The following is a 113,120-nucleotide window of genomic DNA, read 5'->3' on the forward strand; positions in this document are numbered from 1 at the left end:
CAAGGAGGCCGACCAACACAAAGCACCGCCGCCGCCCAAGAACTACGGTGCGGACATTTCAACACTCATCCGCATGATCGAGGCGGGGGAGCTTTGATCCCGTTTCAACCCACTTTTACGAATAGCCAAAAAAAGCCCCTCGAGAGGGGCTTTTCATCGCAATCGCAGGGATTACTTGGCGGCTTGTGTGCCCACCACTTCGATTTCCACGCGACGGTTCTTGGCGCGACCAGCTGCAGTCTTGTTGTCTGCGACTGGCTGCTTTTCGCCCTTGCCTTCGGTGTAAACGCGGTTCTTTTCGATGCCCTTGGACACCAGGTATGCCTTCACGGCTTCAGCGCGGCGAACCGACAGCTTCTGGTTGTAGGCGTCGGAACCGACGGAGTCAGTGTGACCCACGGCGATGATGACTTCCAGGTTGATGTTCTTGACCTTGGAGACCAGATCATCCAGCTTGGCCTTGCCTTCTGGCTTCAGGACAGACTTGTCGAAGTCGAAGAATGCGTCAGCAGCGTAGGTAACCTTGCTGGCCACTGCAGGAGCAGGAGCGGGAGCAGCAGGAGTTGCGGCAGCAGGTGCTGGAGCAGGAGCGACAGCTGGAGGTGGAGTAACGGCAGCAGCCTTTTGCAGGGCGCCGTCGCAGCCTTCGGCAGCGGTAGCAGGTGTCCAGTTGGCATCGCGCCAGCACAGTTCGTTGGTGCCGTTCTTCCAGACCAGCTCGCCAGTACCGTTTTGCCAGTTGTCGACGACCTTGCCGCCATCAGCTGCCTTGATTTGAGCGCCAGCAGATGTAGCGAGCACGGCAGAGGCCAACAACATCGCCACTTTGTTCAGTTTCTTCATGGTTCTCCTCTTGGGGAAAAAGCCGCAGCCGCGCTGCGAATCATGGACGTCGTCAGTGACCATCACTAAGAACGTTGGAAACGATTGTGCCATACGTAACATCGTCCGGTCTGCACATGAGGGTCATGATCGGTAGGACATCAGCGCAATACCCGAAGATATGTTGCCAGCGCGCAACATGGCGTTGGACCTAAAATGGTGGCTTCCGCAGTCATTCCAGTTGTCATGACCCAGTTTGCCAAAGAAACTTTGCCCATCAGCCTCGAAGAGGAGATGCGCCGCAGTTACCTCGATTACGCGATGAGCGTGATCGTGGGCCGCGCCCTCCCCGACGCACGCGATGGCCTGAAGCCAGTACATAGGCGAGTTCTGTATGCCATGCACGAACTCAATAATGACTGGAACCGTCCTTACAAGAAGTCCGCCCGTATCGTGGGTGACGTGATCGGCAAATATCACCCTCATGGTGACAGGGCCGTTTACGACACCATCGTGCGCATGGCACAGAACTTCTCTCTGCGCCACATGCTGGTGGACGGTCAGGGCAACTTCGGCTCGGTGGACGGCGACAGCGCCGCGGCCATGCGATACACCGAAATCCGCCTGTCGAAAATCGCCCACGAAATGCTGGCCGACATCGACAAGGAAACCGTCGACTTCGGCCCCAACTACGATGGCAGCGAGCAGGAACCGCTGGTTCTGCCAAGCCGCCTGCCCAACCTGCTGGTGAACGGCTCGGCCGGCATCGCCGTGGGCATGGCGACGAACATTCCGCCGCACAACCTCAATGAGGTGGTGGACGCCTGCCTGCACATGCTGCGCAATCCGGAAGCGACCATCGATGAGCTCATGGAGATCATTCCGGCTCCCGACTTCCCCACCGCCGGCATCATCTACGGCATCAACGGCGTGAAGGAAGGCTACCGCACCGGTCGTGGCCGCGTCGTCATGCGCGCCAAGTGCCACTTCGAAGACATCGACAAGGGCCAGCGCCAGTCGATCATCGTCGACGAGCTGCCCTATCAGGTCAACAAGAAGACGCTGCAGGAGCGCATGGCCGAGCTGGTGCACGAAAAGAAGATCGAGGGCATCAGCCACATTCAGGACGAGTCCGACAAGTCGGGCATGCGTCTCGTGATTGAGCTCAAGCGCGGCGAAGTGCCCGAAGTCGTGCTGAACAATCTGTACAAGCAGACGCAGCTCCAGGACACCTTCGGCATGAACATGGTGGCGCTGGTCGATGGTCAGCCCAAACTGTGCAATCTGCGCGAACTGATCCAGGTGTTCCTGCAGCACCGCCGCGAAGTGGTCACGCGCCGCACCGTGTTCGAACTGCGCAAGGCGCGCGATCGCGGCCACGTGCTCGAAGGTCTGGCCGTTGCGCTCGCCAACATCGACGACTTCATCCGCATCATCCGCGAATCGCCCACTCCACCGGTCGCCAAGTCCGAGCTGATGGCCCGTTCGTGGGACAGCTCGCTGGTGCGCGAGATGCTCACCCGCACGCGTGCGGACGGCGGCGTGGTCAGCGCCGACGACTATCGCCCCGAAGGCCTCGAGATCGAGTTCGGCATGCAGAGCGACGGGCTCTACCGCCTCTCCGAAACGCAGGCTCAGGAAATTCTGCAGATGCGCCTGCAGCGCCTGACGGGCCTGGAGCAGGACAAGATCGTTGCCGAATACAAGGAAGTCATGGCGGTCATCGAAGACCTGCTGGACATTCTGACCAAGCCCGAACGCGTCTCGGTCATCATCGGCGAAGAGCTCACCGCGGTGAAGACCGAGTTCGGCCAGACCAAGCTCGGCGCCCGCCGCACCGAGGTCGAGCACAGCGCACAGGATCTCTCCACGGAAGACCTGATCACGCCCACCGACATGGTGGTGACGCTCTCGCACTCCGGCTACATCAAGAGCCAGCCGCTGTCCGAATACCGCTCGCAAAAGCGCGGCGGCCGCGGCAAGCAGGCGACGGCGACCAAGGAAGACGACTGGATCGACCAGCTCTTCATCGCCAACACGCACGACTATCTGCTGTGCTTCTCCAACCGGGGCCGTCTGTACTGGCTCAAGGTCTGGGAAGTGCCGGCCGGTTCGCGCGGTTCGCGCGGCCGCCCCATCGTCAACATGTTCCCGCTGCAGGACGACGAGAAGATCAACGTGGTGCTGCCGCTCACCGGCGAATACCGCAGCTTCCCGGCCGACCACTATGTGTTCATGGCGACCAGCATGGGCACCGTGAAGAAGACGGCGCTCGACGAGTTCAGCAACCCCCGCAAGGCCGGCATCATCGCCGTGGGTCTCGACGAGGGCGACTTCCTGATCGGCGCTGCGCTCACGGACGGCAAGCACGACGTGATGCTGTTCAGCGACGGCGGCAAGGCCGTGCGCTTCGACGAGAACGACGTGCGTCCGATGGGCCGCAATGCACGCGGCGTGCGCGGCATGAACATCGACGAGACGCAAAGCGTGATCGCCATGCTCGTGGCCGATGCGGAGTCCACATCGGAAACCGTTGAAGGCGCAGAGCCCACCACCAGCGCGCAAAGCGTGCTCACCGCCACCGAGAACGGCTACGGCAAGCGCACCCACATCAGCGAGTACACCCGCCATGGCCGCGGCACCAAGGGCATGATCGCGATCCAGCAATCGGAGCGCAACGGCAAGGTGGTCGCCGCGACGCTGGTGAACACCGATGACCAGATCATGCTGATCACCGACACCGGTGTGCTGGTGCGCACCCGCGTGGGCGAAATCCGCGAGATGGGACGCGCGACCCAGGGCGTGACCCTGATTTCGTTGGATGATGGCGCCAAGCTCAGCGGCCTGCAGCGCATCGTCGAAAACGATGCGAATGCGGTCGAAGGTGGCGACGCCGACAGCGACGAAAGCGGTGCCGAAGGCACGGCCAGCGACGCTTGATGCCCCCTGCGGAGAGCGGGTTGGCGCAAGCGGCCCGCTCATCGCGACAACAAGGCGGCCATCGCGCGATGGCCGCTGGCAGCGTGAGGCTGCTTTTTCTTTTTTCAGGTTGGATGATGAATCGCCCCTACAACTTTTCTGCTGGCCCCGCCGCCATTCCCGAAGAAGTTCTGAAAACGGCGGCCGCCGAGATGCTCGACTGGCACGGCAGCGGCATGAGCGTGATGGAGATGAGCCATCGCGGCAAGGAATTCATCTCGATCTGTGAAAAGGCGGAATCCGATTTCCGCGAACTCATGGCCGTGCCCCCAGAGTTCAAGATCCTGTTCATGCAGGGCGGTGGTCTGGCCGAAAACGCCATCGTTCCACTGAACCTCTCGCGCGGCGCGACCGTGGACTTCGTGGTCACCGGTTCGTGGAGCCAGAAGTCGCTCAAGGAAGCGGGCAAGTACGCCTCGGAAGTGCACACGGCCGCATCCGGCAAGGAAAGCCGATTCACCACCCTGCCCGATCCGGCGACATGGCAACTGAGCCGGGGTGCCAGCTACCTGCACATCTGCAGCAATGAAACCATCGACGGCGTGGAATTCCAGCAGTTGCCCGATCTGAAGGCGCTGGGCAGCGACGCACCGCTGGTCATCGATTTCTCCTCCCATGTCGCCTCGCGTTCGGTGGACTGGTCCAAGGTGGGTCTCGCCTTCGGCGGCGCGCAGAAGAACCTCGGCCCCGCCGGTCTCACGCTCGTCGTCGTGCGCGAAGACCTGCTTGGTCACGCCCTGCCCGCCTGCCCGAGTGCATTCGACTACAAGGTGGTCGCGGACAACGCGTCGATGTTCAACACGCCGCCGACCTGGGGCATCTACATCGCCGGACTGACCTTCGAATGGCTCAAGAACCAGCGCGAGGGCAATGCCACCGGCGTGGCGGCCATGGAACTGCGCAACACCGCCAAGGCCAAAGCGCTCTACGACTACATCGACGCCTCGGGCTTCTACGTCAACAAGGTCGCCGCCAACTGCCGCTCGCGCATGAACATCCCGTTCTTCCTGAATGACGAGTCGCGCAACGACGCCTTCCTCACCGGAGCAAAGGCGCACGGCCTGCTGCAGCTCAAGGGCCACAAGTCCGTGGGCGGCATGCGCGCCAGCCTCTACAACGCCATGCCGATGGCGGGCGTCGAGGCCCTGATCGCCTACATGCGAGAATTTGAACAAAAGCACAGCTGACCGCAGCGACCCGCCTGCGCTCCACTGCGGGGCGCGGGAACGCATCCCTCCGACATTACGAATACCGACTCCGCAACGATGACCACTCCTCAAGCCTCTCCAGATCTCGCCAGCCTGCGTGTGCAGATCGACAACATCGACCAGCAACTGCTCGCCCTGCTGAACCAGCGCGCATTGGTGGCGGAGCGTGTGGGCGAGGTCAAGAAGCGAGAAGGCTCGGCGTTTTTCCGTCCCGACCGCGTGGCCCAGGTCATCGAGAAGATCAAGACCGCCAACCCCGGCCCGCTCAAGCCCACGCACGTGGCCGCCATCTGGCGCGAGATCATGTCGGCCTGCCTCGCGCTCGAGTCGCCCCAGCGTGTCGCCGTGCTCGGCCCGGCAGGCACCTTCTGCGAGGAAGCGGCGATCCAGTATTTCGGCGGCGCGGCAGACCTGCTTTACTGCAACAGTTTCGAAGAGGTCTTTCACGCCACCGCCGCAGGCAGCGCGCAGTACGGCGTCGTCGGCATCGAGAACTCTACCGAAGGCGTGGTCACCCGCTCGCTCGACATGCTGCTGCACACGCCCTGCCATGTGGTCGGCGAGGTGAGCCTGCTGATCCGCCACAACCTGCTGCGCACAACCAATTCCGCCGAGGAAATCGAAGTCGTCGTCGCGCATCCGCAGGCGCTCGCGCAATGCCAGGCCTGGCTGTCCAAGCACCTGCCGCACGCAGAGCGTCGCCCGGTGGAGAGCAATGCCGAAGGCGCACGCCTGGCCGCGCTCAACCCGACCTGGGCGGGCATCGCCAGCGAGCGCGCCGCGCAGCAGTTCGGCCTGCACGTGGTGGCCCATGCGATCCAGGACGAGGCCTACAACCGCACGCGCTTCGCCGTGATCTGCCTGCCCGGCACGCTGAACACCCCGCCACCGTCGGGTCACGACAGCACCAGCCTGATCATCTCCGTGCCCAACCGCCCGGGCGCCGTGTACGACCTGCTCGCACCGCTCAAGAAGCACAACGTCTCGATGACGCGCTTCGAGTCGCGTCCCGCGCGCACCGGCAAGTGGGAGTACTACTTCTACGTGGACATCGAAGGCCATCCCGAGCAATCGAACGTGGCGCAGGCGCTGGCCGAGCTGCAGCAGCTCAGCGCGTTCTACAAGCTGCTCGGCACCTACCCCACGTCCGCTGCCTGAGGTCGACCAGCATGTTTGAACAACTAGGTCTCATCGGCTGCGGCCTCATGGGAGGCTCCTTCGCCAAGGCCATGAAACGCGCCGGCCTCGTCAATCGCGTGGTCGGCTACAGCAAGTCGCCCTCGACCACCGAGCGCGCACGCCAGCTCGGCGTGATCGATGTGGAAGCGCCCTCCGCCCTGCTGGCGGTGGCCGGTGCCGACATCGTGCTCGTCGCCGTTCCCGTGGCGGCAACCGAAGCCACGCTCAAGGCCATCAAGCACCTCGTCACGCCGCAGATGCTGGTGATGGACGTGGGCTCGACCAAGTCCGACGTGGTGCAGGCCGCACGCACCTCGCTGCGCGACCAGATCGGATCCTTTGTGCCCGCGCACCCGATCGCGGGCCGCGAGGTCGCGGGCGTGGAGCATTCCGATGCCGACCTCTACACCGGCCGCCAGGTCATCCTCACGCCGACCGAGCGCACGCTGACCGCGCAGATCCGCCGCGCTGAAGAGCTCTGGACCGCGCTTGGCTGCCGCGTCACGCACATGTCGCCCGAAGCGCACGACGCCGCGTTCGCCGCCGTCAGCCATCTGCCGCACATGCTCGCGTTCGCGATGATGAACAGCCTCACCAACCAGGAGCGCTCCGACGAGCTGCTGTCGCTCGCCGGCCCCGGCTTCCGCGACTTCACCCGCATCGCCGCGAGCGATCCGAAGATGTGGCGCGACGTGCTGCGCGCCAATCGCGACGAGGTGCTCGCGCAGTCGCGCCAGTTCCAGCAGGCGCTCGCGCAGTTCGAGCAGGCTCTCTCGGGCAACGACGATCAGGCGCTCGAAGACCTGATCACTCTCGCCAGCCACACGCGCGCCAACTGGCGCATGGGTGCGCAGCGCAAGCGCAAAGACGACCTGTAGGCCCACGATGTTCACTACCGAGTACCTCGACCTGCCGCCACTGCAATCCGCAGGCGGCAGCGTTCAACTTCCCGGCTCCAAGAGCATTTCCAACCGCGTGCTGCTGCTCTCCGCCCTGAGCGAGGGCACGACCGAAGTGCGTGACCTGCTTGCCTCCGACGACACCCGCGTGATGCTGGACGCGCTGCGCCAGATCGGCTGCGACGTGCAGGAGGGCTCGGGCGATGACGCGGGCACGGTGCGAATCACCGGCCTTGGCACCAAGGCGCCGCGCTCCCCCGCCAGCCTGTTCCTCGGCAATGCCGGAACGGCCATGCGTCCGCTGACGGCCGCGCTTTCGCTGCTCGGCGGCGAGTTCGAACTCAAGGGCGTGCCGCGCATGCACGAGCGCCCCATCGGCGACCTGATCGACGCGCTGCGCCAGCTCGGCTGCCGCATCGACTACCTTGGAAACGACGGCTACCCGCCGCTGCGTATTCAGCATGGCGACGGCCTGCCTCCGCTCAAGCTCGATGAATCGATCAAGGTGCGCGGCGATGTCTCGAGCCAGTTCCTGACAGCCCTGCTGATGGCGCTGCCGCTGGTCGCGAAGACGCAGGACATCGTCATCGACGTGGTCGGCGAGCTGATCTCCAAGCCCTACATCCACATCACGCTCGAGCTGCTGGCGCGCTTCGGCATCGTCGTGCGGCACGACAACTGGCAGCGCTTCACCATCGCGGCAGGTAGCCGCTACGTGTCGCCCGGCGTGCTGCACGTGGAGGCCGATGCCTCTTCGGCAAGCTACTTCATCGCCCTCGGTGCGATCGCGCCGAGCAGCGAGGGCCAGGACGGCATCCGGGTGCTGGGCGTCGGCCAGGACTCCATCCAGGGCGACATCCGCTTCGTCGAAGCCGCCCGCGCCATGGGCGCCGACATCGAAAGCGGACCGAACTGGCTGCGCATCCGCCGTGGCGCATGGCCGCTCAAGGCCGTCAACATGGACTGCAACCACATCCCCGATGCGGCCATGACGCTGGCGATGATGGCGCTGTTCGCCGATGGCACGACCACGCTCACCAACATCGCGAGCTGGCGCGTCAAGGAGACCGACCGCATCGCCGCCATGGCCATTGAAAGCCGCAAGCTCGGTGCGGTCATCGAGGAAGGCCCGGACTATCTGCGCATCACCCCGCCCGCCAGCGTTTCCGACTGGAAGGCCGCCAGCATCCACACCTACGACGATCACCGCGTCGCGATGTGCTATTCGCTCGCCACCTTCAACCCGGCCGGCGTTCCGGTGCGCATCGAAGACCCCAAGTGCGTCGGCAAGACCTTTCCCGACTATTTTGAGGCGCTGTTCAGCGTCGCCCGGGCCCGGACCGACCAGATTCCGGTGATCTGCATTGACGGTCCCACCGCCTCCGGCAAGGGCACCGTGGCGGCTGCGGTCGCCAAGAAACTTGGTTACCGCTTTCTCGACTCGGGCGCGATGTACCGCATCACCGCCTACGCCGCCCTCAAGGCCGGCATGGTCATCGACACCGCCCATGAGGAGCGCATCGCCGCCCTCGCCCGCGAACTGCCGGTGCATTTCGAGGGCGGGCGCATCTGGCTCGGCAAGGAGGACGTGAGCGACGTCATCCGCACCGAAGAGGCCGGAATGAACGCCTCCAAGGTCTCGGCGCTGGCACAGGTACGCCTTGCGCTGGTGGATCTGCAGCACAGTTTCCAGCGCCTCCCGGGCCTGGTCGCCGACGGCCGCGACATGGGTACGGTGATCTTCCCCGAAGCCCCTTTGAAGGTGTTTTTGACGGCTTCGGCGGCCTGCCGCGCGGAACGCCGCTATAAGCAGTTGATTTCTAAAGGGATTTCAGCTAATATCGACACTCTTCGCGCAGACTTGGAAGCGCGTGACGCACGGGATCAGAACCGCGCGGTCGCGCCACTCAAGCCCGCCGGGGATGCTCTGGTGCTGGACAACTCTGATCTTTCCATCGATGAGGCGGTGGATCAGGTGATTGCCTGGTGGCAGGCACGTCAGCCGTTCGGCGCTTGAATTGTCGATTCTTCGCCCTCAGCTGACACAGCTGGTCCCACACGGTCCCCTTCGCGCCGCAGGCGCATCGGCCGTGTGGTTTTTGCAACTCTAACCCCGTGGTTGACTCCACACCCCTCCGCATACAGCCATAAAAACATTCGGCAATAGTGCCGGTGGAAACCTGTTTGTGGACAAGGAAATTCATGTCTGAATCTTTTGCCGCCCTATTTGAAGAATCGTTGCAGCGTACGGAAATGCGCCCAGGCGAGGTCATCACCGCTGAAGTGGTGCGCGTTGAACACAACTTCGTGGTTGTGAACGCTGGCCTGAAGTCCGAAGCCTACGTGCCAATCGACGAATTCAAGAACGACCAGGGCGAAATCGAAGTCCAAGTGGGTGACTTCGTGTCCGTGGCCATCGGCTCGATCGAAAACGGCTACGGCGACACCATCCTGTCGCGCGACACAGCCAAGCGTCTGGCTTCGTGGCTGTCGCTCGAGAAGGCTCTGGAATCCGGCGAATTCGTCACCGGTACGACTTCCGGCAAGGTCAAGGGCGGCCTGACCGTTCTGGTCAACGGCATCCGCGCGTTCCTGCCCGGTTCGCTGATCGACACACGTCCTATCAAGGACCTGACTCCCTACGAGAACAAGACCCTGGAATTCAAGGTCATCAAGCTCGACCGCAAGCGCAACAACGTGGTGCTGAGCCGCCGCGCTGTGGTGGAAGCATCGATGGGCGAAGAGCGCGCAAAGCTGATGGAAACGCTGAAGGAAGGCGCCATCGTCAACGGCGTGGTCAAGAACATCACCGAATACGGTGCGTTCGTGGACCTGGGCGGCATCGACGGCCTGCTGCACATCACCGACATGGCATGGCGTCGCGTGCGTCACCCTTCGGAAGTGGTGCAAGCCGGTCAGGAAATCACTGCCAAGATCCTCAAGTTCGACACCGAGAAGAACCGCGTGTCTCTGGGTCTGAAGCAAATGGGCGACGACCCATGGATGGGCGTTGCTCGCCGCTATCCTTCGGGCACACGTCTGTTCGGCAAGGTCACGAACATTGCCGACTACGGCGCGTTCGTGGAACTCGAGCCAGGCATCGAAGGTCTGGTGCACGTTTCCGAAATGGACTGGACCAACAAGAACGTTGCTCCTTCCAAGCTCGTGTCGCTGGGTGACGAAGTCGAAGTCATGGTCCTCGAGATCGACGAAGACAAGCGCCGCATCAGCCTGGGCATGAAGCAGTGCAAGGCCAACCCATGGCAAGAATTCGCACAGAACACCAAGCGCGGCGACCGCGTGAAGGGCCCGATCAAGTCGATCACCGACTTCGGCGTGTTCGTGGGTCTGGCTGCCGGCATCGACGGCCTGGTGCACCTGTCCGACCTGTCGTGGAACGAACCCGGCGAAGCCGCAGTTCGCAACTACAAGAAGGGCCAGGAAGTGGAAGCGATCGTGTTGGCAGTCGATGTCGACCGCGAGCGCATCTCCCTCGGTATCAAGCAGCTCGATGGCGACCCATTCACGACTTTCGTGACTGTGAACGACAAGGGCCAGATCGTGTCCGGCAAGGTCAAGACCGTTGACGCACGCGGCGCTGAAATCGACCTCGGCGAAGACATCATCGGCTACCTGCGCGCTTCCGAAATCTCCCGCGACCGCGTGGAAGATGCTCGCAACGTGCTCAAGGAAGGCGACGAAGTGACCGCAGTGGTGGTGAACGTGGATCGCAAGACCCGCAACATCCAGCTGTCGATCAAGGCCAAGGACCAGGTTGACCAGCAAGAAGCCATGGCTTCCCTGTCGGCTCAATCCGCCAAGGAAAACGCTGGCACGACCAGCCTCGGCGCCCTGCTGCGTGCCAAGCTGGACAACTCCGACAAGTAATCCACCTGTCGGTTGCCACGCAGGCACTGAAATGAACGACTGTCCGGCTGGTTGCAACCGGCTGGCAGTCGCTCAAGACAGCGGGCGCTCCATGCGTCCGCTTTTTTTTTTGGTTTCACCAAAGTTTTGCGATAACTACATGACCCGATCTGACCTTGTTGAGGAACTGGCGGCCCGCTTCACCCAATTGACGCAGCGCGACGCCGAAATCGCCGTCAAGACCATTCTCGACGCCGTCAGCGATGCTCTGGTGCGCGGTCACCGAATCGAAATCCGCGGCTTTGGCAGTTTCTCCGTCACGCGTCGTCCGCCCCGCATGGGCCGCAATCCACGCAGCGGCGAAGCCGTCGCCATCCCTGAAAAGCGCGTGCCGCACTTCAAGCCCGGCAAGGCCCTGCGCGAAGCCGTCGACCAGCGCACGCCAGCGGGCACAGCCCAGGCACCCATCACCGATTGATTCCTGAATCACGCTCCAAGTCTGCACAGGCGACAAGAATCGACGCCCTGCAGGCCGGCAGCCACCGAGGAAGAGCTGTCTCCCAGCAAAGACCACATCCTCCTGTCCGCATTGCAAGGCAATGCGCAGCACGGGGGGAAGGCGCATAGCGCCTCGGGGTGTGAACCCCTTTAGAATCCCCGCAGCCCCGGAGAGATTCATCCATGAAATACTTCCTGTGGCTGCTCAAGGCAGCCATATTCTTCACGTTGTTCGCATTCGCGCTGAACAACCAACAGGACTCCATCGTCCATTTCTTCTTTGGCACGCAATGGCGCGCGCCGCTGGTGCTGATCGTGCTGGCCGCGTTCACGCTGGGCGTGGTCGTCGGCGTGCTCGGCATGGTGCCGCGCTGGTGGAAGCACCGCGCCGCAGCGCAGAAGAGCGCACAGCCCGAGACGAGCGCCGTGGCGCCCGTGCAGGCGCCAAGCCCCGTCAACGACGCCGCATTGCAGCAGCCCCCCATCCATGGAATTTGATCTCAGCTGGATTCTGCTGGGCCTGCCGGTCGCCTTCGTGCTCGGCTGGCTGGCTTCGCGTTTCGACCTGCGCCAGTTGCGCGACGAGAACCGCCGCGCGCCCAAGGCGTATTTCAAGGGCCTGAACTTCCTGCTCAACGAGCAGCAGGACCAGGCCATCGACGCCTTCATCGAGGCCGTGCAGAACGATCCCGACACCACCGAACTGCACTTCGCGCTGGGCAACCTGTTCCGCCGCCGGGGCGAGTACAACCGTGCCGTGCGCGTGCACGAGCACCTGCTCTCGCGCGGCGACCTGAGCCGCGCCGACCGCGACCGTGCCCAGCATGCCCTCGCGCTCGACTTTCTCAAGGCCGGACTGCTGGATCGCGCGGAGGACGCGCTGCGTCGCCTCGAAGGCACGCCGTTCGAGGCGCAGGCGCGCGTGGCGCTGCTCGCCATCTACGAGCGCTCGCGCGACTGGCCACAGGCCATGGCGATCACCCAGAAGATGCAGGAGGCCCATCAGGGCGACTTCAGCGCGCGCCAGGCCCACTTTCTCTGCGAACAGGCACTCGCCAAGTCCGCACAGGGCGACACCGACGGCGCCGAGGCGCTGCTGCGTCAGGCCGTGCAGACGGCCCCGCAGGCGGCCCGCGCGCGCATCGAGCTGGCACGCCTCAAGCAACGCTCGGGCCAGCTGCAAGAGGCGCTCGACATCCTGCTTGAGCTCGCCGACGTCGCACCGCTCTGGCTGCCTCTGGCGGTGCCGCTGATGGTCGAGATCAGCCTTGCGACCGGCAAGGCCACCGAAGTGAAGGAACTGCTGAAACAGCGCTACGACGTCATGCCCTCGCTTGATCTGCTCGAAGGCATCGTCTCGCTCGAAAACGCGCTGGGCAACGGAGCCACCTCGCGTGAATGGTATGTGCGCCACCTCGAACACGAGTCCTCCCTAGTCGCTGCGGCCAAGTGGCTCCATGACGAAAAGCTCGAAAACGAGCAATTTCACCCTCAGGTGCAACGATCTCTTGACCAGGCCGCGAAGCCGCTCACACGCTACCGCTGCGCTGCCTGCGGCTTTGAGGCGCGTCAGCATTTCTGGCAGTGTCCCGGCTGCCAGACATGGGATAGTTACCCGGCGCGCAGAGTCGAGGAGCTTTAGGCACTCCTGCTCCTCCTCTCTGGCGTGTTGTGCAACACGGCATCCACACAAGAACGGATGCCATCACAGAGGGAGGACATCACCATGCAAATCCGACGCTGGATCGTCAGTCTGGCGGCCATGCTGAGCACCACGCTCGCGCTGGCCGCCGTCGACATCAACAAGGCCACCGAGGCCGAACTCGACGGCATCAAGGGCATCGGCCCCGCCACCACCCGCCTGATCGTGGAGCAGCGCAAAGCCGGCCCTTTCACCGACTGGGCGGATCTGACCCGCCGCGTGAAGGGCATCGGTGCCAAGCGCGCCGCCAAGCTCTCGGGCGAGGGTCTGACCGTCAACGGCCAGCCGTTCGCTGCGGCGGCCGATGCATCGGCCAGCCCCGCCGGCACGGCAAAGACCGCCAGACTCGCCGCCCAGAAACCGGCAGCAGCACCGGCAGCGGCACCGGCGGCGGAACCCGCCAAGGCGCAAAAGCCCTGACGCGGTTCTGAGCCGGTGGCGCGGCCCGTTTCGCGCCGCAAACAACCAAGCGATGGGAAGCGATTTCCATCGCTTTTTTCATGGCCGCTCGCCGCAACAAGGCTCGAGCAGACACGTCATTTCTCGCGGAAAATAGCTGCCGACTCGTCGCATTCAATCGCAACAACCCTTGAATTTATCGGAGTTTTACGAGGAAACCTTATATTCGACGTATGAAGCTTGCTTATAAATCCATAGCAGCTTTCTCTCACGACCCCCTCACCGGTCACGCCCATGTCTCTACTTCTGTTGATCATCCTTCCGTTGATCGGCAGCGTCATTGCCGCCATATTGCCTGCGAACGCGCGCAATACGGAGTCGACGCTGGCCGGTTTCATCGCGCTGTTCTGCGCGGTGCAGACGGCGCTGTACTTCCCCGATATCTCTCACGGCGAAGTGATACGGCAGGAGTTCGCCTGGCTGCCGGCGCTCGGGCTGAACTTCGTGATCCGCATGGACGGTTTCTCGTGGATGTTCAGCATGCTCATCATGGGCATCGGCAGTCTGGTCGTGCTGTACGCGCGCTACTACATGTCGCCCGCGGATCCGGTGCCGCGCTTCTTCTCGTTCTTTCTGGCCTTCATGGGCGCGATGTCGGGCGTCGTGCTGTCGGGCAACATCATCCAGCTGGTGTTCTTCTGGGAACTCACCAGCCTGTTCTCCTTTCTGCTGATCGGCTACTGGCACCACCGTGAAGACGCGCGTCGCGGCGCGCGCATGGCGCTCACCGTCACCGGCACGGGCGGGCTGTGCCTGCTCGCGGGCATGCTGGTGATCGGACACATCGTCGGCAGCTACGACCTGGACCGCGTGCTCGGCTCGGCCGAGCTGGTGCGCAATCACCCGATGTATCTCACGGCACTGGTGCTGGTGCTGCTCGGCGCGTTCACCAAGAGCGCGCAGTTCCCGTTCCAGTTCTGGCTGCCCAACGCCATGGCCGCGCCCACGCCGGTCTCGTCCTATCTGCATTCGGCCACCATGGTGAAGCTCGGCGTGTTCCTGCTCGCGCGCTTCTGGCCGGTGATGGCGGGCACCGACGAATGGTTCTGGCTGGTCAGCGGTGCGGGCGTTGCCACGCTGCTGATCGGCGGCTACGCGGCCATGTTCCAGAACGACCTCAAGGGACTGCTCGCCTACTCCACGATCTCGCATCTGGGCCTGATCACGCTGCTTCTCGGCATGAACAGCCCCCTCGCCGCCGTGGCCGCCGTCTTCCACATCATGAACCACGCGACCTTCAAGGCCTCGCTGTTCATGGCGACCGGCATCATCGACCATGAAAGCGGCACCCGCGACATCCGACGCCTCTCGGGCCTGCGCCACATGATGCCGGTGACCGCCACGCTCGCCACCGTGGCCGCCGCCGCGATGGCCGGCGTGCCGCTGCTCAACGGTTTTCTGTCGAAGGAAATGTTCTTCGCGGAGACCGTGTTCGTTGATTCCACGCCCTTCGTCGGCATCGCCATGCCGATTCTGGCGACCATCGCGGGCGTGTTCAGCGTCGCCTACTCGCTGCGCTTCATCGTTGACGTGTTCTGGGGGCCCAAGTGCACCGACCTGCCCCTGCAGCCGCACGAACCCCCGCACTGGATGCGCGTGCCGGTCGAGCTGCTGGTGCTCGCCTGCCTGCTCGTCGGCATCTTCCCGAACTGGGCGATCGGCCGCTTCCTCGACGCGGCCGCACTGCCTGTCGTCGGGACCGGGCAGCTTCCCGAATTCAGTCTCGCGATCTGGCACGGCTTCAACACGCCACTGGTGATGAGCATCATCGCGCTCGCGGGCGGCATCCTGCTGTACTGGGCGTTGCGCACGCAGCGCGAGGCCGGCCGCATCGACGGACCTCCGATCATGCAGCGCATCAGCGGCCGCCGCATCTTCGAGGGCTTCATCACCCTGCTCACCATTGCCGGTCGTCGCGGCAAGCGCCTGCTGTCCACCCACAAGCTGCAGTGGCAGATGATGTGGCTGGCGCTCGCCACCGTGGTCGCGGCCGTCATCCCCATCGTCGCGCGCGGCATCGAGTTCGGCAATCGCGGCACGCTGCCACTCTCGCCCGCCTTCGTCATTCTCTGGTCCGTAGGGTCGGCCTGCGCGCTGGCCGCTGCCTGGCAGGCCAAGTACCACCGCCTTGCCGCGTTGACGCTGATGGGCGGCTCGGGCCTGTGCACGGTGCTGACCTTCCTGTGGTTCTCCGCACCCGATCTGGCGCTCACCCAGCTCGTCGTGGAGATCGTCACCACCATCCTCATCCTGCTGGGCCTGCGCTGGCTGCCCAAGCGCGATCAGGCGATCTCGCTGGCCGATGACCGCTCCATGCGCACCCGCGCACGCCGCATGCGCGACTTCGTGATCGCCACCTGTGCCGGCGGCGGCATGGCGTGGCTGGCCTACGCGATGATGAGCCGTCCGTTCCCCGAAAGCACCTCCACCTTCTTCCTCGAGCGCGCGCTCACCGAAGGCGGCGGCGCCAACGTGGTCAACGTGATGCTGGTCGACTTCCGCGGCTTCGACACCTTCGGCGAGATCGTCGTGCTCGGCATCGTGGCGCTCACCGTCTATGCCCTGCTGCGGCGCTTCCGCCCCGCCCCCGAGGCCATGGATCTGCCCGAGCAGCAGCGCTGGCTCGCGCCCGACTTGCAGACCGACCTGCTCAACCCGCGCAACGCCAAGGACACCGCCGTGGGCTATCTGATGGTGCCCGCCGTACTCGTGCGCCTGCTGCTGCCGTTCACCGCGCTGGTGTCGTTCCACCTGTTCCTGCGCGGCCACAACGAGCCAGGCGGCGGCTTCGTGGCGGGTCTCGTGCTGTCGGTCGGCCTGCTGCTGCAATACATCATCTCCGGCACCGAGTGGGTCGAGGAACATCTCACGCTGTTCCCGCGCAAATGGATCGCGCTCGGCATGCTGTTCGCGCTTGGCACCGGGCTGGGATCGATCTTCTTCGGCTACCCCTTCCTCACCAGCCACACCGCACATTTCACGTTGCCGGTCATCGGTGAAATACACATCGCGAGCGCGCTGTTCTTCGACATCGGCGTGTTCCTGCTCGTGGTCGGATCGACGCTGCTGATTCTCGTAGCCATCGCCCACCAGTCGGTGCGCGGCCATCGCTACCACCAGCGTCTGCTGGAAGAGCAGCGCGACGCCCACACCGTGGACAAGCCGGAGGAACCCGAGCGCTTCGCCTCCGACGACAACACCGCCCCCGATCTCGCGCCCAAAGGAGCCAGTTGATGGAAATCGTACTTGCCATCGCCATTGGCGTGCTCACCGGCTCCGGCGTCTGGCTGCTGCTGCGCCCGCGTACCTTTCAGGTCATCATGGGCCTGTCGCTGCTGGCCTATGCGGTCAATCTGTTCATGTTCAGCATGGGTCGCATCGGCCTTGCCATCGACAAGGAGCCCGTGCTCGCCGCCGGCGTGCCGCAGGATCTGCACCACTACGCCGACCCGATGCCTCAGGCCCTCGTTCTCACGGCCATCGTGATCGGCTTCGCCATGACGGCGCTGTTCCTCGTCGTGCTGCTCGCGCTGCGCGGCATGAGCGGCACTGACCATGTGGACGGCGTCGACGCGCGCAATTCGCAGGAGATGCCATGAGCTTGAGCGCAATCACCGATGCGCTGATGCCGCACCTGATCCTGGCCCCCATCATGCTGCCTATGTTCACGGCGGCCATCATGCTGCTGCTGGGCGAGAAGAACCAGCGCGCCAAGCTCGTCATCAACCTGCTGTCCACCTTCATCGGCCTGATCGTCGCGGTGCAGCTGCTGCGCTGGAGCAAGATGACCGGAAGCAGCGCCGCCATGGGCGTCTACCTGCCCGGCAACTGGCCCGCGCCGTTCGGCATCGTGCTGGTGCTCGACCGGCTCTCGGCGATGATGCTGGTGCTCACGAGCTTCGTCGCGCTGTGCTCGATCATCTTTGCCGCATCCCGCTGGCACCGCGCTGGCGTGCACTACCACCCGCTGTTCCAGCTGCAGCTGATGGGTCTGGCGGGCGCGTTCCTCACGGCCGATCTGTTCAACCTGTTCGTGTTCTTCGAGATCATGCTGGCCGCGTCCTACGGGTTGCTGCTGCACGGCTCGGGCCGCACGCGCGTGCAGGCGGGCCTGCACTACATCGCGATCAATCTGGCGGCCTCCTCGCTGTTCCTGATCGGTGCGTCCATGCTGTACGGCATCACCGGCACGCTGAACATGGCCGACCTCGCGCAGGCCATCCCCAAGGTCGCCGATGCGGATCGTGGCCTGCTGCATGCGGCGGCTGCGATTCTCGCGACCGCCTTCCTCATCAAGTCCGCCGTCTGGCCGCTCAACTTCTGGCTGGTGCCCGCCTACAGCGCCGCGACGCCGCCCGTGGGCGCGCTGTTCGCCATCATGACCAAGGTCGGCATCTACACCATCGTGCGCCTGTGGACGCTCATGTTCAGCAGCGAAGCAGGAGGATCGGCGCATTTCGGCAGCATGTGGCTGATCGGCGGCGGCGTGCTCACCATGGCCTTCGGCGCCATCGGCATGCTGGGTTCGCAGCGGTTTGCGAACCTTGCGGGCTATGCCGCGATCCTCTCGTCGGGCTCGCTGCTGGCCGCCGTGGGCTTCGGGCAGAACGAGCTGACAGCCGGTCTGCTTTACTACCTGCCGAGTTCCACGCTCGCGGTCTGCACGCTGTTCCTGCTGTCCGATCTGGTCGAGCGCTGGCGCAATGACGGCTCCAGCTTCACGCCGTACGACGCCGACGAGGCCGCGCCATTCCTGTCGCCTGAACTCGTGCCGCAGGCAGGCACCAACTTCGATGAAGACGAAGAGGTGCTGGTCGGCCGCGTGATCCCCGCCGCGGCCGCGTTCCTCGGCATCGCGTTCCTGATGTGCACGCTGGTGATCGCGGGCCTGCCGCCGCTCTCGGGCTTCATCGGCAAGTTCGCGATGCTCACCGCGCTGATGAACCCGCTCGGCCTCGGCTCATCGGCGGGCATACAGCTCGGCGCGCCAGGCTGGACGCTGGTCACGCTGATGATCGTCAGCGGCCTGATCGCGCTGATCGCGCTCACCCGCTCGGGCATCCGGGTGTTCTGGGCCAGCCATGCCCGCACGGCCCCCAATCTGCGGCTCGTCGAAGCGCTGCCGATCGCCCTTCTGCTGTGCGCCAGCATCGTCTTCACCGTCCGCGCCGACGACGTGATGCGCTACACCCAGGCCACCGCCAACATGCTGCACTCGCCAGGCACCTACATCGGCACGGTGATGTCCGCGCGGCCCAAGCCCAGCCCCGCCCCGCATGACGCCGCCGCCGAGCCTTCCACGCCCGCGACGCAAGGAGGTCAGCCACAATGATGAAGAAAATCTTCCCCGCACCGCTGCTGTCCGTGGCGCTGTTCGTGATCTGGCTGCTGCTCAACCAGACCCTGAGCCCGGGCCATCTGCTGCTGGCGCTGATCCTTGCGCTGCTGCTGCCCGTGCTGTTCAGCGGCCTGCGTCCACGCCATGTGAAGGTGCGCAACATCGGCGCGATCCTGCGCCTGTGCTTCGCCGTCGTCGTGGACACCACCGAATCCAACATCGCCGTGATCCGCTTTCTCGTGCATCCATCGTCACGCCGCGCGCCATCGGATTTCGTGAGCATTCCTCTGGAACTGCGCGACCCCAACGGCCTCGCCGTGCTCGCGATGATCGTCTGCATCACCCCCGGCACCGCCTGGGCCGAGCTGTCGCTGGACCGCTCGGTGCTGATGCTCCACGTGCTCGAGGTGGAAGATCCCGAGCCGATCATCGCCCACGTGAAGGCCAAGTACGAGCGTCCCCTCATGGAGATTTTCGAATGATCAATCCCGTGCTCTCCTGGGCCGTGCCCATTGCCATGTTCCTGCTGGCGCTGGCGATGCTCTGCTGCCTCGTGCGCATCCTGCGCGGCCCCGCGGCGCAGGACCGCGTGCTGGCGCTCGACTGCATGTATCTGAACGGCATGCTCTTCATGCTGGTGCTCGGCATCTACTACAGCTCCAGCGCCTATTTCGAGGCTGCCCTGCTGATCGCGCTGCTGGGCTTTGCAAGCTCGACGGCGATGGCCAAGTTCCTGCTGCGCGGCGAGGTGATCGAATGATCGAACAACCGCTGCCGCTCTGGCTCGACATCTTCATCTCCGTCGTCGTGGTGCTGGGCGCGCTCATCGCGCTGATCGGCTCGTCGGGCCTGCTGCGCCTCAAGAGCTATTTCGAACGCGTCCACGCGCCCTCGATCATCGCGACGCTGGGCACCTGGTGCATCATGCACGCCACCGTGATCTACTTCTCGGTGCAGGAGCACAAGTTCGCGATCCACGCGATCCTGATCGCCATCTTCATCGCCGTGACCGTGCCGGTGACCACCATCTTCCTGATGCGCGCGGCGCTGTTCCGTGCCCGCCGCTCGGGCGAAGACGTGCCGCCCAGCCTGAGCGACAACACGGAAAGCCGCACCCGCGCGGCCGCCCTGCTGTCGGGTGAAGAGCCGGACTGAGGCGCAGCGCTCGCCGTGGCGAGCGTGCGCCACGGCTCACTGGATCATGGACGTCACCGAGAATTGCGGATCCTTGGCGATGCCTTGAAAATCCAGTTCGATGACTTTGTTGAACTCGAATCCTGACTGGGGACTTTGGCGAGACATGTCGTAGTCGTTGCCATAACCGAGTTCGTCGCCGAAATATCGGTCGAGAAAATCCTTGAGCTTGTCGCTGGAATCAAAGCGCGTCACGCCAAAGTTGGGGTCATAGAACATGAAGCACTGGTCCTTGCCATGCTGGGTGACGCCGATCATCATGATGTGCGATCGGGTCTCCAGGCCGTAGAACGACGGTGCCGCCGGAGTGCTCGCGAGTGCGCCCTGGGCCAGATGATCGACGACATCGCGATGGCCCTTGGTCACGGTGGACACCGGGGAACTATGGTTGGATACGATGCCACTTCCATGCATCGCGGCCAATTTCGCCACGTAGGGGGTTTGCTCACGCACCCCGTTTTCGTAATGTTTCTGCGTTTCGCTTCGCAAGCGGCCCACGAGGCTGTCCATGCCGGGGCCTGGTATGGATTCGGCAACCGCAGCCAGTGCCACCAGCGGCAGGCAGCGGCCTTGTTGGTCCAACGCGGACCCCGTCTGATTGAGCACCACGCTCTGCGGCAGCATTGTGACGCTGTCGGCACCGCTTTGCGCCGCGACTTCCATCGCATCGGCCGCACGCGACAGTGCCGCGTGATCCGCGGCGCCGTACCGCACATCATCCATGAATACCTGGAGTGCGCCGAGCCGCTGCAAGTCATCCTGGAGTTTTTTTTCCATTTCTGCGGTCAGCGTCACGGGCGCCGACGAGGTAGTCACCGCAGACTTCGCAGAGCCGACAAATTTCATCCCGCCGACCAACGGCCTCTTTTCGAACAACAACTGATTGACGTCCTTTAACGTCTCCACATAAGACTCCATGGCGTCCATGAAATCCTTGGGCGGGGTCTTGAGCAGCGTTGAGGCCTGTTGCTTCCCCGCCTGAAAGTCCTGGCTGTCCACGATCAGCGCGTTGTTTTCCGAATTCTTGAAGCTGGCACGCAGGCCCTTGATGCGATCGACTTCGGCGGCGACCTCGTCAACAACCCCCTTCGTGATTGGTGCATGGCCGTCCAGAATGTCCGTCATCTTCTTCTTCACCGCCGCGGCATACTGCGGAATCAGGCCCGCGAACTCCTGTTCCACCGCCCGGTTAAGCAGGTCCCGCGCCTGCGCCTGCCGCTGCACGCGCGCCTCCTTGCCCAGCGTGATGTCGGTGAACATTCCCTTGGAGTAAAGGGTGGTCGGTGTGGCGCGAAGCTCCGTCTTGTCGCTCACCCCCCCCACGTTCAGGCTGTTCTGTATGGTCGAAAGAGAAGGCGTTTGCCCGGTGGTTCCGATTTTCATGAAGAGGCTCCTTGATCAGGTCAAACGCGCAGAAAGCTCGCCATCATCCCGTCCGCAGCCGGGACGACGGCTTGCCGCAGCCGCTCGGACCAGGCATTGGCGGCCGCATGGAAATTGCCCACGACGTTGACCAGCAGGTTGACGTCGGCGGCGGCTGCCGAGAGACAGAAGCCGAGTTGGACGCCCCCATCCACTCCGTTGAGCGCCATGCGCAACCCGCCGGTGTCGCGCCACAGTTGGTTGTACTGCAGCAGCAACGTGTGCAGCGCGGCCGCGTCGGAGTCCTGCGGAATGCCCAGCGCGGTTTCCAGCACCAGCAGTCCGGTGTCCGCCTGCCAGACCACCTCGACGAGCCGCTCATCGGGAAACACCAGATCCCATTCAGCCGCTGGCCCGTGGTGAACCACCGCCTCCAAATCCAATGCTGGCGCCACGTCGCAAAGCAATGCCCCGATCACCTCGACGGAAATCGTCATGTTGTGCCCTCCCTGCTAAACACACGATGCAAGCCGCCACGCGCGGCGGCCTCTTCAGGGATGTTGGTAACGCCAGTGATCCAGGAGTTCCAAGTGATCCAAGAGTTCCAGGCTAGCGGCGACCAAACCCGCCGCCGCCGGGCGTGTGGATCTCGAAGATGTCGCCCTCGTGCATCTGCGCCTGGCCGATGTGCGCGAGTTCCTCCACCCGTCCGTCCGTGCGCAGCACGCGGTTGATGCCGGGCTGACCGGCATCGCCTCCCGCCATGCCGAACGAGCCCTGCACACGGCCATTGGAGAGAATGCCCGCCGTCATCGGCTGCAGAAAGCGCACGCGGCGCACGCCGCCGTTGCCTCCGCCCCAGCGCCCCGCACCACCCGAGCCGGCACGGATCGCATAGCTCTCAAGCCGTACGGGAAAGCGGAACTCCAGCACTTCCGGATCCGTCATGCGCGAATTGGTCATGTGGGTCTGCACCACGCTCGTGCCGTTGAAGCCGTCGACCAGCGCGCCCGCATCGTCGAACACGCCGCCCGCGCCGCTGCCGCCCGAGATGGTCTCGTAGTACTGATAACGCTCGTTGCCGAAGGTGAAGTTGTTCATCGTGCACTGGCTTGCAGCGCAAACGCCTAAGGCGCCGAGCAGCGCGTTGGTGATGCAGGTCGAGGTCTCCACATTGCCCGCGACCACCGATGCGGGCGGCAGTGGGTTGAGCATGCAGCCTTCGGGAATATGCACCCGGATCGGCTTGAGGCAGCCTGCGTTGAGCGGAATGTCGTCATCCACGAGCGTGCGGAACACATAGAGCACCGCCGCCATGCAGACCGCCGTGGGCGCGTTGAAGTTGTTGGTCTGCTGTGGCGAGGTGCCGCTGAAATCGATCTCCGCGCTGCGCGTTGCCGCGTCGATGCGGATCGCCACCTGGATCTGCGCGCCGTTGTCCAGCGGCAGCGTGAATCGTCCATCGCCCATGCGCGCGGCCAGCCGCGTGATCGCGCGACGCACCGACTCCTCGGCATTGTCCTGCACATGTCGCATGTAGGCCTGCACGACGGGCAGCGTGAACTGCTCGACCATGCGGTGCAGCTCCTGCACGCCCTTCTCGTTGGCCGCGATCTGCGCCTTGAGATCGGCGAGGTTCTGCTGCGGATTGCGCGCGGGGTACTCGCCGCTTGCAAGCAGCGCGAGCATTTCCTTTTCAAGCAGCACTCCGCCATCGACCAGTTTGAAGTTGTCGATCTGCACACCCTCTTCCTCGATGCGCGTGGAGAACGGCGGCATCGAGCCCGGCGTGATGCCGCCCACATCCGCATGGTGGCCACGGCTGCCCACATAGAAGGTCGGCTCCGCGCTTTCGCCCACGTAGACCGGCGTGATCACGGTGATGTCGGGCAGATGCGTTCCGCCGTGGTAAGGATCATTGAGCACGTAGACGTCACCGCGCCGCATGCTCGCGCGGTTGCGCGCGATGACGGTCTTGATGCTCTCGCCCATCGAGCCCAGATGCACCGGCATGTGCGGCGCGTTGGCGATGAGCTGTCCATCGCCGTCGAACAACGCGCAGCTGAAATCAAGCCGTTCCTTGATGTTGACCGAATACGCCGTGTTCTGCAGCTGCAGCCCCATCTGCTCGGCGATGTTCATGAACAGGTTGTTGAAGACCTCCAGCAGGACCGGATCGACCTCGGTGCCCGCCGCCTTGCGCTGCGCGCGCGGCATGTGGCGGGTGAGCAGCAGGTGATCGAGGCCGGTCAGATGCGCCTCCCAGCCGGGCTCGACCACGGTCGTCGCGTTCTTCTCGGCGATGATCGCCGGGCCCCTGAGCCGATCTCCGGCGCGCATGTCCTCGCGCACCACCAGCGCCGCGTCATGCCATTGCGGCTCGCCCGACACGCCGACGGTGAACACACGCACCTTGCCGCGCTGCGGCGACTCGCGCGGCGGATGCTCGGGCGTGTGCGCCTCCGATGCGCGCTCACCGGGCACGACGAGCTCCACCGACACCGCCTCGACCATCAGCGTGCGCCCCTGCATGAGAAACGCAAAGCGCTGCCGGTAGGCCTGCTCGAACGCCGCCGTCATCTCGGCCGGCGTGCCGAAAGGAACCACCAGCGCGGAGTCCGCACCCTCGTAGCGCACGTGGGCGCGGCGCAGCACCCGAGCCTGGCTCGCGGCCAGACCGCGCTCCGCAAGCTCCGCGCCCGCAACCGTCTCAAGCCCGCGCAGCGTCTCCTCGATCTGCGCGAAATTGTCGGAGGAAAGGCGCAGCTCCAGCGCCTTCTCGCGCATCACGTTCTGGTCCGCCAGCCCCATGCCGTAGGCCGAGAGCACGCCCGCAAGTGGATGGATCAGCACCGTCTCCATGCCCAGCGCGTCCGCCACCAGACACGCGTGCTGACCGCCCGCGCCGCCAAAACACTGCAGCGTGTAGCGCGTCACGTCATAGCCGCGCGCCACGGAGATCTTCTTGATCGCGTTGGCCATCTGCTGCACGGCGATCTCGATGTAGCCATGGGCCACCGACTCCGGCGCGCGGCCAAGCGACGAGGCGACCGTGCCGAACTTCTCGCGCACGATCTCGGCATCAAGGCTCTGGTCCGCTCCATGACCGAACACATGCGGAAAGAACTGCGGCTGCAGCTTGCCCACCATCACGTTCGCATCGGTCACCGCAAGCGGCCCGCCGCGCCGATAGCTCGCGGGGCCGGGATTCGCGCCCGCGCTCTCCGGTCCCACGCGAAAGCGCGCACCGTCGAAAGCGAGAATCGACCCGCCGCCCGAGGCCACCGTGTGGATGCTCATCATCGGCGCGCGCATGCGCACGCCCGCCACCTGCGTTTCGAACTCGCGCTCGAACTCTCCCGCGAAGTGGCTCACGTCGGTGGAGGTGCCGCCCATGTCGAAGCCGATCACCCGCTGCTGCCCCGCGATCTGTGCGGTGCGCGCCATGCCGACGATGCCGCCCGCAGGGCCGGAGAGAATCGCGTCCTTGCCCTGGAATCGATGCGCATGCGCAAGGCCCCCGGACGACTGCATGAAATACAGCGGCACGCCCGGCAACTCGGCTTCGACCTGCTCCACGTAGCGCCGCAGAATCGGCGAGAGATAGGCATCGACCACGGTGGTGTCGCCGCGGCTGACGAACTTCATCAGCGGACTGGTGCCGTGCGAGGTGCTGATCTGCGTGAAGCCCGCAGCCCGCGCCAGCTCTGCAGCGATCTCCTCGTGCGCGGTGTAGCGCCAGCCATGCATGAACACGATGGCCACGCTGCGCAGACCCGCGTCGTGCGCGGCCCACAGGCGCTCGCGCAAATGCTCCTTGTCGAGCGTCTCGACCACTTCGCCCTCAGCGGACATCCGTTCCTGCGCTTCGATCACCCGGCTGTAGAGCAGTTCGGGCAGCACGATGCGGCGGTCGAACAATCGCGGCCGGTTCTGGTAGGCGATGCGCAGCGCGTCCTTGAAGCCGCGCGTGGTGACCAGCAACGTGGGCTCGCCCTTGCGCTCGAGCAGCGCATTCGTGGCGACCGTCGTGCCCATCTTCACGCATTCGACGAGATCCGCCGCAATCGCCTCGCCGCGCGCCAGCCCCAGCAGATGCCGGATGCCCGCGACCGCCGCGTCGCGGTACTGCCCGGGGTTCTCCGACAGCAGCTTGTGCGTGACGATCTCGCCGTTCGGCCTGCGCCCCACCACGTCGGTGAAGGTACCGCCACGATCCACCCAAAACTGCCAGCGTCGCGTTGTCATGTTGCTCCTATGGCGCAGGTCATCCGCGCCGTTGTCGGTCAATCAACGCGCTATTTTCCATCGCGGCGGCCATTGCGCAATATGGCAGTTCAAGTTCCGACATCATGGGAAACCACAGGCCTGCCGCCGCCCGCGCGGGGCCCTACAATGGGCCGATGCTGATTCAAGTTCTCGCCATCTGCGTGGGCGCCAGTCTCGGCGCGCTCTCGCGCTGGGGCCTCGGACTCTGGCTGAGCAGCGGCGCCACCCTGCCCTGGGGCACGCTCGCGGCCAACGTCATCGGCGGCTATCTGATCGGCCTGTGCGTCGGGGTCTTCCAGGCCATTCCACAGCTCGATCCGGTCTGGCGTCTCGCGCTCGTCACCGGTTTTCTCGGTGGTCTCACGACCTTCTCGAGTTTTTCCGCCGAGGTCATCGGCCTGCTGCAGGATCAGCGCTTTGGACAGGCTCTGGCCTGGTGCGCGATCCAGGTGCTGGGCTCGCTGTGCATGACCTGGCTTGGTTTACAAAGTATTGAAATGATTTGGCCTACGGCGCGCGCGTGAATCCGCAGGCGTCGAAATTCTGATCTATCCTCTCAATCACCCACAAGGCAGCGCGTTTGCCGCAGTCTGATCTGTCTGATTTCTCGAAGCACGAATCCATGGAAGCAAACACCAATCTGAACGACCGTCGCCTGGCCGACGCCTGGGCCGAAATCAACAACTTCGCGGTGGAGGGCAACCCGCTCGAAGCAGACTCCTACCGCCTCGCCTTCGCCGACCCTGAATTCATGCTGCGCCGCGAGACACGCGGCATCCGCTTCCAGCTCGAGCTGCTCAAGCCCGACCTCGACATGGCGGCGCTCGGAGTCGAACACACCATCGTCGTCTACGGCAGCGCGCGCATGCTCTCGCCCGAAGACGCCGAGCAGCAGCTCGCCGCCGCCGAGGCCAGCGGAGATGCCGAGCGCATCGCGCGCGGCAAGCTCGCGGTGAAGAACGCGCACCACTACGACCAGGCGCGCCAGTTCGCGCGCATCGTCGCCGAGTTCGGCAAGACCTGCTCGGACAAGGAGCGCGTCTACATCTGCACCGGTGGCGGTCCCGGCATCATGGAGGCCGCCAACCGCGGCGCGCATGACGCAGGCGCGCTCAACGTGGGCCTGAACATCACGCTGCCGCACGAGCAGAGCGGCAACAAGTACATCTCGCCCGAGCTGTGCTTCAAGTTCCACTACTTCGCGTTGCGCAAGATGCACTTTCTCATGCGCGCCAAGGCGCTCGTGGCGTTTCCGGGAGGCTTCGGCACGCTCGACGAGCTGTTCGAGGTGCTCACGCTGGTGCAGACCGGCAAGGCCAAGGCCCTGCCGATCATTTTGTTCGGCAGCGAATTCTGGAAGAAGCTGATCAACTTCGAGGCGCTGGTGGAACAGGGCACGATCTCGGCCAGCGATCTCAAGCTGTTCAAGTACGTCGATGATCCCGCCGAGGCCTGGCAGTTGATCAAGGACTTCTACAGGCTCTGAAAGCGTCTTTACGATCTCAGTCCCCGGCGGCCCAGACGGAGGCCGCCGGGGACTGGCCACTCCACTGCGAAGCGAGGCACCTCAGGGAGCGCCTCGTGTCAGCATCAGAACGACGTCCAGTCGTCCTCCGCCCGGTGCGTACCTTGGTGCGCGAGTTCGGGCTTGCGTTTGGTCGGCACCGCCGACGCGGATTTGAACGCGCTGGCCTGCACCTTGCGTGTCGATGAGGTCACGTTGGACACCATGGTGAAACCCGCAGCGCTCTGCTGCAGCGCATTCAACTTGAACGTCGAGACCAGTTGCGTCAACGCGCTGGCCTGCTGGCTCAGGCTGGATGCCGCGGCAGCACTCTCCTCGACCAGAGCGGCATTCTGCTGCGTCACCTGATCGAGCTGCGCCACCGCATCGCTGATCAGCGTGATGCCCTCGCTCTGCTCGCGGCTCGCCGAGCTGATCTCGCCCACGAGGGAGGCCACGTCGCGCACCTGGGTGATGATGGAGTTGATGGTCTGCGTCGCCTCGTTGACCAGCTCCGCGCCATCGTTCACTTCCTGGACGCTCTGGCTGATCAGCGCGTTGATCTCCTTGGCCGCCTCGGCGCTGCGCCCCGCGAGTGAGCGCACTTCGCTCGCCACCACGGCAAAGCCGCGCCCCTGCTCGCCCGCACGCGCGGCTTCGACCGCAGCGTTCAGGGCCAGGATGTTGGTCTGAAACGCGATGGAGTTGATCACGTCGATGATGTCCGCGATCTTGGCCGAGCTGCCCGAGATGTTGCTCATGGTCTTGTTCACCCGCAGCATGGCCTCGCCGCCGTCGGCCGCCGTGAGCGACGCGGTCGATGCGAGCTGCGTGGCCTTGGTCGCGTTGAAGGAGTTCTGGCGCACCGTGGCGGTCAGCTCCTCCATCGACGCGGCCGTCTGCAGCAGATTGCTGGCCTGCTCTTCGGTGCGCTGCGAGAGATCCTGACTGCCCGCCGCGATCTGGGTCGATCCAGTCATCACCGATTCGCTGCCTTCGCGGATGCGCAGCACGATCTGCGCGAGGTTGTCGTTCATCGTGCCGAGCGCGCGCAGCAGACGACCGACCTCGTCATCGCTCTCCACGTCGATCTGCACCGAAAGATCGCCACGCGCCACGCGCTCGGCCACATGGACCGCATGGTCGAGGCTTGTCGTGATCTTTCGGATGAACAGAAACGCGGCCGTCGTGCAGACGATCAGAGCCGCCACCAGCGCCGCCGCGATGCCCCACATCACCGTCTGCATGGCGGCCACGGATTCTTCCGAGGTCTGCCTGCCGTTGACCAGCTGCATGTCGGAGATGCGCTCCAGCCCGGTCAGGATGGGCACCATGAGCGGGTCCAGATTCGCTTCCTTGTACGCGACCGCCTCCTGCAGCTGCCCCGTCCTGAGTATCTCGGCCAGACGCGAGATGACCGGATTGGCCTTCTGATACAGCGGATTGATCTTGTCCACCTCCGTCTGCTCGTTGGCGAAGAGTCGGGTCTGCAGAAACGCGGTCCAGCTTTTGTTGGCGCGCGCCTGTCCCTCAGTGATCAGACGCGCCGCTTCGGTCGGACTGATGGCGCTGGCCAGCACCCGGTCCATCGAAATCAGAATTCCATTGTTGTAGGCCGACGCCACCTCGGACATCTGCCTGAGCGGCAGCACCTGGTTTTCGTAGACGCTGGAGATGCCCCGATTGGCTATGTGCAGCCGCTGAAACAGGATGCCCGACACGGCGACCAACACGACAAGCAGGGTGACGACAAGCAGCCACAAGCGGGTTTTGATGGATAGATGTTTCATGGATCTCAAAGAAAGAGAGAGATGCTGGTATTTACAGATTTTCAATCAAAAACACACATTGCAACGATGAGCCTAAATCAAGCGCGTCAGGCCGTCCATCGCCAATGTCCCTATGGAAGCACATCAATGAGATGGCTCGGGCAATGCCATGCCGCGCATCTTCCATGCGATGCGTGAGCCGCTGCCCACCGCCGCGCCGACGATCCAGAACAGCCCCGCCACTCCCACCAGCGCCCCGGCATAGCCGAAGATCACCGGCATCAGCACGCTAGAGCCATTGATCGCCATGAGCCGCAGACCGAGCGCCTCTCCGTGCCGCTCGGGCGGCGTGAGCTGATGGAGCATGCTCATGATCATCGGCTGCACCGAGCCGAGCGCCAGCCCCAGCAGCACCGAGCAGGTGCCGAGCAGCACGGCCGTCGGCATCAGCGGGTAGACCGCGAACAGCGCCGCCGTGATCAGCATCGCCGTGCAAAGCACCGTGGCTTCCTTCAGGCGGTCGGCGATGAAAGGCATCAGCACGCGGATCGCGGCGGCGGCCAGCGCGAACGAGCCCAGAATCGTGCCGATCGCCGACGCCGACAGTCCGCGCTCATGCCCCAGCAGCGGCACGACGAAGGTATGCACATCCCAGCACGAGGACAGCAGCCAGTTGAGGATCAGCAGGCGCCGGAAATCGGGCTCGCGCAGCAGATCCCAGGCCTTGTGCCGCTTGCCGTTGTCGGCCGCGATCACCGGCGGCATCTCCTCCGTCCTGCGCACCCACAGCCAGGTCAGCAGCGACATCGCCATCATCATCACGAAGGCGGCGCGGTAGCCCTCGGTGCTGCCTGCGGTCCTTCCCGCATGGTCGATCAACAGCCCCGCAAAGAATGGCCCGATGAAATTGGACACCGCCGGTCCGATCGCCAGCCAGCTGAACACCTGGCGCAGCTGCGTCACATCGTGCGCAGCACGTCCCACATGGCGCTGCAGCGCAATCGTCGCGCAGCCCGTGGCCGCGCCGGTGCAGAGCGCCGCAAAGCACAGAACCGGAAACGTGGGAAACAGCGCTGCGGCAGCCGTGCCCGTCGCGGCCATGATCACCGCATATTTCACCGGCCGCTTGAGACCATGGCGGTCCGCATAGCGACCGGCGGGCAACGCCAGAAACACCTGTGTGAGCGCAAACAGCGCGAGCAGCAGGCCCACCGCAATCGCACTGTAGCCCTCGCGCAGCGCGAGCAGCGGCGCGGCCATGCGCATGCCGGTCATGCTGGCATGAATGCAGATCTGTCCGGCGATCAGGCGTGCGAGGGTCAGGTTCAAATCACTCCCCTTCGTCCTCGATCAGCAGTTCGTTCGCGGTGGCGGGCGGCAAGGCAGCATCGGGCGCATCGCCAGTCTGCGGCACCGGCAGCTCCTGCACGGTGCGCAGCCTGCGCTGGATCGCGCGGGTGCGCACATCGACCTGATCGAACTTGCGCACGGCCGCTTCAATGGACTTGCGCGTGGCATCGACGACGGCACCGAAATTCTGGAACTCGGTCTTCACCTGTCCCAGCACGGACCAGACCTCGGATGACCGCTTCTCGATGGCGAGCGTCTTGAACCCCATCTGCAGACTGTTGAGCATCGCGGCGAGATTCGCGGGGCCGGTGATCATCACGCGGCATTCGTTCTGCACCGCCTCGACGAGTCCGGGTCTGCGCATCACTTCGGCGAACAGGCCTTCGGTGGGCAGATACAGCACCGCGAAATCGGTGGTGTGCGGCGGCGACACATACTTGCCGAAAATCTTGCGGGCCTCGAGCCGGATGGACGTCTCGAACGCATTGCCCGCCGCGATCATCGCGACCCGGTCGGCCGCCTCGGTCGCGTCAAGCAGGCGCTGGTAGTGCTCCACCGGATACTTCGAATCGATGGGCAGCCACACCGGCTCGTCGTCCTTTTTGCCCGGCAGCCGGATCGCGAACTCGACCAGCTCGTCGCTGCCCGGCACGGTCTTCACGTTCTTCGCGTACTGCTCGGGCGAGAGCACGTTGTCGATGATCGCGCCCAGTTGCATCTCGCCCCAGGTGCCACGCGATTTCACATTGGTCATCACGCGCTTCAAATCACCCACGCTGCCCGCAAGTGTCTGCATCTCGCCAAGGCCCTTGTGCACCTGCTCAAGCCTGTCGCTCACCAGCTTGAACGATTCGCCCAGACGCTGCTCGAGCGTCTCATGCAGCTTCTCGTCGACCGTGCGGCGCATTTCTTCGAGCTTGGAGGCATTGTCGGTCTGCATGGCGGACAGCCTCTCGTTGAGCGTGCTGCGCATGCCGCCGGACAGGGTCTCGAAGCGCTGCGCGAAAGCGGAATCCAACAACGCAAGACGCTGATCGAGCTTGTTCTCGAACGAGCCAAGCGACACCTGCAGCTCACTGCGGCTGATGCGCGCTTCGTTCACGGCGAGCGCCAGACGCTCCTCCACCGAATCGCGCACGCCGTCCAGCGCGTCCTGCGACGTCTGCGAAAAGGCGCGCAAGTGCATCGCCATGCCGTTCATCGCGCCGTCGTTCTTGGCCACCGCGAGCTGGGTGGCCTGCGACATGGCCTCGAGCGCCTGAAGCCGCTGCTGCAGCTCGGGGGTGATCTCCACGCGCGGGCGGCGCAGCAGCACCACCGCGAGCAGCACGATCACCAGAATCAACAGGCCGAGAATGGCAAGGGTTTCAACGGTCATCAGAGGCCAGAAAAGAAAAAGCTCAACGGGCCAGCGGCTGGTTGACCGGAGTGATCGGCGCCTGGCCTTGCAGGTAGGCGATGAGATTGTCCGCCGCGAGATGGCTCATCTTCAGGCGCGTCTTCACGGTGGCGCTCGCGATGTGCGGAGTGAGCACCACGTTCGGCACCTGCAGCAGACCCGGATAGACCGACGGCTCGCCCTCGAACACGTCAAGGCCCGCACCCGCGATGCGGCGCTCGATCAGCGCCTCGGCCAGCGCCTTGTCGTCCACGATGCCGCCGCGCGCGATGTTGATGAGCGTGGCCGTGGGCTGCATCCGCGCGATCTCGGCGGCACCGATGGCATGGTGCGAATCGGGCGTGTAGGGCAGCACCAGCACAAGGTGATCCGCCTTGGCGAGCAGTTCCTCCTTGCTCACATAGCTGGCCTTGCACTCGGCCTCGAGTTCGGGCGTGAGACGCGAACGGTTGTGGTAGATCACGTTCATGCCGAAGCCATGCGCGCCGCGCCTGGCGATGCCTTGCCCGATGCGGCCCATGCCCAGAATGCCGAGCGTGCTGCCATGCACCTCTGCCCCGGCGAACATGTCGTAGCTCCAGCGCGTCCACTTGCCCGCGCGCAGATAGTGCTCGCTCTCGGTCACGCGACGCGCGGTCGCCATCAGCAGCGCAAAGCCGAAGTCAGCCGTGGTTTCGGTCAACACGTCGGGCGTGTTGGTGCCGAGCACGCCCGCCGCCGTCATCGCGGCGACGTCGAAGTTGTTGTAGCCGACCGTCATGTTGGAGACGATCTTCAGCTTCGGACAGGCCGCCAGCAGCGCCGCGTTGATCGGCTGCGTGCCGGTAGTGAGCGCGCCGTCCTTGTCCTTGAGCCGCTCGGTGAGTTCCGCATCGCTCCAGAGCACGTCGTCCTGATTCGACTCGACGTCGAAATGCTGCGACAGGCGCTCGATCACTTCCGGGAAGATCTTGCGCACAACCAGAATGCGTGGCTTGCTGCTCATGGGATGGGTCTCCTTGTCTATCTATCTGTCTTTGAATGTCTGGAAAACGGACGCTGCCCGCAGATCATCGAATCCCCGGTGCGTCAACGGAACCAGATGAAGGTCATGATGACGAACAGCGGAATCAACACGCAGCCCGACCAGGCCATGTAGCCGAAGAAGCTCGGCATCTTCACGCCACGGTCTTCGGCGATGGCCTTGACCATCATGTTCGGCGCATTGCCGATGTAGGTGTTCGCGCCCATGAACACCGCCCCCGCCGAGATGGCCGCGAGCGTGGGCGCCAGCGTGGTCATCAGCACGGCCGGATCGCCACCCGCCGTATTGAAGAACACCAGATAGGTGGGCGCGTTGTCGAGGAACGAACTCAGGGCGCCCGCCGCCCAGAAATACATCGCGGGATCGGGCGAACCATCCGGCCTCGTGACCGCCGAGACGATGGCGCCGAACGGACCGTTCACGCCCGCCTTGAGCATCGCGATCACGGGAATGATGGTGAGGAAGATGCCCGCGAACAGCTTGGCGACCTCCTGCATCGGACCCCATCCGAACTGGTTCTTTTCATGCACCGGCTTGGGCGTGATCAGCAGCGAGGCGATGGCCACGAAAACAAGGCCGACGTCGCGCACCAGTCCCGGCAGGCCCACCTGCGCGCCCGCAATCACCCACTCCACATCGGACTTCCACATGCCGCTCATCAGCACCAGAGCGACCACGGCCAGCAGCAGGGCGAAGTTGCCCTTGCCCTCGAAGCCTATGCCCTGCGGAGCGGTGGTGTCGGGCGTGGGATCTTCACGGCGCACCTCGCCGCTGCGGCGGAAGAACCAGGCATCAAGAAAGTAGAACGCCACCAGCAGCACGCCGATGAGGAACAGCGTCTCGGTGAAGATGTGCTGCACGGTCCAGAAGAAGCTCACGCCCTTCAGAAAGCCGAGGAACAGCGGCGGATCGCCAAGCGGCGTGAGCGAGCCACCCGCATTCGAGACGATGAAAATGAAGAACACCACCACATGCGCGATGTGCTTGCGGTTGTCGTTGGCCCGGATCAGCGGGCGGATCAGCAGCATAGACGCACCTGTCGTCCCCATGAAGCTCGCGAGCACCGCGCCGATGGCGAGAATCGCCGTATTGAGACCCGGGGAGCCATGCAGATTGCCGCGTATGTAGATGCCCCCGGCGACGGTGTACAGCGCCGTCAGCAGAATCACGAACGGAATGTATTCGGCCACCAGCGCATGCACGAAGCTCACGCCCGCAACCGACGGCCCGAACGTGATCGCGAACGGCACCAGAAACGCCAGCGCCCACGCGGCCGTCACCTTGCCGAAATGGTGGTGCCAGAAGCTTGGAAACATCAGCGGCATCAGCGCGATCGACAGCAGAATGCCCGCGAACGGCACACCCCACAACACCGACAGCACGCTGCCATCGATCTCCGCGGCGTTCGCAACCGCAGGCAATACACCACAGGCCGCAATGGCCCACATACGAGATAGCTTCATGCGGATCTCCGAATCATTCTTGCTGCATCCATTGCGCCGCATGCGCACTCCGTTCGAAGCGGCACGCAAGCACACCCCTCATCGTTCATCCCTGCGAAGCAGGAATCTCGAACACCTGGCGCAGATAGGCCAGATACTTTTCGTCATTGCACATGTTCTTGCCAGGCGCATCGGACAGCTTGGCCACCGGCTGCCCATTGCAGCGCGTCATCTTGATCACGATCTGCAGCGGCACATGACCCGGCGGATCGCCCAGATCGTTGGTGAGGTTGGTGCCGATGCCAAAGGCGAGCTGACAACGCCCGCTGAAGCGGCGGTAGAGCTCGATGGTGCGCGGAACGGTCAGCGCATCGCTGAAGATCAGCACCTTGGTCAGCGGATCGACCCGGTTGGCCTTGTAATGCGCCAGCAGGCGTTCACCCCAGGCGAACGGATCACCGCTGTCGTGCCGCGCGCCGTCAAAGAGCTTGCAGAAATACAGATCGAAGTCGCGCAGGAAGGCGCTCATGCCGTACACATCGGAGAGCGCAATCCCCAGGTCGCCGCGATATTCCTTCGCCCAGCATTCGAAGCCAAACACCTGACTGTCCCGTAGACGCGGACCGAGCGCCTGGCAGGCCTGCAGATATTCATGCGCCATGGTGCCGAGCGGCTTGAGGCCTAGCTTCATCGCGAACAGCACGTTGCTCGTGCCCGCAAGCTGCCCCGGCGCGTAACGCGAACCGGGACGCCGCTCATCGCCACCGAGTCTCGCGCACAGCACCCGCAGCACCTCCTCGTGCCACGCGCGGCTGAAGCGACGGCGCGTGCCGTAGTCGGCGATCTTGAGCTCCTCAAGCCCCTCGCTTTGCAGCAGCCCGATCTTCTCGTCGAGCCGACGACGGCCCTCGACGAATTGCGGCACCTTCTGCGTGTTGCGGAAATAGACCTCGTTCACGATGGCCAGCACCGGAATCTCGAACAGTATCGTGTGCAGCCAGGGTCCGGTGATCGTGATGTCGATCTCGCCGCTCGGCAGCGCCGTCACCGTGATGTATTTTTCGTTGAGCCGGAAGATGCCCAGAAAATCGATGAAGTCGCTCTTGATGAAACGCAGCGACCGCAGATAGGCGAGTTCAGCATCCTGAAAATACAGGCTGCACAACGACCGGATCTCGTCCCGGATCTCCGACACGAACGGCGCCAGCTGCACGCCCGGATTGCGGCACTTGAACTTGTACTCGACCTGAGCGCCCGGAAAATGATGCAACACCACCTGCATCATCGTGAATTTATAGAGATCGGTATCGAGCAGGCTGGTGATGATCATGAGGCTTGAGAGTATCCGAGGCCTCCCCGGCCAAGCCCGGCAAAGCGCATCGTTGTCCGCCGTCGCGGGAGTGCGATTGCCATTGTGGCATCAACCGACGCTGCCTGCAGGCAAACCGCCCGCAAAGCCGCACCCCGCCAACGATTCAGCCCAAATTTCCTGAATCCCAAGGCCAGCGGACCAGAAAAGCGTCCGAAGCGCTGAGATCACAAACACGCTCTCACACCACCAGCGATTCAAGCACGCTGCGCAGCTTGTCCGGCAAAGGACAGGGTCGGCGCGTTGCGCGATCCACATAGACATGGACGAAGTGGCCCAGCGCGGCGGTCATGCCCTCGCCCTGCGCGAACAAGCCGATTTCATACCGCACGCTGGAAGTCCCGAGCCTGCTCACCCTGAGTCCCGCCTCAACGGTCTGCGGAAAAGCCAGAGACGCAAAATAATTACATTGAGTTTCGATTACCAGGCCAATCGTGGTGCCGTCATGAATATCGAGAGCACCCTGCTCAATCAGATAGCCATTTACCGCCGTATCAAACCAGCTGTAATAGACAACATTATTGACGTGCCCGTACAGATCGTTGTCCGCCCAGCGCGTGCCAATGGTGCGAAACACCCGAAACTGCGCGCGCTCCAAAGGCACGGGGCGCTCTGCAGGCAACGCGGAAACGGCGGGTTGGGAGATGGTGCTTTTTGTCTCTGTCATGGTCATTTCATATCCTGCGCTTATTTTGCCAAGGCCGACGCGTGCGCTGATGAATATGGTGTGCCATGTGCGACAGAAGCGATTTCTGGGGTAACGCCTCTAAAAATGCTGCAATGCAACAAAAGCACTTGCAATTTGAGCGCAACCCCCTAAAATTCGATCCATGCTGCACTGCAACATGACACATGTCTCAGGTCACGTCAGAGCAGATATCTCATCCAACCCCTTTACTGGAGAATGACCATGTCCCTGACCCCCGAACAAGTGATCGCCGCACAAAAAGCCAACGTTGAAACTTTCTTCGGCCTGACCAACAAGGCTTTCGAAGGCTTCGAAAAGCTGGTCGAGCTGAACGTGACCGCTTCCCGCGCTGCTCTGGCCGACGTTGCCACGCACACACAAGCCGTGCTGGCCGCCAAGGACCCACAAGAGCTGCTGGCTCTGCAAGCCGGTCTGCTGCAGCCTCTGGCTGAAAAGTCGGTTGCCTACAGCCGTCACCTGTATGACATCGCATCGGGCACTGGCACCGAGTTCACCAAGGCCGTGGAAACCCAAGCCGTCGAAGCGCAACGCAGCTTCAACACGCTGGTCGACACCGCTGCCAAGAACGCTCCTGCCGGCTCCGAAACTTCCGTCGCCGTGTTCAAGAGCGCCGTGAGCGCCGCCAACAACGCTTTTGAATCCGTTCAAAAGGCTGTGAAGCAAGCCAGCGACGTCGCTGAAGCCAACTTCAACGCAGTGGCCAACTCCGCCACCAACGCTGCCAAGACAGCTACGGCCACAGCTACCGCTGCTGCCCGCAAGCGTTAATCAATGACAACGGGAATTGCAATCCAAAGGGTTAACCCCTATAATTCCCGTATCGATTCAAAACGATTCGCGCAAAAGCGAAGCGATTCGAATTCACCAGTTGTCTCCTTGGATCCTCTTGAAACCCGGTTTCTAGGATCCCTTGATAGCCCAGTCCTTATCGACTGGGCTTTTTTTTGAGTATTCGAGCCCCCCTGAGGCGCTGCGCGCCTTCCCCCCGCTCTCGAAACGCGTTGCGTTTCGGGCAGGAGGACGCAGCCGTCGCTGCGGGGCGGCCCTTGCTCGGCTGCTCTTGCCTGGGCCGCGCCAGTTTCAAACTCCGCACTCAATAGATCCCGCAGAATCTGTTGCATTGAGCACCTTCTTCTATACCCCACTCGCCTCGGGTGGGTTCACTAAATTTCCCTCCATCGTCATCCTGCCGACACTAAGATGGCAATCGGATGCTTCATAATTGACGTTTACGTAAACGTCATCATCAACCTCTGGAGACAATCTTGGACATCAAAGGCAAAGTATTCATCGTGACCGGCGGCGCTTCGGGTCTGGGCGAAGGCACTGCGCGCATGCTGGCCAGCCGTGGCGCGCATGTGGTGGTTGCCGACATGCAGATCGACAAAGGCGAGGTGGTCGCCAAGGAAATCGGCGGCAGCTTCGTCAAGTGCGATGTGACCAGCGAGTCCGACGGCCAGGCCGTCGTCGCCAAGGCCGTGTCGGTCGGCAAACTCATGGGGCTGGTGAACTGCGCGGGCATTGCCCCGGCGGAAAAGACCGTTGGAAAGAACGGTGCGCACTCGCTGACGCTGTTCAGCAAGGTCGTGCAGGTCAATCTGATCGGCAGCTTCAACATGATCCGCCTGGCCGCCGAAGCCATGGCCAAGAACGAACCCGAATCCACCGGAGAGCGCGGCGTGATGATCTCGACCGCCAGCGTCGCCGCCTACGATGGACAGATCGGCCAGGCAGCCTACTCCGCCTCCAAGGGCGGAATCGTCGGCATGACCCTGCCCATCGCCCGCGACCTCGCCCGCAACGGCATCCGCAACATGACCATCGCCCCGGGCATCTTCGGCACCCCGATGCTTTTTGGCATGCCGCAAGAAGTGCAGGACGCCCTCGCCGCCGGCGTCCCCTTCCCCAGCCGCCTCGGCACCCCGACCGACTACGCCAAGCTGGCCTGCCACATCTTTGAAAACGACATGCTCAACGGCGAAGTGATTCGTCTGGATGGCGCGATCCGACTTGCACCGAAGTAAACCGAGCAGAAAACAAAACACAAAGGGCCTCACGGCCCTTTTTTCATAAAGAAGGTCTCAAACATCGGGCCAACGAAGCGAGCACGACGCCCGAACCACGACCTTAAGGGCAAAACAGCCTCTCAGGCAAGGCTTCGCAACGCTGCATGAGAGGCCGTATTGCCACCCCAAAACGCTCCACTGGCGAGGCCAAAGGCCTCGTAAAACAAACCAGTAAAAAACAAAACAAAAAAGCGATACAAGCCGAAACTTGTATCGCTTTTGATTTTGGCGGAGTGGACGGGACTCGAACCCGCGACCCCCGGCGTGACAGGCCGGTATTCTAACCAACTGAACTACCACTCCTGGCAGAAAGCGTTGTGGACTCTTGCGAGCTTCAAGTGCTTCAAACTTGGCGACCCTACGGGGATTCGAACCCCGGTACTCACCGTGAAAGGGTGATGTCCTAGGCCTCTAGACGATAGGGTCGTAACCTAAGAACTTCCGTTCAACAAAACTTGGTGGAGGTAAACGGGATCGAACCGATGACCTCTTGCATGCCATGCAAGCGCTCTCCCAGCTGAGCTATACCCCCAAGGGATCTGACACATGGTTGACAACATGGCATGCCATGCTCTCACCAAAACAAAACGGGTCTCCTTGCGGGACGACCCGTTACTGGTCAAATCCATGAAATCTGGCGGAGTGGACGGGACTCGAACCCGCGACCCCCGGCGTGACAGGCCGGTATTCTAACCAACTGAACTACCACTCCTGGCAGGAAGCGTTGTGCGCTCATTCGAGCTTTAAGTGCTTCAAACTTGGCGACCCTACGGGGATTCGAACCCCGGTACTCACCGTGAAAGGGTGATGTCCTAGGCCTCTAGACGATAGGGTCAAAACCTTGGAACTAACCGAAAAACTTGGCGGAGTGGACGGGACTCGAACCCGCGACCCCCGGCGTGACAGGCCGGTATTCTAACCAACTGAACTACCACTCCTGGCAGAAAGCGTTGTGACTTCAAACTGAAGTCCAAGTGCTTCAAACTTGGCGACCCTACGGGGATTCGAACCCCGGTACTCACCGTGAAAGGGTGATGTCCTAGGCCTCTAGACGATAGGGTCAAAACCTAGAATTCTTGGTGGAGGTAAACGGGATCGAACCGATGACCTCTTGCATGCCATGCAAGCGCTCTCCCAGCTGAGCTATACCCCCAATTTTCCCAACCGATGTCGTCGTTTAGTTGTGTAACCGTCGTCATCTGCTGAGCTTCGAATTATATACAGGTTTTCAGGCGCTTTTCAAATTCATCAAAACTTTTTCACGACCGAGAAGTTCGAGCACTGCATCGACCGACGGCGTGTGTGCCGTACCGAGTGTCAGCACGCGCACCGGCATCGCCAGCATCGGCATCTTGACGCCCTGATCCTTGAGCACCTGCTTGATGGCGGCGCTGATGGCCTCCTTGTTCCACTCCACCGTTTCCATGGCTGCGGCGAACGCGGCGATCAGCGGCTTGGCGGCGTCGGTCACATGCTTGGCGTAGTCCTCGGCGTTGCGTTCGATGCTCTCCATATAGAAGAGCTTCGCCCATTGGGCCATGTCGACCAGGGTTTCGCAGCGGTCCTTGAACAGACCGGCGATGCGCACGAGGCGATCATCCGCATCGATGAGGCTTTCCGCGACACCGGCCTTGACGACGAACGGCTTGACCATCGCGGCCAGCGCAGCATCGTCCATGGCCTTCAGGTGCTGGGCGTTCACCCAGCGCAGCTTGGCTTCATCGAACTGGCCCGCGCTGCGGCCGAGGTGGTCCAGGTTGAACCACTCCAGGAACTGCTGGCGCGAGAAGATCTCGTCATCGCCGTGGCTCCAGCCGAGACGCGCGAGATAGTTCACCATCGCATCGGGCAGATAGCCTTCGTCGCGGTATTGCGTGACGGCCTTGGCGCCGTTGCGCTTGCTCATCTTCTCGCCCTGCTCGTTGAGCACGGTCGGCAGATGGGCGAACACCGGCACGGTGGCGCCGAGCGCCTCGAAGATGTGGATCTGGCGGGGCGTGTTGTTCACATGGTCATCACCGCGGATCACGTGGGTGATGGTCATGTCCATGTCGTCCACGCAGACGCAGAAGTTGTAGGTCGGCGTTCCGTCGGGGCGCGCGATCACCAGATCGTCGAGCTCGGAGTTTTGGAACTCGATGTGGCCCTTGCACTTGTCGTCCCAGCCGACCACGCCGGTCAGCGGTGTCTTGAAACGCAGCACCGGCTTCACGCCTTCAGGAATCGGAGGCAGCACCTTGCCTGGCTCGGGGCGCCATGTGCCGTCATAACGCGGCTTTTCCTTGGCGGCCATCTGCTTTTCGCGCAGCGCGTCGAGCTCCTGCATGCTCATGTAGCAGGGATAGACATAGCCCTTTTCCTGCAGAACGGCCAGCACTTCCTTGTAGCGGTCCATGCGCTGCATCTGATAGAACGGCCCCTCGTCGTGATCGAGCTGCAGCCATTCCATGCCCTCCAGAATCACGTCGACCGATGCCTGCGTGGAACGCTCCACGTCGGTGTCTTCGATGCGCAGGATGAAGTCACCCTCGTTGGCGCGCGCGAAGGCCCATGGATACAGGGCCGAGCGGATGTTGCCCAGATGGATGAAGCCCGTGGGAGAAGGGGCGAATCGGGTGCGTACTTTGGTGTTCATTTCAGTGTGTCCAGTCCACGGGAGAGGTCGTTCTTGAGGTCGTCAAGATGCTCGAGTCCCACGGAAATGCGAATGAGGCCCTGCCCCACTCCGGCAGCCTGACGCTGCGCTTCGCTCAACCGGCCGTGCGATGTGCTGGCCGGATGCGTGATGGTGGTCTTCACGTCGCCGAGGTTGGCCGTGATGCTGCACACGCGCGTGCTGTCGACCACATGAAAGGCGTTGGCGCGCAGCTGCTCCGCGCCCTCGCCGATGACGTCGAACGCAATCACCGCGCCGCCCATGCCGTTCTGCTGGCGCATTGCCAGCTCGTGCTGGGGATGGCTCTTGAGACCGGGGTAATACACGCGCGCGACCTTGGGATGCGCCTCGAGCCAGGTGGCGAGTTCCAGCGCGGCTGCGCTCTCCGCCTTGACGCGGATGGCGAGGGTTTCAAGCCCCTTCATCACCACCCAGGCATTGAACGGCGCGAGATTCAGACCACCGCTGCGCAGGAACGTGCCCATGACCTTGTCGACCAGCGCCACGGTGCCACAGACGGCGCCCGCCATCACGCGGCCCTGACCGTCGAGGAACTTGGTGCCCGAATGCACGACGACGTCCGCGCCGAACTTGGCGGGCTGCTGCAGCACAGGCGATGCAAAACTGTTGTCCACCGCGAGCAGCGCGCCATGGGCGTGGGCGACTTCGGCCAGCGCGGCGATGTCGCACAGGTCGGTCAGCGGATTGGTCGGTGTCTCGGCAAACAGCAGCTTGGTGTTGGGACGCACGGCGTCCTTCCAGGCCTGCACGTCCGTCTGTGAAACGAACGTCGTCTCAACGCCGAAGCGCGCCATCTCGGTGCCGAGCAACTTGATCGTCGAGCCGAACATGGACTGCGAGCAGATCACGTGATCGCCCGCCTTCAACGCCGTCAGCGCCACCAGCAGAATGGCCGACATGCCGGTCGAGGTCGCCACGGCGCATTCCGTGCCTTCCATGGCCGCCAAGCGCTTCTCGAAGCTGGTGACCGAGGGATTGCTCGTGCGGCTGTAGGTGTAGCCGTCTTCCTCCGCCGCGAAACGGCGCGCCGCCGTGGCGCAATCCGGTTGCACGAAGCTGCTGGTCAAATACAGCGCTTCGCTGTGTTCACCCCACTGGCTGCGGTCGATTGCCTCGCGCACGGCGAGCGTATCCGGGTGCAGGCCTTGCGGCAATGTTCTGTCGGTCACGATAAATCCTTGCAAATATTTCTCAGGACCGCCAATGCACGTCATTGACGGCTGCGCGCCTTCGGAGAAAACATGCGCGCTTCAAATTCTGCGCGGGCGGCGGTCACGACGACGCCGCCCCGGAGGGCCGGATGTCGGCGGCTCCTCAAGCCAGTGTGGCGTCCTCGTCGTCTTCCACCTGTTCGTTGCGACCCGCGTTGATCGCGCTGATGTCCACGTCGGAGATGTCGCCGGTGACGTACTCGCCATCGAAGCAGGAGGCTTCAAAGCCCTGCACCGCCGGGTTGATCTTGCCCACGGCGACCTTCATGGCGTCCACGTCCTGATAGATCAGCGCGTCCGCACCGATCACCTGACGGATCTCCTCGACCGTGCGGTCGTGGGCGACCAGCTCGGTCTTGGTGGGCATGTCGATGCCGTAGACGTTCGGATAGCGCACCGGTGGCGCGGCCGAGGCGAGATAGACCTTCACCGCCCCCGCGTCACGCGCCATCTGCACGATCTCCTTGGACGTCGTGCCGCGCACGATGGAATCGTCGACCAGCAGCACCTTGCGGCCCTTGAACTCGCTGCCGATGGCGTTGAGCTTCTGGCGCACGGACTTCTTGCGCGTGGACTGGCCCGGCATGATGAAGGTGCGGCCCACGTAGCGGTTCTTCACGAAGCCTTCGCGGTAGGGAATGCCCAGCAGTTGGGCCAGCTGCATCGCGCTGGGTCGGCTCGATTCGGGGATCGGAATGATCGCGTCGATCTCGCTCGGCGGCACGGTGGAGACCACGCGCTTGGCCAGCGTCTCGCCCATGTTCAGGCGCGCCTGATAGACGGAGATTCCGTCCATCACCGAATCGGGGCGCGCGAGGTACACGTACTCGAACACACAGGGATGCAGCATCGGCGACTCGGCGCATTGCTCGGCCTCGACGCGGCCGTCGTCGTGCACGAACACGGCCTCGCCCGGAGCGACGTCGCGCTCGAGCTGATGCAGCGTGCCTTCCAGGGCCACGGATTCGCTGGCCAGCATGATGGTGCCGTCGGCGCTCTTGCCCATGCACAGCGGGCGAATGCCGTAGGGATCACGGAACGCGAGCAGACCGTAACCGGCGATCAGCGCGATCACCGCATACGAGCCCTTGAGGCGCTTGTGCACCGCGCGCACGGCCTTGAACACGTCTTCGCTCTTGAGCGGCGCACCGCTGCTCGCACGTGCCAGCTCATGGGCAAGCACATTGACCAGCACTTCGGAATCGCTCTCGGTGTTGGTGTGGCGGTGGTCGGTGCTGGCGAGCTCTTCGCGCAGTTGCTTGGCGTTGGTCAGATTGCCGTTGTGCACCATCACGATGCCGAACGGGGCGTTCACGTAGAACGGCTGCGCCTCTTCCTCGCTCGACGCATTGCCGGCGGTCGGATAGCGGCACTGACCCAGCCCCACCATGCCCGGCAGGCCGCGCATGTTGCGGGTGCGAAACACGTCGCGCACCATGCCCTTCGCCTTGTGCATGAAGAACTTGCGTCCATCCTGCGTGACGATGCCTGCAGCGTCCTGGCCGCGATGCTGCAACAACAGCAGGGCGTCATAGATCAGCTGATTGACAGGGGTCGCACTGACCACACCGACGATTCCACACATATTCGGTTTCCATTCTCTGGCGGGGGATATCCGCCGAACTCTCACAACAATTCAAAAAGAACTTGCGGGACCGCAATTGTCGCCGCTATTTCCGGTTTCAGACCGGAAGCCGCATCGCCATGTCGGCCGGCAATACGGGTTTTATGGCCGCAAGCGCCTGCTCCAAGATGGGGGCGGAATGCGAAATTTTCCACCACTCTGCCTCGTGCATCGGCGTGAACTGGGCCACCACGGTCACGACCAGCAGCACCAGCACGCCGCGCAGCAGCCCGAAAATTCCACCCAACGCGCGATCCGCAGGCCTGAGGCCCATGGCATCGATCAGTTTCTTCAGGAGCCAGGCGAGAAAACTGCAGGCAAAGATCGCCACCACGAAGACCAGCACGAACCCGGTGACCTGCTGGATCATCGGGTCATAGTCTTTCATCGGCAGGAGCGCCGCCGCGTCAGCCGCGAACCATTGCGCGAGAAAGAACGCGACGATCCAGCTTGCCAGCGACAGCAGCTCGAACACCAGCCCGCGCCAGGCCCCGATGACCAGCGACCCGAGCAGCACCACAATGCACAACCAATCCAGCGCAGCCATGCGCGACTCCCGATCAGTTCGTTGGCATCAAAGCGGAATCACGGAAGCTGGAAGACCCAGCCCCTTGACCTTGCCCGCCGCCTTGTCGGCATCGGCCCGGCCAGTGAACGGTCCCACGCGAACCCGCGTGCGCTTGCCATCCTTGGTGTCCACCGTCTGGGTGAACGCCTTCAGACCCGCACCCGCGAGCTTGCCGCGCACTTCCTGCGCCTTGTCGGCATCGGCGAACGCGCCGACCTGCACGATGAAGCGCCCCTCGGCCTTGGCCGCCGCAGCTGGACTGCTGGACAAGGATGAATCCTTGCCTTCCAGCAATGCACGGGCACGCGCCGCCTCATCGGGACGCTGCTTGGGCTCGGGTTTGGGCTCTGGCTTGGGTTCCGGTTTCGGTTCGGGCTTTGGCTCCGGCTTGTGTTCGGGCTTGACCTCACGCTTGGCCTCGGGCTTCGGCTCTGGCTTGACCTCGGGTTTGGGCTCCGGCTTGCGCTCGGGTTTGACCTCAGGCTTGGCTTCCGGTTTGGTTTCAGGCTTGGAGGCCTGACGCTCGGTGAACGCCGGTTGTGCCGCTGGCTTGGAAGCAGCAGGCGGTGGCGGAACCACTGCAGCCACCGAGGAAGCCGGCTTGCGCGCAGGCGACGTGACGACTTCCTCGCCGTCGGAGAGGCCCGAATCGGGCAGAGAGCCTGCGGGTCGCGCGGCCGTCGCGGTGGAGCCCGGCGTACCCGGCACCACCAGAGGCGCCACGGTATTGCGATCAGGCACGTCGACCGGAAGATTGACGGGAACAGGACGTGGTTTGGTATCGAACAGCAGCGTGAACGCGGCCACACCGGCAACCACCAGAACTGCGGCGCCGATCAGGCGATGGCGCGCACGGCGGCGCATGACCTCGACACTTTCCGCCTGCGCGGCAACGCGCGAACGGCGGGGAGCTTTGCTGCTGCCAGTGTCTTTTTCTTTCTGACCGGACCAGGGAAACTTGATGAATGCCATGTGGTATGGACGCGTTACGCAGTTACGTACCCAGATGCTTGGCTTGCAGACGAGGCGTGCCATGCTGCAGCACACCGCCCACTGTGTAGAACGAGCCAAAGACCACAATTCTATCAGCCGGGTCAGCGGCAGCTATTGCCGCCTGCAACGCGGCTTCTGGATTGGCGTGCAACGAAGTCTTCACTTCCCGCTTGCCACCGGCCACCATCTGCACGGCGTTCCACTTCTGCTGCAGGTGCGCGGCGGTGTCTGCGCGCGGCGTGGGCAGGTCAGTGAAATACCAGCGGTCGATCAGCGGGCCGATCTTGTTGAGCATCGGCGTCAGGTCCTTGTCCGCCATCGCTCCGAACACGGCGTGAGTGACGGGGAAATAACCCATCGCATCCAGATTGGCAGCGAGCGCCGCCACGGAGTGCGGGTTGTGCGCCACGTCCAGCACCATGGTGGGCTGACCGGGAATGATCTGGAAGCGGCCCGGCAGCTCGACCATCGCGAGGCCCGTGCGCACGGCCTGAGCGGTCACCGGCAGCTTGTCGCGGATGGCCTCGAAGGCCGCGAGCACGCCGGAGGCGTTGACCAGCTGGTTCGCGCCGCGCAGCGCCGGATACGACAGCCCCGCATAGCGGCGGCCACGTCCTGCCCAGGCCCATTGCTGCTTGTCGCCGGTGAAGTTGAAATCGACACCGAAGCGCCACAGATCGGCACCGATCTCGCGCGCATGATCGATCACGCTCTGCGGCGCCATCGGATCGCTCACCACGGCGGGCTTGCCGCCGCGCATGATGCCCGCCTTCTCGCGGCCGATGCTCTCGCGGTCGGTGCCGAGAAATTCCATATGGTCGAGATCGACGCTGGTGATGATCGCGCAGTCGGTGTCGATGATGTTGGTCGCGTCGAGACGACCACCCATGCCGACCTCGAGGATCGCCACGTCGAGCCTGGAGAGGCTCAGCAGGCGCAGGACCGCCAGCGTCGTGAATTCGAAATAGGTCAGCGCAATCTCGTTGCCGCCCTGCACCCGCGCCGACTCGACGGCCGCGAACTGCTCCACGAGCTGGGCAGCGGTGACGATCTCGCCATGCACGCGGCAACGCTCTTCGAAGTGCACCAGATGCGGCGAGGTGAACACGCCCGGCTTGAAGCCCGACTGCAGGGCCACGGCCTCGAGCATCGCGCAGGTGGAGCCTTTGCCGTTGGTGCCTGCGACGGTGATCACGGGGCAATCGAAATGCAGGTTCAGCCGCTTGGCCACTTCGCCCACGCGCTCAAGGCCCATTTCGATGTTGCGGGGATGCAGGCTTTCGCAATAGCTCAGCCAGCCTTCCAGAGTGTCAGGTAGATGGTGCATACAGCCCGCCATTGTCGCGCACCCCGGCATCGGCGATGATCACCACCATGAGTACCCCCACAATCATCATCTACGGAATCCCCAACTGCGACACGGTGAAAAAGGCCCGCACCTGGCTCACCGACCAAGGCGTGGACTACCAGTTCCACGACTTCAAGAAGCAAGGCGTGCCCGCCGACCGCCTGCCGGGCTGGCTGAAAGCCGTTGGCCGCGACAAGCTGCTCAACACCAAGGGCACGACCTGGCGCAAGCTCGACGCGGATGTGCAGGCCCGTGCGGCCGATGACGCTGGCGCCATCGAGGTCATGAAGGAGCACGCCTCGGTCATCAAGCGTCCCGTTGCAGAATGGGATGGCAAGGCCGGTGGCCGCGTGACCGTGGGATTTGACATCGACAAGTGGAGCGAGCTGCTCGGCGGCTGACTCCACCACCCAAAACCGTGTGCTGACAGCGGTTTACGTAGCTTTACGCAGTCGCACACAGTTTTTGACGCTCGGCGCCTAAACTTTTGCCTTGGCTGGCGCGTTATGCGATCAGTCATGCGAGCACAAGGAGTATCCGCTCATGAACAAGTTCGTCGCCCTCACCCTTCTCACGGCCTCGACGGCCGCTGCCCTGCCCGCCTTCGCTCAACAGGAGCAAGGCCGCGTGCTCTCGGCCACGCCGGTGATCCAGCAGGTGGCGATTCCGCAGCAGGTCTGCGGGAGCGACTATGTCTACACCCGTCGCCAGCCCACGGGCGGCGGTGCGTTGCTGGGCGCCATCGTCGGCGGTCTGGCGGGCAGCGCCATCGGCGGCGGCTCGGGCCGTGCGGCGGCCATCGCCATCGGATCCATGAGCGGCTCCATCGTCGGCAACCAGGTCGAGGCCGGCCCTCCCGGCTACTACCCGGTGCATCGCTGCGGCACGCAGACCTCCTACGAAAGCCGCACGATCGGCTACGACGTGACCTACGAATACGCAGGCCGCCGCTACACCACGCGCACCGACTACCAGCCCGGCGCATGGATCCCGCTCTCGGTGCAGCCCACCGGCCAAGGCTATGGCGGCCAGTATGGCCAATATGACCAGTACGGACGCCCCTACGAGCAGCCCTACAGCCAGTATCCGCAGCAATACCAGCAACAGCAGTATCAGCCGCAGTACCAACAGCCCCAGGTGCAGTATCAACCACCGCAGCAGCAACCTCAGGGCTACTACAGCGACAACCGCTACGACGAAGAAGGCAGCTACGGCTACGACAGCGGCTACCAAGGCAACCCCTACCCTGGCCAGAACGGCTACGGAGCACCTCAGGCTGGTGTCGTGGTCTCCAGCCCCACGGGCAGCTACACCGCGCCCGTCACGGACAACGCCATCGAGTACCGCAACTCGCGCGGAGAGGCCTATCGCCAGTGAAGCGCGACGCGCTCCCACACCCCCAAGGAGCCCTCGCGGCTCCTTTTTCCTTCGGTGCTCTTGCCGGTTCAATCCGGACAAAACCACTGTGCCTGCGCGGGAGCCTAGAATTGAGGGTTTGACCTATTCACCAATCCACTGAAATTCAGCGCACTCCATGACCACCGAAAAGATTGACGGCGTATCTCTCACGACCAAAGCCAATGTGTACTTCGACGGAAAATGCGTGAGCCACAGCTTCACCTACCCCGACGGCACCAAGAAGTCCGTGGGCGTGGTTCTGCCGTCCGAGCTCACCTTCGGCACCGCCGCTGCCGAGATCATGGAATGCGTGGGCGGCGCCTGCGAATACAAGCTCGCCGGTTCCGACCAGTGGGTGAAGTCGGGCCCTGGTGAGAAATTCAGCATCCCGGCCAATTCCAAATTCGACATCCGGGTGACCGAGGCTTACCACTACATCTGCCACTACGCTTGATTCCACAGCGCATCAACGCAGCGTCATCCAACACACACGGACACCCTCATGGCAAACATCCTGCAAAACCTCCCCGCCGGCCAGAAGGTCGGCATCGCCTTCTCCGGCGGCCTTGACACCAGCGCAGCCCTGCGCTGGATGAAGAACAAGGGCGCACTGCCCTACGCCTACACCGCCAACCTCGGCCAGCCCGACGAAGAAGACTACGACGCGATCCCCCGCAAGGCGATGGAATACGGCGCCGAAAAAGCCCGTCTGATCGACTGCCGCACCCAACTGGCCAACGAAGGCATCGCCGCCATCCAGGCCGGCGCGTTCCACATCTCGACCGGCGGCATCACCTACTTCAACACCACGCCTCTGGGCCGTGCCGTGACCGGCACCATGCTCGTGGCCGCCATGAAGGAAGACGACGTCAACATCTGGGGCGACGGCTCGACCTTCAAGGGCAATGACATCGAGCGCTTCTACCGCTACGGTCTGCTGACCAACCCGGCGCTCAAGATCTACAAGCCCTGGCTCGACCAGCAGTTCATCGACGAACTGGGCGGCCGCACCGAGATGTCTGAATTCCTGATCAAGGAAGGCTTCGGCTACAAGATGTCGGTCGAAAAGGCCTACTCCACAGACTCCAACATGCTGGGCGCGACGCACGAAGCCAAGGATCTGGAGTTTCTGAACAGCGGCATCCGCATCGTCAACCCGATCATGGGCGTGGCGTTCTGGAAGCCGGAAGTCGACGTCAAGGCCGAAGAAGTCTCCGTGACCTTCGAGGAAGGCCGTCCGGTGGCACTGAACGGCAAGCGCTTTGACGATCCGGTCGAGCTGATGCTCGAAGCCAACCGCATCGGCGGCCGTCACGGCCTCGGCATGAGCGACCAGATCGAGAACCGCATCATCGAAGCCAAGAGCCGCGGCATCTATGAAGCTCCCGGCATGGCGCTGCTGCACATCGCCTACGAGCGTCTGGTGACCGGCATCCACAACGAAGACACGATCGAGCAGTACCGCATCAACGGCCTGAAGCTGGGCCGCCTGCTGTACCAAGGCCGCTGGTTCGACCCGCAGGCCATCATGCTGCGTGAATCCGCCCAGCGCTGGATCGCCCGCGCCGTGACCGGCACCGTGACGCTGGAGCTGCGCCGCGGCAACGACTATTCGCTGCTGAACACCGAGTCGCCCAACCTGACCTACGCTCCAGAGCGTCTGTCGATGGAAAAGGTGGAAGACGCTCCGTTCAGCCAAGCCGACCGCATCGGCCAGCTGACCATGCGCAACCTCGACATCGTCGACACCCGCGACAAGCTGCGTGTGTACTCCGAAGCCGGTTTGCTGTCGCTCGGCGGCAATGCCGCTCTGGCACAACTGAACGACGGCAGCAAGAAGTAACGCCTGCCCTCGCCCCTTGCAAAAAGCCGCCGACCAGGCGGCTTTTTCGTTTCTGCGGCATATCGCTTCGCCAGCTCCAAAGACACTGGAAAACGTAATGGAATTCGCCTCGAAGTTCCTGCACACATCGCTCTTGCGCCAAGCCAAAAAACCCCGAAGGCCGCGCGCAGAGCCATTTTCCCGTCGGAATCCGCCTGCCCTTTTAACAGACTTTTGCCCCCGCCCGAGACCCAAGAATATGCAGTCGGCCAACTGCTGTCCTGAAGCACAATCGCGGCCTTGCTCGGTTGGTTCAATCGGAAATTGATTTCGATTGCACCCACCAACGTGGGCGCCCACTCCCTGGGTCGAGGCGCCCGTTTCCCATTCGTGGTCACTCCTGCTGACCAACGCCCTCAAGGACATTCATGCTTCGCAGAAATGCAATGCTTGCCGCGGCCGCCGTGGCTCTCTCCGCTGCCGCTCCCACCATCGTGCACGCCAAGGACGCCTGGCCCGTCAAGACCATCACCCTCGTGCAGCCCTATTCACCCGGCGGCACCAGCGACATGCTCGCCCGCATCATCGCGCTGGAACTCGAAAAGCGCATCGATGCCAACGTCATCGTCGACAGCAAGGCCGGCGCCAACGGCAACATCGCCACCGCCTTCGTGAGCCGCGCCAAGCCGGACGGCGGAACCTACCTCGTGGGCTCGAGCAGCCCCGTGGTGATCTCGCCCACGCTGTACAAGAGCGTTCCCTACGATCCACGCAAAGATCTGACGCCCATCACCACCATCGCCAAGGCGCCCTTCCTGCTGGTGACCAGCGCCAAGTCGGGAATCAACTCGATGGACGACCTGATGAAGCAGATCAAGGCCGACAAGGTCAACTTCGGCTCCGCCGGTGCGGGCTCCCCTCAGCACATGCTGGTCGAGATGTTCCAGATGCAGGCCAAGGTGAAGTCGCCGCACATCCCGTACAAAGGCTCGGCTCCGCTGATCCTCGCCGTGATGAGCAATGAGGTGCAGTACGCCATCGACAACCCCGTGCCGCTCAAGCCCCAGATCGACGCGGGCAAGATCAAGGCACTGGCGATCACCAGCAAGCACGCCTCTCCCAAGTTCCCCGGCGTGAAGAGCCTGCACGAGCAGGGCTTCACCAACTTCGAGGTGGAGCCCTGGTACGGCATGATCGGCTCCAAAGGCATGCCCAAGGAACTGGCCGAACGCATGAACGGCTATGTGCAGGACATCCTCAAGCAGGACAACGTCAAGCAGAAGATCTCCGAGCTGGGCGCCGAAGCCTATGGCATGGGCACCGCCGATTTCACCAAGCTGATCGACTCGGACATCAAGAAGTGGGGCGAGGCCGTCAAGGCCTCCGGCGCAACGGCGGACTGACGCCCCGCCGCCGACCGCCACATTCCGCACCGGAGTGTTGCAAATGGCCTGCAGCTATCGGCTGCGGGCCATTTCGCTTTCAAATGAATGACTCTGTAACGGTGCCGATAACCACACTGCGCGCGTGAGCGCTACAGTAGCGACACCGAAATCCAAGGAAGTCAGGAATTCCAGTGAAGAATCGCATTCCCACGCTGCTTGCAACCGCCCTGCTGGTCGCCACAGGCGCCAGCACCGTCCTGGCCGCTGATGAAGCCGCCAACAAGTCCGCAGCAGCAGCTCCGGCAGGCCCCAGCGAGGCCATTCAAAAGGCGCTGGACAAGCGCACCAAGTCCATCGTTGATTCGCTCGAGGGCGTCGGCCCCGCGCTCAATGCCGACATGTTCTCGGCCGAGTTCAACAAGCAGGCCACGCCCGATCAGGTCCAGCAGGCCATGAAGCAGCTGCGCGACACCGTCGGCTCCTGCAAGCTGGCCGGCCGCATCAACAGCCCCGCCCCCAACGCCAGCGCCTATCTGCTCGACTGCCAGAAGGCCTATGTGCCACTCGAAATCGGTGTGGAAGACAAAGCCCCGAACAAGATCCAGAGCCTGTTCTTCCGCGCCTCGTTCTGGCGTCTGTCGGGCCAGTAATCCAATCGGTCAGACGACGACCGGCTCCGGCTCCAGCCGGATGCCGAAGCGCTCGTAGACGCTGGTCTGGATCGCCCGGGCCAGCGTCATCACTTCCCCGCCCGTCACGCTGTCCTCGCCGCTGCCGCGATTGACCAGCACCAGCGCCTGCTTTTCGTAGACGCCGGCCTTGCCGATGGACTTGCCCTTCCAGCCGCACGAATCGATCAGCCAGCCCGCGGCCAGCTTGATCGAGCCGTCCGCCATCGGGTAGTGCACGATCTTGGGTTCCCGCGCGATGATGTCGGCGCATTGGTATTCGGTGACCGTCGGATTCTTGAAGAAACTGCCCGCGTTGCCGATCACGGCAGGGTCAGGCAATTTGGCGCGGCGGATCTCGCAGACCCAGTTGAAAATCTGGCGTGCCGTGGGCTCGCTCACGCCGGTCTCGATCCGCTTGCGCTCCAGATCGGCATAGCCGAGCTCGGGCTTCCATTGCTTGGAGAGGCGAAAGCGCACATGGGTGATCACCGCGCGACCCGCGAGCCCCATGCCGCGCGGCAAAGCGCCGCTCGCCTCGGGGGACTGCGGCGCATGCTTGAACACCGAATCGCGGTAGCCGAACGCGCACTGCGCAGCGTCGAGCGAGAAGCTCTGCCCGGTGGCCAGATCGACAGCGTCCAGCGAGTCGAAACGGTCCTGCAGCTCGATCCCATAGGCACCGATGTTCTGCACCGGAGCCGCGCCCACGGTGCCCGGAATCAACGCCAGATTCTCGAGCCCCGGGAAGCCGTGCTCGATGCTCCAGGCCACGGCGTCATGCCAGACCTCCCCAGCGCCGGCCTCGATGATCCAGGCCTTGTCGGTCTCCTCGACGAGACGCAGCCCCTTGATCTCCATTTTGAGTACCACGGGTTTGACGTCGCCGGTGATCACGATGTTGCTGCCGCCGCCGAGCACGAAGACGGGCTGGCCGGCCAGTTCAGGCGAGGAAATCAGATCGCGCACATCCTGAACCGACTGGGCGCGCACCAGCATCTGCGCCTTGGCAACGATGCCAAAGGTGTTGTATTGCTGGAGAGGAACGTTGTTCTCGACTAACATCGACCCAATTGTCGCACCCGGGCGAAAACGCCATCGGGTTTGTATGTAGATTCCGAGAGTAAAGCCATGCCTTCTTTTGATACCGTCCTCGAAGCCAACTTCGTCGAAGTGAAAAACGCCATTGAAAACACCGCCAAGGAAATCGGCACGCGTTTCGATTTCAAGGGCACCTCCGCCGGCGTGGAACTCAAGGACAAGGAAATCACCATGTTCGGTGACGCCGAGTTCCAGCTCCAGCAGGTCGAGGACATCCTGCGCAACAAGCTCACCAAGCGCAACGTGGACGTGCGCTTTCTTGACATCGGCAAGCCCCAGAAGATCGGTGGCGACAAGCTCAAGCAGGTCGTCAAGGTGCGCAACGGCATCGACGCCGAGAACGCCAAGAAGATCCAGAAGGCCATCAAGGAAAGCAAGCTCAAGCTGCAGGCCGCCATCCAGGAAGAAAAGGTCCGCGTGACCGGCGCCAAGCGCGACGATCTGCAGGCCGCCATGGCCCTGATCCGCAAGGACATCGCCGACCTGCCGCTGTCCTTCGACAATTTCCGCGACTGATCCCGGACTTGCACCCCGCTCACGACGCCATGCGCCGCCCAGCCCCATCCGTCGCCCGAACAGCCATGGTGGCTGCGTCGCTCGCCTTTGCGGCCTTGTCTGCATCCGCCCAGCAGGCCGCCCTGGTGGGCGTGCTGGGCAGCAAGGCACTGCTCGTCATCGACGGCACGTCCCCGCGCACGCTGGGGCCGGGGGATTCCGCCTCCGGGATCAAGGTGATCTCCGTCGGGGGTGACAACGTCGTCATCGAATCCGCAGGAACCCGACTCACGCTGCGGCTGGGCGATACGCCCGTGCACGTGAGCGCCAATGGCGGCGGCGGCAAACAGCGCCTCGTGCTGCGCGCCGACTCGCGTGGTCACTTCGTGAACTCAGGTCTCATCAACGGCAAGGTCATGCAATACATGGTCGACACCGGGGCGACGCTGGTGGCGTTCAGTCAATCTGAAGCGCTGCGCATGGGCGTGAAGTTCCAGGACGGCCAGCAGGTGATGATCGGCACCGGAAACGGCAGCGTCGCCGCGCACCGCATCAAGCTCGACAGCGTGCGCACCGGTGACATCGAATTGCGCAATGTGGATGCCGTCGTGTTGCCCCAACCGATGCCCTACGTCCTGCTGGGCAACAGCTTTCTGAACGCGTTTCAGATGAGCCGCACGAACGATGAAATGGTGCTGGAGAGGAAATAGTCTACGCCCATTGGGTCATGCTGCCCCTTGGTATCACCGCCTATATCCCCCCTCTGTCAAAAATGGAAGAATGATCCAGACGCCATATCGCAATGTCCGATGTGGCCGAAGAGGCGACCGAACCACCGTCACGACAAGAGCAAGATGAGCGTACTTGCAGGAAAAATCCCCATCGTCGAATCCACCTCGCCCAACGAGTACGAAGAGCTTCTGGCCCACTGGGGCGACATGCAGGCAGCTCTTGCGTTTGTGCTGCACCGCCCTCTGCAGACCGCCGATTTCCCCGCGAAGATCCGTCAATGCGACCAGTGGCTGCAGGAGATGGTCGCGCAGGACGTGGATTCCACCCTGTACCTGATCTTCCAATTGGCCTCGACCAACAGCGCGGGCTACAGCGCGTCGCATGCCTTGGTGTGCGCCGCGCTGTGCCACATCCTCGCGCAGGAATTCGGCCTCCCACGCAACGAGCGCGACAGTCTCGTGCGCGCGGCGTTCACCATGAACATCGGCATGACGGATCTTCAGGACGAGCTCGCCGAGCGGGCCGACCCGATCACTGCCCAGCAGCAGGAAGCCATCAACCGGCACGCCGAAAAAGGCATGGAGCTGCTCGAACATGTCGGCGTGGCCGACGATCTCTGGCTCGACTCCGTCGCCTACCACCACGCACCACGCCGCGACCGCGCACGCGAGCCACTCAAGAGCCTGCATCCCGAGGAGCGCCTCACGCACATTCTTGCCTCGGTTGACCGCTACGCGGCCTTCATCAGCCCCCGCAAGTCCCGCATGGGCCGCAGCGCCACGGACTCCATGCGCGCACTGCTCGGCAAGAACGTCTCGCAAAGCGACGAGGTGGGGTTCATTCTGGTGCGCACGGTCGGTCTGTGCCCGCCGGGCACATTCGTGAAACTGGACAACGGCGACACCGCCATCGTGCTGCGCCGGGGCGAATCCACGAGCTTTCCCATCGTCGCCAGCCTTCTCGACACCGAGGGCGAGGCCTATCCCGAGCCCGAACTGCACTACACCGTGCACGGCAAGCGCCGCGTGCTCAACGCGCTGCCCAGCAGCGCCGTGAGCATGGGTGCCAACCACTACACCATGGTGCGCATGGGACTCATGGCTGCCGGAAGAAGGCTCGGAACACCCCCCTGAGGCGCTGCGCGCCTTCCCCCCGCTCTCGAAACGCTGCGCGTTTCGGGCTGAAGCGCGCTGCGATATTTGATCACGAAGCGCTGCGATAAATGGGCAGGGAAACGCTTTCACTGAGCAAAACAAAATTCCGCGTCAAAAAACTGCTAAGGCGTTGCGCGTCTCAGCGGTCCAAAACGCGGTTGAAAACAATCTGTTCTCTCCAGAACATGAGGTCTTTCTCAGTGATCTTTGGAACTTGGTTGAAAGCGCGCTGCAGCACCTCTTGCCCATTGAGCTTTGGGGTTATTTGCATAACCTCTCCAAACAACTCAACCCAGTGCCAAATTTCAGGCTTCCGCAGAAATACCATGGCCACCCCAATGTAGTCTTCAAAGCTGCCAGGGTCTCTGATTTCGGAGAGATGCATGGAGGCAGATTCAATGTCACTGCGGAGACCGTCGACACATTCGTCCGATTCCGTTTCATCGCCGCGGAGCTTTTTTTCAGCGTCCCAGTTGCGAAAATCTGCTGCAGCGCCCCCCGCTGCGACAACAACAATGCGTAGGCGATCTACCAGAGAAGGGTTTTTAGGCTGCGAATACAACACATGGCCGTGTCCGGTGTCATCTAAACAATTTGCAATTTCAGTGACCCTGAATCCATTGGCCATAGCCAACACGGCATGCCCAGCCTCATGAAAGGCGGTAATTGTTGATTGTCGCCTCGACACGGTGCTCCTCCAGTATCGAGACAGCGTAGCACAGCGTTCGTCGCTTTAGATCTCGGTCACATACAACGGCAGATCCGGCGCAGGCCCGACGATCTTGCTGTCCTGGGTGAACACCTTGGCTCCCACCTGCGTCTGGCCTTTGGCGCGGAGCTGGCCGCCGCCTGGCAGGTCGACCGTGGCCGTGCCGTCCTCGTAGGCTGAGACCGTGCCCACCTGCTGCACGCCGGGGGCGAGGATCTTGCGCAGCGCTGTGTAGAAGTTAGACATGGCTCTCGACCTCCAAGCTCTGGGTCAGCTCTGGGAACTGCATCGCCACCGACGTCGACCGCACGATGCCGGTGCGCCAGGCGGAGCTGTCGTCGACGTATCGCAGGATCGTGCCGGGCTTGATCACGCCGCCCTTGGTTGCATTGATCGGCAGGATCATCTTGTGACGCAGACCAACGCCCGACTGCGACAGCTCGGCGATGGCGCGTTGCTGGGCGGCGCTGACCTCGGTGATGAGTGGGTGGACGACCATCTGCTTGAGGATGTCGCCCGCCGTCCCTGCGCGCGTGACATCGGCGAGGATGCCGCCCGTCTCGCCGGAGACGAAGATGCGGTTGTACGCTGGCTGATAGATGATCGAGGTGTCGTCCACCTCGCTGTAGCCCTCGGGCAGCTCGATGTCCGGCGTGAGCTGGTCGAAGCGCCACCAGGGCTGCGGCCACAGTGGCAGGACGCGCATGATCTGATCGGTGTCGTGCGGCTGCAGGTAGCCGCCTGTCGCCGCCGCGATGTCGGCGATGGCCGAGATCCACGTGCCTTGGTGCATCCAGACGCCACCGGGCACGATCCAGTCTGTGATCTGCCAGTCAACGTCCCAACCGAAGCTCCCGCCGTTGACCGTGAGGCACTCTTGCATGAGCTGGTGGGCCGACACATCGAGTGTGTTGCCGAAGGTCTGCAGCGCCTCCAGGTCGTCGAGGTGGGCCGCGCGGCTGCGGCCGGAGATCCCGATGGTGTGCTCTGCGAATCGGCGCGTCGGCAATGGCTGCTCGGCCAGCAGTCTGAACGGCTGACCATTGACGCGCGCCTCGAGCTCGATGGGCTGGTTGTAGTTGACCGGTGTGACGGCCTCGCGTGCGGAAATGTGGAACGTGGCGCTGAACGTCCACGCCCACGAGCCGCTGTTGAGCGACATGCTGAAGCTCTCGCACGGCAGCGGATCTCCGCCCAGGTTGTCCGCTCGGCGGATCTCGACTTCATTGATCACGACGTATGTCCTTTGCGGCTGGATGACGATGGCTGCGGGTGGCAGGACTTGGCCGGGCCGCTGGCAGACGAACACGAGCCGCGCGTCGCCCATCGCGAGGTCCGAGAAGATGAGACGGCCCACAGTCGCCGGGTCATAGCAAGGCGTTTCAGGCTCGACGATAACTGGCGGCCGAAGCGACACCCCTGGCGGCGGCTTGCGGGCCTCTTCCCAGTGCGAGCGGATGCCCGATCTGGTCGGCAGGCCATCACGCCAGCGACCGATCTGGGCAGCACGCATCGGTTGGCCGTTTTGCCAGTGGCTGAACACACCGGAACGCAGGCGCAGGGTGTCTTGCCACGGCACTGCCAGACCCACGCGCAGTGCGACGCCGTCTTGCCAATGGCTGAACACGCCGGAGCGTAGGCGCAGCGTGTCTTGCCAAGGCACCGACAGGCCAGTACGCAGCGCGCGGCCCTCCTGCCAGTGGCCGACCACGCCCGAGCGTAGCGGCAAAGTGGCTTCCCAGCGCGGCTGCATGGCCGTCGGGATGGGCTTGCCCTTCTGCCACTTGGCCTCGGTAGCCACGCGCAGGCGAGCAGCTTCTTCCCATGGGGAAATGAGCGCTGCGGACGTGGGCTTGGCCTCTTGCCAGACTGACTGCAGCTCAGCACGTAAGCCGCCGCGGCTGACGTTGGCGTCCCAGCGCAAACCGACATCAGCATCCATGCCAGGCAGCTCCGCGTCGACCGATACGCAGACGCCTGTGCGCAGGGTGATGCCCTCAAGGCCGGGCAGCTCCGCGTCGACGCTGAATAAGGCGTCAGGGATGACAGCAGTGCCTTGCTCTCCGAAGACGAGCCGCCCGGAGCCGTCATTGGAGCCGCCACTGAAAACAAGCGTGCCGTTGCCCACACGATTACCCCACCAACATCGGTGTGGCAAGCACGACGACACCGCCCGCATAGATCATGCCGGTGCGCAGGCCGTCCTCGCCGATGCTCGTGCCCGAGACCTTGAATGGCCCCGCGCCGTCCTCTTCAGTCACCACATCCCCGGCAATGACGACACCGTCGCCGTTGCACCAGTCGCACCAAACCGGCTTGCCGGTCACAAGCACGAGGTCGTTGAATGCAGCCGGTTGCAACACGATGCGGCCATCACCGTTGATCGTGCCGCATGGCTTTGCCAAGGTGCGGATCGCCAGCAGCAGTCCACCCGGTGCGGCGCGAAGCTTGAGCGATGCAGGGCCGATGCCAGCGTCGGCAAGCGTAATGCTCGCCTGATTGCGCGCAGCACGATGATCGCGTGTGATCGTCATCGTCATAGCTGGTCCTCGCGCACGGCCACCACTGGACCTGCCGCAGTGGTCTTGTGCTCTTCGTAGGGGTCGATGGCGACTGCGTGGTACTTCTCGCCGATCTCCAGCCCGCGCGCTGTGTACCAACCTTGATCGTCGCTGTAACCTTCCCACGCTCGATAGCCGTCGATAGCTCGAAAGAGCCAGATCCGTCCATTTTTAAACGGGCTCTCGGGCGAGCTGGGTGTGAGTTTGATCATGACGCGGTCTCTGACGCAGCCACTCGCGATGCCCGGCCACCGGAAGTCGCGCACAAAATTTGAAGACAGGCCTACAAGCGATGAAAGAGTGGTGAGTTCGGCCATATCACCTCCACGGACCCGTCACATCGATAAGCGTTACACCTGTTGGCACATTGGGCGGACTATTTGTACCCGTCGCAAGAGCCATTAGCTTTCGATTCACAAATGGCCCAGAACCAGACACAAAGTCACCGTGAGCAATCTTTCCGTAGACTGTGGACTGCGGTATGTGAAGCACTCCTGGGATGATGGCGCGAGGAGTTTTACCGTCTGACGCAGGCACATAGCGTCGCGAGTATTTGAGTTCGCCATCCACGTCCGATGGGAAGGTTCCCAAAGTGTTGTCGCCCCCACTCAGCGAATTTGATCCGCAAAATGGAAAGCTGGTAAGTGCCTTTGCACCTGCCGATCCACCCATTTCACGTGCTGCATATATGCTATCTGCCCCGCTGCTAGCCAAAGCGAACGTGCCATTCGAGAAGAAGCTTGCGGTTCCGACGGTGCCCCCAGCTCCACAAGAGATGGCAGCGCAGAACGGGTCGCCCGCTGGATTCAACGGGATCAGATCGCCGAAGCCTCGTACAGGAGCAGATATAGCCGTCGCAGCGGAGGGCCTCCCCGCAGAGATGGCAGTGAGCAGCATCCTCGAATCCGCCATCAGCGAATAGATGATCGCAGCAGTGGTGGTCACAGTGGATTTGATCTGATAGCCACCGCCCGAAATTTGCGCATCGGTCGGGAACGGATTGACCCCTGTATCCAGATCCGTCATCGACTCATAGCCGCGAATTCGGGCACTGTTCGAACCCGTATCATCAACGCGCAAACAGAAACCAGGCGACTGCGGATCAATGCTCTTGAAAACTGCTTTTCCGGTGCCGTAGAAAGGCCGATCCCATCCGCCGACTGGCGCATATCGGCAAGTGATCGTCCCAGTCGCCACACCATTGGGGGCATCCGTCTCGAATGTCACGGTGCTGCCCGATACGCTCAAGATGCGTGCCTCGCCATTGAGTTGCGCGGGCGAGGTCACCCCTGCGAAAAGCACCACCGAGTAATACTCGAACGAGATCCCAGCAGGGAACACCGCTGTGCCTACACCATCTGTCACGCTGACCGATAGCGCCGTGCTCTCACCGAAGCCAGTGATCAGAAACGCATACAACGCGGCCAGGTAGCCACCGCCGCCTGCCGAGCCATCGATCTGCGGCGCACCGCGAAACGACGAAGACATCCATTTGACCGGGTAAGTTTTTGCCATGGGTCTATCTCAAAATGAATCAGGAAAAGGTGCTCTCGGGCGGGTTGCCCGAATCACCGCGCTGCACGATCCAGAAGCTGTCGCTGGGACCAGCGGGCGAGCCCGGCTGAATGCAGCGGACCAGACCGATCTGCGCCTCCGCGCCAATCGTGTCGATGAACTGCGCGTTGTTGTTGGTGAAGCCACCGCTCCAGCCGGATGCGCGAACGGTGAGGTACGGAGCGCCACCCGCTTGAGGATTCGGTGGCGAGAAGTTCTGGTTGACTGTGCCGGTGGCGATCAGGCCGAGCTTGTCGCCGATCAGGTCAAACGTCACGCCGTCGTTGCGAAACTTGAAGCCCCAGCGCTGCGTGATCGTGCCGAGGTTGTTGACCTCGATGAGCACCACGTCCGCCTGGTACTTGCCGATGGCCTCGCCAATGCCGGGATCGATGCCGTCGTACCACTTGATGCCGTCCCACGTCTTCTGCGAATAAAAGCGCGACACACGGGCGAAGCGGTCGCCCTGGCGCAGTGCAGTCGAGAAGATGGCTCCAGCAGGAAACGCATAGCCAATCGGATTTTTGAGACGCACGCGTCCGTCGATACGCACCTCGGCTAGCTGGCTGTAGACCTCGGTGCGGGCGTTGACGCGCACCTTGGCCGGGTAGTCGGTCAAATCGGTGAAACGCACCGTGCCCGCGTCCAGATCTTCTTCGTAGCCGGTGAAAATCTCCGCGCCATCCGCACCCACCACTTGCGTGAGCGAGAGCCGCTCATGACCAACGTTGTAGACCATGCCAACAGCCGGTTCAAACTCCGGGCCATAGTAGTTTTGCGCTGTGGTGGCTGTGTCGCCATCGTGGGCGAAGATCACGCGGCCATCGGCGGGCAGCGCTGCAGGATCGATGCCCATCAGGTCGACGTCGACCGGCAGGAAGATCAGGCTCACCGCCGAATAGCTGAGCGTGCTGGGGAGCACCGGCCACGGCCGCCAGACCTTGCCGGTTTCCACCACGCCCACGTCGGCCGCCGCATACCACCATTCAGCCTTTTGCTCGGGTGTGAGCGATGTGTCTGGCACGAAGTCGCCGAACTGCAATTCGACGCCACCGCGCGCAAAGTCCACCTTGCCGCGCATGTGCAGGCCAGTGATGCTGCCGTTCGCGTCGACATTGGCCCAGAGCGTCGTGCCCTGCGTATCAACCACGGATAGGACAAAGCCGCCTTGGCCAGCGCGCAGCGGGCTTGCATCCGTGTTGAAAAACAGGCTCGCCGTGGTCCACTGCGTGGCCTGCGTCCAGAGGCTCAGCAACTGGAAATCACTCGGCCCGGTCCCGCCAACGACGTAGTCATAAATCGTGACCAGACCCGACTCGTAGTTGATCTTTCCGCAGGCGATACCTGCGGTCGTGTCCGTCCAGCCGCGATAGATGATCCCGTCCTGGTCGCGGTACATCGTGCCCATCCAGCGGAACAGCACGCTGTTCGGCACGATCAGGTGCGTGGTGTACGGGCACAGATCAATCACCACTTCCGCGGGCGTGTAGGTCTGGCTCTTGGCGCGTGGTGCCGATGCGCCGATGCGCCGACACGGTAGCGCGCAACGAAAGACGATCCCGAGAGCACCTCTTCGCCGACGCTCGTCGTGCCGTACTCACCACCCTTCATCGTGTTGCTGGTGCTCGAGACTGAACCATCCGTAATCGAACGTTCGAATGCATCTGCTTCTTCGTGGTCGGACTTGTAGGATTCGGTGGAGCGGTCAAGGGACACCACCTTGAGTGAGACGTCACGTCCAGTGATGGTGCCCATCTCGCCGATGAATTTTCCGTCCATCCCAGCGCACACGGTTCGCGCGACGATGATCCGGTTGTCGTTTGTGGTGCCTGTTTCCTCGGTCAGCGTGGCGCTCGTTGTTGGGCCCGTGCGGATCGTGAAAGGTCGGTTGACGTATTTGATTGCCATGTTTTAAGCCCCCGGAGTGGATCGCGGCCAGTTCACTGTTGTCGTCGTTCCGCCCGTGCCACCCGAGCCAGATGCACCTGTATTCTTGGCGGGCTCGTAGTACTCGGGCACCGCGCGAGTGGTGTATGTGACTTCCGTATCTTTGGACGCGGTGGTTGTCGTCAACTGGCCGCCGCTGGTGTTGCTGACCTGACGTGATGTGACCCATGTGATCTGGTGCGATCCCAGCGCTCCAGCCTGGGCGGTTTGAAAATGGACGAAGCCCGCTGGATCAGTCGCGCCTGGCGCAATGATCTCGGTGATCAACGCATCCACCTGGCACTCGATCACGAACTCTGCGCCTGCATCCGGCATGAACGCCGGGTCCATCAGAACGCTGCAGCTTGGGTAATCCACCACACCCGTGCCAGCGCCGGTCAGCTTGCCGCTGCCGTTGTCGGTCACAGTGCGAAGCACCCCCTGACTGGGATACTTGATCGACAGCGAGCTCGGCACGATGGCATCGTCCTCTGTGTCGCCTTCGACCACCCACGAGTACTTCGGCGCGCGCACCAAAGCGCCCTGGCTGGATCGGCTGCTGAACGACATCGCGGTGCCGTAGGACACGCTGATCGAGCTGCCGATGTCCGGCAGGCCCTGCAGTGTGCATGTGCCGGTGTTGTTGAGATAGCTGATCGCACCACCGCCAAAGCCAGTGAGTCGACCCGTTCCGTCGTCATAGATCGTGTAACGCTGGCCGCCAGACCAGTAGTCGATGAATACGGTGCCAGGCGCTGGCGGCTGCTTGAACGACAGCACATAGGTGCGCCCTTGGTTCTGCTCGCTGATCTTGATGCGATACGTGTGCGGCGTCGTTCCCACCTCGACCTTGCGCGGCTCGGTCGCCAACGTCAGGGTCGCGCGCGACGTTGGCTTCTGGTTCACTACGTTGGCTTCAGAGCGGCTGTTGTGCACCACCTGCGTGAACACTGTCTCCAGTTGCAGCCAGACGTCATCGACCTGCGTCGACTCGGCCAGACGCGTGACACCAGCAAACAGGCGGGTGTCGGAGTAGACCGTGGAGCGGATGATCGTCTTGCCAGCGCCGCGCGCAAAGGTACGGGTTGCAGGCGAACCGGGAAAGTCCAACGACAGCGGGTCAAACAGCTCGCAGGTCACAATCTGACCATCAAATTCAACAAGGCCGTTGTTTAAGTATTCCGCGCACTTGCGCACCTCGACTTCGATGGACTTGATCCGCACGCGTTGGCGGCGCTCGGTCGCCAGACCCTCGTTGTAGATCAGCAGATAGGTCAGGCCCACCGTCGGCGGGCTCATCTCGGGCCGCTGAAACACCTGAAACGACAGCGTGGAGGCGAACGCGTTCTCGAGCAGGTAGCCGCCAAACTCCGGACCCGGTGCGCGACCGGCCTCGATCCGCTTGACGATGTCAGCACGCGTCGCAAACGAGTCCTCGACCGACAGCATGGTGACGCTGACGTTTGGATCTGCCGGCGGCTCAGCGATCACCACGTTCGCACCCAGGAGCGGCGCGGTATCGGTATTGCGCAGCACACCGAAGACTGAATAGATTTCCACCCGGCCGACCGTGCGCGACTCCTGGCTGATGTCCGGGAAAATCTCGTTCGACTTGCCGCTGGTCAGCAGCTGGGCCGATGGCGGTCCACCGCCTTCGGGCTTGTCGACCATGCGCGAGGACCGCGCAAAGCGAATGTCACCTTTTTGGATTGGCATGTATTTCAGACCTCAATGAACTTGAATGAAGGCAAATAAACCGTCTGGCCGTCGTGCTCCCCGTCGAGCAGACGCCAGAGAGCCGTGGCGGTGAATCCGTCGTTGTCAAAGCGGACGGTGCGAGCAATGCCGCGCAGCACGAGCTCGAACTCGGCTTCGGCGATCGCGGCCCACGTGTAGAGCTGATCGCAGTCGGCACGGGTCATCCATGCATTGCTCACTACACCGTCAAGGATGATTGGCCGACCTGCTTTGCGTTTGCCGACGTGGATGATGAGTGCACCCGTGGAGCCTGTTTTTTGGGAGATGACTACTGGACTCCAACCAAACTCGTTCGGCCAGATCAACCGATCGGGAAGAGTCATCTGCATGCTGCCGAGCTTGAGTGTGATCATTGGGCGACCCCCTTGCCCTCGGCCAACATCTTCAAGATCGCATCGCCCGATAGCTGGCTGTTTCTGTCTTGGTAGTTGATGGTTTTCTTTTCGCCGTTGGGCAACGTGATGTTGGATACGTAGGTGTTGCCAGTGGACATGCCGCTGGAGGACGACTTGCTGGGCGCGGCCGACGTCGATGGTGCGGCAGTGCCGCTGGTGGCGGTCGTGCCCGTGGACTTCTTCAGCTCTGCAGCGTCTTCCTTCTTCTCGACCATCTGGTCATAGGACTGCTTGCCGTCGCCGTACTTGTAGTACTCGACCATCTTTCCAAGGGCGCTAGCCAGCGTGCTGTTCTTTCCGCCCCACTGGATCTGCGCTTGCGACGCCTCATAGTTCACGTCGCCGTTCGGGTTGAGGAACTGCTTCGATAGGTCTGCTGCAATGGACTCATCGAGCCCGGCCTGCTTGAGGTAGTCCACGATCGACGACTGTGTCCAGACAAACTGGGGCCCGGAGGTCTTGGATTCATTCAGGTTGCTCAGCGCCTTCGACTGCTTGTTGATCGACGATGTGGCGTCGTCGGTGTCACCCTTCAGCTGCTGTTGCGCCGCCGCGAGATCGCGGAGCTTCCCCGCTGTGACTTCGGCAATCTCTGCCTCCACGCGCTTCGCTTCGGCGGCTTTCACGGCCGCGTCCAGCTCCAGCTTCTTGACGCCGTTGTATTCACCGTTGGCGATCAGCTCGGCCTTCTTGACCTGGATGGAGGCCATCGCCGCATCTGCTTCCGCGCGCTTGGCCTGTGCTGTCAGTGTGAGCAGCTCGATCTCGAGGCGCTTGAGCTCGTTCGCTGCACGTGCTGCGGTGGCTTCATCGCCGCGGGCTTTGGCGACTTCATAGATTCGCTGCTGTACCGACATGGCCAGCTGAATTTGCATCTGCTGCAAATCGTTGTCCTGGAGCGTGACATTCTTCTTTGCTTCGATGGCTTTGAGCTGGTCAGCCATCGCGTCCCTGTAAAGCAGCGCGGCTTTGCCAGCTTCAATCTCAGCCTGCGCGAGCTGCTCTGTCGTGGCCTTGCCTGCAATCTTGGCCTGACGCACTTCGTCGAGCTTTCGCAGCGCCTGCTCATAGGCGTAGCGCAGCTCTCCGATGCGTGCGCTGTTGTCTTTGTATGCCTCGGCTTCGGCCTTGGCTTGTGCCGCAGCAAGCACAGACGCTTTGGCCTGAGCGACGGCCTTATCTGCATCCTGTTGCCGCAAACCAATCAGCTTTTCCAGATCGGCGAGCTGCTTGTTTCTCCCCTCGTCGTTTCCGCCGCGCGCGGCGGCTTCGGCCTTGAGAGAGACGAGCTGCGCCTTCAGTGTTTCCAGCTCGGTGAGGCGCAACTGTGCCAACTTTTGCAGTGCCTCGGCATCCGCTGCTGCGGCCGACGCCACTGCTGTACGTTGCGCAGCTTCTGTGCCAAAGGACTGCGCCAGCGCGACCGACGCTTTGCCCTCCGCATCGCGAGCGATCACGGACTTTTCCTGCTCCTTGATCTGCTCGCGCACGCTCTCGAGCACGATCCGGTAGCCGTTGTTCAGCTTGACGAAGTCGTCGGTGGCCGCTTTTGCCGCCGTGCCGGATGCCGTCGAGGCCTGTGCCTGCTGCTGCTGCACCACGGCGGTCTTCATCGCCTGATCGCCCAGAGTGCTGAGCGTACTGGTCAGCACGCCGTTGTGCTGGGCGGCTTTGAGCATCTTCTCGCGCGCCTCGGTCTCGATGTCCGCGAGCGACTGCTTGACCCCGCTGAAATCCCACGACGTGATCGCGGCCAGCATCACTCCGATCGACTTGCCCGTTGCGACAACCGTGGTGCCGAGAATGGTGATCGACGTCTGCGCCAGCTCCGCGCCGAACTTCAGCGCGTTCAGACCGCCCGCCTCACCGATGTCATTGGACATCTCGGTGAATGCGTTCTTGACGTTCGTGATTTCTTGGCTGAGCGTCTGGGCACCTGTGGCGCCGCCGTAGATTTCGTCGAGGCCCTTTGCCAGCGACGGGAAGATGTCGGTGGCTGTGATCTTGCCTTCCTCGACCAGCTTGATCAGCTCGGCGGTGGTGATTCCCAAGCCCTTTGCAGCCGCCTGCAGCGCGCCTGGCAGAGACTCACCCAACTGACCGCGCAGCTCTTCCATCTGCACGGTGCCCTTGCTCGCCATCTGGCTGAGCGCCTGGAGTGCGAGCGAAGTTTCGGCGCTGGTCTTGCCCGCCTTGCCCATGGCGGTCGCAACCGCTTCGAAAACCTGACGTGTCGGCTCACCTTCAACGGCGGTGCCGCGTGTTGCAGCGGAGAGCCCGAGAAATGACCTCCCGACTTCGGTGACGTCCGCGCCGATGCGCACAGCCACGCCACGCACGAATTCCAGTTCCTGTCCGGCCTTGGCCGAATCTCTGGTGATGGCGGTCAGGCCCGAGCGCAGCTGCTCCATCTGTGCCGCCGCAGTCACCATCTCGCGGAAAGTGAACGCGGCACCCATGGCACCGGCCATCTGTCCAAGCAGCATGGTCAGGTTGCCGACACGGCTGCTCATCTGGTCGGTGGCGGCTGCGCCGTTTTTGTGCGCATTGCCCAGCTCGCGGGCACGCTGCGCGGCCTGGTCTGCCGCCGCGGCTTCCACGCGCAGCGCGCTGGCGTAGTTCTGCGCGGCCTGCAGCTCCGCGGCATGCGCAGCATTAAGCGGGCCGGTGGCGGAAAGCTGCTCGCGCCGCGCCGCCGTCGCTTGGTCGATGGCAGTCGCTTCTGCGCGCTTGGCCTGCGCCACCAGGCGGAGCTGGTCGGACTCGATCTGGCGCAGATTGTTCTGGGCACGCGTGGCGGCGGACTCGTCGCCCTTGGCCTGCGCAGCCTGCAGCGCGGCTTGCTCGGCCGCACGATTGGCTGTGAGCAACTGGGCCTGCAGCTCGATCTCGGATTTCTCCGCTTCGAGACCGGCCTTGATGGCGGCGGTCTTGGCATCGACCACCTTGCGCATGCCGTCCAGATCCGCTCCGGCCTTGCTCGCGGCTTGCCCCATGGCCGTCGATCGCAGGGCAGCTTGCTCAGCTGCTTCAGCTTGCACCCGCAGCGCGGCGGCTTGATTCTGCGATGCACGCAGCTCGTCGTTCTGGGCGGCCGTCAATGGGCCAACTGCAGACAATGCAGCGCGGCGCGCGGCCGTCGCTTCTTCGATCGCCGAGGCCTCGGCCTTCTTGACCTGCGCAGCCAGACGGAGCTGCTCGGCCTCGGTCTGGCGCAAGTCATTCTGCGCTTCCATCGCGGCGCGCTCATCACCGCGCGCCTGTGCTGCCTGCAGTCGGGCTTGCTGCTCCGCACGGATGGCGTTGAGCTGCTCCTGGCGAATGCCGATTTCTGAGCGCTCAGCGTCCAGCCCGGCTTTCAGCGCAGCGGTCTTCTGTTCCGTTGCGGCACGAAGGTCCTGCAGCTCGCTGCCAGCTTGTTCGGCGGATTTGCCCACGTTGGCGACGTTGGTGCTGGCCGCCTTCGCTTCGGTGCCCAGCTTTTCCAGCGCGGCACCGGTCGCCGTGGACGTCTCGGTGAGGTCCTTGGTCTTCGTTTCGACCTTGGTCAAATCGGCCGCAAGCTCACCCAGACCGTCCTTCTTGACGACTAGTTTGAACTCGACTTGGTTTTCATTGGCCATGGGATCGGATCACAGGAAAGGACGAGGGAAAAATGAAGCGGGCCGCGCACCGCCAGAGAAAGCGGCGGCGGCCCGTTGTGCCGAATGGAAAGGCGTCAGACCATCCGGGTGCGGTAGTACTGGCTGATGCCCACGCCGGACTTGGTCGGGTCCTTGAGCACCGTGCCTTCCACGTCGAGTGAGCCGAAGTCCTTATTGATCAAGGTGAGTGCCTTGGTCACGCCTTGGCTGGCACGCCAGATGTCGACGATCACAGGATCACCCTCGGAACCTTCATTGAGACCGCCGAAGAGGAACTGCAGCTCCGGTGCCTTGGTGGTCAGCGCTTCCACGCAGGCGTATTCGCCATAGCTGTAGTCGATCCACAACTTGTCGTCGGTGGCGAGGCCCGGCGCGTCAGACAGCAGCACGATGCCTTCGGGCTTGACGATGTAATTGCCCTCCATGGCCACAGCTGTGGCGGTGGCTTTGTCAGTGCCCTTCTTGATGGTCACGGCAGTGGGGGCGATGTGCAGCAAGGGCAGCAGGACGCCGAGCGCGCTGACGGTGAACGCCTCGCCTTCCACCGTTCCGGCCTCGATGCCGGACATAGTGCCCAGTGTGGCGCGAGCGAGGTTCACGACGTTCAGATCGGAGATCTTCATCTTGAGCTTGACATCGTTGACGCGGCGACTTTCGGCATAGGTGCCTCCGCCGAGCTGCGTCATGTCGTCCTGCTTCTTGACATCTTCGCTGTGTTCCAGGCTCAGCTCCAGCACGTTGCCGATGGCGGTCAGCGGTGCGGTCGTGCCGTAGGGTTTGGCATACACCTGACCGACGGTCATCGTCGGCTTGTAAACCTTCTTGAGAAATTCGAGGGCCATAGTTAGCTCCGGTTGATTTTTTGGAGAACGGTCTCGACGCCAAAGGCCGAGGGGATGTACTGAAAACCATCGCTGTATTGCGGTGGCGGAGCCCGCACCAGTGCGAGCGGCTTGGTGGCGCCGAGAACGTCTTCGCCCGCGAGCTGGGAGACCACACGCGCCAACAGCGCCCCTGCGCTCAGCCGCGCGGACTGGCCGCTGACGACGTTGGCCACATTGCGATCGGCCGCAACCACATACCAGGTGTGCAACAGTCGCCACGCTGTGGTCCGGTCTTCAACCACCTGAAAACTGCCATAGACGACGTGAATGGCAGGCACCTTCTGCGCGCTTTCGCGCACCATCGACAGATCCGCCGCCGTGAGCACGTGCACGGCAGGTGAGAGCCCGGCGACTGCCTTCTTGACCAGCTCGACGAGGCGCGGCTCGATGGCCATCCAGTCGTTGGCCTGCTCAGGAGTGAGGCCGCGAATGCTCATGCATACCCCCGCAGATCGTCATCCGTCACCCGACGCGGGCTGAAGCCGAACAGCACCTCACCCTCACCAGGGGCACTGCCCGACACCAACGTGCCAGGCGTGCCGCCCCATGGACATGCGAGCACTGACGAGCCATCGGCAATCGCCTGCAGCTCGCGGTCGGCGGCCTTGTAGCGCAGATACACCTCGTGCTCCGGAGAGAGAGCGTTGTAGAGGTAGTAGCGGGCCACATCGCAGACGATGCGTGTGAGCTGGGGCGGCGGCACCATCGCCACTGCATGCACGTCACCGGGCACGGGCGCGGGCTTGGTGCAGCCGGTGAGCGGCAGGCGGTACGCCTTGCCCACGTACGCATCGGCGAACGCCTGGGCGTCGTCGATCGCGCGTTGCACCTTGTCGGCCTGCACGGACTGGATCTCCGGATCGGTGAGCTGGATCATCTCCAGCTCGCCGTAGCGATCGACCAAGTCCTGAACGGTGGCGTACTGCATGGCTGCTAACCAATCAGACGTGGACGTGCTTACAGATCTGCACTTCCACCAGCTGGCCTGCAGCCGCCGCGCCGAGCGCAACGCCGCAGTGCTCGCCGGTGGTGGCCACGATGGCGCGGCCCGATGCGTCGGCGATCACTGGGTCACCGAAGACGATGTTGCCTGCCGCTTCAACCGGGTAGCTGTAGCCGGTGACAACCGTGATGTCCTCGCCCGGCAAAGCCGCGTTTTCGGAGACGCCCTGCGAATCGTGGGCGCCGCCGCCCGAGGACGGGTATTTGCCCTCGTAGGCGATGAAGCGGTTCGCAGCGACCGCAACGGCGGCCGCCACGAGAACTGCATGGGTCTTGTCGTATTGACGCATGGTGATGGGTTCCTTCCTGACCTGCTGGGTCACTTCTTGGTGGTTGCGGTCTTGGCGGCGGGCTTGGCCTTCTGGGTGGTCTGGTCGTCGGGCGCACCAGAATCACCAGAAGCGCCGGATTCATCGCCCGAGGACTGGGTGGACTCCTGCTCCGCCTTTACCTTTTCGCGGGCGGCTTGGAATGCTTTCAGTGCGGCTGCTTCTTCCGCCTTCTTGGCCTTGTCATTGGCGGCCGCCTTCTCGGGGTCCATGGCCATGCCATTGGCCAGCAACTCCCCTTCGTCGTGCTCGGGCAACTCGGGGAGCGGCTCGCCTGGCTGAATCACCGTGCGCTCGCCGTTGACCAATACGGCCGTGGCGACCATTGCAATCAATCTGCTCATTTCAAAAATCCTTTCTTGCCGATCCACCCAGACCCGGCTCATGCGGGTCTGGGGACTCTCAGAGTCGTGGGCGCAATGCCCATGGGGGTGTTACTTCGGGTTGCTGAACAGGAACGCGGCGGTGTTGTAGGCCACGTTTGGCTGGCGCTCGTAGGTCGCGCCGTAGATCCAGCTCTTGCTGCCAGCCTCGAAATACGGCGTCTCCGCGAACGGGTGGCCGTCGATGACGTTGGTGAAGCCGAAGCCGGGTTCCGCCAGGCTGATGTCCGTGGAGCCCGTGCCGCCGATCTTGGGCACGTAGGCCAGAATGGCGTTATTGCCCCAGACGTCCTTGCCGGAGTCGCTGTCGTCAATCCAGACAGCGTCGCCCACCACGATCTCGGCAACGTTCAGGATGGTCTTGAGCTGCTCGATGGTGGCCGGGCCGGTCTGCGTGCTGGACAGGTAGGACTTCACTTCGACGTTCATCGTGATCGCAGTGAAGGCGTCGGCACTCAGCGTGAGCTTGTTGGGGCGCTTGCCGATCTTCTTGCGGATCACGTCCGCAGCCGCGCGGATGTCAGTGACCGGCGTGCCTGTCGCGGCGCTCCACTTTGTGCCACCCGCCAGCGCCATCACGTGGCCGGATGCATACGACGCAGCAGATGTGGCGAGCGTCGCCACCTCGATCTCGTAGTTGAGCAGCAGGATGTCGCTGGCGGTCGTCATCGCGATGCGGCTGATGTCCAGATAGTTGCCCACGTTCAGGCGGCGGCTCTCGTCGGCCTCGCGCAGCAGCTCGCGCGGAATGGGCACATCCACTGCGTATTGCTTGACCGCGTAGGTCACGCCTTCGTACTTGATGTCCACCCGTTTGGTCGCAGTGCCAGGAGCGCGGCGCAGGTTGTAGTTGCGCAGGCGTTCATCGCCCAGCTTGGCCAGCGTCACGGCGGACAGTGCCTGCGGCAGGCGCGGGAACAGCTGCTCCGCGATCATGGTGCCCTGACCCATACCCAGGAGCAGGCCGGTCAGGATCGGGTTTTGTTTGAGCCGGATCTCGGCTGCGGTCATCGTCATGGTTCAGTTCCTTGAAGTGAGACGGGTTGAGGGCTGACGGATCAGGCAGTCGTGGTGAACGACGTCACCGCTGTCAGCGCATCGGCGTAGTTCACGCCCTTGTGCTGCTGCATGTAGCCGCGTGCGGCCTGGTCGATCTCGGCGTCGGTCTTGCCCTTGGCGCTGCCCAGGACAGGTGTCTTGCCACCGGCAAATTCGCTGAAGTCCACCACCGGCTTGGCCGACGTGATCAGGTCCTGCAGCCACTGCGCTGGCGATACCTTCTTCGTCGTGTCGCCTTCAGAAAACTCCACCGGCTGCGCGTCGGCCAGCATGTCGAGCGTGGCCACTGCCATCGCCTTGTCCTTGGGAAGCAGCGTTCCGGCCTTGATCTGGGCTTCGGCGAAGCTCACGAAACCGGCTTTGCGGTCGGCCTTGGCGCGCTCGGCAAACGATGCGGCTGCTGCCTTGGCATCCTTCGCGGCCTGGTCGGACGCTTCCTTTTCGGCCTTGAGCTTGGTAGTGGCTTCCTGCTCTGCTTTGAGTTTGGCGTTGGCTTCATCGAGTTGTGCCTGCAGTTCTTTACTCATATCGGTGGTTTCCTGTGTCGGGTCGGCGTTGACGGTTTCAGCAAAGGAGACGACGCCGACTTCGTCACCTTCAGAAAACTGGATGTCTTTGAGGCCCGCGATCGCAGGCGGCTGCGCGCCCAGAAACGCCACATGGCGCAAGTACCACTTGCCGGGCGTCGGGTTGTTGGGTGCGCTGGGTGGGTAGAACGAAGCGCTGCGCTTGGTAAAGCGACCAGCCGCCACCATCTCTGCGAACTGAGGCTCGACGCGGTGAGGGTTGATCGTGAGCACGCCAGCGGCATTGCGGCCGACCGACTGCACCCAGCCATAGGCAGGCAGGTTGTGCTCGGGGTGACCGATGGTCAGCGGTGCTTCACGCGTTGCCGGGTTGTAGCTCGCGGCCATACCTGCCACGTCGGCGTCGCTGAAAACGTGCGAGGTGCCCTGATCGTCAATGTGCGTGCCAGCGCGGAAGATCTCGATTCCAGCGGGCAGCGTGACGGACTTGGCGGCGGGTGGGGTTGCAGCGGCTTGGGGCATGACCGCTACTGTCGGAGCCAAGCGCGATGGCGACTAAATGACGCGCACCACAGATTCACGCAAAAAAAAATGCCCCGCGTGCGCGAGGCAGGCGGGGCGAAGTTGCAATGACAAGGTTTCAGTCTAGCGGCAGCACACCCTGTCGAGCTTTGATCTGCTGCTGGCGCCAGTCGGATTCGATGCGCCTGATTCTTGACGGCGTCAAACCTGTGACATGTGACACCTCGCGGTAGCCCATTCCTTTGCCCAGCAGATCCACCACACGGCGGGCCTTCGAACTAGCCGCCAGCAGTGCGCCCACAGGAACGTAGGGCTGCGTGCCACCGTGATCTTCCGCCAAGCCCAGCGCCTGCGCCATCGCCAGCCGGGCCAGCGCTTCGGCGGGCACCGCATCCGCTCCTGGTGCCGAGATCAAGGTGATGAACAAGCTCGTCGCAAACTCGCGCCAGATCTCCGGCCAGTCTCGCGGCATCAGTACCTGCAGCGGCTCCAGCTGCATAGGTGACAGTTCCAGAGGGTCGAGGCGATCGAACAGGTCCACATTCATCGGTTCATTCTCCGCGTTTGTGCCAGGCCTTGAGCGCTTCGATGCAAGTATCCAGCTGCGCAGGCGTGCAAAAGCGCAGAGCCGATACATGCACGGTGCGTGTCACCCACGCGTCGAGTGCCGCTTTGCTCGGGTTGTCGACGAGCCCGTCGCGATGCAGCTGATGCCACAGGGCCCAGACCTTGCGCTCGCGTGGGCTGGCTTCGGTCTTTGATTTTGCGAACTGCGGTCCGGTCATCGCGCCGCGACGCGCCGGTCGGGCCACGCCCAGGCGCTCTGCCAGACCTTGCATGTGATCACGGACTTTGGTCCGCTCGCCCTGGCTCATGTCGGTGCTGCTGGACTTGCCGGTGAGGTTGAGCAGCAGCGCACGGTAGTCATCCGTGCTGAGCTGCAGCTTGGACTTGAGCGCGTGGATCGCAGCAATGTGATTCGTCGCCATGGCGATCAGCCCAACACCAGTGGGCCCAGCCACCAGTTCCACAGGCCGACCAAGCTGCAGATCAGAAAAACCCACTGCTGCACATGCATGGGCCACTGTCCTTTGATCGCGCTGACGATCAGCCAGCCGAGGTTACTGATGACGAACGCGCTGAAGCCCCAGCCGAAGTGGGCAGGTAGCGCAAGCAGCAGGGCACCGAGCATGCCGAACAATGCAGCGAAGACCGACAGGAAAAACGTCGGAAACGCCAGAGGCGCTACAAGCGATTCCGGGGTCGTGGTGCGGCAAGGGTCTAGGTTTTCGGTTTGGGACGTTTTGGGACGGGGTTTCATGGCTTTGCGGGCGTCTCGTGTTGGTTTGGAGAACCCGGTGTTGACGGACACCGGAAACCGGACTCACCTCGCGCACCCCGATGGCGGGGTTGAGGCACGCAGCGCTGGAAGAATGGCAGCGGCACGTTGGCGCGTGAGCCTGCGGTGGTTGATGGCTATGGATGCACCAAGACACTTACCGCTTGTCCTGCCGACCTATCGCGCCCCAAGGCGGTCAGCTGCGCGTAGAAGGCCTATGCGAGGGTCGTCATTCGCTATTGCCTTTCGCGCCCCTCTTCATCAGCTGTTCAAAAGTATTTATTAGCGGTAGCGCCACGTTGTTGTAAACCGGGATGACGTCGGAGGCTTGGTAGTTGAACCCGTTCACAAATGTCTCAAGGGACGCCCCGCAGCCGTTCTTTTTCAGCCATTTCCAGTAGCCAACAGCAACCTCTATGTGCTTTGCTCGTTCCTCCATTGCTGCGTCGTCAAGCCGTCGCAGTTCGCATCGCGTCTGCACAACGCATTCAATCAAAAGCCCGAGTTTGGAGTTACGGCCCCATCGGTCAGGGTTGCCACCGTGGATGATCAATCCGTCGAGGCGATCGATCCAGGCAGCGCGCTCTTCGTTTGAGAGCTCGCACAAGACCAAAGGAAATTCAGCGAAAGTCTTTGGGTTGTTCATACAGCTGCCACATCCAAGCTGATTGGCAAGTACTCGCCCGTTGCGTCGTCGCGGCGGTAGAAACGAACGTATGACTTGGTGCTCGCCGTCTGCATGCTGTCGCCGATGGCCTTCATTGCTTGCTGCCACTTTGGATCTGTGATGTCGAGCTGACGAAGTCCAAGCACGCGGCCGGTGTTGATGCGGCCTTCCTTGTCCGTCTGGAAAGCATGGTTCACCAGCGCGCGGATGTTGTCATTGGCACCCTGAGCCCACTCATGCACGCACTCGTCGATCAGCGCCTTGGCGGCCATGAGCTGCTCGCCAAACACGATCTTGTCTTGATTGGAGCGCACCAGCTTGTAGCGACCGTCGAAGCTCACCAGCGTGACGTTGCCCTTGTTGCCTCCGGACTTGACCCCGTACTGTTCCAGACTGGTCGAGACCAGCGCTGCAACATCCTGCATAGCCTGAAGTTTGAACTTCGACAGTCCCTGTTGCTGCATCTCTGCCATCTTGCAAAGATCTGTCACCACCTGGTGACGGAGCTTGTCGATGTCCTTCACTTTGGCGTCGGGTACCAGGTTGCCGTTGGCGTCTTGCCAATATCCGGCTGGGATGAAAACTGCGGACATGGAGAATCCTTTCAATGTGTGTTGGCAGCGCCGTTGGCGGGGATGCGGGTTGCGAACTCCTGCAGCAGGTGGTCGTTGTAGGCAGAAATTCCGAGGATTGCGACGTGCGCAAGATTCGTTGGCAGCTGCTTGAGGATGTGGCGATGCGCAGCCAACAGCGCCGTCAAGACAACGAACGGTTCAGCACTTGGTCCTGCGACGTTGAGCATTGCGGTCGCGAGTTGCCCCACGCCATTGGCATCCTCATCGGTGAAATCGTTGTGAGTACGCATAACGATCCCATCAGCAGCGGTAGCCGCGACTTGCGATTTGTTTGTGATCCAGCGCACCGTCGCGCACCGGTACTGCAGGGACGCCAGTCCAAACCGGCGCGGCCATGCAGTTGTATTGAGGCGGTGGCGTGGCATTGGCAATGCGAGCCGCTGGCTGTACCTTGCCGCGTGGACGGCCACGGCCTTCGAGCGGCTGATGGGTGGAGGAGAACTTCATGCTTCGCCCCCTCAGAACCGGCTATTGAAAAACGCGGTCACGGTGCCCGTAAGCACCGCGATGGCGATGCAGATGGCCCACTCGCGAACGATGGGCGCCCACTGGCGGCGAGCCTTGCTCGACTCGACCGCTCCAGGCGCGAAGAAGAAGCCGCTGCGCGGCGCTTCCAGATTGGCTTTGGACTTTCTCATGTGGCTTGTCTCTTGATGAAAATGACTGCGATGGCGCGGGCTGCGGGGTAGTCAGCCATGGCTTGGCGGGTGGCTTCCTGGCTGTCCTCGAACAGGCCGGTAAAGGCAAACCGCCCAGTTGGAAGCGACACCCGGATTCGGAATATCGCCATGGCATCAGCACCCCGCGATGACTTCAGCCGTGACCTGCTTCCAGCCCACCTTGGCCGCCGCATTCATGGCGCGAGATACAAGGTTCTGCACGGCCAGCGGGTGGCAATTGCTTTGTGCGTCGGCCTTGCTGCCGCCGCGCGGAATCGACACCAGGCGCGCCCGAATGGCGTCGATGGCGTCGTCGGTCATCACGTCCTTCAGTGCGACGCCTGCGCGCCCGAACTTGTGGCCGAGGTAGCCTTCGAGTTCGGAGTCCAGCGGGTCGAGCTTGATGATCTCCAGACGTTGCACCACTTCGCGGATCTGCTTGCTATTGGTGTTGAGAATGTCGAGCAGTTCGGGCTGGGCGATCAGCGCGACGCCGAGCGTCCGGCGCAGGCCGTCCTTCAATTCCAAGAAGCGCTTCAGATGGCGCAGCATCTCGCGCGGCATGCAGTGCGCCTCCTCGATCAGGATCAGGTGCCGGGTGCCCGCGCGGTGGCTGTCGAGCAGCATCTTGTGCACCGCTGCAAACTGCTGGTTCGGCGCGGCAGGCAGCTTCACGCGAGGGTCGAGCGCATGGGCGATGGCGTCGGCCACTTGCGACGAACGCATGGGCTTGCCGGAGCGGTCATCAGCTTCCATGCCGGTCACATACGGGCGGATGATGATGATGTCGCGCCCTTCGGCCTTGATGCGCTCGCCCAGATCTTCCGCCAGCGTGGACTTGCCCGCGCCGGACTCGCCCACCACCGCAAGGAAACCACTGTGCTGCGCGCAGTCCATGAGCGCGGCGCGCACGTAGCGCACGCTGGGTGTCTGGTACACGTCATCGACGGTCTGGATGTCATCCAGGAATGGGTTGCGCGTCAGGCTGAAATGCCTGCGCGCTTCAGGGCTCAATGTTTCGTTTCGAATTGCCATAAGTTCCTCCTTTGAAATTCGTGTTTCCTCTTCCACGCGCTCGGCCTTGACTGATGCAGCGGTGCGTTTTCCTCGTGCGGCGCATTCCGCAGAGATCGCGGCGCGGCGCGCAGCCGAGTCCGCTTGCCGCTTCTCGGCCAGCTCAGCCGCCGAGTACAGCGGTTCAATCTCGGCATCGGTGGCGCCGCGCAGGCGCAGCCATTCCTCGACGTCCTTCTTGAAATCGGCCACCGCCCGGCGCGGCCACAGGCCGTGGGTGATCAGGCGGCTGGCGGCGGAGCGGCTAAGTCCGAGGTCCTTGCGGAATTCCGCCTGCGTGAGGTTGAGGCGTTCAAATACGGGTGACAGGCACATGTCAGGCTCCTCCTGCTACGACGCGCAGACCGGCGCGCACGGTGAGACGGTCGTGGAGCGCCTGCAGCTCGTCTTCGGGCACACCATCCGGGTACCAGGACTTGATCTGCGAGGACTTCTCGGCGGTCAGTTCCAAGCCCATGCGACGCAGCTCTAGCGCAGCTTCGAAGGTGTTCAAGATGCGTGCAGGTGCTGGGGTACGGTTGGTTGTGACAGCAGGTGTCAGCTCGGCGCCCTGGCGCGGCAGGAACGTGCGCTCGGGCGCCAGCTCCATCGGCTTGTATGGATCGATGCGGCCACCGAACGGCACGGCCTTGGATTTGCGCGCGGCGTCCAGTTCGTCCTGCGTGGTGACGTCGTAGGCCGCGAACGCCACCTCTTTGCGGTTGGTGTCGAGCACGGTGTCGGCGTGACGATTCCAGTCCTCGCCGATCACGTTGCCATCCACGCGGAACCCCGCATCGTCGCGCTCGATCACCGGCACGCTGTGCAGCACTTCGTTGCCGTCCGAATCCTTCTCCACCACCATGACGGCGTCGGACATCCATGGGTTGATGGCAATCGCCAGCTTCTCGCCGACCATCACCTGCGGCACGCTGCGCACGTCGTAGTCGCGCCCCTTGAACGACACGGTGAGCATGTCGGAGACCTTGCGGCTCTCGGGCTCATGCGTGAGCAGCTCGCGGCACAGTTCCACGCTCGGGGCAATGCGCAGTTGCTCCTGGGCAATGGTCATCCATTGGTCAAAGCGCGTCTTTCCGTGACGGCTGTGGATCTTGTTGGCGTTGAACCAGCGTGCCCAGCGACGCGCCTGCGTGTTGAGTTCTTCGATGCTCTGCACCGGCGCCAGGCGCAGGCCCGACTCGAAGCTGCGCTCGATCAGGTTGCGGCCGTTTTCGATCTGGCCGGTGGCGCGAGCATTGCCGGGAGCGTGGGCGATCAGCTGCACCTGCAGGCGGCGGGCGAGATTCTTGAACAGGCCCGAGGTGTTGGCGCTGCCCATGTCCATCATCAGGATGAACGGCACGCCGTAGAACGGATCGTTGGCGCGCTGCTGAATGGCGTTGATGAATACCTGCGTGAGGTTGTCCGCGCTCTCGGCACCGAACACGTATTCGAGGTAAAGACTGCCGCTGTTGTGGCAAGACGCCTCGTAAGACCACACGCGGTCGGCTTCGATGCGCTTCAAATTGGCAGGCTTGTTCTTGTAGAACTTGTCGCGCTCCATCACCTGCAGGCCGCTCTCGGCCTGCGTGCGGGCGTTCAGGTAATACAGCACGCACAGGCTGGCGTCGATTTGCCAGACGTGGTTGGGGTGCAGGCTGCGCAGCTCGACCGCAGGCTCGGGCCGGTTGAGCTGGTCGGGGTGCAGACCGTAGTGGCGCAGCGCGCGTGCCACCGCACTGTCGGACAGCGGCAGCACCTCGCCGGTGGTGGGGTCGGTGCGCTCGGCGCGGACCTCACCGTTGGTGCGCAGGATCTCCAGAGCTTGGCCGATGGACATCAGGCGCTTGTTGGTCTTGCGGTGGCTCACCATCAGCAGCGCGCTGATGGTGACAGCCTCGGCGCGGGGCAGACTCACGTCACCCGCGTCACTTCTTTGCTTTCGTTCAGGCATCACAGTGACCTTCTTGAGATGGCGGTAGAGAGTGGGCAAACTGATGCTCAGCTCCCTGCACGCATCGGCATAGATCGCCTGCTTGCCGCCTTGCGCGGAGGTGGCTGCGAGTGCGGCCACCTCCACCAGGCGCTGGGTCAGCGTTGCATTGAGCGGCATGGGGGTGAGTCCTTACGCGGTCTTGTTCCACGCGGCGTGTTCTGCTGCCAGCTGCTGGTCGGCGGCGCTGCTGGTATCGGGCAGATCGAACTCGCCGCGCAGCGCGGTGAGCTGGGCCTGCACCTGGCCGACAAGGCCTGACATGAACACGTTCTGCGAGTCGATCTCGCCATGGCGGCTGAGCGCCAGCAGCGCCTGACGCAGGCCGCCGACGATGGCCCCTTCGGCGTCGGCCGCGAGGGCCGTAGCTTCCTTCTTCAGGTCAGCGAGCTGGTCGTCCATCGACGCAGCCTGAATGCGCTTCTGTGCGGCCTTCAGCTTGTCGATGGACTTGTTTTTGTCTTCCAGCACCTGGTCTTTGGCGACCAGATCGGCCTTGGCGTCTTCGAGCGCCTTCGCGGACTCCTCGACCTTTTCGGCGAGGTCTTCTATAACCGAGAGGACGTCGGCCTTGGTGCTGCCATTGCTGATGGCAAGGCGGACCACTTCGAGCTTCTCGGGTGGCAATGCGCGGGCGGCGCGCATTGCGTTGCGGTTCAGGCCAAGGCGACTGGCCAACTCATACGCTGTCTCCCCAAGCGCTTGCAGTGATTCCGATGCCTCGACCATCGCTGTGCGTGGTTTTCCGAATACCAATCGACAAAATTCATCGACAGTCGTCGCCATGGCGACGGTTCCATCTGGCAGGCGAATCGGTAAGTCCTTGATTCTTTTGGATTCACGAACTTTGTCGAACAGCTGAACCGTCGCCGCGGCGACGAAACTGCGAGTCAACTCCAAGGCTTGAAGCGCGCCAACATTGCTTGCCAGCTCCAGCAATTCCAGCTGATCCTCCTGTGCCTGCTCACGCATCGCGACCATCGCGCCTTCGATCTTTTCCTGATCCACGGTGGTATCAACGATGTCCTGCACTTCGACTTGTTTGGTTGGTCGTGCCATATCTGTGTCTTCCTCAAAATCGATTAATCGGGGGTTCGTGTGAAACGGTTGCGGGCCTCATCGACGCGGCGCTGGGCACGGTCGATGGCGGTGTAGACCTTGATGGATTGCTGCGGAATGCAGGGAGTCAGCACCCAGCAGCCGGTAGCCTCGTCACGCTGAGCCATTCCGGCGGTGCGCAAGTTGTCGAGGTCGCGAGTGATCGCAGAAGGGTTGCATCGGAGCAGCTCGGCCAGCTTGCTCGGCGGATAGCCGATAACGGGATCGCCACAAAGTGCCAGGAGCAGCTTCAAGATGCGCTGCTGCGCGTCGTTGGTGTAGTCGGTGGCTCGGCTCATCGCAGCATCCCCGTGCCGATGTCGGCCTGCAGATCGCGCACGCCTGCGCCCCAGATTTGGCGGACCTCACGCGTGCCGTGCTCGGTGTGTACGCGGCTGACAACGCGCACCAGATCACCGCAGTCCATGAAGCCGGCGTGCAAGGGCTGCAGAGGAACACGGCGGCGCTTGTTGGCGCAGGTCGGGCCAAAGCTGGACGGTTTGTCGGTGAACGCGGCGGTGCGCGCCTGCGGCTTGCCTGTGCTGTTCACGCTTGCGCGCTTGAGCTTGAGGATGGCCATCGTCAGTGCGTCGCTCACGGCCTTGAGCGGAATGGTCTTGGTGCTGGTCATGATTCAAAGTCCAGTTCGGGAGTGGCGAATTGCTCGACGTTGGCCTGGTGGTAGGCCACCTGCGCCATGTGCTCGCGCAGCGCGCCCAGGGTGGATTCCGCCGCCTCAGCGCTGGGGGCGGAATAGAACTTGTTGAGGGCCTGAAACGCGGCCGCCCAGCTGGTGTTCATGGCGATCAGCTCGGCGTCGTCAGCCTTGGCGCCCTTGGGCATGGGCACAACCAAGCGGCCCGCGCTGGCGGCGAGCCATTCGCTGGCGTAGTGCACGCCGCAGGTCAGTTCGTAGCTGGGCAGCAAGATGGCGGGCAGCTTGCCGGTGGCGAGCCACTTGTAGAGACTCTCGTGGCTCACGCCCATGCGGTCGGCGATGCGCTCAATGGACAGATTGCGGCGCACCTGAGCGTATTCCTTGCACATGCGCAAGGCGTGCACGAGGCTGGTCGCACGGCGGTTTTTCCAGATGGGGCGGGTCATTGGAAATCTCCCGTTCCAGCCGCTTCCAAAAGCTTTTTCCCTTCGAAGCGCGAACCTTGAGACAGTGCAAACACATCACCACGAAACGAGGTAGTAATGAGCGAAATAGCTGAACTGGAAGGACGAATCGACGCACTGGCGCAGGCACTGATGCGTGTGGTCGCCGAGCTGGAGAGCCAGCGGCTGCTGGACGGGCAGCGTGTGTCGGCCGCATGGCGCAGGGCTCGACCGGCGAGGCTGGCATGCACGCGGCAGTTGCGGGCCTCACGCGGTGTGCTGCTGCAGATGGCGGATGTGCTGGACGAGGCCAGAGCGCACAGGGCGAATGTCTCGTGAGACAGCCCGAAATTTGTTACATTGGTTGACGGACGCATGGCGTGCCCGATCACGCGGCGAGGCGGCGTGATGCTTCGCCATCTTTGAGCTTGAGTTCGACTGCGATGTCATGCGCTTCACCGCGCAGGCACTTCAATCGGGGCGATGCCTCGTTGTCGTTGAGAATGGCCATTACCGTGTTGGGTGTGAAGCCTTTGGCCTTTGCCCACGCAGTGATGGACTGACCGCGATGCGCGAATTCAGCTCGGATCTGGGCTCGTGATTTGGTCATGGCATGCGTCCTATTTGTTGTGTGAAAGTTGGCGCTTTCACATGAATTGGTTTGTTGTTGTGTGAATTATGGGAACCGTTCGGTTCCTTGTCAATGGGCTTTTAGATGAACCATTTGATTTCCATCGGAGAACGCCTGCGTGAAGAGCGAGTGCGCTTGGGCATGTCTCAGACCACCTTTGGCGAGGTGGGCGGAGTCACCAAGAAGACGCAGATGCTTTACGAAGGCGGAGAGCGGACTCCGGACGCCTCCTACCTCGCCGCTGCTGCGGGGGCAGGCGTGGACGTGCGCTATGTCGTTACAGGTCAGCGTGATGCGCCCGCCCAGGACGTGCCATCGCCAGAGGAAAAGCTGCTGCTGCAGTACTACCGAGAGGCGGCGCCAGCAATTCGTAAGGCAGCGCTGGCTGCATTGCTGTCCGGCTCATCGGGCAACGGCATGCACATGTCTGGGTTAGGCGATGGCAACGTACAAATCGGCGCTGGCGGCAGATTGAGCGGATCGGTGAACGTGCACAAGGGCAAGTGATCTTGGTCGGCACCGCAGTCGACTGCGGGTCGTGAACTCAACAGAGGGGACGGGTAATGTTGGTTGCTTTTCGCCAGCGAGTGCTTGGCTGGTTGGGTGGTGGCGGAGACAGATCAAATGCCCGTCCGGATGACTTCCGGGTGAGCGAGCCTGTTTTGACATATCCACTACACATGGACAACGTTGGAAATGGCAACCTGCAGGTAGGCCAAAACAATGGAAGCGTCAGAGTTGTTCATCTCAAGCAAGAGCGCAACGTGACGCATATTCATGTGTATGGAGAGCAAGACCCTACAGAGCCAGAAGACGAGCAGTTCGACTACGGCGTGAAGGCAACTCCCGCGCAGCGTGAAGTGATGCTGATGATTCGCCAGCTCCCAAAGCCCATGACGGTATACAAGTTCATGGAAGAGAAATTCAATACGCAATTCGTGCTGGACTTGGAGAGTGAGCAGGTGCGCATCGTGAAGAGCTTTGTGGAACCCATCATTGATGAACTGAACAAGTCGCAGAGGGAAAACGCATGATCAAACAGGTATTTGTGCTGAGCACTGCCTTGCTGCTCACGCCCGCATGGGCCATCAACAAATGCACCGGCCCCGATGGCAAGACGGTGTTCCAGGACGCCCCCTGCATGGGCAAAGGCGAAGAGATCCAGGTAAAGCCAGCGAGCGGCTCTGCAGCGCGTGCCGCAGCACCAGCTGCTGCTGCGCCCCAAGCAGCGCCAGCTCCACAAGCTGCTGCGGGCGGCAAGAAGGAAGGCGCCTTCGGCGAAACCTGGCAGCGCCGCACCTGGCTGGAGCAACGCGGCTTGCCAGATGCACGCGGCGCGATCGACAACCACCAGCGCAAATGTGCGAACGAGCAAGCCGCGATAGCGAGCAAGAAACAGCTGGCTAGAAACAATCTGGCCGGGGCCACCTACGAGCAGTCCATCAGCACCGAGATGCAAGCCGCCGCCACGATGTGTGACTCCAAGGCCCGCGAGCTGCGCGCGCAGCTGGAGTCCTACGAGCGTGAATATCGGGATCTTCAGGCGCGGCCGTAGCCCTAATCCGATCTATACAGCAAGAAATCAAACTGCACTCAAGGCAATCAATGGCGACACAGCAAGAAATTACAATTTCAACTGATGAAGATGCAGTTGCGCTGCTTTCAATAGCGCTGGAAACTCCAGCCGAAACCGAGGGCGCTGTGCTAGTGTTCGACAACTGGCCGCAGGTTGAGATTAAGCTGACCGGAACGCACTACGAAGGCACAATTACAGCCAATGCTGCCCAGATGCTTATCGAGTACCAGAAGGCGTTCGAGCATGCGTTTCTAGAACTGGTGAAGCCAAAATCCACGCGCCTCACAAATTCGGAGAAGAAAGATCTTGCGATCACCGCAGAGGTGAAGAAGGGGAGCACACTGCTCACCTTGGATTTCAACGCCGCGTTAACGCAACTGTCAACTCAGCTGGTTGGAAAAATGACCCCAAATGAAATTCTCATCGCGATACTTGGTCTTGGCACCATCGCCGGGGCTACATTTGTGGTAAAGACTTTTGTGAAAGAGCGCGCGACGCGATTGACCCGTACTGCGGAGCTCGATTCCCAGACCCAGCTTTCTGAACAAGAAACCAAGCGCCTGCAAATCGTCACGCAGGCGATGCAGGCCCAGCCCAAACTGGCCTTCGTGAAAGACGACTTCGACAATGCGCGAGATGCTGTCTTGCGCAACGCCTCTGATGCCAATACATTGAGCCTTGACGGCGTCAAGATGACGTCCACTCAAGCTGTTCAGATGGCGCGCCAGCCGCGCGAAAGCTCCAAGGAAGCGCAGCTCAATGGTGTGTACTACATCACAGGTGTTAGCTGGCCCGATGACGTGACGGCGAGCTTGGAGTTGCGCGGGCTGGAAAACTCCAGAGAATTCAAGGCGACGTTGAACACTGAGTCACTGTTGCAGAAAGACAAGTCGCTGATCGCCTCTGCTGAATGGGGTCGCACACCGCTCTATCTTTCGATCAATGCGAAGCTCCTTCGTGACAACGTGATATCGGCCACGGTCGTCGGGTTCGATTGGGATCGTCTTCGCTCACAAACGTGACGGGGTGGTGCCCGGCCGAAACTAACGCAACGAAGCTTGTCAGATGTTCACGATGTTCGACAGCCACCAGCGCGAATATGCGAACGAGTAAGCCGTCATCGCGAGCAAGAAACAGCTGGCTAAAAAACAATCTGGCCCGGGCCACCTACGAGCAATCCATTAGCACCGAGATGCAAGCCGCCGCCACGATGTGCGACTCCAGGGCCCGCGAGCTGCGCGCGCAGCTGGAATCCTACGAGCGCGAGTATTGCGATTTGCAAAAAAATTGAGCCTCTTGAATTCATATGAGCACATCACTGCACCCCAGCCGTTTTAAGTCACAGGAAGTAGTCATCCCGAAAGACACAATCTACGACAACGATAAGTTGAACAGAGAACCGTTCATATCGGCCGTATCTGATCTGTTGAGGTCAATTCAAGAGCCATTCGTCGTTGCGTTAGATGCACCGTGGGGAAGTGGGAAGACGACCACTTTCAGGATGTTGGAGCAACAATTGACGAACGCGGACATCGTCACAGTCAGCTTCAATGCTTGGGAAGTGGACTACGCGACCGACCCGCTGGTCCCACTTGTTGCGACTCTCCATGACCGCTTGCTCCAAATAAAAGGATATGACAACAGCCTCGACTCCTCCAAAGTCGAAAAATTTAAAGCCTTGGGAGGCATCCTTGCAAAACATGCGGCTGTCGCTGGAGTTAAGGCTCTCACTGCCGGTCTAGTAGATGTCAGCGGACTCGCCGATGGCGTAGGCAAGGCCATCGGTGATGCAGCCGACAAAGCCGGCGAGGGATTGACTGGAGACTTGATCGACTACTTCAAACAAGAGAAAAAAGCGGCGAATCAATTCAAGGAACTGCTGGAGGAATTGACGAACTATGTTCGCAAAACCACGACTGAAGGTGAGTTGCCGCCTCCTGTAGTTTTGATGATCGATGAACTGGATCGGTGCCGCCCAACGTTTGCGGTAGCAATGCTTGAAAGAATCAAACATTTCTTCAACATACCAGGCCTCGTCTTCGTACTTGCTCTGGACACGAAACAATTGAAGGCAAGCACGCAAAAAGTCTATGGTGCTGAGATGGATGCATCGGAATATCTCCGACGATTCGTAGACTTGGAACTCAGATTGCCGCGTGCAGATGCTGGCCAAATGATCGAGTCAATGCTATCGGCTTGTGGAGTAGACGCGTTCTTTGCTGCTCGAAATATGCACTACTCAATGCAGTCTGATCGATCTCAAATGGTAGTAACTTTGAAGGAATTGGCCTCCATATTTGAGCTGCCTCCGCGAGTGGTTCAGAGAATGGTATCTCGGGTTGTGTTGATTATTCGTCAGACACGCGTGAATCAGCACCTAGACTCAACCGTAACGGCTTTTCTAGTATTCCTGAGATTGACCCATCCAGATATTTATAGAAGCATTGTGTCTGGACGTGTTTCCCCCAACGAAGCCATTCGATCAGTTCAGTTGCTCGCTCCGTCCAATAGGAGCTTCTATTACTCGCCAACAGGTGAATTGATGGAGGCATTTTTGTTGCTATGTTCATCGAGCAGGTTTCGGGATCAAGGTGAGAACTACAGAAGGCTGTTTGTCCAAGACGTGAAAGCATTAAAGAGCGATGCGGGCGACCCCGAAAGTGCTCGGGTGCGCAAAGTCGCTGGACTTTATAACTCGATCAAGGATGTGCTGGGTAGCCGAGACACAATCGCATTGGATCTCATAGATTCCCGAATAAATTTGGTGGCAGAAGAGTTCGACTCAATGAGATGAAGATGCACACAATTCGTTGGTGCCAATCATTGAAGCGCACCATTTAGTGCGCCTCACGCGCGCGCGGCATCCTGCCGTGCATGACTTCCACACCAGCCTACTCGCAGCGCTCCGCACCAGGAGCGCCGCATGGATAACCGCATCGCCATCATCGGCCTGGCCTTGTCCGCGACCGGTCTGGTCTACATTGCCCAGCGCGAGGGCTACAGCGCCAAGGCGTACCCAGACCCAGTTCATGGCGCCAAAGTAGCCACCATCGGTTACGGTACCACCAGCGGCGTGAAGATGGGCGACACCACCACGCCCGATCGCGCGCTAGTCCGCCTGCGCGCTGACGCCGCCGAGTTCGAGGTGGCTCTCAAACGCTGCATCAAGGTTCCGCTCTACCAGCATGAGTGGGACGCCTATGTGGCGCTCGCCTACAACGTGGGCACCACTTCGGTCTGCCTGAACACCGAGCGCACGGGGCCTAGCACCATCGTGCGCAACCTCAATGCGGGCCAGTACAACCCCGCATGCGAGGCCATCTTGCTGTATGACCGCGCAGGCCCGGTCAAACGCCCGCAGGATCTCTGCAGCCACCCGGACAACCGCACCTGCAGGGGCGTCTGGAAAGACCGCAAGGCGCTGCGATCTATGTGCCTTGGGGAGCCAGTGCAATGAGCTATCGAGTCATCGCCATCCTCGTTTTGATAATCGGCGCGCTCGTTGGCGTGAAGGCGTTGGAATCGCACCTGATCGCCAAGGGTGATGCACGCGGCGCGGCCCGCATCCAGACCCGCTGGGATACCGCCGAAGCAAAGCGCCGGGGCGATGAGAAAGAAGCCGAAGCGCGCTTGCAAAACGAGCGCGCGCAAGCGGAGAGCAACGCCCGCATTGCCGAGCAGCGCAAGCAGCAAGAAGCCGAAAGGATCGCCCGTGAACAGGCTGAACGTGAGGCGTCTTTGCGCGCCAGTCTTCGCAGTGCTGAGTCTCGCAATCGCGGGCTGCTCGACACCATCAACGAGCTCAATGCGCGCGACCGTGCCCGCGCCGCAGCTCATGTGCCCGGCACCAGCCCGGATGCCAGCGCCGTCGCCATCGTTGATGAAGCCGCCGCCGCTCGAACCCTACTCGGACAGTGCAGCGATCGACGCACAGCACTGGCAGCAGACGCTGATGGGCTCAGGCTCCAGGTGATCGGCCTGCAGGCGTATGTGACCGACGTGTGCCTGGCGCGGAAGGTGGGTGAGTAATGGTGTTTGAAGTGACGTTGTCCAACGTGCTCTGGGTGGTCGGCATGGTGATCGCGGCCATCTGGGCGCTGATGAAGGTGATCAGTCTTCAGCAGGAGAAGCACATCAACGCGCGTTTCGATGCCCTGGCCACCACCATCGCCGATATCGCGGTGACCCAGAGCAAAAACGCTGAAGCCACGCTCAATCTGGAGCGCGAGTTTCACGCCTTCCAGATCGAGACGACGCGAGATTTTGTGCGGCGCGACGACTTTGTGCGGCACGTCGGAATCATCGAAGCCCGCATTGACAACTACGCACTGCGCATGGAGCGCGTGCTGGAACAGCTCCTGAAGGGGGGAACCACGTGACCATCGATATCGCCAAAATCCGCCGCGAGTCCATTCGCTGGCATCTGCTGTCTGCCGTCAACATCAGCCGCCCGGCAGGCATCTACACCGAGCCGCTGTTGGAGATCATCCGCGCGGTCTATCCAGATGCGACCCATCAGGAGATCCGCGTCAACCTCGACTATCTGGAGGAGCGCGAGATGGTGCGGATCTCCAAGGATCCGCTGGACCGCTGGATGGTGGACCTCACACGCACCGGCATCGACTTCGTCGAATACAACATCGACGCGCAGCCCGGTGTGTCGCGCCCCAAGATCACGCAGGTGTAAGCCATGCCACGCCGTAGCAAAGTGCATGAGCTGCCGCCCGAGCTGAAGGAATGGCTGGACGCCGAGCTGATCCGGCGCGGCTTTGGCGACTACGTGCAGCTCGCCGAAGACCTGAAAGCCCGCGGCGCGGACGTGTCCAAGTCCGCGTTGCAGCGGTATGGCTCGCCCTTCGAGCGGCGCATGGATCAGCTGAAGGTAGCAACAGAGCAGGCCCGCGCCATCGTGGACTCCGCTCCCGACGATGAGGACAAGCTCGGGGCCGCAATGATGCGGATAACCCAAGAGAAGATCTTCGGAATGCTTATGCAGCTTGATATCGACGTGAATGAAGTCGATGTCAACAAGCTATTCAAGAACGTTGCGGAGATTGGCAAGGCCAGTGTTTCCCACAAGAAATTCAGCTTTGAGGCCCGAGCCGCCTTGAAGGAAGAAGCCCGGCGCGAGCTGCTCGAAGAGCAGAAGGCCAAGCTGGATGCCTTGGGCAACAAGGGCGGCGTGACGGCCGACACCAAGGCCAAGATCCGTGAAGCGCTGGGGATCACCTGATGGCGAAGATCAAAGGTCGTGCCAAGTGCATTCCGAAAGATCGCGATGCGATCTTTCTGCCGTTTCAGAGCGCGTGGATTAAGGATGAATCTCGCATCAAGCTGATGGAGAAGTCGCGCCAGATCGGCATCAGCTGGTCCACTGCCTATGGTGCAGATGAGCGTGTGGCGGCACAGGGCGCCCGCTTCGATGAATGGGTAAGCAGCCGCGATGACATCCAGGCGCGGCTGTTCATCGAAGACTGCAAGATGTGGGCGGGCATCATGGGCTTGGCCGCTCAGGACCTGGGTGAGGTCGTGCTCGACGCGGAGAAGAAGCAAAGCGCCTACGTGCTTCAGTTCTCAAGCGGACGGCGTATCCACTCGATGTCGAGCAACCCGGACGCGCAAGCCGGTAAACGCGGCTCGCGCATCTTGGACGAGTTCGCGCTGCACAAGGACCAGCGAAAGATGTGGGCCATTGCCTATCCCGGTATCACTTGGGGCGGCAGTATGGAGCTGGTGAGCACGCATCGCGGCTCCAACAGCTTCTTCAATTCACTGGTGCGCGAGGCGCGCCATGGCGGAAATCCGAAGAATGTCAGCCTGCATCGCGTCACTCTGCAGGATGCTCTGGAGCAAGGCTTTCTTTACAAGCTGCAGCAGGCCTTGCCTGAGAGCGCTGAACAGCAGGACATGGATGAGGCGCGCTATTTCGACTTCATTCGTGCTGGCGCGGCGGATGAAGAGTCGTTCGACCAGGAATACCAATGCATCCCGTCCGATGACGACAGCAAGTTTCTGGAATACGAGCTGATCACCGCCTGCGAGTACTTGGGCGGCGACAGCTGGCAGCGTCCGTTGACAGGCCCATTCCAAGGCCGTTTGTTTGCGGGCGTCGATATCGGTCGCAAGAAGGATTTGACCGTGCTATGGGTGGTCGAGCAGCTCGGCGACGTCTTCTACACGCGGCACGTTGAGTGCATGGAGCGCATGCGCAAAAGCGATCAGGAAAAGATTCTCTGGCCATGGTTCGAGATCTGCGATCGCGTCTGCATTGACTCCACCGGCCTCGGCATTGGCTGGACCGATGACGCTCAGGACCGCTTTGGCGAGCAGCGCGTGGAAGGCGTGAATTTTTCTGCCCACGTGAAAGAGGCACTGGCCTATCCGCTGAAAGGCGCGATGGAAGACCGCAAGGTGCGCGTTCCCGATGACCCCAAGGTTCGATCTGACCTGCGCAAGGTGCAGAAAGTGACTACGGCGGCAGGAAACATTCGCTTTGTGGCCGAGAGCACCGCCGATGGCCACGCAGACCGATTCTGGGCGCTGGCATTGGCGCTGCACGCAGGCTCGAACCCGAGCGCCCCCATCGAGTACATCAGCGGCGGCCCGCGCGAGAGCAGTCAAGGATATGGAGATTTCGTCAATGGCTAAGAAAAAACCGACCGACGACCTGAACAGCAAACCCACCCAGCCCGAGCTGGGCGTGGAGTTTGCCAACCGCCTGCGTGATCCGTTCGAGACGAATTACATGGGCGTGCTGCGCACCAACGATCCGTTGCTCCTGGAGCGCGGAAACGGCAACGTGGAGCTGTACCGGGATCTGCGCCGTGACGGCAAGGTATTCTCCGGTCTGCAGAAGCGCCAACTCGCACTGGTGGGCAAGAGCTGGCAGGTGGAGCCGCGCGTGCAGGGCGATGCCAAGGCCAGCAAGGACGCCGAGACCGTCACGACGATCCTGAAGGGCTTCGCCTTCGACAAGCTGTGCGCGGAGTTGCTGCAGGCGCTGCTCTCAGGCTTTGCCGTCGCGGAGATCATCTGGACTGTGCGCGACAACATGGTGGTGCCTGAGCGCGTGGTGACACGTGCGCAGCGCCGCTTTGTCTACGTGCAGGATGATGAGAACAGCCCCGCGCGCCTGCAGCTGCTGACGCGCGAGAACATGCTCAAGGGCATTCCGGTACCGGAGCGCAAGTTCATCGTCCACCGCGTGAATCCTGAAGACGACAACCCGTACGGCACCGGCCTCGGGCTGCAGCTGTTCTGGCCGGTATTCTTCAAGCGCAAGGGCATCGTGGCCTGGAACAAGCTGAACGACCGCTTCGGCTCGCCCACCCCCCACGGCAAATACCCGCGCAATGCTGGGCCCAAGGAAAAGGCGACGTTGGTCGATGCGCTGCGGGCGATGAGCAATGACGGTTTTCTGGCCACCCCTGAGGGGATGGAGATCGCATTGCTCGAATCCAAGCTGTCCGGCAACGTGACCACGCAGCAGGCGCTTTGTGAGTTCATGGACGACTGGGTGATGGAGGTGCTTACCGGCCAGGAACCATCACGCTCGAGTGGCGGCGCGCTGGCCGCTGCAAGCAAGGAACGCCAGAACGTTCGCCAGGACCTCACGCAGGCCGACAGTGATCTGCTGAGCGAGACGCTGAACATGTCGCTGATCGCCTGGATCTGCGAATACAACGGCCTGGCGCCGTGCCACGTATATCGCCAAATCAAGGAAGAGGAAGACCAGAAGACGCAGGCGGATGCGGACAAAGCCGTCTCGGACATGGGCTTCGAGCTGAGCGAGGACGCGGTGCGCGCGAAGTACGGCGAGGGCTGGAGCAAGAAGAAGGCCGCGCCCAATCCGTTTGCGGGCAACCTGCAGCCCGTGCAAAAGCCGAACCAGCCAGGCGAAGAGGACGCGCCGGGCCCGAACTTTGCAGAGCCATCAGCACAACCAGGTGCGGCGGTCGTCGCGCAGCTGTCCACGAGTGCGGGTTCCATCGTCGCAAGCTGGATTGCGAAAATTCGAAATCTGGTGGACACCGTCGACGATCCGCAGCAGCTGCAGGAGCAACTCCTGGCGCAGTTCGGCGATCTTCCTTCCAACGACCTGCAGGAGCTGATGGCGCTGGCCTTCGAGCTGGCCGAACTGCAGGGCCGCGATCAGGCGGCGCAGGAGGCTGCAGGTGGCTGACAAGGACACGGTCGGCGGCGCACGCCAGCAGTTCGAGGAGCAGATTGCCTTCTTCCGGAACAAGCTGAACATGCCGACTGAAACGTGGCGCGACGTTCAGCAGGCTGCACACGACCGCGCATTCGTCGTGGCGGGTGCGATGAAGGCCGATTTATTGGCGGATCTGCGCAAGGCAGTGCACCAAGCGGTCGAAGGCGGCTCCATCGGCGAGTTCCGAAAGCAGTTCGCCAGCATCGTCGCGAAGCATGGATGGACTGGCTGGACCGGAGAAGGCAGCGCGGCCGGTGAGGCGTGGCGCACGCGGGTGATCTACCAGACCAACGTGGCAACGTCATATGCCGCTGGACGCCGGGCCCAGTTGCTCGATCCCGAGCTGCTCGCGCGCCGTCCGTATTGGCGCTATGTGCATGCGGATGGTGTGGCGCACCCGCGCCCTCATCACAAAGCGTGGGGCGACGCCAAGCTGACGCTTCGTCATGACGATCCGTTCTGGGACACGCACTATCCACCGAACGGCTGGGGCTGCAAATGCCGCGTGGTTCCGGTCGCCAAGCCCGGCGAGGACGATGCCACCGAGCCGCCGGAAGGCTGGAGTCAGGAAGACCCGAGCACTGGCGCGCCGCCGGGTGTTGATGAAGGCTGGGCATACGCGCCAGGCGCGCGGGGCGATGCCGATATGCGTTCCTTCGTGCAGGACAAGCTGATCGAGTACCCGCCTGCTATCCAGAAGGCGCTCTTCGAGAGCACGCATCGCTACCTGAACACCACCGAGCGGGTGACGGACTTCGTCAAGCGGGTGACCGCGAGCCTGCCGAAAGACGAGGATCTCTGGCTCGGGTTTGTGGAGGGCAATGCCGCTGGGCAGATCCAGACGCTGACGGGCACCAAGGTCGATGACTATTTGGTGCTCCTGTCCGGCGACAACGTGCGGCACACCGCCTATGAGCACCAGTGGGACGGCAAGGGGCAACGCCCGCCCAAGCCCGACGACTACCTGCATGTGCTGTCGTTCGTGAATCAGTCGGATTCCATGACGCTGGGCACGGATCTGGGCCGTGGTGGGCAAAAGCGGGTGGTGGTACGGAAAAAAATCGGCAGCGAGATGTTCCGCGCCGTATTCGAGGTGCTGACCGGTAAGAAAAACCGGGCACTCAAGCTGATCAGTCTGGCGATCAAGACCTGACAGAAACGAAAAAGCCTCGTGCCCCTTGACCTATACGTTCGAAACGAGACCGGTCATACCGTCCGGGAGTCAATGCAGCACAAGGCGGTTTTCATTTTAAGCAAGGAGCTTTCATGGCGCAACTGATTGAATTGAGCGACCGCACCGGGCTGGACTACCTGCAGGGCTTCGTCGCGCGCGGCCAGAATTTGCGGCCGCTGTTGCTGGAGATCGGCGAAGACCTTGCCGAGTCGACCAAGCAGCGCTTCGCCAGCGCCACCGACCCGGACGGCCAAGCCTGGGCGCCCAATAGCGCACTGACGCTCGCCCGCTACAGCTCGCTCTTCGCCAAAAAGAAGGACGGCTCGCTCACCAAGCGCAGCGCCACCAAGCTGGCGGGCAAAAAACCGGGCACCGGCGAGACCGGCGCGCTGAAAACGACGATCAACTATCAGGTGCACGGTGAGGACACGGTGGGCATCGGCTCGCCCATGATCTACGCCGGGACCTTCAACTATGGCGCGAAGTCCGGCGAATTCGGCTTCGGCATGTTCGCCAGCCGCAACGGCTCTTTTCCGATTCCGTGGGGCGACATTCCAGCCCGTCGCTTCCTCGGACTGTCGGCGGCGGACAAGGTGAATGTGGCCGATTTGATCCGGTCGTACATGTTGGAGGGGTGAGAGGTGAGCAACCCATGCCTGATTTTGGATATCGCCTGCGCCGAGTACTGGCAACCGTTCAGGGAATGCCGCCGAATCGAGCCAAGCAGCCAGCCCACCGTTTTGCACCCGAGCCGGGAGGTAGCAGAAGCGGAAGCGCTGCGCCTCGCTGCCGCCCACCCCGGTCGACGCTTCGCCATCTTCGAGCTGACATCGGCAGCGACGACGGTCAACGTTCCCACCCACGTCACTTTGAGCGGCAAGGTGCTGGTGACCCGCTCGATCGCCCAGCTCGCGACGGTCGGCGAGCCAGATCTGCCGTTCTGAACCGCTAAAATTTCCAACGGGCCAAAATTTTCACGCCCTGAAAGAGATTTGTAGAATCCAACCCGAATCTTCCCGTAAGTGCCCGGCACTACCCGGATTTATCTCATCGGTGGTGGATTCTTTATCTCATCTCTGTTCATCGGGCAGGGGGACACCCCCGTCGCTGCGGGGCGGCCCTTGCTCGGGGGTCGCTGGCCTGGGCCGCGACAGTATCGAACTCCGCGCACAATGCGAGTCTCCCCAAACAGCGGACTTCGAAGCGCAGCAAGCGCCTGATCCACCGCCACAATGACGAGACAGCCCCTCAGGCTAGGCGCGAAGCCGCAGATCAGTACTCTCGTACGGCAAGGCTTCGCAACGACGCATGAGGGGCTGTATCGTCACCTCAAAACGAGTGACGAACAAAACCAAAAAAACTCAAGAAGACTTCTTCTTGGAGCCGATCTTGGATTCTTTTCCGGCGAGCAATCGGGTGATGTTTTCCTTGTGGCGATAGACGAGCAAGCCGGACATGATGGCGATGGCTACGCCGATGCGCGGATCCATGGTCCACGCCACGCCCCCGCCGAGCACATAGAAGAACGGCGCAAACACCGCCGCCACCAGCGACGCGAGCGACGAGTAGCGGAAGAACACCGCGATGATCAGCCACGAGGCGAGCGTCGCCAGCCCCAACCAGCCGCTGATGCCGATGAGCACGCCAGCGGCGGTCGCCACGCCCTTGCCGCCCTTGAACTTGAAGAACACCGGCCACAGGTGACCGAGAAACGCCGCCAGACCGACTGCGGCAATCGTGCCCTCTTCCAGTCCGTAAGGCTGACCAAACCAGCGCACCAGCACCACAGGCAGCCAGCCCTTCACGGCGTCCAGCAACAAGGTCAGGATCGCCGCCGGCTTGCTGCCCGAACGCAGCACGTTGGTGGCGCCGGGGTTGCCGCTGCCATAGGTGCGGGGGTCGTTCAGCCCCATCACGCGGCTGACGATGACTGCGAACGACAGCGAGCCGATGAGATAGGCCGCGATGGTGACGACGATGGAAAGTACGATGGGGCTCACGGGGTCCGTTCAGCTGAAGAGGTAGGAACAAGAATAGGAAGACAATCCGCTATTCTGCCAGCGCGCACTGCACCGGTTTGGCTTGCAGCAGATCCACACACACCTGCGGGTTCAGTTGCACCAGAAATCCACGCCTGCCGCCGTTGATGGCGATGCGCGGCAGCTCCAGAATGCTCTGCTCGATGTAGACCGGCATCTGCTTTCTGGTGCCGAACGGCGAGGTGCCTCCGACCAGATAGCCGCTGTGCCGATTGGCCACCTCGGGCTTGCAGGGCTCGATGCTCTTGGCGCCGATCTGGCGCGCGAGGTTCTTGGTCGAAACCTTGCAGTCGCCGTGCATCAGCACGATCAGCGGCCTGGCGTCCTGATCCTGCATCACCAACGTCTTGACGACGTGGTGCTCATCGAGGCCGAGACACTCGGCACTGTGCTCCGTGCCGCCGTGCTCGACGTACTCATAGGGATGCTCGGTGAACTCCACCTGACTCGCGCGCAGCAACTGCGTGGCGGGGGTTTCGCTGACGTGGCTGGCTTTGTCCTTCTTGCCCATGATTTCAATCCGTCTTCACGCTCACTGCGCCGGATCGCGATGCAGCTTGCGGATCGCGTCGATGCCCTGCAGCACCTCGGGCGAGAGCTGCGTGCCCCAGATGTCGATGTCCTCGTCGAGCTGCGCGACGGTCGTCACGCCAAGGATCGTGCTCGCCACCTGCCACTTGGTGTAGCAGAAGGCCAGTGCCATCTGCGTGGGCGTGAGGCCGTTGTCACGCGCGAGCTGGTTGTAGAGCTTGCCCGTCTCCCACGACTCCCTGCGCCCCCAACGCTGCTTGCGCATGGACTCGAACATCGCGAGGCGCCCCTCGGCCGGAGCGCCCGCTCCGGTAGTGCCGCTCGCGTCATACTTGCCCGACAGCAACCCGTAGCCCAGCGGCGAATACGCGAGCAGCGACACGCCGAGCCGATGACAGCTCTCGTCCATCGCGTTCTCCCAGCTGCGGTTGAGCAGCGAATACGGGTTCTGCACCGACACCACGCGCGGCAGGCCGAGCTGCTCGGCATGCTTCACGAACTCGTGCACGCCAAAGGGCGTCTCGTTCGACAAGCCGATGTAGCGCACCTTGCCGGCGCGCACCAACTGGTCGAGCGCCTTCAGCTGCTCGAGAATCGGCGTTTCGCTCGCGTCCTTCTTCGGGTCGAAATACATCAGCCCAAACGCCGGCACATGGCGCTCGGGCCAGTGGATCTGATAGAGGTCGATCACGTCGGTCTTCAGCCGCTTCAAGCTGCCTTCGCACGACGCGATGATGTCGGCCGCCGTCATCCCCGCGCCTTCGCGGATCCAGGGCGTGGCGCGCGATGGCCCGGCCACCTTGCTTGCCAGCACCACGCGGTTGCGCACGCCCGGGTTGGCCTCGAACCAGTTGCCGATGATGGTCTCGGTCGCGCCCGCGGTTTCCCGGCGGGTCGGCACGGCATACATCTCGGCCGTATCGACAAAATTCACGCCGCGATCGAGCGCACGGTCGAGGATCACGTGCGAAGTCTGCTGCGAGACCTGCTCACCAAACGTCATCGTGCCCAGACAGATGGGCGTGACCTTCAAATCGCTTTGACCAAGGGAAATCAGATTCATGGAGTTTCATTCAACGACGGACTTGCAGCGGAAATCATAGACAACATCTCGCCGGCGCGTGGCACGCCGCGCGGAGTCCGACGAAACTTTGGTGACACCCGCAGCAGCGTCGCATGTCGATAATGCGCGGCATGTATACCGAACAACGCCCCGCGAGCCCGCTCTTCGTACCCGTGCGCAACATGCGCTACCACGTGCGCGTCTGGGGCGACCCCGCAGCAAGGGCCGCCAAGGCGCTGCCACCGCTTGTGATGGTGCATGGCTGGATGGACGTGGGCGCGTCCTACCAGTTCGTGGTCGATGCGTTCAGCGACGCGTTCGCCAGCGGCCGCCTGATCATCGCCCCCGACTGGCGCGGCTTCGGACACTCCATGCCGGGCCATGCGCAGGACCACTATGTGTTCGCCGACTACCTCGCCGATCTCGACCAGTTGATCGACCACTTCTCGCCCGATGCGCCGGTCGACCTCGTCGGTCACAGCATGGGCGGCAATGTGAGCATGATGTATTCCGGCGCACGCCCCGCGCGCATTCGCCGCCTGGTCAATCTGGAAGGCTTCGGTCTCGCGGCCTCGCGACCTGCGCAGGCCCCCGCGCGCTACGCGAAATGGATGGACGAGCTGCGCCAGTATGAACGCGGCGATATGGCGCTCAAGCCCTATGACAGCCGCGACGGCGTGGCCCTGCGCCTCATGAAGACCAACCCGCGCATCTCCGCCGACAAGGCGCAGTGGCTCGCGCAGCACTGGGCCGCGCCGGACGAAGACGGCAAGTGGCACATCCTCGGCGCGGCGTCACACAAGATCATCACGCCGATGCTGTTTCGCGCCGACGAGATGCTGGCCTTGTACGAGGCCATCGCCGCACCCGTGCTGTCGATCGAGGCCGAGGAGAACCACATCGAGAAATGGTCCGGCGGAGCCTACTCGCTGACCGAGTTCCACCAGCGGCTCGCCCATGTGCGCGACGCCCGTTCAGCCAAGGTGAGCGATGCGGGCCACATGCTGCACCACGATCAGCCTGAAGCCGTCGCACGCCTGATCGAAACGTTCCTGACCTGAGCGGCCTCTCGTCAGGCGACCGCGTCCGTCGGCTGCAGGGGCAGCACCAGCATCAGCACCGTCTCGCCCTGGCGGGAAGTCAGGCAGAAGTCCGCCCCCATGCGCTGGGCGCGGGCCTCCATGCTGCGCACGCCCACGCTGAGCCCGGCGCGCTGAACCGCCGCCACGTCGAATCCCGCGCCATCGTCCTCGATCTTCAACGTGAGACGCTCGTCATCGCTCACATCGACGGTCACCCGCACCCGGTGGGCGCGACTGTGCTTGATGATGTTGGACAGCGCCTCCTCCACCACGCGGGTGAGCGCCAGACACTGCAGCGCGCTCGGCTTGCCCTTCCATTGCTGGGGCACCAGCCACTGCGAATCAATGCCCAGATCGTCGAGGATGTTCGTGAACCGGTAGCGCAGCGGCGCCATCCACTCCACCGGTGTCTGGGGCACGGTAGCGCCGGCGCTCGAGCCGTAGTCGATCACCTGCCGCAGGTCGTCGCGCAGCACCTTGAAGAGCGACATCACCCGCTCGTTGGGCAAGGGCTGACTCGCCTGCTCGACGATGGCCATCGAGCGCACCAGGCTCGCGCCCAGCCCGTCGTGCAGATCGTGCGCGATCTCCAGGCGCTCCTGCGTCTTGGCATGCGTGAGGCGCTGCACATGCTCGCGCTCAAGCGCCTGTGACAGATCATGCCGCGCATCATTCACTTTGATCGTGAGTTCGTCGTTGAAGAGCGCGATCCGGCGCATCTGCGAGCCCAGCTGACTGCCCAGCAGCAGCGCCATGAAAACCGTGGCAATCGGCCCTGAGAGTGCGGACAGACTCTCTCCGCCGCGCCAGGTACCCATCACGACGAATATGTCGTGGAACGCCACCACGATGAACACCAGCCAGCATGCCGCCAGCAGCAGATGCCGCGGTTCACGCGTGCGCCACGCATGCCATTGGAACTGGATGCAGACCAGCAGGAACACCCCCACCGACGTGAACCAGCCCCCCTCGTTGACGCCGCGCACCTGGTCCGCAGGCATGAAGAGAACCAGAGCGCAGCCCACAACGACACTCGCCCAGAGCAGCTTCTGCGCGCGCGGAAAGCGCATGCCTCCGAACTCCCAGTTGAACTGGCAGAAGCATGCGACATAGACGATGAAGAGGCAGACGTTGGTGCGCGTGACCGACAGGGCTCGTGCGAACGGCCAGCTGTCCGTGGCCAGCACCGTCCATATGTAGCCCACCCAGATGATCGACATCAGCGCGTACCAACCATAGGCCCGCTCGCGGCGGTGCATGACGAACACCACGAGAAAGATGCAGCCGACGGCGCCCGACATCACCGACGTGATCAGGTAGGCCGTGCGCTGGCGCCAGGTGTGGTCTTCAATCTTCTCGCGGACATGGGTGGGCGAGCCGATGTACAGCTTGCCGACGCCCGTCTCCAGTTGGCTCACCCCGGTCACCCTCAGCCACAGCGTGTTCACGCCCGAATGCAGCGTGGTGCGCGGCAGCAACCACCAGCGCGGCATGTTCCAGCTCGCGGAGAGCGGCTCCACCAGCGAGACATCGGTCCACAGCAGATCGTTGTTGCTGTAGAGAGCTCCGGCCGAGCTGACCGCCGACAATCCGACCGCCACCTGCTGCATGGAACCATCGTCGGCCTTGCACGCGCTGTGCCAGTCGATGCGATACCAGGCGGTGTGCATGCTGTCGCCCGTCACCCGCGGCCATTTGTGCGGCAGCTCCACGGTCTGCCATCCGGTCGCGGGAGGAAAAGGTTTGGGACTCGCCTGCCGGCCATCCAGAGACCGCTCCGGCACGGGGTCGAGGGCCATCAGCACCGACAGCACCTTGGGCTCGCACAGCGCGGGCGCTGATGCCTGTGCCGGCGCATCGGCCCATGCCGACACCGGGGCCGCCATGGTCAAGATGGCCACCAGCGCCACGAGCGCGCCAAGCAACGCCCGCCATGCGGCAACCGGGCGCCCGACTCCCGTCACTCGAGCAGTCCCCGCGCCTTCGCCTGCTGAACCGCCGACACCCGCGAAGACACGGCCAGCTTGCGATAGATGCGCTTGATGTGCGTATCCACCGTGAAGCGCGAGAGCATCACCCGCTCGGCGATCTCGCGGTTGGTGAGCCCGTCGGCCACATGGCGCAGGATGAGGCATTCGCGTTCGGTGAGTTCGACCTCGCTGGTCGGCGTCTGCGGCGAATCCGGCGCGGTCACCGGCAACAGCTCAAGAATGCGCCGCGCGATGAACGGATCGATGGGCGCGCCCCCGCGCAGCACGCTGCGGATCGAGAGCGACACCTCCAGATCGTCCCGCTCCTTGAGCACATAACCCGTCGCCCCGGCGCGCAGCGCGCCGAGGATCGCTTCCTCCGAACTCCAGGCCGACACCACGAGAATCCCGAGCCCCGGGTCTTCGGCACGCAGCTCCAGGATCAGCGAGCGGCCATTGCCATCAGGCAGCACCAGATCGACGAGCGCGAGCGCCACCGGCTGATGGCTCAGAAACTCCCGCGCCGCCTTGAGCGAATCGACGATGACCAGGTCATTCGGAGAGTAGCCCAGTTGCTGCAGCACCAGTTGCAGACGGCGCTGCAGCAGCGGCTCGTCCTCGACCACCAGCACCGGAACCGGCAGAGCCGCATCACTGGAGGACGCCGGAGCACCTGAGGGAGGAACTGGATTCACCATCTTGGACATATGGAAAAGTAAGAGAAAGGCACGGTGTCGATGTTAGGTCACAAATCGACACCTGCCACGACGCCAAGGACAAACGCGGGGGTGGACCGAGCCCATCCCGGCTCAGGCATGCAGTTTCAGATACATCCGGCGCACCCGCTGCTCCATCCCTTGCCGGTCAAAGGCCAGCCGCCTGCACACCTCCCGGTGGCTGCAGCCCTCCGCCGTCAGGCTCAGCAGGGCCAGATCGATCACGTCGAGCCGGTAGGTGGTCGCGGCCGCTCCGACGCCGGATGAATCATCGCGCAGGATCTCGCGCGCCATCATCGGATCGATCATCGCCCCGCCGCGCAGCGCGCAGCTCACCACCTCCTGCACCTCGGCATCATCGCGCTCCTTGTGCAAATAGCCGCTGGCCCCGGAGCGCAATGCGCCCAGCACGGCGGCCGACGAGCGCCAGGCCGATGCCACCAGCGTGCAGATGGCGGGATGAACCCGGTGCATGTGGGCAATCAGCTTCTCGCCCTCCCCGTCGGGGAGAGCGAGATCGACGAAGGCCATCGAAAAGCTGCGGCTGTCAAGAAGCGCGTGGGCCTCGGAAATGGAAGCGGCGACTTGAATGTTCTGCGCAAGGAAACCCAGATTATGAAAAATTCGCTGCAGCCGATGCTGCAACAGCGGTTCATCCTCGACCACGAGGACGGCGGCACCCAACGGCGTGATGACAGTGGGCAGGACCGGTTTTGACATGACTTGCTACAAACGTAACCGAGAGCGGAGATGAGGGAATGCTAGGGATCATTTGTCCTCGCGCATATCCCCTAAATAGGTGAATTTGGGGGCAGTACAAACCCTAGTCCGGTGTTTGTCACCCGGCACGGAAAGCACGTCCGCGATGTCACCAATCACACGCCCAAAGAGGCTACTCCTCCATCCATGAGAAAATAATGGGTTGCTTACAAAGTACCGAAAAGGTACGAAACCCAAGGATTACGAAAATGGACGCAGAACGCATCAACCTGATTGGCACCACCCTCGAAGACCTGTCCACCCGGACGCAAGAGCTTCGGAGGTATCTTTGACTACGATGCAAAGTTTGAACGCCTGCGCACGGTAAACGCATCGCTCGAAGACCCCAACGTCTGGAACGACCCCAAGAAGGCCCAGGAACTGGGCAAGGAAAAGAAGTCGCTCGACTCTGTCGTGCTGACGCTCCAGAAGCTCACGGGCGAGCTGACCGACAACCTTGAGCTCTATGAAATGAGCAAGGAAGAAGGCGACGAAGCGGGTCTGGAGACTATCGAAGGCGAAGCCGCCAAGCTGCAGCCGCTGATCGAGGAACTCGAGTTCCGCCGCATGTTCAGCCAGGAAGCCGATCCGCTGAATTGTTTTGTCGACATCCAGGCTGGAGCCGGCGGCACCGAAGCGTGCGACTGGGCCAGCATGCTGCTGCGTCAGTACCTCAAGTACGCCGAGCGCAAGGGCTTCAAGACCACGGTGGAAGAAGAAACCCCGGGCGACGTCGCGGGCATCAAGAGCGCCACCATCAAGGTGGAAGGCGAGTACGCCTTCGGTCTGCTGCGCACCGAAACGGGCGTGCACCGCCTCGTGCGCAAGTCCCCCTTCGACTCGTCGGGCGGTCGCCACACCTCGTTCGCCTCGCTGTTCGTTTACCCCGAGATTGATGACTCCATCGAGATCAACATCAACCCGGCCGACGTGCGCACCGACACCTACCGCGCTTCCGGTGCCGGTGGTCAGCACATCAACAAGACCGACTCGGCCGTGCGTCTGACGCACATTCCGACCGGCATCGTCGTGCAATGCCAGGACGGTCGCAGCCAGCACAGCAACCGTGACGTGGCCTGGCAGCGCCTGCGCTCGCGCCTGTACGACTACGAAATGCGCAAGCGCATGGAAGAGCAGCAGAAGCTCGAGGACACCAAGACCGACGTGGGCTGGGGCCACCAGATCCGTTCCTATGTGCTGGACAACAGCCGCATCAAGGACCTGCGCACCAACGTCGAAGTCTCGGCCACCCAGAAGGTGCTGGACGGCGATCTCGACGTGTTCATCGAAGCCTCGCTCAAGCAAGGCGTCTGATCCGGGCAACTGCGCATCGCGCGCAGCCAACGCAAGGCCAGCCTGTCCCAGGCTGGCTTTTTTCATGGCCCAGAGCCATCCGGGCATGCCCGGCATCCCGGAGCGGGCCAACGCAGCCCGGCGAGCGCGTGAGCCGAACGCCACAGCCGAAGACGGCGTCGAGATCAAGGCCCGCATGCAGAAAACCTGCACGACGTCTGGCAAGCCCCGGCATTCCCCATGGAATGCTTTCCAGTCTTTTCATGGTGGTACAACGGCAACTTCCTCCAACGATCTCTGACCGCCATGAGCCCTGCCTCCGCATCGTCCTCGCAGTGGAAAGCATCCGTCCACGCCTACGCGAAACACCTCAACGAATACATCGCGCGCGGCGACGCCAAGGGCTGGAAGGGCATGGGCGATCCCAAGGAGCCACCCCAGTTCGCCCCGCTGCTGCCCGAGATGATGAGCGCGCTGCGCGCAGCCAACGCGGAAGGCACCGACGCAGCCATCGCCGCCTTCCGCGAGCAGTGGCCACCGATGCACGAGGCGACACAGTCGCTGCTGCAGGACAACAGCCAGGGCATATGCGCACTCGCCTGGCTTGCCAACGGCGGCCTCATGGTGCGCACCGGAGCCTGGCACGAACCCGGACGCGTGGTGATGGTCCACGGGCTGCAGGTGACGGACATGCCGGATGCCGAGATGTTCGGCTCCAGCCCCATGCAGCGCGTGACGGCGGTTGCGGGCAACGGCGTCATCTGCCTGTTGAACAACGACGACGGCTCCATTGCGGCGAAATTCCCCCTGCCCACGGGCGACGAAGACCTGCCGATCGGCCACCCCTCATCGAGCGACGACGCGCAAGCGGATGGCGACGCTGCGGGTGACGAGGTCGGCAGGACCGAGATCCAGCAGCTCATTGCGTTCGATGACGCGAGCGGTGTGGTGGTGGTGCAGAGCGCCGGCATCTTTCTGGTCACCGCATCGGGCATCCGGCGCCTTCTGCCCGAGGCCCAGGAGCTGGCCGAGAACATGGAAGAGGAAGAGCCCTACCCCGTGCGCCTCGACATGTGTCACGCGGCAGTGTCGCCGAACGGGCAGTGGATCATCTGCGGCGCGCAGGACGGCAGACACCGGGTATTCAACGCGCGCGGCGATCTGGTCGATCGCGTCGGCCCCCATGGCGAATACCCTCACCACGCCGCCTTCTTCGCGGATGGCAAACATGCGGCGATGAACGCCTGTCATTTCTACAACGGCGGCACGATCGCGGTGGACGTGAGCGCCTTCGGAGGCATCGACAGCGAGTTCTACGACGAGCACCCCGCCGTCACGCTGATCGATGGCTCCGCGCGCGTCTACGCGAGCGCGCCAGTGGGTGATGCGCTGGTCCTTGGCGACGCCAACGGCTATCTCTGGGCACGCACGCCCAAGGGCGAACTGCGCTGGAAGCAGCACGTCGGCAGCACGATCTGCTCCATGGCCGCATCGGCGGACGGCACGCGGCTGGCGGTGGGCACCTACTCCGGCATCGTCCACATCATCGACCTGACGGATTCTCAGGCCGCGCCGGAGCAGGTCGGCAAGGACGCGCGCAAGGAACTGCGCCGCTGGCTGTTCTGGACGAACGAAGCGACCCCGCTGGCATGGTGATCCGCAGGAAGATTCCGAATTCTCGCGGGAGTGTCGCAACGACTCCCCCGGCGTGGGAGAATGCCCTCCGTTTTCCTGACGATGCAAAGCCGGAAAGACAACGCTGGCCCGACAGCGTCCGGCAGGCCCTCTCACCGGCCCCCGGCCCTGATCGCACCCGCGTTTCTCGCCCCCAGCCGCCTGTCAAACACCCCGCTCACGGTTGTGCCCCCTTCAAAGAGGCACAATGCTGGGTGGTGCCTGCTATCCCGCAGCGTCTGAATCATTGCGTTACCGCTGGTTTTCGACACTCGGCAAATGCAAAGCACAAAGATCAACAAATTCTGCATGCCTTGCGCAGCAGCGTTGAAAAGCCAACGCTGTGTGTGATGCATGCCCCAATTCACATGGAGTAACTCCGATGATGTTTGACGTTAGCGATGCGCGCCCGACGGCGGCAGCGATCCGCCGCGAAGACTACGCGGCACCGGCGTTCTGGATCGACACGGTGGACCTCACGTTCGACCTGGACCCCGCCAAGACGCGCGTGCTCAGCAAAATGCGCATCCGCCGCAACATGGACGTGGCGGCGCAGCCCCTGCGCCTCGATGGCGAGGACCTGAACCTTGCGCGCGTGATGGTCAACGGCGGCGGCACCTCGTTCAAGATGGAGGGCTCGCAGCTCGTGCTGGAGAACCTGCCCGAGGGCGACGCACCGATCGATCTGGAGATTTTCACGACCTGCGCGCCGATCAAGAACACCCAGCTGTCCGGCCTCTACGTCAGCAACGAAACCTTCTTCACCCAGTGCGAGGCCGAGGGCTTTCGCCGCATCACCTATTTCCTCGATCGCCCCGACGTGATGGCGATGTACACGGTCACGCTGCGCGCCAGCAAGGCCCAGTACCCCGTGCTGCTGTCCAACGGCAATCTGGTGGATTCGGGCGACCTCGAAGACGGCCGCCACTTCGCCAAGTGGATCGATCCGCACAAGAAGCCAAGCTACCTGTTCGCGCTGGTCGCGGGCAAGCTGGTTGCGCGCGAGCAGCGGATCAAGAGCCGCGCGGGCAACAACCACCTGCTGCAGGTCTATGTGCGCCCCGGCGACCTCGAGAAGACCGAGCACGCGATGAACTCGCTGATGGCGTCCATCGCCTGGGACGAGGCGCGCTTTGGCCTCTCGCTTGACCTCGACCGCTTCATGATCGTCGCCACCAGCGACTTCAACATGGGCGCGATGGAGAACAAGGGCCTGAACATCTTCAACACCAAGTACGTGCTCGCCAGCCAGTCCACCGCGACCGATGTGGACTACGCGAACATCGAATCGGTGGTCGGCCATGAGTATTTCCACAACTGGACCGGCGACCGCGTCACCTGCCGCGACTGGTTCCAGCTCTCGCTCAAGGAGGGTCTCACGGTCTTCCGCGATCAGGAATTCAGCATGGACATGGCGGGCTCCGCATCCGCCCGCGCCGTCAAGCGCATCGAGGACGTGCGCGTGCTGCGCACCGTGCAATTCCCTGAGGATGCAGGCCCGATGGCCCATCCCGTGCGCCCGGACAGCTACGTGGAAATCAACAATTTCTACACCGTCACGATCTATGAAAAGGGTGCGGAAGTCGTGCGCATGCAGTCCGAAATGGTGGGCCGCGACGGCTTCGCCAAGGGCATGAAGCTGTACTTCGAGCGCCACGACGGCCACGCCGTGACCTGCGACGATTTCGTCCAGGCGATGGCCGACGCGAACCCACAGAGCCCACTCACGCAGAACCTCGACCAGTTCAAGCGCTGGTACAGCCAGGCCGGCACGCCGCGCGTGCGCGCCTCGGGCGTGTACGACGCAGAGGCCCGCAGCTACACGCTGACGCTCTCGCAAAGCTGCCCCGCCACGCCCGGCCAGCCGACCAAGCTGCCGTTCGTCATTCCCGTGACGCTCGGCCTGCTCGGCGCTGACGGCACCGCCCTGCCCCTGCAGCAGCAAGGCGACGCAGAGGCCAGCGGCACCGAAGGCACCATCGTACTGACCGACGAGAGCCTCGCGATCACCTTCATCAACGTGGACTCCGCGCCCGTGCCCTCGCTGCTGCGCGGCTTCAGCGCGCCGGTGATTCTGGAATGCGACTTCAGCGACGCCGATCTGCTGAATCTGCTGGCCCACGACATCGACCCGTTCAACCGCTGGGAAGCCGGTCAGCGCCTTGGCATGCGCATCGCTCTGGCGGCCATCGGCAACGCCGCGATCACCGCCAATGAACAAGGCGAGATCACCGAGCCCATCCTGCCGCCGAGCTTCGTGCAGGCCATGCGCGACGTGCTGCGCAACCCGACGCTGGATGCCGCCTTCAAGGAGCTGGTGCTCACGCTTCCTTCGGAAAGCTACATCGCCGAGCAGCTCGACGAGGTCGATCCGCAGCGCATCCACGCCGTGCGCGAAGCCATGCGCGCCGAACTCGCGAGCAGCCTGGACGCCGACTGGGTCTGGGCCTACGAAGAGCACCAGACGCCCGGAGCCTACAGCCCCGACGCCATCTCCGCAGGCCGCCGCGCGCTGGCCGGTCTTGCGCTGCACATGTTGTGTCTCGCGGCCCGCCAAAGCGGCGACGCGCTCTGGCCCGGCAAGACCTATCAGCGCTTCAAGGACGCGGGCAACATGACCGATCGCTTCGGCGCGTTGGCCGCGCTGGTCAACACCGGCCATGAACTCGCCAAGCCCGCGCTCGAACGCTTCCACGCCCTGTTCAAGGACGAGGATCTGGTGGTCGACAAGTGGTTTGCGCTGCAGGCAGGCGCCAGCGACCGCAACGGCCACATCCTGCCCGCCGTGCGCGACCTGATGAAGCTGCCCGACTTCCAGATCAAGAACCCCAACCGCGCCCGCAGCGTGATCTTTAGCTACTGCAACGCCAACCCCGGCGCGTTCCACCGCGCGGACGGCGCCGGCTACACCTACTGGGCAGACCGCGTGCTGGAGCTCGACGGCTTCAACGTGCAGGTCGCCTCGCGCCTCGCGCGCGGCATGGACCGTTGGCGCAAGCTGGCAGAGCCCTATCGCTCGCTCGCTCGCGCCGCCATCGAACGCGTCGCCGCCAAGCCCGACCTCAGCAACGATGTGCGCGAGGTCATCACCCGCGCGCTGGCGGACTGATCACAGCGCCACACCAAGAATTCTGCATCCAGGAGATTTCCACAAATGACACAACGCACCAGCCTCACGCGCTATCTGGTCGAACAGCAGCGCGTCGACGGACTCATCCCACCCCAGCTGCGCCTGCTGCTCGAAGTGGTCGCGCGCGCCTGCAAGCGCATCAGCTTCGCCGTCAACAAGGGCGAACTCGGTGACGTGATGGGCACCGCCGGCACCGAAAACGTGCAGGGCGAAGTCCAGAAGAAACTGGACATCATCGCCAACGAAACGCTGATCGAAGCCAACGAATGGGGCGGCCACCTGGCGGCCATGGCCTCGGAAGAAATGGAAGGCATCTACGTGGTGCCCAACCGCTACCCGCAAGGCGAATACCTGCTGCTGTTCGATCCCCTCGACGGCTCCTCCAACATCGACGTCAACGTCAGCATCGGCACCATCTTCAGCGTCCTGAAGAAGCCCGAAGGCCACCCCGGCGTGCACGACAACGACTTCCTGCAAGCCGGCACCGAACAGGTCGCCGCAGGCTACTGCATCTACGGCCCGCAGACCACGCTCGTGCTCACCGTGGGCGACGGCGTGGCGATGTTCACCCTCGACCGCGAACAAGGCTCCTTCGTTCTGGTGCGCGACAACATCCGCATCCCCGACGACACCAAGGAATTCGCGATCAACATGAGCAACATGCGCCACTGGGACGCCCCGGTCAAGCGCTACATCGACGAATGCCTGGCCGGCAAGGAAGGCCCGCGCGGCAAGGACTTCAACATGCGCTGGATCGCCAGCATGGTCGCCGACGTGCACCGCATCCTCATGCGCGGCGGCATCTTCATGTACCCCTGGGACAAGCGCGAACCCAACAAGCCCGGCAAACTGCGCCTGATGTACGAAGCCAACCCCATGGGCTGGCTCGTAGAGCAGGCCGGCGGCATGGCCACCAACGGCAAGCAGCGCATCCTGGACATCAAACCCACCCAACTGCACGAACGTGTGAGCGTCATCCTCGGCTCCAAGAACGAAGTCGAACGCGTGACAAGCTACCACGCCGAGTGACCATGACGATCCGCCGAGAAGTTTTTTTCGGTATATAATCTCAGACTTCGCCGGTGTAGCTCAGTCGGTAGAGCAGCTCATTCGTAATGAGAAGGTCGGGTGTTCGATTCATCTCTCCGGCACCAAGTCAGTAAAGAAAAGCCCGCTATCCAAAAGATAGTGGGCTTTTTCTTTTCCTGATCGGTGTATGGGCGGATGTAAGTCGATTTTTTATGCTTGTCGCGTCTCAATCCATCTCCGCCATGCTGTGAAGGTATTCGTACAGTCGCATTTCGCAGTAACCGTGCCGGGAGAAAAGCTCATCCAAAATGTCCGTGGCCCCCCCGTCCAACGCATTGGGCTGCGTTTGAGTCCGGGCGAGATTCTGCACGCCCTGCGTAAATGCATTCGCATAGGTAATCAATGATTCGTGGTAGTCCGGACGCAAAAATGGTTTGGCGCTCGTTATTGCTGCGTGCAACTTCGCGCCAGCTCCTAAGAAATCCTTGTAGGGCGGTTGTAATTTTGATTGCTGCATGGAGCGAATCATTCCGAGCATCACTGACATTGGAGCTAGGTTGTTCTGAATGCCGCTGATGGCATCGAGCCTCATTTCCGCGAGCCTGACGGCAACCACCTTTTTCACTTCTTGATTGGCTTTGATTGCCTCAGCTTGAGCAATCAGCATTGTTTTGTAGCTCTCCAAATCGCGCTGGTGCTGGGCCTTGATCGCTTCAATATCCTTGTTCAGCCAATGCGCGATTTGCGCCTTACCAAGCCCAGCGACGATTGCCAGCAGAGCAGCAGAACCTGCGCTACTCGCAATCACTGTCCACACAAAATTCCATCCGTTTTGCATCGCCTTCTCTCCTTGAACTTCGAGCTTACCTGCAACTGTTCCATCAACTCATCATTTTTGCGGGAACAGTGGGGGCGACCAGGAATGTCAATATTCATGCGGGTTTGCGGCGTTCCCACAGCTGAAGATCGACCGGGGACAGCGGAGAAAGCATCCAAACAAACGTGCAAAAATTTTTACGATCGATAGATTCACCCGCATACAGATTACGTCACACCAGTGAAGCGTGATCACGTTTGGATTCCAGCATCGATCACAGCGACGAAAGCCGCAGCTTCCGCATTTGGTCTGCCGCTTTTTCATTCGGCCCCTCTTTGATGATGGCTTGATGAGCAGGCGCAAGCGGTTTTCCGGTAGTCCAACCGATCGAGCTACCGCCAGGTTTGGACTCAGAGCGGCGGTTCTGGCAAGCCACAATCGTGGGAAGCCAAGCATGGCTATCCCGGCACACTCCCACGCCGTTGCCCGCGATTCGCGCGCCAATGCACCACCAAACCGGCCACCACTATCACCAACGCCGCCCCACCGGTAGACAGCACCAGCGGCCGGTACTGGTCCACAAACAGCATCACCACCAGCGCGACGATGATGAACACGATGACCAGGTAGGTGAGCCAAGGGAACAGCCACATCTTCAGGCGGATTTCGCGGCCTTCGGCTTCGAGTTTGCGGCGCATTTTGAGCTGGGAGAAGGCGACGACGAGGTAGACCAGCAGGGCGATCATGCCGGTGGTGTTCATCAGCATGTCGAGAATGTCGCGGGGGCGCAGGGAGTCAAAGAAATTGAGCACGGCGATGCCGACGGCCATGAGGCAGGAGGCGATCACGGCGTAGATAGGTGTGCCGTTGCGGCGGGTGAGCTGCAGCACGGCCGGTGCGTCGCCGCGCTTGGCCAATGAGTAGAGCATGCGCGAGCAGGTGTAGTGGGCGGAGATGAAGCAGCTGCTGACCGAGGTGAGCACCACGCCGCTCATGATCCAGCGCGCGCCGGGCACGCCCAGCATCTCGAGCGTGCGGCGGTAGGCGCCGTAGCCGGATTTCCCGAGCAGCGGGTCGTTCCAGGGCACGAGGCAGACGATCAGAAAAATCGAGCCGATGTAGAACAGGCAGATGCGCCAGACCACCGAGTTGGTGGCGCGCACGATCTGCTCGGTGGGGTTCTGGGCTTCCGATGCGGCGATGGTGACGATCTCGGCACCAAGAAACGCGAACATCACGCCGAGCAGCGCAATGGCCAGCGACTCAATGCCCTTGGGCATGAAGCCGCCGTGCGCGGTGAGGTGCGTGAAGCCCCCTGTCTCGCCCAGCGGCCAGAGCTTGAAGACCGCCAGCACGCCCAGCGAGATGAAAGCGATGATGGCGATGACCTTGATGAGCGCAAACCAGAATTCGAACTCGCCGTAATTGCGCACCTGCAGGAAGTTCACGATGATGAGCAGCGCCGTCATCAGCGCGGTGAAGGCGTTGATGCTCACCATCGGAAACCAGTCGTGCAGGATCATGCCGGCGACGTAGGCCTCCCAGGCCATGAGCAGTGTCCAGAACCACCAGTAGAGCCAGCCGATGGTGAAGCCTGCCCAGCGGCCAATGGCTTTTTCGGCATAGGTGGAGAACGATCCGGTGTCGGGCGAGGACGTGGCCATCTCGCCGAGCATGCGCATGATGAGGATGACGAGTATGCCGCCCGCCAGATAGGCGAGCACCGTGGCCGGTCCGGCCTGGGCGATGACGCTGCCCGAGCCGACGAACAGCGCCGCGCCGATGACGCCCGCGATGGACATCATGGTGAGATGGCGCGTCTTGAGCGCGCTGCTGAGCGCGTTGTGGCTGCCCGCAGTCTCGTACGGACGGGCGCTGGTTTCTGTGGTCATGTTGAATGTCTCCCTCATTGTTGTGAGTCCGGTGCCCGGCCTTGATGACGTTCGCGTGCGTTGCTGCACATTCGCCATCAAGGCCCTGTAGAGCCGCCACCGTTGGGCCGGCGGGCAGTCAGCCAACAAATGTAAAAACCGCCCTTTGCCTCGTCCATGCACAGATGTGACGCAAGACGGCGGCACTGTGCTGTGCGTAGATTCGCTACACACAAACCCTGTGCGACCTACCACCCGCACTGCCGCCATGCTTTCCCTTCAACCCTCTTCCTCCACGCCGCTGGTGGTGCAGATCACGGACGGTCTGCGCGCGCTGATCGACACGCGCTCGCTCAAGCCCGGCGTCAAGCTGCCGTCGATCCGCGCCTTCGCCGCGACGCATGCAGTGAGCGTGTTCACCGTGGTCGAGGCCTACAACCGGTTGGTCGCGCAGGGGCTGCTCAGTTGTCAGCCGCAAGCGGGCTTCTTCGTCAATCGCGTGATGCGTGCCGAGCCGCCGGACAGGCCCAGCCACGCACGCCATCGGCCGGTGTTCGATGCCGACTGGTATCTCCAGCAGATCTTCGAGAATCGGGACTGGCCACTCAAACCCGGCTGCGGCTGGCTGCCCGATGAATGGATGTTTGCCGACGGCGTGCGTCGCGGCCTGCGCAAGCTGGGTGCGCAGGGCCTGTCGCTGAGCGGCTATGGCGACCCCATGGGTCTTCTCGCGCTGCGCCGGACGATCGCGCAGAACCTCGCGCACGACCAGCTCATTGCGGCGGGCAGCGATCAGGTCCTGCTCACGCACGGCGCAAGCCAGGGCCTGGAGCTGGCCGCCTGCTGTCTGGTGCAAGCAGGCGATGTGGTGCTGGTCGATGATCCAGGCTATCCCAATCTGATGCGGCTGCTGCGCTCGCTCGGCGCGCGGCTGATCGGCGTGCCGCGCACCCCATCGGGCTACGACATGCAACGGCTCGAACAGTTGCTGGCGGCGACGGAATTGCCTCGCCCCACGGTCTTCTTCACGCAGCCGCGGCTGCAGAGCCCGACCTGCTCACGCGCCAGTCTCGCGCAGATGCACCAGCTCCTGAAATGGGCGACGCAGCACGACTTCATGCTGGTCGAAAACGACATCTATGCCGACATGGACGCCAACCACCAGGCGTCGCTCGCGAGCCTCGATCAACTCGATCGCGTGATCTATCTCGGCAGCTTCTCCAAGACCGTCTCGGCCAATCTGCGCGTGGGCTATCTGCTGGCGCGCAAGGACATCGTCACGCGACTCACGCAGCGCAAGATGCTCTCGGGCCTGACCAGCTCCGAGGTGGCAGAGCGAGTGGTGTTCAACGTCATCACGGATGGGCGCTGGCGACGGCATCTCAAGCTGGTGCGCGAGCGGCTGACGGCCACGCATGACAAGGTCGCGCAGGCCTTGCAGCGCCTCGGCTTCGAGCTGTACTGCGAGCCGCGTGAAGGCATGTATCTCTGGGCGCGGCATCCGCAGGTGGCCGACTCCATGACCATGGCGGCTGCGGCCGCTCAAGAAGGCATTCTGCTCGGGCTTGGACAGTTGTTCGTCGTCGATGATCAGCGCACGGACTGGCTGCGCTTCAACGTGGCGTTCAGCGATGATGAGCGCTTGTGGCGGTGGATTGAGGACTGGTTGAGGCGATGAGGCGTCAATGCGGCCTCATTGCAGCCTCAATGCAAAACGGCCCGCGTCGAAAAAGCCGAGGCCGCAGGGGTCGACAAGCTCACAGCGAAAGCCAGGTTCCGCCGAGCAAACAGAAAGCCAGGCAGGCTCACCTTCCGCCGTTTTCGCCCGCCATGAATGTGCATCTGAATCATCGGAATCATCGGAATCGTCTGAATCATCGGCCTGCGGCTGGCATGCAAGCCGTGGCAGCAGTTGGAAATCGACGCCTGTTCCGGCTCGTTTGAACCACGACTCCTTCAAACTCCACCACTGCATGAATTGCAGATGGCGCTGCTGCTCATCGTCGATCCGCATCAGCTGATCGAGCTCGGTGGGCGTGCAGGCGAGCTGCGCGAGTTCGCTCAGCGTGCTGCGCGGTTTGCGGGTCAGCACCTCGATGTCGACTCCGACGGGCTGCGATGCCGCAGCGCAGGCGATGAGGCCGTGGCTGTGAGAAAGGGAAAGATGGATG

The 113,120-nt window shown here is 62.6% G+C and carries 111 protein-coding genes and 9 tRNA genes (1 of these 120 running past the window's edge); 53 read left to right on the forward strand and 67 right to left on the reverse strand.

Annotation, left to right across the window (positions count from 1 at the left end; all coding sequences use genetic code 11):
- Positions 1–171 precede the first annotated feature (171 nt).
- Positions 172–843, reverse strand: coding sequence for an outer membrane protein OmpA (gene ompA, locus ISG32_RS18780; protein ID WP_194772843.1), 672 nt, complete (start codon positions 841–843; stop codon positions 172–174).
- 225 nt (positions 844–1,068) lie between these two features.
- Here ompA and gyrA point away from each other — a divergent pair, with 225 nt between their 5' ends.
- From gyrA to ISG32_RS18860, 16 genes are all read left to right on the forward strand, one after another.
- Positions 1,069–3,762 carry a DNA gyrase subunit A gene (gyrA, locus tag ISG32_RS18785; RefSeq protein WP_194772571.1) on the forward strand — a complete coding sequence of 898 codons (2,694 nt, stop codon included), beginning with the start codon at positions 1,069–1,071 and terminating at the stop codon, positions 3,760–3,762.
- Between the two features lie 116 nt (positions 3,763–3,878).
- Positions 3,879–4,988 (forward strand): 3-phosphoserine/phosphohydroxythreonine transaminase, encoded by a 1,110-nt coding sequence (gene serC, locus ISG32_RS18790; protein WP_194772844.1) that lies wholly within the window; start codon positions 3,879–3,881, stop codon positions 4,986–4,988.
- Between the two features lie 78 nt (positions 4,989–5,066).
- On the forward strand, positions 5,067–6,167 hold the full coding sequence (gene pheA / locus ISG32_RS18795; protein ID WP_194772572.1) for a prephenate dehydratase: 1,101 nt from the start codon (positions 5,067–5,069) through the stop codon (positions 6,165–6,167).
- A gap of 11 nt (positions 6,168–6,178) precedes the next feature.
- Positions 6,179–7,066 (forward strand): prephenate dehydrogenase, encoded by an 888-nt coding sequence (locus ISG32_RS18800; RefSeq protein ID WP_194772573.1) that lies wholly within the window; start codon positions 6,179–6,181, stop codon positions 7,064–7,066.
- Between the two features lie 7 nt (positions 7,067–7,073).
- Positions 7,074–9,104 carry a bifunctional 3-phosphoshikimate 1-carboxyvinyltransferase/cytidylate kinase gene (locus tag ISG32_RS18805; RefSeq protein WP_194772574.1) on the forward strand — a complete coding sequence of 677 codons (2,031 nt, stop codon included), beginning with the start codon at positions 7,074–7,076 and terminating at the stop codon, positions 9,102–9,104.
- A gap of 185 nt (positions 9,105–9,289) precedes the next feature.
- On the forward strand, positions 9,290–10,975 hold the full coding sequence (rpsA, locus tag ISG32_RS18810; RefSeq protein ID WP_194772575.1) for a 30S ribosomal protein S1: 1,686 nt from the start codon (positions 9,290–9,292) through the stop codon (positions 10,973–10,975).
- A gap of 139 nt (positions 10,976–11,114) precedes the next feature.
- Entirely contained in the window at positions 11,115–11,432 is a 318-nt protein-coding gene (locus tag ISG32_RS18815; RefSeq protein ID WP_194772576.1) for an integration host factor subunit beta, read from the forward strand.
- A gap of 203 nt (positions 11,433–11,635) precedes the next feature.
- Positions 11,636–11,950, forward strand: a complete 315-nt coding sequence (locus tag ISG32_RS18820; RefSeq protein WP_194772577.1) for a LapA family protein — start codon at positions 11,636–11,638, stop codon at positions 11,948–11,950.
- Complete coding sequence (gene lapB / locus ISG32_RS18825) at positions 11,940–13,094, forward strand: lipopolysaccharide assembly protein LapB (RefSeq protein WP_194772578.1); 1,155 nt, start codon at positions 11,940–11,942, stop codon at positions 13,092–13,094. Before ISG32_RS18820 ends, lapB begins: the two co-directional genes overlap by 11 nt.
- An 84-nt stretch (positions 13,095–13,178) precedes the next feature.
- Positions 13,179–13,574 carry a ComEA family DNA-binding protein gene (locus ISG32_RS18830; RefSeq protein ID WP_194772579.1) on the forward strand — a complete coding sequence of 132 codons (396 nt, stop codon included), beginning with the start codon at positions 13,179–13,181 and terminating at the stop codon, positions 13,572–13,574.
- Positions 13,575–13,847: 273 nt separating this feature from the next.
- Complete coding sequence (locus tag ISG32_RS18835) at positions 13,848–16,847, forward strand: monovalent cation/H+ antiporter subunit A (RefSeq protein ID WP_194772580.1); 3,000 nt, start codon at positions 13,848–13,850, stop codon at positions 16,845–16,847.
- Complete coding sequence (locus ISG32_RS18840; RefSeq protein WP_187724863.1) at positions 16,847–17,212, forward strand: Na+/H+ antiporter subunit C; 366 nt, start codon at positions 16,847–16,849, stop codon at positions 17,210–17,212. The genes ISG32_RS18835 and ISG32_RS18840 overlap by 1 nt, the downstream gene beginning before the upstream one ends.
- Positions 17,209–18,945, forward strand: coding sequence for a monovalent cation/H+ antiporter subunit D (locus tag ISG32_RS18845; RefSeq protein ID WP_194772581.1), 1,737 nt, complete (start codon positions 17,209–17,211; stop codon positions 18,943–18,945). The genes ISG32_RS18840 and ISG32_RS18845 overlap by 4 nt, the downstream gene beginning before the upstream one ends.
- Positions 18,942–19,433 (forward strand): Na+/H+ antiporter subunit E, encoded by a 492-nt coding sequence (locus tag ISG32_RS18850; RefSeq protein ID WP_194772582.1) that lies wholly within the window; start codon positions 18,942–18,944, stop codon positions 19,431–19,433. Before ISG32_RS18845 ends, ISG32_RS18850 begins: the two co-directional genes overlap by 4 nt.
- Entirely contained in the window at positions 19,430–19,711 is a 282-nt protein-coding gene (locus ISG32_RS18855; RefSeq protein ID WP_194772583.1) for a K+/H+ antiporter subunit F, read from the forward strand. The genes ISG32_RS18850 and ISG32_RS18855 overlap by 4 nt, the downstream gene beginning before the upstream one ends.
- Positions 19,708–20,106 carry a Na+/H+ antiporter subunit G gene (locus ISG32_RS18860; protein ID WP_194772584.1) on the forward strand — a complete coding sequence of 133 codons (399 nt, stop codon included), beginning with the start codon at positions 19,708–19,710 and terminating at the stop codon, positions 20,104–20,106. The genes ISG32_RS18855 and ISG32_RS18860 overlap by 4 nt, the downstream gene beginning before the upstream one ends.
- Before the next feature lie 36 nt (positions 20,107–20,142).
- Here ISG32_RS18860 and ISG32_RS18865 read toward each other — a convergent pair whose 3' ends face one another.
- The 3 genes from ISG32_RS18865 to ISG32_RS18875 form a co-directional block, all read right to left on the reverse strand.
- Positions 20,143–21,528 (reverse strand): hypothetical protein, encoded by a 1,386-nt coding sequence (locus tag ISG32_RS18865; protein ID WP_194772585.1) that lies wholly within the window; start codon positions 21,526–21,528, stop codon positions 20,143–20,145.
- A gap of 20 nt (positions 21,529–21,548) precedes the next feature.
- Positions 21,549–22,004 (reverse strand): type III secretion system chaperone, encoded by a 456-nt coding sequence (locus ISG32_RS18870; RefSeq protein WP_194772586.1) that lies wholly within the window; start codon positions 22,002–22,004, stop codon positions 21,549–21,551.
- Positions 22,005–22,116: 112 nt separating this feature from the next.
- The gene (locus ISG32_RS18875) at positions 22,117–25,755 is read right to left on the reverse strand and encodes a hydantoinase B/oxoprolinase family protein (RefSeq protein ID WP_194772587.1); all 3,639 of its coding nucleotides are present in this window, start codon (positions 25,753–25,755) and stop codon (positions 22,117–22,119) included.
- A 158-nt stretch (positions 25,756–25,913) separates the two neighbouring features.
- Between ISG32_RS18875 and crcB the strand changes: the two genes are divergently transcribed.
- Positions 25,914–26,300, forward strand: a complete 387-nt coding sequence (crcB, locus tag ISG32_RS18880; RefSeq protein WP_194772845.1) for a fluoride efflux transporter CrcB — start codon at positions 25,914–25,916, stop codon at positions 26,298–26,300.
- A 98-nt stretch (positions 26,301–26,398) separates the two neighbouring features.
- On the forward strand, positions 26,399–27,262 hold the full coding sequence (locus ISG32_RS18885) for an LOG family protein (protein WP_194772588.1): 864 nt from the start codon (positions 26,399–26,401) through the stop codon (positions 27,260–27,262).
- Between the two features lie 104 nt (positions 27,263–27,366).
- On the opposite strand, the gene ISG32_RS18890 is transcribed toward ISG32_RS18885, so the two are convergent.
- The 7 genes from ISG32_RS18890 to ISG32_RS18920 form a co-directional block, all read right to left on the reverse strand.
- The gene (locus ISG32_RS18890; protein ID WP_228529938.1) at positions 27,367–29,070 is read right to left on the reverse strand and encodes a methyl-accepting chemotaxis protein; all 1,704 of its coding nucleotides are present in this window, start codon (positions 29,068–29,070) and stop codon (positions 27,367–27,369) included.
- A gap of 123 nt (positions 29,071–29,193) precedes the next feature.
- Entirely contained in the window at positions 29,194–30,378 is a 1,185-nt protein-coding gene (locus ISG32_RS18895; protein WP_194772589.1) for an MFS transporter, read from the reverse strand.
- A 1-nt stretch (position 30,379) separates the two neighbouring features.
- Positions 30,380–31,777, reverse strand: a complete 1,398-nt coding sequence (locus ISG32_RS18900; RefSeq protein WP_194772590.1) for a DNA recombination protein RmuC — start codon at positions 31,775–31,777, stop codon at positions 30,380–30,382.
- A 22-nt stretch (positions 31,778–31,799) separates the two neighbouring features.
- Positions 31,800–32,783: a 2-hydroxyacid dehydrogenase gene (locus ISG32_RS18905; protein WP_194772591.1), complete on the reverse strand. Its 984-nt coding sequence runs from the start codon at positions 32,781–32,783 to the stop codon at positions 31,800–31,802.
- A gap of 83 nt (positions 32,784–32,866) precedes the next feature.
- The gene (locus ISG32_RS18910) at positions 32,867–34,285 is read right to left on the reverse strand and encodes a sodium:proton antiporter (protein ID WP_194772592.1); all 1,419 of its coding nucleotides are present in this window, start codon (positions 34,283–34,285) and stop codon (positions 32,867–32,869) included.
- A gap of 85 nt (positions 34,286–34,370) precedes the next feature.
- Entirely contained in the window at positions 34,371–35,594 is a 1,224-nt protein-coding gene (gene pncB, locus ISG32_RS18915) for a nicotinate phosphoribosyltransferase (protein ID WP_194772593.1), read from the reverse strand.
- 220 nt (positions 35,595–35,814) lie between these two features.
- Positions 35,815–36,300 carry an acyl-CoA thioesterase gene (locus ISG32_RS18920; RefSeq protein ID WP_194772847.1) on the reverse strand — a complete coding sequence of 162 codons (486 nt, stop codon included), beginning with the start codon at positions 36,298–36,300 and terminating at the stop codon, positions 35,815–35,817.
- Positions 36,301–36,543: 243 nt separating this feature from the next.
- Between ISG32_RS18920 and ISG32_RS18925 the strand changes: the two genes are divergently transcribed.
- Together ISG32_RS18925 and ISG32_RS18930 are read left to right on the forward strand one after the other, a co-directional pair.
- Positions 36,544–37,110: a phasin family protein gene (locus ISG32_RS18925; RefSeq protein WP_194772594.1), complete on the forward strand. Its 567-nt coding sequence runs from the start codon at positions 36,544–36,546 to the stop codon at positions 37,108–37,110.
- A gap of 497 nt (positions 37,111–37,607) precedes the next feature.
- A complete protein-coding gene (locus ISG32_RS18930) occupies positions 37,608–38,366 on the forward strand; it encodes a 3-hydroxyacyl-CoA dehydrogenase (RefSeq protein WP_194772595.1) in 759 nt (252 codons plus the stop codon).
- Positions 38,367–38,634: 268 nt separating this feature from the next.
- On the opposite strand, the gene ISG32_RS18935 is transcribed toward ISG32_RS18930, so the two are convergent.
- From ISG32_RS18935 to folC, 14 genes are all read right to left on the reverse strand, one after another.
- A tRNA-Asp gene (locus tag ISG32_RS18935) sits at positions 38,635–38,711 on the reverse strand.
- A gap of 47 nt (positions 38,712–38,758) precedes the next feature.
- Positions 38,759–38,834: transfer RNA gene (locus ISG32_RS18940), tRNA-Glu, on the reverse strand.
- A 30-nt stretch (positions 38,835–38,864) separates the two neighbouring features.
- Positions 38,865–38,940: transfer RNA gene (locus tag ISG32_RS18945), tRNA-Ala, on the reverse strand.
- Positions 38,941–39,043: 103 nt separating this feature from the next.
- Positions 39,044–39,120: transfer RNA gene (locus ISG32_RS18950), tRNA-Asp, on the reverse strand.
- A gap of 47 nt (positions 39,121–39,167) precedes the next feature.
- Positions 39,168–39,243, reverse strand: a tRNA-Glu gene (locus tag ISG32_RS18955).
- Between the two features lie 26 nt (positions 39,244–39,269).
- Positions 39,270–39,346: transfer RNA gene (locus tag ISG32_RS18960), tRNA-Asp, on the reverse strand.
- A 48-nt stretch (positions 39,347–39,394) separates the two neighbouring features.
- Positions 39,395–39,470 (reverse strand) — tRNA-Glu (locus tag ISG32_RS18965).
- A gap of 15 nt (positions 39,471–39,485) precedes the next feature.
- Positions 39,486–39,561: transfer RNA gene (locus tag ISG32_RS18970), tRNA-Ala, on the reverse strand.
- A gap of 75 nt (positions 39,562–39,636) precedes the next feature.
- Positions 39,637–41,043 carry a glutamate--tRNA ligase gene (gltX, locus tag ISG32_RS18975; protein WP_194772596.1) on the reverse strand — a complete coding sequence of 469 codons (1,407 nt, stop codon included), beginning with the start codon at positions 41,041–41,043 and terminating at the stop codon, positions 39,637–39,639.
- A complete protein-coding gene (locus ISG32_RS18980; protein ID WP_194772597.1) occupies positions 41,040–42,254 on the reverse strand; it encodes an O-succinylhomoserine sulfhydrylase in 1,215 nt (404 codons plus the stop codon). The genes gltX and ISG32_RS18980 overlap by 4 nt, the downstream gene beginning before the upstream one ends.
- A gap of 145 nt (positions 42,255–42,399) precedes the next feature.
- Positions 42,400–43,881, reverse strand: coding sequence for an amidophosphoribosyltransferase (gene purF, locus ISG32_RS18985; RefSeq protein WP_194772598.1), 1,482 nt, complete (start codon positions 43,879–43,881; stop codon positions 42,400–42,402).
- Between the two features lie 97 nt (positions 43,882–43,978).
- Entirely contained in the window at positions 43,979–44,467 is a 489-nt protein-coding gene (locus tag ISG32_RS18990) for a CvpA family protein (RefSeq protein WP_194772599.1), read from the reverse strand.
- Positions 44,468–44,494: 27 nt separating this feature from the next.
- Entirely contained in the window at positions 44,495–45,460 is a 966-nt protein-coding gene (locus tag ISG32_RS18995; RefSeq protein WP_194772600.1) for an SPOR domain-containing protein, read from the reverse strand.
- A 22-nt stretch (positions 45,461–45,482) separates the two neighbouring features.
- A complete protein-coding gene (gene folC, locus ISG32_RS19000) occupies positions 45,483–46,808 on the reverse strand; it encodes a bifunctional tetrahydrofolate synthase/dihydrofolate synthase (protein WP_194772601.1) in 1,326 nt (441 codons plus the stop codon).
- Positions 46,809–46,855: 47 nt separating this feature from the next.
- On the opposite strand from folC, the gene ISG32_RS19005 reads away from it, so the two are divergent.
- The 6 genes from ISG32_RS19005 to ISG32_RS19030 all read left to right on the forward strand — a co-directional run bounded on the left by ISG32_RS19005 (position 46,856) and on the right by ISG32_RS19030 (position 52,084).
- Positions 46,856–47,230 (forward strand): arsenate reductase, encoded by a 375-nt coding sequence (locus tag ISG32_RS19005; RefSeq protein WP_194772602.1) that lies wholly within the window; start codon positions 46,856–46,858, stop codon positions 47,228–47,230.
- Positions 47,231–47,372: 142 nt separating this feature from the next.
- Positions 47,373–48,206 (forward strand): glycine zipper 2TM domain-containing protein, encoded by an 834-nt coding sequence (locus ISG32_RS27915; protein WP_407645077.1) that lies wholly within the window; start codon positions 47,373–47,375, stop codon positions 48,204–48,206.
- Positions 48,207–48,363: 157 nt separating this feature from the next.
- Positions 48,364–48,681, forward strand: coding sequence for a pyrimidine/purine nucleoside phosphorylase (ppnP, locus tag ISG32_RS19015; protein WP_194772603.1), 318 nt, complete (start codon positions 48,364–48,366; stop codon positions 48,679–48,681).
- A gap of 48 nt (positions 48,682–48,729) precedes the next feature.
- Complete coding sequence (gene argG, locus ISG32_RS19020; protein WP_194772604.1) at positions 48,730–50,070, forward strand: argininosuccinate synthase; 1,341 nt, start codon at positions 48,730–48,732, stop codon at positions 50,068–50,070.
- A 425-nt stretch (positions 50,071–50,495) separates the two neighbouring features.
- Entirely contained in the window at positions 50,496–51,452 is a 957-nt protein-coding gene (locus ISG32_RS19025; protein ID WP_228529940.1) for a Bug family tripartite tricarboxylate transporter substrate binding protein, read from the forward strand.
- A 173-nt stretch (positions 51,453–51,625) separates the two neighbouring features.
- Positions 51,626–52,084, forward strand: coding sequence for a hypothetical protein (locus tag ISG32_RS19030; protein WP_194772606.1), 459 nt, complete (start codon positions 51,626–51,628; stop codon positions 52,082–52,084).
- A gap of 9 nt (positions 52,085–52,093) precedes the next feature.
- On the opposite strand, the gene murB is transcribed toward ISG32_RS19030, so the two are convergent.
- On the reverse strand, positions 52,094–53,167 hold the full coding sequence (gene murB / locus ISG32_RS19035; protein WP_194772607.1) for a UDP-N-acetylmuramate dehydrogenase: 1,074 nt from the start codon (positions 53,165–53,167) through the stop codon (positions 52,094–52,096).
- 66 nt (positions 53,168–53,233) lie between these two features.
- Between murB and ISG32_RS19040 the strand changes: the two genes are divergently transcribed.
- The 3 genes from ISG32_RS19040 (at position 53,234) to ISG32_RS19050 (ending at position 55,563) form a co-directional block, all read left to right on the forward strand.
- Positions 53,234–53,719 (forward strand): YajQ family cyclic di-GMP-binding protein, encoded by a 486-nt coding sequence (locus tag ISG32_RS19040; protein WP_194772608.1) that lies wholly within the window; start codon positions 53,234–53,236, stop codon positions 53,717–53,719.
- Positions 53,720–53,748: 29 nt separating this feature from the next.
- A complete protein-coding gene (locus ISG32_RS19045) occupies positions 53,749–54,408 on the forward strand; it encodes a retropepsin-like aspartic protease family protein (RefSeq protein ID WP_228529941.1) in 660 nt (219 codons plus the stop codon).
- A 144-nt stretch (positions 54,409–54,552) separates the two neighbouring features.
- A complete protein-coding gene (locus ISG32_RS19050) occupies positions 54,553–55,563 on the forward strand; it encodes an HD-GYP domain-containing protein (RefSeq protein WP_194772609.1) in 1,011 nt (336 codons plus the stop codon).
- A gap of 160 nt (positions 55,564–55,723) precedes the next feature.
- Here the strand turns inward: ISG32_RS19050 and ISG32_RS19055 are convergent, their stop codons facing one another.
- The 31 genes from ISG32_RS19055 to ISG32_RS19205 all read right to left on the reverse strand — a co-directional run bounded on the left by ISG32_RS19055 (position 55,724) and on the right by ISG32_RS19205 (position 81,385).
- Complete coding sequence (locus tag ISG32_RS19055) at positions 55,724–56,272, reverse strand: hypothetical protein (RefSeq protein WP_194772610.1); 549 nt, start codon at positions 56,270–56,272, stop codon at positions 55,724–55,726.
- Between the two features lie 45 nt (positions 56,273–56,317).
- Positions 56,318–56,539 (reverse strand): hypothetical protein, encoded by a 222-nt coding sequence (locus ISG32_RS19060; protein ID WP_194772611.1) that lies wholly within the window; start codon positions 56,537–56,539, stop codon positions 56,318–56,320.
- A complete protein-coding gene (locus tag ISG32_RS19065; RefSeq protein ID WP_194772612.1) occupies positions 56,532–58,421 on the reverse strand; it encodes a hypothetical protein in 1,890 nt (629 codons plus the stop codon). The genes ISG32_RS19060 and ISG32_RS19065 overlap by 8 nt, the downstream gene beginning before the upstream one ends.
- 4 nt (positions 58,422–58,425) lie before the next feature.
- Positions 58,426–58,827: a hypothetical protein gene (locus tag ISG32_RS19070; RefSeq protein ID WP_194772613.1), complete on the reverse strand. Its 402-nt coding sequence runs from the start codon at positions 58,825–58,827 to the stop codon at positions 58,426–58,428.
- Positions 58,828–58,829: 2 nt separating this feature from the next.
- Positions 58,830–59,171, reverse strand: coding sequence for a hypothetical protein (locus ISG32_RS19075; protein WP_194772614.1), 342 nt, complete (start codon positions 59,169–59,171; stop codon positions 58,830–58,832).
- Between the two features lies 1 nt (position 59,172).
- On the reverse strand, positions 59,173–60,369 hold the full coding sequence (locus ISG32_RS19080; RefSeq protein WP_194772615.1) for a hypothetical protein: 1,197 nt from the start codon (positions 60,367–60,369) through the stop codon (positions 59,173–59,175).
- Between the two features lie 19 nt (positions 60,370–60,388).
- Positions 60,389–61,879: a hypothetical protein gene (locus ISG32_RS19085; protein ID WP_194772616.1), complete on the reverse strand. Its 1,491-nt coding sequence runs from the start codon at positions 61,877–61,879 to the stop codon at positions 60,389–60,391.
- The gene (locus ISG32_RS19090; RefSeq protein ID WP_194772617.1) at positions 61,876–62,316 is read right to left on the reverse strand and encodes a hypothetical protein; all 441 of its coding nucleotides are present in this window, start codon (positions 62,314–62,316) and stop codon (positions 61,876–61,878) included. The genes ISG32_RS19085 and ISG32_RS19090 overlap by 4 nt, the downstream gene beginning before the upstream one ends.
- A gap of 3 nt (positions 62,317–62,319) precedes the next feature.
- Complete coding sequence (locus ISG32_RS19095) at positions 62,320–64,050, reverse strand: hypothetical protein (RefSeq protein WP_194772618.1); 1,731 nt, start codon at positions 64,048–64,050, stop codon at positions 62,320–62,322.
- Between the two features lie 5 nt (positions 64,051–64,055).
- Positions 64,056–64,445: a hypothetical protein gene (locus ISG32_RS19100; RefSeq protein ID WP_194772619.1), complete on the reverse strand. Its 390-nt coding sequence runs from the start codon at positions 64,443–64,445 to the stop codon at positions 64,056–64,058.
- Positions 64,442–68,110 (reverse strand): tape measure protein, encoded by a 3,669-nt coding sequence (locus tag ISG32_RS19105; protein ID WP_194772620.1) that lies wholly within the window; start codon positions 68,108–68,110, stop codon positions 64,442–64,444. The genes ISG32_RS19100 and ISG32_RS19105 overlap by 4 nt, the downstream gene beginning before the upstream one ends.
- 95 nt (positions 68,111–68,205) lie before the next feature.
- On the reverse strand, positions 68,206–68,973 hold the full coding sequence (locus ISG32_RS19110; protein WP_194772621.1) for a phage tail tube protein: 768 nt from the start codon (positions 68,971–68,973) through the stop codon (positions 68,206–68,208).
- Positions 68,974–68,975: 2 nt separating this feature from the next.
- Positions 68,976–69,452 (reverse strand): phage tail terminator protein, encoded by a 477-nt coding sequence (locus tag ISG32_RS19115; RefSeq protein WP_194772622.1) that lies wholly within the window; start codon positions 69,450–69,452, stop codon positions 68,976–68,978.
- Positions 69,449–69,943: a gp436 family protein gene (locus ISG32_RS19120; protein ID WP_194772623.1), complete on the reverse strand. Its 495-nt coding sequence runs from the start codon at positions 69,941–69,943 to the stop codon at positions 69,449–69,451. Before ISG32_RS19120 ends, ISG32_RS19115 begins: the two co-directional genes overlap by 4 nt.
- 13 nt (positions 69,944–69,956) lie before the next feature.
- On the reverse strand, positions 69,957–70,307 hold the full coding sequence (locus ISG32_RS19125; protein ID WP_194772624.1) for a DUF2190 family protein: 351 nt from the start codon (positions 70,305–70,307) through the stop codon (positions 69,957–69,959).
- Between the two features lie 29 nt (positions 70,308–70,336).
- On the reverse strand, positions 70,337–70,690 hold the full coding sequence (locus tag ISG32_RS19130) for a hypothetical protein (RefSeq protein ID WP_194772625.1): 354 nt from the start codon (positions 70,688–70,690) through the stop codon (positions 70,337–70,339).
- 90 nt (positions 70,691–70,780) lie between these two features.
- Positions 70,781–71,746: a major capsid protein gene (locus ISG32_RS19135; protein ID WP_194772626.1), complete on the reverse strand. Its 966-nt coding sequence runs from the start codon at positions 71,744–71,746 to the stop codon at positions 70,781–70,783.
- A gap of 41 nt (positions 71,747–71,787) precedes the next feature.
- Positions 71,788–72,837 (reverse strand): hypothetical protein, encoded by a 1,050-nt coding sequence (locus ISG32_RS19140; protein WP_194772627.1) that lies wholly within the window; start codon positions 72,835–72,837, stop codon positions 71,788–71,790.
- Between the two features lie 118 nt (positions 72,838–72,955).
- Positions 72,956–73,384, reverse strand: coding sequence for a helix-turn-helix domain containing protein (locus ISG32_RS19145; protein ID WP_194772628.1), 429 nt, complete (start codon positions 73,382–73,384; stop codon positions 72,956–72,958).
- A gap of 4 nt (positions 73,385–73,388) precedes the next feature.
- Positions 73,389–73,826, reverse strand: a complete 438-nt coding sequence (locus tag ISG32_RS19150) for a regulatory protein GemA (protein WP_194772629.1) — start codon at positions 73,824–73,826, stop codon at positions 73,389–73,391.
- Positions 73,827–73,831: 5 nt separating this feature from the next.
- Complete coding sequence (locus ISG32_RS27620; protein WP_228529942.1) at positions 73,832–74,209, reverse strand: hypothetical protein; 378 nt, start codon at positions 74,207–74,209, stop codon at positions 73,832–73,834.
- 196 nt (positions 74,210–74,405) lie between these two features.
- The gene (locus ISG32_RS19160; protein WP_194772630.1) at positions 74,406–74,822 is read right to left on the reverse strand and encodes a hypothetical protein; all 417 of its coding nucleotides are present in this window, start codon (positions 74,820–74,822) and stop codon (positions 74,406–74,408) included.
- A complete protein-coding gene (locus ISG32_RS19165) occupies positions 74,819–75,436 on the reverse strand; it encodes a DUF3164 family protein (protein ID WP_194772631.1) in 618 nt (205 codons plus the stop codon). Before ISG32_RS19165 ends, ISG32_RS19160 begins: the two co-directional genes overlap by 4 nt.
- An 11-nt stretch (positions 75,437–75,447) precedes the next feature.
- Complete coding sequence (locus tag ISG32_RS19170) at positions 75,448–75,765, reverse strand: hypothetical protein (RefSeq protein ID WP_194772632.1); 318 nt, start codon at positions 75,763–75,765, stop codon at positions 75,448–75,450.
- 171 nt (positions 75,766–75,936) lie between these two features.
- On the reverse strand, positions 75,937–76,116 hold the full coding sequence (locus ISG32_RS19175; RefSeq protein WP_194772633.1) for a hypothetical protein: 180 nt from the start codon (positions 76,114–76,116) through the stop codon (positions 75,937–75,939).
- Between the two features lie 156 nt (positions 76,117–76,272).
- On the reverse strand, positions 76,273–77,526 hold the full coding sequence (locus ISG32_RS19180; protein WP_194772634.1) for an ExeA family protein: 1,254 nt from the start codon (positions 77,524–77,526) through the stop codon (positions 76,273–76,275).
- A 1-nt stretch (position 77,527) separates the two neighbouring features.
- Complete coding sequence (locus ISG32_RS19185) at positions 77,528–79,303, reverse strand: DDE-type integrase/transposase/recombinase (protein WP_194772635.1); 1,776 nt, start codon at positions 79,301–79,303, stop codon at positions 77,528–77,530.
- A gap of 12 nt (positions 79,304–79,315) precedes the next feature.
- Positions 79,316–80,215 (reverse strand): hypothetical protein, encoded by a 900-nt coding sequence (locus ISG32_RS19190; RefSeq protein WP_194772636.1) that lies wholly within the window; start codon positions 80,213–80,215, stop codon positions 79,316–79,318.
- 50 nt (positions 80,216–80,265) lie between these two features.
- Positions 80,266–80,580 (reverse strand): IclR family transcriptional regulator, encoded by a 315-nt coding sequence (locus tag ISG32_RS19195; RefSeq protein ID WP_194772637.1) that lies wholly within the window; start codon positions 80,578–80,580, stop codon positions 80,266–80,268.
- On the reverse strand, positions 80,577–80,912 hold the full coding sequence (locus ISG32_RS19200) for a hypothetical protein (protein WP_194772638.1): 336 nt from the start codon (positions 80,910–80,912) through the stop codon (positions 80,577–80,579). Before ISG32_RS19200 ends, ISG32_RS19195 begins: the two co-directional genes overlap by 4 nt.
- The gene (locus ISG32_RS19205; RefSeq protein ID WP_194772639.1) at positions 80,909–81,385 is read right to left on the reverse strand and encodes a hypothetical protein; all 477 of its coding nucleotides are present in this window, start codon (positions 81,383–81,385) and stop codon (positions 80,909–80,911) included. The genes ISG32_RS19200 and ISG32_RS19205 overlap by 4 nt, the downstream gene beginning before the upstream one ends.
- A gap of 96 nt (positions 81,386–81,481) precedes the next feature.
- On the opposite strand from ISG32_RS19205, the gene ISG32_RS19210 reads away from it, so the two are divergent.
- Positions 81,482–81,721, forward strand: coding sequence for a hypothetical protein (locus ISG32_RS19210; protein ID WP_194772640.1), 240 nt, complete (start codon positions 81,482–81,484; stop codon positions 81,719–81,721).
- Positions 81,722–81,770: 49 nt separating this feature from the next.
- On the opposite strand, the gene ISG32_RS19215 is transcribed toward ISG32_RS19210, so the two are convergent.
- Positions 81,771–81,992 carry a helix-turn-helix domain-containing protein gene (locus ISG32_RS19215; RefSeq protein ID WP_194772641.1) on the reverse strand — a complete coding sequence of 74 codons (222 nt, stop codon included), beginning with the start codon at positions 81,990–81,992 and terminating at the stop codon, positions 81,771–81,773.
- 162 nt (positions 81,993–82,154) lie between these two features.
- On the opposite strand from ISG32_RS19215, the gene ISG32_RS19220 reads away from it, so the two are divergent.
- The 15 genes from ISG32_RS19220 to ISG32_RS19290 all read left to right on the forward strand — a co-directional run bounded on the left by ISG32_RS19220 (position 82,155) and on the right by ISG32_RS19290 (position 93,919).
- On the forward strand, positions 82,155–82,520 hold the full coding sequence (locus ISG32_RS19220) for an XRE family transcriptional regulator (protein WP_228529943.1): 366 nt from the start codon (positions 82,155–82,157) through the stop codon (positions 82,518–82,520).
- A 56-nt stretch (positions 82,521–82,576) separates the two neighbouring features.
- The gene (locus ISG32_RS19225) at positions 82,577–83,047 is read left to right on the forward strand and encodes a hypothetical protein (RefSeq protein WP_194772643.1); all 471 of its coding nucleotides are present in this window, start codon (positions 82,577–82,579) and stop codon (positions 83,045–83,047) included.
- A complete protein-coding gene (locus tag ISG32_RS19230; protein WP_194772644.1) occupies positions 83,044–83,568 on the forward strand; it encodes a DUF4124 domain-containing protein in 525 nt (174 codons plus the stop codon). The genes ISG32_RS19225 and ISG32_RS19230 overlap by 4 nt, the downstream gene beginning before the upstream one ends.
- Before the next feature lie 50 nt (positions 83,569–83,618).
- Entirely contained in the window at positions 83,619–84,611 is a 993-nt protein-coding gene (locus ISG32_RS19235) for a hypothetical protein (protein WP_194772645.1), read from the forward strand.
- Between the two features lie 284 nt (positions 84,612–84,895).
- On the forward strand, positions 84,896–86,383 hold the full coding sequence (locus ISG32_RS19240; RefSeq protein ID WP_194772646.1) for a KAP family P-loop NTPase fold protein: 1,488 nt from the start codon (positions 84,896–84,898) through the stop codon (positions 86,381–86,383).
- A gap of 129 nt (positions 86,384–86,512) precedes the next feature.
- On the forward strand, positions 86,513–87,046 hold the full coding sequence (locus ISG32_RS19245; RefSeq protein WP_194772647.1) for a lysozyme: 534 nt from the start codon (positions 86,513–86,515) through the stop codon (positions 87,044–87,046).
- Positions 87,043–87,618, forward strand: a complete 576-nt coding sequence (locus ISG32_RS19250; protein ID WP_194772648.1) for a DUF2514 domain-containing protein — start codon at positions 87,043–87,045, stop codon at positions 87,616–87,618. Before ISG32_RS19245 ends, ISG32_RS19250 begins: the two co-directional genes overlap by 4 nt.
- The gene (locus ISG32_RS19255) at positions 87,618–87,968 is read left to right on the forward strand and encodes a hypothetical protein (RefSeq protein ID WP_194772649.1); all 351 of its coding nucleotides are present in this window, start codon (positions 87,618–87,620) and stop codon (positions 87,966–87,968) included. The genes ISG32_RS19250 and ISG32_RS19255 overlap by 1 nt, the downstream gene beginning before the upstream one ends.
- On the forward strand, positions 87,965–88,276 hold the full coding sequence (locus ISG32_RS19260; protein ID WP_194772650.1) for a hypothetical protein: 312 nt from the start codon (positions 87,965–87,967) through the stop codon (positions 88,274–88,276). Before ISG32_RS19255 ends, ISG32_RS19260 begins: the two co-directional genes overlap by 4 nt.
- Before the next feature lie 21 nt (positions 88,277–88,297).
- Positions 88,298–88,822, forward strand: a complete 525-nt coding sequence (locus ISG32_RS19265; protein WP_323745957.1) for a DUF3486 family protein — start codon at positions 88,298–88,300, stop codon at positions 88,820–88,822.
- Positions 88,822–90,237, forward strand: coding sequence for a phage terminase large subunit family protein (locus ISG32_RS19270; protein ID WP_194772652.1), 1,416 nt, complete (start codon positions 88,822–88,824; stop codon positions 90,235–90,237). Before ISG32_RS19265 ends, ISG32_RS19270 begins: the two co-directional genes overlap by 1 nt.
- On the forward strand, positions 90,230–91,771 hold the full coding sequence (locus ISG32_RS19275; protein WP_228529944.1) for a DUF935 domain-containing protein: 1,542 nt from the start codon (positions 90,230–90,232) through the stop codon (positions 91,769–91,771). Before ISG32_RS19270 ends, ISG32_RS19275 begins: the two co-directional genes overlap by 8 nt.
- On the forward strand, positions 91,764–92,954 hold the full coding sequence (locus ISG32_RS19280) for a phage head morphogenesis protein (RefSeq protein ID WP_323745958.1): 1,191 nt from the start codon (positions 91,764–91,766) through the stop codon (positions 92,952–92,954). The genes ISG32_RS19275 and ISG32_RS19280 overlap by 8 nt, the downstream gene beginning before the upstream one ends.
- 113 nt (positions 92,955–93,067) lie before the next feature.
- Positions 93,068–93,613, forward strand: coding sequence for a phage virion morphogenesis protein (locus tag ISG32_RS19285; RefSeq protein ID WP_194772653.1), 546 nt, complete (start codon positions 93,068–93,070; stop codon positions 93,611–93,613).
- A 3-nt stretch (positions 93,614–93,616) separates the two neighbouring features.
- Positions 93,617–93,919 carry a hypothetical protein gene (locus ISG32_RS19290; protein ID WP_194772654.1) on the forward strand — a complete coding sequence of 101 codons (303 nt, stop codon included), beginning with the start codon at positions 93,617–93,619 and terminating at the stop codon, positions 93,917–93,919.
- A gap of 417 nt (positions 93,920–94,336) precedes the next feature.
- Here the strand turns inward: ISG32_RS19290 and plsY are convergent, their stop codons facing one another.
- The 3 genes from plsY to ISG32_RS19305 are packed head-to-tail and all read right to left on the reverse strand — an operon-like array spanning position 94,337 to position 96,608.
- Positions 94,337–94,975, reverse strand: coding sequence for a glycerol-3-phosphate 1-O-acyltransferase PlsY (plsY, locus tag ISG32_RS19295; protein WP_194772655.1), 639 nt, complete (start codon positions 94,973–94,975; stop codon positions 94,337–94,339).
- Positions 94,976–95,024: 49 nt separating this feature from the next.
- Positions 95,025–95,525, reverse strand: coding sequence for a Cys-tRNA(Pro) deacylase (gene ybaK, locus ISG32_RS19300; protein WP_194772656.1), 501 nt, complete (start codon positions 95,523–95,525; stop codon positions 95,025–95,027).
- A 21-nt stretch (positions 95,526–95,546) separates the two neighbouring features.
- Positions 95,547–96,608 (reverse strand): aldo/keto reductase, encoded by a 1,062-nt coding sequence (locus tag ISG32_RS19305; RefSeq protein WP_194772657.1) that lies wholly within the window; start codon positions 96,606–96,608, stop codon positions 95,547–95,549.
- A gap of 131 nt (positions 96,609–96,739) precedes the next feature.
- Here ISG32_RS19305 and ISG32_RS19310 point away from each other — a divergent pair, with 131 nt between their 5' ends.
- On the forward strand, positions 96,740–97,669 hold the full coding sequence (locus ISG32_RS19310; RefSeq protein ID WP_194772852.1) for an alpha/beta fold hydrolase: 930 nt from the start codon (positions 96,740–96,742) through the stop codon (positions 97,667–97,669).
- Positions 97,670–97,680: 11 nt separating this feature from the next.
- Here ISG32_RS19310 and ISG32_RS19315 read toward each other — a convergent pair whose 3' ends face one another.
- From ISG32_RS19315 to ISG32_RS19325, 3 genes are all read right to left on the reverse strand, one after another.
- Complete coding sequence (locus ISG32_RS19315) at positions 97,681–99,654, reverse strand: sensor histidine kinase (protein ID WP_323745959.1); 1,974 nt, start codon at positions 99,652–99,654, stop codon at positions 97,681–97,683.
- Positions 99,651–100,358 (reverse strand): response regulator transcription factor, encoded by a 708-nt coding sequence (locus ISG32_RS19320; RefSeq protein ID WP_194772658.1) that lies wholly within the window; start codon positions 100,356–100,358, stop codon positions 99,651–99,653. Before ISG32_RS19320 ends, ISG32_RS19315 begins: the two co-directional genes overlap by 4 nt.
- 111 nt (positions 100,359–100,469) lie before the next feature.
- Complete coding sequence (locus ISG32_RS19325) at positions 100,470–101,096, reverse strand: response regulator transcription factor (protein WP_194772659.1); 627 nt, start codon at positions 101,094–101,096, stop codon at positions 100,470–100,472.
- A gap of 248 nt (positions 101,097–101,344) precedes the next feature.
- On the opposite strand from ISG32_RS19325, the gene prfB reads away from it, so the two are divergent.
- The 6 genes from prfB (at position 101,345) to ISG32_RS19355 (ending at position 108,386) form a co-directional block, all read left to right on the forward strand.
- Positions 101,345–102,449 (forward strand): peptide chain release factor 2 gene (gene prfB / locus ISG32_RS19330; protein WP_194772660.1). Its coding sequence is split into 2 segments (ribosomal slippage): positions 101,345–101,425 and positions 101,427–102,449, totalling 1,104 coding nucleotides; the frame shifts between segments, so codons are not numbered across the junction.
- Between the two features lie 64 nt (positions 102,450–102,513).
- Positions 102,514–102,729 carry a hypothetical protein gene (locus ISG32_RS19335; protein ID WP_194772661.1) on the forward strand — a complete coding sequence of 72 codons (216 nt, stop codon included), beginning with the start codon at positions 102,514–102,516 and terminating at the stop codon, positions 102,727–102,729.
- Between the two features lie 5 nt (positions 102,730–102,734).
- On the forward strand, positions 102,735–104,084 hold the full coding sequence (locus tag ISG32_RS19340) for a WD40 repeat domain-containing protein (protein ID WP_194772662.1): 1,350 nt from the start codon (positions 102,735–102,737) through the stop codon (positions 104,082–104,084).
- Positions 104,085–104,487: 403 nt separating this feature from the next.
- Entirely contained in the window at positions 104,488–107,211 is a 2,724-nt protein-coding gene (gene pepN / locus ISG32_RS19345; RefSeq protein WP_194772854.1) for an aminopeptidase N, read from the forward strand.
- Between the two features lie 45 nt (positions 107,212–107,256).
- Positions 107,257–108,261, forward strand: coding sequence for a class 1 fructose-bisphosphatase (locus ISG32_RS19350; protein ID WP_194772663.1), 1,005 nt, complete (start codon positions 107,257–107,259; stop codon positions 108,259–108,261).
- Positions 108,262–108,310: 49 nt separating this feature from the next.
- Positions 108,311–108,386 (forward strand) — tRNA-Thr (locus ISG32_RS19355).
- A 101-nt stretch (positions 108,387–108,487) separates the two neighbouring features.
- Here the strand turns inward: ISG32_RS19355 and ISG32_RS19360 are convergent.
- Positions 108,488–109,099, reverse strand: a complete 612-nt coding sequence (locus ISG32_RS19360) for a hypothetical protein (RefSeq protein ID WP_194772664.1) — start codon at positions 109,097–109,099, stop codon at positions 108,488–108,490.
- A gap of 437 nt (positions 109,100–109,536) precedes the next feature.
- Positions 109,537–110,970 (reverse strand): amino acid permease, encoded by a 1,434-nt coding sequence (locus ISG32_RS19365; RefSeq protein WP_194772665.1) that lies wholly within the window; start codon positions 110,968–110,970, stop codon positions 109,537–109,539.
- Between the two features lie 247 nt (positions 110,971–111,217).
- Here ISG32_RS19365 and ISG32_RS19370 point away from each other — a divergent pair, with 247 nt between their 5' ends.
- Positions 111,218–112,627, forward strand: coding sequence for an aminotransferase-like domain-containing protein (locus ISG32_RS19370; protein ID WP_194772666.1), 1,410 nt, complete (start codon positions 111,218–111,220; stop codon positions 112,625–112,627).
- Between the two features lie 15 nt (positions 112,628–112,642).
- Here ISG32_RS19370 and ISG32_RS19375 read toward each other — a convergent pair whose 3' ends face one another.
- A protein-coding gene (locus ISG32_RS19375; RefSeq protein ID WP_194772667.1) for a 4'-phosphopantetheinyl transferase family protein crosses the window boundary here: on the reverse strand, positions 112,643–113,120 show its 3' portion. 302 nt of this gene lie beyond the right edge of the window; 478 of the gene's 780 nt are visible here — the last part of the coding sequence; the start codon falls outside the window, past its right edge; its stop codon occupies positions 112,643–112,645.

The organism is Diaphorobacter caeni (assembly GCF_015354245.1).
GTDB lineage: Bacteria > Pseudomonadota > Gammaproteobacteria > Burkholderiales > Burkholderiaceae_C > Diaphorobacter_A > Diaphorobacter_A caeni.

Excerpts from the sequence above, each read along its gene's own strand:
- murB (WP_194772607.1), bottom strand. The coding sequence starts at position 53,167 with ATGTTAGTCGAGAACAACGTTCCTCTCCAGCAATACAACACCTTTGGC.
- ISG32_RS19160 (WP_194772630.1), bottom strand. The coding sequence starts at position 74,822 with ATGAACAACCCAAAGACTTTCGCTGAATTTCCTTTGGTCTTGTGCGAG.
- ISG32_RS18925 (WP_194772594.1), top strand. The coding sequence starts at position 36,544 with ATGTCCCTGACCCCCGAACAAGTGATCGCCGCACAAAAAGCCAACGTT.
- ISG32_RS18840 (WP_187724863.1), top strand. The coding sequence starts at position 16,847 with ATGGAAATCGTACTTGCCATCGCCATTGGCGTGCTCACCGGCTCCGGC.
- ISG32_RS18805 (WP_194772574.1), top strand. The coding sequence starts at position 7,074 with ATGTTCACTACCGAGTACCTCGACCTGCCGCCACTGCAATCCGCAGGC.
- ISG32_RS18860 (WP_194772584.1), top strand. The coding sequence starts at position 19,708 with ATGATCGAACAACCGCTGCCGCTCTGGCTCGACATCTTCATCTCCGTC.
- purF (WP_194772598.1), bottom strand. The coding sequence starts at position 43,881 with ATGTGTGGAATCGTCGGTGTGGTCAGTGCGACCCCTGTCAATCAGCTG.
- folC (WP_194772601.1), bottom strand. The coding sequence starts at position 46,808 with ATGCACCATCTACCTGACACTCTGGAAGGCTGGCTGAGCTATTGCGAA.
- ISG32_RS18900 (WP_194772590.1), bottom strand. The coding sequence starts at position 31,777 with ATGACCGTTGAAACCCTTGCCATTCTCGGCCTGTTGATTCTGGTGATC.
- ISG32_RS18850 (WP_194772582.1), top strand. The coding sequence starts at position 18,942 with ATGATGAAGAAAATCTTCCCCGCACCGCTGCTGTCCGTGGCGCTGTTC.
- ompA (WP_194772843.1), bottom strand. The coding sequence starts at position 843 with ATGAAGAAACTGAACAAAGTGGCGATGTTGTTGGCCTCTGCCGTGCTC.
- ISG32_RS18855 (WP_194772583.1), top strand. The coding sequence starts at position 19,430 with ATGATCAATCCCGTGCTCTCCTGGGCCGTGCCCATTGCCATGTTCCTG.
- ISG32_RS18845 (WP_194772581.1), top strand. The coding sequence starts at position 17,209 with ATGAGCTTGAGCGCAATCACCGATGCGCTGATGCCGCACCTGATCCTG.
- ISG32_RS19320 (WP_194772658.1), bottom strand. The coding sequence starts at position 100,358 with ATGGTGAATCCAGTTCCTCCCTCAGGTGCTCCGGCGTCCTCCAGTGAT.
- ISG32_RS19195 (WP_194772637.1), bottom strand. The coding sequence starts at position 80,580 with ATGAGCCGAGCCACCGACTACACCAACGACGCGCAGCAGCGCATCTTG.
- ISG32_RS19120 (WP_194772623.1), bottom strand. The coding sequence starts at position 69,943 with ATGCAGTACGCCACCGTTCAGGACTTGGTCGATCGCTACGGCGAGCTG.
- ISG32_RS19340 (WP_194772662.1), top strand. The coding sequence starts at position 102,735 with ATGAGCCCTGCCTCCGCATCGTCCTCGCAGTGGAAAGCATCCGTCCAC.
- ISG32_RS19335 (WP_194772661.1), top strand. The coding sequence starts at position 102,514 with ATGGCCCAGAGCCATCCGGGCATGCCCGGCATCCCGGAGCGGGCCAAC.
- ISG32_RS19200 (WP_194772638.1), bottom strand. The coding sequence starts at position 80,912 with ATGACCAGCACCAAGACCATTCCGCTCAAGGCCGTGAGCGACGCACTG.
- serC (WP_194772844.1), top strand. The coding sequence starts at position 3,879 with ATGAATCGCCCCTACAACTTTTCTGCTGGCCCCGCCGCCATTCCCGAA.
- ISG32_RS19245 (WP_194772647.1), top strand. The coding sequence starts at position 86,513 with ATGGATAACCGCATCGCCATCATCGGCCTGGCCTTGTCCGCGACCGGT.
- ISG32_RS18905 (WP_194772591.1), bottom strand. The coding sequence starts at position 32,783 with ATGAGCAGCAAGCCACGCATTCTGGTTGTGCGCAAGATCTTCCCGGAA.
- ISG32_RS19325 (WP_194772659.1), bottom strand. The coding sequence starts at position 101,096 with ATGTCAAAACCGGTCCTGCCCACTGTCATCACGCCGTTGGGTGCCGCC.
- ISG32_RS18910 (WP_194772592.1), bottom strand. The coding sequence starts at position 34,285 with ATGAAGCTATCTCGTATGTGGGCCATTGCGGCCTGTGGTGTATTGCCT.
- ISG32_RS19360 (WP_194772664.1), bottom strand. The coding sequence starts at position 109,099 with ATGCAAAACGGATGGAATTTTGTGTGGACAGTGATTGCGAGTAGCGCA.
- ISG32_RS19140 (WP_194772627.1), bottom strand. The coding sequence starts at position 72,837 with ATGCCCCAAGCCGCTGCAACCCCACCCGCCGCCAAGTCCGTCACGCTG.
- ISG32_RS19305 (WP_194772657.1), bottom strand. The coding sequence starts at position 96,608 with ATGAATCTGATTTCCCTTGGTCAAAGCGATTTGAAGGTCACGCCCATC.
- ISG32_RS18870 (WP_194772586.1), bottom strand. The coding sequence starts at position 22,004 with ATGACGATTTCCGTCGAGGTGATCGGGGCATTGCTTTGCGACGTGGCG.
- ISG32_RS19105 (WP_194772620.1), bottom strand. The coding sequence starts at position 68,110 with ATGGCCAATGAAAACCAAGTCGAGTTCAAACTAGTCGTCAAGAAGGAC.
- ISG32_RS19045 (WP_228529941.1), top strand. The coding sequence starts at position 53,749 with ATGCGCCGCCCAGCCCCATCCGTCGCCCGAACAGCCATGGTGGCTGCG.
- ISG32_RS19060 (WP_194772611.1), bottom strand. The coding sequence starts at position 56,539 with ATGTCTAACTTCTACACAGCGCTGCGCAAGATCCTCGCCCCCGGCGTG.
- ISG32_RS19150 (WP_194772629.1), bottom strand. The coding sequence starts at position 73,826 with ATGGCGACGAATCACATTGCTGCGATCCACGCGCTCAAGTCCAAGCTG.
- ISG32_RS19090 (WP_194772617.1), bottom strand. The coding sequence starts at position 62,316 with ATGGCAATCAAATACGTCAACCGACCTTTCACGATCCGCACGGGCCCA.
- ISG32_RS18800 (WP_194772573.1), top strand. The coding sequence starts at position 6,179 with ATGTTTGAACAACTAGGTCTCATCGGCTGCGGCCTCATGGGAGGCTCC.
- ISG32_RS18835 (WP_194772580.1), top strand. The coding sequence starts at position 13,848 with ATGTCTCTACTTCTGTTGATCATCCTTCCGTTGATCGGCAGCGTCATT.
- lapB (WP_194772578.1), top strand. The coding sequence starts at position 11,940 with ATGGAATTTGATCTCAGCTGGATTCTGCTGGGCCTGCCGGTCGCCTTC.
- ISG32_RS19080 (WP_194772615.1), bottom strand. The coding sequence starts at position 60,369 with ATGGCAAAAACTTACCCGGTCAAATGGATGTCTTCGTCGTTTCGCGGT.
- ISG32_RS19175 (WP_194772633.1), bottom strand. The coding sequence starts at position 76,116 with ATGAGAAAGTCCAAAGCCAATCTGGAAGCGCCGCGCAGCGGCTTCTTC.
- ISG32_RS18920 (WP_194772847.1), bottom strand. The coding sequence starts at position 36,300 with ATGACAGAGACAAAAAGCACCATCTCCCAACCCGCCGTTTCCGCGTTG.
- pheA (WP_194772572.1), top strand. The coding sequence starts at position 5,067 with ATGACCACTCCTCAAGCCTCTCCAGATCTCGCCAGCCTGCGTGTGCAG.
- ISG32_RS19115 (WP_194772622.1), bottom strand. The coding sequence starts at position 69,452 with ATGAGCATTCGCGGCCTCACTCCTGAGCAGGCCAACGACTGGATGGCC.
- ISG32_RS19135 (WP_194772626.1), bottom strand. The coding sequence starts at position 71,746 with ATGACGATGACCGCAGCCGAGATCCGGCTCAAACAAAACCCGATCCTG.
- ISG32_RS19270 (WP_194772652.1), top strand. The coding sequence starts at position 88,822 with ATGGCGAAGATCAAAGGTCGTGCCAAGTGCATTCCGAAAGATCGCGAT.
- ISG32_RS19210 (WP_194772640.1), top strand. The coding sequence starts at position 81,482 with ATGAGCGAAATAGCTGAACTGGAAGGACGAATCGACGCACTGGCGCAG.
- ISG32_RS19235 (WP_194772645.1), top strand. The coding sequence starts at position 83,619 with ATGGCGACACAGCAAGAAATTACAATTTCAACTGATGAAGATGCAGTT.
- ISG32_RS19365 (WP_194772665.1), bottom strand. The coding sequence starts at position 110,970 with ATGACCACAGAAACCAGCGCCCGTCCGTACGAGACTGCGGGCAGCCAC.
- ISG32_RS19005 (WP_194772602.1), top strand. The coding sequence starts at position 46,856 with ATGAGTACCCCCACAATCATCATCTACGGAATCCCCAACTGCGACACG.
- ISG32_RS27915 (WP_407645077.1), top strand. The coding sequence starts at position 47,373 with ATGAACAAGTTCGTCGCCCTCACCCTTCTCACGGCCTCGACGGCCGCT.
- ISG32_RS19225 (WP_194772643.1), top strand. The coding sequence starts at position 82,577 with ATGTTGGTTGCTTTTCGCCAGCGAGTGCTTGGCTGGTTGGGTGGTGGC.
- ISG32_RS19075 (WP_194772614.1), bottom strand. The coding sequence starts at position 59,171 with ATGGCCGAACTCACCACTCTTTCATCGCTTGTAGGCCTGTCTTCAAAT.
- ISG32_RS19250 (WP_194772648.1), top strand. The coding sequence starts at position 87,043 with ATGAGCTATCGAGTCATCGCCATCCTCGTTTTGATAATCGGCGCGCTC.
- ISG32_RS19110 (WP_194772621.1), bottom strand. The coding sequence starts at position 68,973 with ATGGCCCTCGAATTTCTCAAGAAGGTTTACAAGCCGACGATGACCGTC.
- ISG32_RS18875 (WP_194772587.1), bottom strand. The coding sequence starts at position 25,755 with ATGACAACGCGACGCTGGCAGTTTTGGGTGGATCGTGGCGGTACCTTC.
- ISG32_RS19145 (WP_194772628.1), bottom strand. The coding sequence starts at position 73,384 with ATGAATGTGGACCTGTTCGATCGCCTCGACCCTCTGGAACTGTCACCT.
- pncB (WP_194772593.1), bottom strand. The coding sequence starts at position 35,594 with ATGATCATCACCAGCCTGCTCGATACCGATCTCTATAAATTCACGATG.
- ISG32_RS19025 (WP_228529940.1), top strand. The coding sequence starts at position 50,496 with ATGCTTGCCGCGGCCGCCGTGGCTCTCTCCGCTGCCGCTCCCACCATC.
- ISG32_RS18890 (WP_228529938.1), bottom strand. The coding sequence starts at position 29,070 with ATGAAACATCTATCCATCAAAACCCGCTTGTGGCTGCTTGTCGTCACC.
- ISG32_RS18885 (WP_194772588.1), top strand. The coding sequence starts at position 26,399 with ATGGAAGCAAACACCAATCTGAACGACCGTCGCCTGGCCGACGCCTGG.
- ISG32_RS18990 (WP_194772599.1), bottom strand. The coding sequence starts at position 44,467 with ATGGCTGCGCTGGATTGGTTGTGCATTGTGGTGCTGCTCGGGTCGCTG.
- ISG32_RS19185 (WP_194772635.1), bottom strand. The coding sequence starts at position 79,303 with ATGCCGCTCAATGCAACGCTGACCCAGCGCCTGGTGGAGGTGGCCGCA.
- ISG32_RS18830 (WP_194772579.1), top strand. The coding sequence starts at position 13,179 with ATGCAAATCCGACGCTGGATCGTCAGTCTGGCGGCCATGCTGAGCACC.
- ISG32_RS19180 (WP_194772634.1), bottom strand. The coding sequence starts at position 77,526 with ATGTGCCTGTCACCCGTATTTGAACGCCTCAACCTCACGCAGGCGGAA.
- ISG32_RS19215 (WP_194772641.1), bottom strand. The coding sequence starts at position 81,992 with ATGACCAAATCACGAGCCCAGATCCGAGCTGAATTCGCGCATCGCGGT.
- gyrA (WP_194772571.1), top strand. The coding sequence starts at position 1,069 with ATGACCCAGTTTGCCAAAGAAACTTTGCCCATCAGCCTCGAAGAGGAG.
- ISG32_RS19070 (WP_194772613.1), bottom strand. The coding sequence starts at position 58,827 with ATGACGATCACACGCGATCATCGTGCTGCGCGCAATCAGGCGAGCATT.
- ISG32_RS19220 (WP_228529943.1), top strand. The coding sequence starts at position 82,155 with ATGTCTCAGACCACCTTTGGCGAGGTGGGCGGAGTCACCAAGAAGACG.
- ISG32_RS18820 (WP_194772577.1), top strand. The coding sequence starts at position 11,636 with ATGAAATACTTCCTGTGGCTGCTCAAGGCAGCCATATTCTTCACGTTG.
- ISG32_RS19040 (WP_194772608.1), top strand. The coding sequence starts at position 53,234 with ATGCCTTCTTTTGATACCGTCCTCGAAGCCAACTTCGTCGAAGTGAAA.
- pepN (WP_194772854.1), top strand. The coding sequence starts at position 104,488 with ATGTTTGACGTTAGCGATGCGCGCCCGACGGCGGCAGCGATCCGCCGC.
- ISG32_RS19095 (WP_194772618.1), bottom strand. The coding sequence starts at position 64,050 with ATGCCAATCCAAAAAGGTGACATTCGCTTTGCGCGGTCCTCGCGCATG.
- ISG32_RS19255 (WP_194772649.1), top strand. The coding sequence starts at position 87,618 with ATGGTGTTTGAAGTGACGTTGTCCAACGTGCTCTGGGTGGTCGGCATG.
- ybaK (WP_194772656.1), bottom strand. The coding sequence starts at position 95,525 with ATGGGCAAGAAGGACAAAGCCAGCCACGTCAGCGAAACCCCCGCCACG.
- ISG32_RS19370 (WP_194772666.1), top strand. The coding sequence starts at position 111,218 with ATGCTTTCCCTTCAACCCTCTTCCTCCACGCCGCTGGTGGTGCAGATC.
- ISG32_RS18865 (WP_194772585.1), bottom strand. The coding sequence starts at position 21,528 with ATGAAAATCGGAACCACCGGGCAAACGCCTTCTCTTTCGACCATACAG.
- ISG32_RS18995 (WP_194772600.1), bottom strand. The coding sequence starts at position 45,460 with ATGGCATTCATCAAGTTTCCCTGGTCCGGTCAGAAAGAAAAAGACACT.
- ISG32_RS19100 (WP_194772619.1), bottom strand. The coding sequence starts at position 64,445 with ATGATCACACTCAAGCTCGGCAGCATGCAGATGACTCTTCCCGATCGG.
- ISG32_RS19205 (WP_194772639.1), bottom strand. The coding sequence starts at position 81,385 with ATGACCCGCCCCATCTGGAAAAACCGCCGTGCGACCAGCCTCGTGCAC.
- ISG32_RS19165 (WP_194772631.1), bottom strand. The coding sequence starts at position 75,436 with ATGTCCGCAGTTTTCATCCCAGCCGGATATTGGCAAGACGCCAACGGC.
- ppnP (WP_194772603.1), top strand. The coding sequence starts at position 48,364 with ATGACCACCGAAAAGATTGACGGCGTATCTCTCACGACCAAAGCCAAT.
- ISG32_RS19125 (WP_194772624.1), bottom strand. The coding sequence starts at position 70,307 with ATGCGTCAATACGACAAGACCCATGCAGTTCTCGTGGCGGCCGCCGTT.
- ISG32_RS19230 (WP_194772644.1), top strand. The coding sequence starts at position 83,044 with ATGATCAAACAGGTATTTGTGCTGAGCACTGCCTTGCTGCTCACGCCC.
- ISG32_RS19310 (WP_194772852.1), top strand. The coding sequence starts at position 96,740 with ATGTATACCGAACAACGCCCCGCGAGCCCGCTCTTCGTACCCGTGCGC.
- gltX (WP_194772596.1), bottom strand. The coding sequence starts at position 41,043 with ATGAACACCAAAGTACGCACCCGATTCGCCCCTTCTCCCACGGGCTTC.
- argG (WP_194772604.1), top strand. The coding sequence starts at position 48,730 with ATGGCAAACATCCTGCAAAACCTCCCCGCCGGCCAGAAGGTCGGCATC.
- rpsA (WP_194772575.1), top strand. The coding sequence starts at position 9,290 with ATGTCTGAATCTTTTGCCGCCCTATTTGAAGAATCGTTGCAGCGTACG.
- ISG32_RS19285 (WP_194772653.1), top strand. The coding sequence starts at position 93,068 with ATGGCGCAACTGATTGAATTGAGCGACCGCACCGGGCTGGACTACCTG.
- ISG32_RS19050 (WP_194772609.1), top strand. The coding sequence starts at position 54,553 with ATGAGCGTACTTGCAGGAAAAATCCCCATCGTCGAATCCACCTCGCCC.
- ISG32_RS18815 (WP_194772576.1), top strand. The coding sequence starts at position 11,115 with ATGACCCGATCTGACCTTGTTGAGGAACTGGCGGCCCGCTTCACCCAA.
- ISG32_RS19350 (WP_194772663.1), top strand. The coding sequence starts at position 107,257 with ATGACACAACGCACCAGCCTCACGCGCTATCTGGTCGAACAGCAGCGC.
- ISG32_RS19130 (WP_194772625.1), bottom strand. The coding sequence starts at position 70,690 with ATGAGCAGATTGATTGCAATGGTCGCCACGGCCGTATTGGTCAACGGC.
- ISG32_RS19275 (WP_228529944.1), top strand. The coding sequence starts at position 90,230 with ATGGCTAAGAAAAAACCGACCGACGACCTGAACAGCAAACCCACCCAG.
- ISG32_RS19240 (WP_194772646.1), top strand. The coding sequence starts at position 84,896 with ATGAGCACATCACTGCACCCCAGCCGTTTTAAGTCACAGGAAGTAGTC.